This is a genomic window from Cellulomonas fimi ATCC 484 (assembly GCF_000212695.1).
Classification (GTDB): Bacteria; Actinomycetota; Actinomycetes; order Actinomycetales; family Cellulomonadaceae; genus Cellulomonas; species Cellulomonas fimi.
Genome location: NC_015514.1, coordinates 2633671 through 2748167, shown reverse-complemented (window position 1 = coordinate 2748167; position 114497 = coordinate 2633671). Strand labels below are relative to the sequence as shown.

The window sequence follows — 114497 nt, the reverse complement described above, 5'->3', positions numbered from 1 at the left end:
AGCGCCACCGCGCGCCAGGTGAGGGTCACGACGTCAGCGGGGGACGGGGACGGACGCGAGCACCGTGTCGAGCACGCTCTCGGTGGTCACGCCCTCCAGCTCGGCCTCCGCGCGCAGCTGGACGCGGTGCCGCAGCGTCGGGTGCGCGAGCGCCTTGACGTCGTCCGGGGTGACGTAGCCGCGGCCCGACAGCCACGCCCACGCGCGCGACGTCGCGAGCAGGGCCGTCGCGCCACGGGGCGAGACGCCCAGCGACAGCGAGGGGGAGCGGCGCGTCGCCCGGCACACGTCGACGACGTAGCCGAGCACCTCGTGCGACACCTGGACGCGGGCGACCTCCGCGCGTGCCGCGGCCAGGAGCTGCGCGTCGGCGACGGGGCGGACGCCGGCGGCGGCGAGGTCGCGCGGGTCGAACCCGCCCGCGTGCCGTGCGAGCACCTCGACCTCCTCGTCGCGCTCCGGCAGCGGGAGCGTGAGCTTGAGCAGGAACCGGTCGAGCTGCGCCTCGGGCAGCGGGTACGTGCCCTCGTACTCGACGGGGTTCTGCGTCGCGATGACGAGGAACGGGTCCGGCAGCGGGCGCGGCGTCCCGTCCACCGACACCTGCCGCTCCTCCATGGCCTCCAGGAGCGACGCCTGCGTCTTCGGGGGCGTCCGGTTGATCTCGTCCGCCAGCAGCAGGTTGGTGAAGACGGGACCCTCGCGGAAGGAGAACTCCGCGGTGCGCGCGTCGTAGACGAGCGAACCCGTCACGTCACCCGGCATGAGGTCGGGCGTGAACTGCACGCGCTTCGTCGACAGGTGCAGCGCCGCGGACAGCGTGCGCACGAGCAGCGTCTTGGCGACGCCCGGCACGCCCTCGAGCAGCACGTGCCCGCGGCACAGCAGAGCGATGACGAGGCCGCTGACGGCCGCGTCCTGCCCGACGACGGCCTTGCCGACCTCGAGCCGGACGTCCGCGAGGGCGGAGCGCAGCGCAGCGCTCGGCGCGGGCGGCGTGCCGGGAGCGCCGACGGGCGCGGGTACCGCCGCAGGGGCCTTGTCCAGCACCGGGGCTCCCGGAGCGGCCGCGGGGCCGACCGGGGCGGCGGGAGCCGGAGCCTGCGCGGCCGGGGCTGCGGCGGCCGCAGGCGCCGGTGGCGCGGCAGCCGGGGCGGCAGGCGCACCCTCCGCCGCAGCCGGCGCAGGGGCCGGGGGGACGGGCGTCGGCGTACGGTCGCCGGTGGTCTCGTCGGTCACGATCGGTGAACCTCGCTCTCCAGGTGGTCCAGGGCCTGCGCGAGCCGCGCCAGGCCGAGGTCGTCGTGGGGTGGGGGGCCGTACAGGAGCGCCTCGACGTCCCGCCCGGGGCGTCCGGTGGCGCGCTCGACGGCCTCGATGAGCACCGGGGCGTCGGCCGAGCGTGCGAGCCCCAGGCGCCGGGCGCAGCGCGCCGCCGTCCCGGCGCGCAGAGCCGCGGCGGCGTGCGCCCGCGACCGGGAACGGCGGTACAGCCGCCCGCGGCCACGCGTCGTCTCCGCCGCGGGGACGACGACGGGCAGCGGCTCGTCGACGACCCGGCCGAGGCGCCGTCCGCGCCACACGGCAGCGGCGAGCGTCACGAGAAGCAGGTGCAGCCCGATGAGCGGCACGACCGGGGGCACCAGGGCGCCGAGGCCCGGGCCGGCCTCGTCGTCGGCCATGCCCAGGTCGTCGTACGACGGGATGTACCAGACGAGGTGGTCGTGCCGGCCCAGCGCGCGCAGCACGAGCGCGGCGTTCCCCTCGGAGGCGAGGTGCTCGTTGGTCAGCATCGCGCCGTCCGCGAAGCCCACGACCCGCTGCTCGCGGTCGACGACGCCGTACGCGCCGGCCCCCGCCGCGTCGCCCTCGGCGGGGAAGCAGACGACGGCGTCGGACGACGTCGCCCTGAGGCCACCGGTCGCGGTGACGGTGCCCGCGGCGACCGCGTCCGGGTCGTCGCAGGCCGCGGCCCGGGCGGTCGGGGTCTCCCAGCCGACGCCGTCGCCCTGCAGCGCGCCGTCGGTCAGCGTCTCCAGCGTGAAGGGCGCGTCGACGACCACGAGGTCGGCGTCGGTGTCCGCGAGCCGTTCGACGGCGTCGCCGTCGAGGACCAGGTCACCGCCGACGACGAGCAGCGTCGAGCCGTCGCGGGCGTCGCGGACCGCCTCCGCGAGCCGTCGCGTGTAGTCGATCTCGACGCCCTGCGCGCGCAGGATCTCCGCGGCGGCGCGCGCGCCCGTGGGGTCGGGGTTGTCGGGCGCGTACGGGTCCGTGGACGTGCGCGGCGCGGGCAGCACCGCCAGCAGGCCGGCCAGGGCGAGCAGCCCGACGATCGCGAGGGGCAGCCGCAGGCGCCGCCAGCGCTGCGCGGCACGCGAGCGGGCGGTCGTCCCGTCGCCGACGACGGGCGCGACGGTCGTGGTCACGACGGCACCACCAGCTGCTCACGGTCCGCGTCGGCAGGCGCCACGGGGCGCGCCCGTCGGACGCGCTCGTCGAGGTCGCGCAGCCGACGGTCGTCGTCGGCGTCCGCCCGGCCGTCGCCGTAGGCGACGTCGTCGAACACGTCGCCCGCGGCACGCAGGTCGTCAGCCAGGGTGGGCAGCCGACGCCCGGCGTCGGCGACCGCCTCGTGCGCGGTGCGTCCAGGGCGCTCGTCGAGCACGGTGCGCTCCTCGAGCGCACGGACCACGGCCCGGAACCGGTCGAGGACCGCGCGGTGCCAGTCGCCCGCAGCCGCGGCCGCGTCCGCGGAGGCCCGCAGCTCGGCGGCCGTGCGCGTGTCGTCGTCGGCGAGGACCGCACGCGAGCCCGCGGCACGACGGGACCGGCGCACCGGCCCGAGGAACCACAGGATGCCGAGCGTCACGACGACGGCGAGCGCGACGACGACCCCGACGGAGACGCCCGACGGCAGCCCGAGCGTCGGCACGGAGTCGAGCTGCTCGCGCAGCCACGTCAGCAGGCGCGACAGGAGCGACGGCCCGCGGTGGTACTCGGGCTGCTGCAGCTCCTCCTCCGCCCAGCGTCGGGCCGTCGGCGCGTCCGGCTGGACGGGGACGTCCAGGCGCAGCGCGGCGACGAGACCCGCCGGCACGGGTGTCACCCGGCCTGCGCCGCGCGGCCGAGCTCGATGTCGAGGCCCTCGCGCCGCATCCGGACGTCGATGTAGAGCAGTGCGACGACCGCGGCCGTGAACGTCGTCGCCAGCGTGAGCCCGACCGTCGTGCCGATGCCGTTGATGACGACCGAGCCGAACGACGTCGCGGTCGGGTCCTGCGTCACGAGCATGGCGATGACGCTCACCGGCACGAGAATGATCTGCAGCACGATCCCCACCAGGATGTTCACCAGCAGGTAGATGCCGAACAGCCGCCAGAAGCTGCCGCGGGTCAGCCGCCACGCCCGGGCGACGGTGCTCCAGAACCCCTTGCCCTCGAGCATGAGCGCGGGCGTCACGAGCAGCGTGCGGGTCGTGAACCAGACGAGTCCGACGACGAGCAGGAGCACCCCGACGAGGCCGACGACGACGGCCGCGGGGACCAGGTCGGCTGCCACGAGTCCCACGACCGCGCCCGCCACGGCGGCGTACGCGAGCAGCGGCACGAGCCCGGCCAGCAGCGTGAACCCGACGACCCACCACACGCGCGGCGAGCGCAGGACCTCGCCGATCGAGATCGTGCGGCCGAGCACGGAGCGGCTGACCGAGACGATGAGCAGGCCCGTGAGGATCGTCGTCGCGAGGGAGGTCAGGGGAGCGGTGAGCGCCTGGCCGACGAGCATGCTCATCTGGTCCGCCAGCCCGGTGGCGCCGGACGGGTCGAGGTCCGCCATGAGGTCGGCCACGTCGCCCGCGACCAGGCCCTGGACGTACCAGGTGAGCAGGCTCGAGACGAGCACCGCGACCGTGATCACGACGGCCGAGAGCCCGAACATGACGCGGGGGTTGGCGCGGATGGCCTTGAACGCGCCGTCGAGGATCTCGCCGAGGCCGAGCGGCCGCAGCGGCACGATGCCGGGCTGCAGCGCGGGCGGGCGCCACGCGGCGCCCGGAGCCGGGGGCGGCGGGAGCGGGCTGCCCCAGCCGCCGGTCGTCGAGCCCCAGCCCTGCTGCGCCGGGGGTGCGCCGGGCGCGGCCGGCGCGGGCAGAGGCGGAGCGGGCGCGGGCGGAGCAGGCGCGGGCGGCGCGGCCGGTGCCGGCGGGGGCGTCCCGCCGCCCGGAGCGGCCCACGCCGGCGGGCGGGGCGCGTCGTCCTTCGGGCTCGTCATGCGAGCACTGCCTCCTCGGGCTCGTCGTGCGGGGCGCGGGGGAGACGGTGCCCCCGGGCGACGCCTCATCGTGCCACGTCAGCCTGCGTCGACGGGTGAGCCGCGGGTGATCTGTGGACCGTCCGGGGGGTCGGCACGCCGAACGCGCCGGGCAGGCGCGACCACGGTGCGACAATGTCGCGCATGAAGGGACGCGTGCTGGTGGTCGACGACGACACGGCGCTCGCCGAGATGATCGGCATCGTGCTGCGGTCGGAGGGTTTCGAACCGGTCTTCTGCGAGGACGGGGACGAGGCGCTCGCGACGTTCCGGGCGACCCAGCCCGACCTCGTGCTGCTCGACCTCATGCTGCCGGGCCGCGACGGCAACGAGGTGTGCCGGCAGATCCGGGCGGAGTCGGGCGTGCCGATCGTCATGCTCACCGCCAAGAGCGACACGGTCGACGTGGTGCTCGGGCTCGAGTCCGGGGCGGACGACTACATCTCGAAGCCCTTCAAGCCCAAGGAGCTCGTGGCGCGCGTGCGCGCCCGGCTGCGGCGCAGCGACGAGCCGGCGCCGGAGCACCTGTCGATCGGTGACGTGTCGATCGACGTCCCCGGCCACCGCGTCGCGCGCGCCGGCCGGCCGATCTCGCTCACGCCGCTCGAGTTCGACCTGCTCGTGGCGCTCGCGCGCAAGCCGTGGCAGGTCTTCACCCGCGAGGTGCTCCTGGAGAAGGTGTGGGGCTACCGTCACGCGGCGGACACGCGCCTGGTCAACGTGCACGTCCAGCGGCTGCGCTCGAAGATCGAGAACGACCCGGAGCAGCCGGAGATCGTCGTGACCGTCCGGGGCGTCGGCTACAAGGCGGGCGTGACGCCCACGTGACGTCGGGGTCGGCGCCGTGCCGCGCGTGAACAGCGTCTGGCGGCTCCTGCGGGCCCGCACGCTGCGCCGCGCGCGGTCGTGGCCGCGAGCCTGGCGACGCTCGCTGCAGTTCCGCGTGATCGCCTCGACGCTCGCGATCGGGCTGCTCGCGCTCGCGGGCGTCGGCGGGTACGTGGGGGAGCGGATGCGCGAGGGGCTGTTCAACGCGCGCCGCGACCAGGTGCTCGGCGAGAGCGCCCGCAGCACGCGGCAGGCGCAGGACACGTTCGACTCGGCCACCGCGACCACGGGCACGGAGGTGCGGCGCCTGCTGCGCGACGTCGTCGCGGCGCAGCGCACGGGCACGTCGGGCGAGCGCGAGGTCTTCCTGCTGCGCGCACCGGGTCAGACGTCGCCGGTCGCGGGCGGCGCGGCGGCGTCCGACGGCTCGCTGCTCGACCTGGTGAGCGACGACCTGCGCGTCGCGACCGCCACGGGCGGGCAGCACTGGCAGTCCGTCGGGGTGCGCGCCGACGGCGGCCGGCTCGAGCCCGCGATCCTCGTCGGGCAGGACGTCCAGGTGCCCGCGGTCGGCACGTACCAGCTGTTCTTCCTGTACAGCCTGCAGGCCGAGCAGGACCGCCTGGACTTCCTGCAGCGCACCCTCGCGCTGGCGGGCGTGGTCCTCGTCGCGCTGCTGGGGTCGATGACGTGGCTGGTCACGCGGCAGACCGTGCACCCCGTGCGGCGTGCCGCGCAGGTCGCGGAGCGGCTCGCCGACGGCCACCTCTCGGAGCGCCTGCCGGAGCGCGGCGAGGACGAGATGGCGACGCTCGCACACTCCTTCAACGAGATGGCGGCGAGCCTGCAGGACCAGATCCACCGCATGGAGGAGCTCTCGGCGCTGCAGCGCCGCTTCGTGTCCGACGTCTCGCACGAGCTGCGCACGCCGCTCACCACCATCCGCATGGCGGGGGAGATCCTCTACTCCGCGCGCGAGGACTTCGACCCCGCGACGAAGCGGTCCGCAGAGCTGCTGCAGACGCAGCTCGACCGGTTCGAGGACCTGCTGGCCGACCTGCTCGAGATCAGCCGGTTCGACGCGGGCGCGGCCGTGCTCGACGTCGAGGGGCGCGACGTGCGGGACGTGGTCGTGCGCGCCGTCGACCTCGCCGCGCCGCTGGCCGAGCGCAAGGGGTCGTGGCTGCGCGTCGTCGTGCCCGAGGACCGCTGCGTCGCGGACATCGACCCGCGCCGCGTGGAACGGGTGCTGCGCAACCTGCTGGTGAACGCCGTCGAGCACGCGGAGGGGACGCCGGTCGAGGTCACGGTCGCGGCCGACGCGCACGCGGTCGCGGTGACGGTGCGCGACCACGGCGTCGGCATGACGCCCGTCGAGGCCGAGCACGTCTTCGACCGGTTCTGGCGCGCCGATCCCGCGCGGGCGCGCACCACGGGCGGGACGGGCCTGGGTCTGGCCATCTCGCTCGAGGACGCCCACCTGCACGGCGGGTGGCTCGAGGCGTGGGGCCGCCCGGCGCGTGGCGCGTGCTTCCGGCTCACGCTGCCGCGCCGCGCCGGCATCCACCTCGCGTCGTCCCCGCTGCCCCTGGAGCCGGTCGACGCGGTCCCGCCCGACCCGGTGCGTCACCCGGTCGAGCGGCCGCGCACGGACCCCGCGGCGCTCCCCGACCTCGGGGACCCGGGCGGGGACGTCGAGCGTGACGCGCCGCACGAGGCGTCGCGCTCGGTGGGCGTCGACGTGCACCCGGTGGTCGGGCAGGCCGGTCCGCAGGGAGCGGTCCGGTGACCGCCCTGCGCGCCCCGCGCGCCCCTCGCCTGGTCGGTGCCCTCCTGGCCGCGTGCGTGCTGCTGCTCGCCGCGTGCACGGCGATGCCCACGTCGGGTCCCGTGCAGCAGGGCGACGGGCGCGTCGACGAGCCGTCGGGCATCGACGTCCTCGCGGAGGGGCCCCGGCCCGACGCGGCACCGGTCGAGATCGTCGAGCGCTTCCTCGTCGCGGGCTCGGCCGGGTTCCGGGACAACTTCGTCGTCGCCCGGCAGTACCTCGCGGGCGAGGCCCGCTCCGAGTGGGAGCCGCTGGCCGGCGTGGTCGTCTCGGGCGCGCTCGAGCTCACGGAGATCTCCGCCGCGCAGGTGCAGGTCGACGTGCCGGTCGTCGCGCGGGTCGACCGCGACGGCCGCTACTCCGAGGCCCCCGCGGGGGCCGAGACCGCCCTGACGTACGTGCTCGTGCAGGACGACGACGGGCAGTGGCGCATCGTGGACGCGCCGGACGGGCTCGTCGTCCCCGTCGACGACTTCGAGGTCTTCTTCCGGCAGACCGCGCTCTACTTCCTCTCGCCGGACGAGACGTTCCTCGTCCCGGAGCTGCGCTGGCTGCCGGCCCGCAACCTGCCGACGTACGTCGCGAGCGCGCTGCTCGCCGGCCCGTCGCCGTGGCTGCGCGACGCGGTGCACACCGCGGTCCCCGAGGGGGTCCAGCTCAAGCCCGAGGCCGTCGACGTGGACGACGACGGTGTGGCGCACGTGGGCCTGTACTCGGCGCGCGCGGCGGACGTGCTCGACGCCGACCGGCCGCTGCTGCTCGCCCAGCTCGAGCGCTCGCTGCTCGAGCTGTCGGGCGTCGGGGGCGTGGAGGTGAGCGTGGGTAGCGTCTCGCTCGAGGGCGCCGCGACCCTGAGCCAGGGCACCCCCGCGGGCACCGCGCTCGAGCTGCTGCAGGACGGCGCGCTCGTGCAGCTCGGCCAGGACGGCGTGGTGCCCGTCGAGGGCGTGAGCCTGGAGGGCGTCGCCGACCCGCGCCACCCTGCGCGGGACGAGAGCGGCGACGTGCGCGTGGTGCTGTCGGGCACGAGCCGGCTGGTCACCGTGCCGACCGAGACCGAGCCGAGCACGCTGCTGTACGCGGGGACGGCGCTCTCCCCGCCGTCGGTCGACCGGTTCGGGTTCGCCTGGACGGCCGACGCGGACGCGGGCGTGGTCGCGGCCCGGGCCGGCTCGGAGCCGGTGCACGTGGGCGCCGACTGGCTCGAGGGCCGGACGGTCCGCGCCCTGCGCGTGGCGCGGGACGGGGTGCGGGTCGCGGTGGTCTCGCAGGGCGAGGACGGCGTCGCGGTCGAGCTCGCGGCGGTCGTGCGCGACCGGCGCGGCGTGCCGCAGGGGTTCGGGGAGCCGGTGCGGGTGGGGACGCCGCTGGCGGACGCGACCGCGGTCGTGTGGGTCGACGAGGCGACGCTCGGCGTCCTGGGGGGCGAGGCGGGCGAGAACCGGGTGCACCTGGTGCCGCTCGCGGGCGAGACCACGGCGCTGCCCGACGTGCCGGGTCTGGTCTCGCTGTCGGGCGGTCGCACGCCGTACGTCGCGACGAGCGACGGCTCGTTGCTCAAGCTCGTCGGGTCGTCGTGGGTGCGGGTGCCGGACGTGACAGGGGCGTCCGACCCGGCGTTCGCGGGCTGAGCCGGACGACCGCCGCGCCGGGCGTCGTGGCGGCGCGCCGAGCCGTCCCCAGCCCCGCAGGCCGTGCACTCGTCCCCGGACGGCCGGTGTCGGCGGTCGTCGCCCCGCGGGCAGGGTGTGATCGACGCGTGCCGCCGTCCACGCTCTCCGTCCTCGCCCGCGACCTGCTGGGGCTCGTGCTGCCCGTCGCGTGCGGCGGGTGCGGGCTGCCCGACGTGCCGTGGTGCGACGGGTGCGACGCGCTGCTCGCGGGCCCGCCGTGGCGGTGCGAGGAGCGCGCCGGACGTCTCGACACGCTCGGGGGCGCGGCCCCGTTCCCCGTGTGGACGCTCACGGACAACCTCGGGCCGGCCCGCGCGGCCGTCGTGGCGTGGAAGGACGGCGGCCGGCTCTACCTCACGTCGCACCTGGCCCGGGCCCTCACCGCCGCTGCGTGGGAGGTGCGCCCGGTCCTCGGTCCCGGACCGGTGCTGCTCGTCGCCGTGCCGTCGGCCGCGGCGGCGCGGCGCCGCCGCGGCGCGTGGGTGGTCGACGACCTCGCCCGCGGCGTCGCCCGTGCGCTGGCCCCGACGCGCCGGGACGTGCTGCGCGTGCCCGCGCTGCGCCGGCGGGGACGGGCCCGTGACCAGGTCGGCCTCGGCGTGCGCGACCGCGGACGCAACCTCGAGGGCCGCGTCGTGGCGACGCGCCGGGGCCGCCGGACGCTGCCGGGTGCCACGGTGCTGCTCCTCGACGACGTCCTCACGACGGGGGCGAGCCTCGCCGCGTCCGCGGCGGCCGTGCGAGCCGCAGGAGGACGGGTGGCCGGCGCCCTGACGCTCGCGTCGACCCCCGCGCCCGGCACCTCGAGCGTCGCAGGGGCCGATTCGTCCGGGTCGTCCGGTGCGCGTGTCCGCCGGTCGGGCGTGGATTGGGTCGCCGGCGCGTCGCGGGGTTAGCGTGGGTTCCTGAGCCGACGGCGCAGCGGGATGCCGGTCCTCGTCGAGGACGGACCCCCGTGGCGCGGGAGGAGGTGACGCCGCCCGACTGTCCCCCCGGGACAGCAGAACAGCATGTCGCCGGGCGGCCGCGAGCCGCCCCAGACCTCCCAGGAGGCTCACATGGAGATCGTGGTTGCAGGCCGGCACACCGAGGTGCTCCCGAAGTACCGGGCACACCTCGAGCAGAAGCTCGCGAAGGTCGAGCAGCTGGCCCCCCGCGCGCAGCGGATCGACGTCCTCGTCTCGCACGAGGCCAACCCTCGTCAGTCCGGCAGCTGTGAGCGTGTCGAGCTCACCGTCGTCGACAAGGGTCCCGTCATCCGCGCCGAGGCGTGCGCCGACGACCGGTACGCCGCGCTCGACCTGGCGCTCGGCAAGCTGCTCGAGCGCCTGCGCCGATCACGCGACCGTCGCAAGGACCACCGCAACCACACTCCGCTCGCCCCGGTCGACGTCCGCCCCCACGAGGAGGCCGAGGAACCGGTCGCGGCGCCCGTCACGCAGGTCGACGGTGCCGTCGAGACGACGCTGGGCGACTCGCCCGTCGTCATCCGCGAGAAGGTGCACGCGGCCCTGCCGATGACGGTCGACGACGCGCTGTACGAGATGGAGCTCGTGGGCCACGACTTCTACCTGTTCATCGACGCCGAGACCGCCCAGCCGGCCGTCGCGTACCGCCGCCGCGGCTGGAGCTACGGCGTCATCAAGCTCGACACGGCCGTCCGCACGGCCGCCCCCGAGACGGCCGCCGTCGGCGGCTGACCCGACTCACGACGCCCGGCGGCCCGCCCCGGTCGCCGGGCGTCGTCGCGTCCGGGGCGCGGCCGGCGGGGGTGTCGGTGCCGGGCGCCATGATGGGCGGGTGCGCGCCGCCGACCTCCCCGCCGCGACCGAGTCGCTGTCGCTGTCCCAGGCCCGACGCGTCGCGCTGCGTGCGCAGGGTCTCGACGTGCCCCGTGCGGCACGGACCGGGCCGGCGACGATGCGGCACCTGCAGCAGGTCGTCGACCGCCTCGGGCTGCTCCAGATCGACTCCGTGAACGTGCTCGCGCGTGCGCACCTCATGCCGACGTTCTCCCGCGTCGGACCGTACGACCCGGCGCTGCTGGACCGGGCGGCGGGTCGCGCGCCCCGCCGGCTCGTGGAGGCCTGGGCGCACCAGGCGTCGTACGTGCCGCCGGAGACGTTCCGGCTGCTGGGGTGGCGGCAGCGCGCGTACCGCACGGAGGCGTGGGGCTCGATCGCGCAGGTCCCGCTGCAGCACGCGCCGGCGCTCGCGGAGGTCCGCGCCCTCATCGCCGACCGCGGCCCGCTCACCGCGAGCGAGGTGCAGACGCGGTTCGAGGCGGAGCACCCGACCACGCGCGACGAGTGGGGCTGGAACTGGTCCGTCGCCAAGCGCGTCCTGGAGTTCCTGTTCTTCACAGGTGAGGTCACCTCGGCGGGCCGCAACCCCGCGTTCGAGCGCCGCTACGACCTCGCGGAACGGGTGCTGCCCGCGGACGTCCTGGCTGCGCCCGAGCCGGACGACGCGACCGCCGTGCGCCGGCTCGTCGAGATCTCCGCACGCGCGCACGGGATCGGGACGCTCGGCTGCCTCGCGGACTACTTCCGCCTGTCGCAGCGCAGCGCCGCGACGGCGGCCGCCGAGCTCGTCGAGGAGGGCGTGCTCGTGCCCGTCCGGGTCGCGGGCTGGGAGGCCCGCCCGGTGTTCCGGCACCGGGACGCCACGCTGCCCCGCTCGGCGCGCGGCGCGGCGCTGCTGAGCCCTTTCGACCCGCTCGTCTTCGAGCGCCGCCGCCTCGAGGAGCTGTTCGGGCTGCGCTACCGCATCGAGATCTACGTGCCCGAGCCGAAGCGCGTGTGGGGCTACTACGTGCTGCCGTTCCTCCTCGGCGAGGAGCTGCCGGCGCTCGTCGACCTCAAGGCCGACCGGGCCGCGAGCGCCCTGCGGGTCGTCGCCGCGCACGGCAGCCCGGGCGCGGACCGGCTCCCCGACGGCACGCTCGACGCGCTCGCCGCCGAGCTGCGCCTCGTCGCGACGTGGCTCGGGCTCGACGACGTCGTCGTCGGCGCGCCCGACGGGACGCTGCGCGGCGCGCTCGCCGTACCCCTGCGGCACGCCTCGGCCGCCGCGTGACGCGGCGCGTCGACTTCGCGCTCGTCGCCGCGGCGGGGGTGCTGTGGGGGACGGGTGGGCTCGCCGGAGCGGCGGCGGGCGACGAGGGCGCGCTGCCGGCGGTCGCGGTGGCCGCGTACCGCCTGCTCGGCGGGGGAGTCGTGCTGCTGGTCGGCGCGCTGCTCCTGGACCGGTCAGGGCCCGCACGCGGATCCGGGCTGCTCGGCCGCGTGCGCGCGCTGCGGCCGACTCGCGCGCTCGTCGTGCGCGTGACAGGCACCGCGGTGCTCGCCGCGGCGTACCAGGCGGCCTACTTCGCGGCCGTCGAGAGGGCGGGCGTCGCCACCTCGACCCTGGTGGCGCTCGGTGGAGCACCCGTGCTGGTCGCGGCGGGGACGGCCGTCGCCACGCGCCGCGCGCCGTCGCGCCGCACGGTCGCAGCGATCGTGCTCGCGCTGGTCGGGCTCCTGGCGCTGGTCGGCACCTCGGGCGGGTCGGGCCCCGCGCCGCTCGCGGGAGCGGCGCTCGCGCTCGTGTCGGCCGCGTCGTTCGCCGCGATGACCGGGCTCGGGCGCCGGGAGGTGCCGGGGGCGAGCCCCGCGGCGGTCACCGGGCTGGCGTTCACGCTCGGCGGAATCCTGCTCGCCGCGGTCGCGCCGGTCCTCGGCGGGGGTCTCGCCGCCCCCGCCGACCCGGACGGGTGGTGGCTCCTCGGGTTCCTCGCGGTCGTGCCGACCGCGGCCGCGTACGGCGCCTACTTCACGGGCCTGCGCAGCGTCCCGGCGACCACCGCGAGCCTGCTCGCGCTGCTCGAGCCGCTCACCGCGAGCGTGGGCGCCGTGCTCCTGCGGGACGAGCCGTTCGGGGTGGGTGGAGTCGTCGGCGCGGTGCTCCTGGGCGCGGCCGTCCTCACCCTGCGCCCACGGAGTGGGGGGACGCCGACTACCATGGTCGGGCCCGGCCACGCGGCCGGTCAGCCAGCCGCTCCGACGCCGCGCGTGCCCGGGGCGTCCACACGTCGGGAGTAGTGCGTGCCCACGATCGTCGACAAGGTCCTGCGTCTCGGTGAGGGCCGGATCCTCAAGAAGCTGAACGGCCTCGCGCAGCAGGTCAACGCGCTGGAGGACAGCTTCACCTCCCTGTCCGACGCTGAGCTGCGCGAGGAGACGGACCGCTTCCGCGCCCGCCTGGGCGAGGGTGAGACGCTCGACGACCTGCTGCCCGAGGCGTTCGCCGCGGTCCGGGAGGCGGCGCGCCGCACGCTCGGCCAGCGGCACTTCGACGTCCAGCTCATGGGCGGAGCGGCGCTGCACCTCGGCAACATCGCCGAGATGAAGACCGGTGAGGGCAAGACGCTCGTCGCGACGGCCCCCGCCTACCTCAACGCGCTCTCCGGCAAGGGCGTGCACGTCGTCACGGTCAACGACTACCTCGCCGAGTACCAGTCCGAGCTCATGGGCCGCGTCTACCGCTTCCTGGGCCTGACGACGGGCGTGATCCTGTCGTCGCAGAACCCGACGCAGCGCCGTGAGCAGTACGCCGCCGACATCACCTACGGCACGAACAACGAGTTCGGCTTCGACTACCTGCGCGACAACATGGCGTGGAGCGTCGAGGAGCTCGTGCAGCGCGGCCACAACTTCGCGATCGTCGACGAGGTCGACTCGATCCTCATCGATGAGGCGCGCACGCCGCTCATCATCTCGGGCCCGGCGTCCGGCGACACGAACCGCTGGTACGCGGAGTTCGCGAAGGTCGTGCGGCGCCTGCAGCCCGAGCGCGACTACGAGGTCGACGAGAAGAAGCGCACGATCGGCGTGCTCGAGCCCGGCATCGAGCGGGTCGAGGACTACCTCGGCATCGACAACCTCTACGAGTCGCTCAACACGCCGCTCATCGGCTTCCTCAACAACGCCATCAAGGCGAAGGAGCTGTTCAAGCGCGACAAGGACTACGTCGTCATGAACGGCGAGGTGCTCATCGTCGACGAGCACACGGGCCGCATCCTGCCCGGCCGTCGCTACAACGAGGGCATGCACCAGGCCATCGAGGCCAAGGAGGGCGTGAACATCAAGGCGGAGAACCAGACTCTCGCCACGATCACGCTGCAGAACTACTTCCGCCTGTACTCCAAGCTCGCAGGCATGACCGGTACGGCCGAGACCGAGGCCGCGGAGTTCCAGGGCACCTACAAGCTCGGCGTCGTGCCCATCCCGACGAACCGCCCGATGCAGCGCATCGACCAGAGGGACTTCGTCTACAAGAGCGAGGACGGCAAGTTCGACGCCGTCGTCGCCGACATCGTCGAGCGCCACGCCAAGGGCCAGCCGGTCCTCGTCGGCACGACGAGCGTCGAGAAGAGCGAGCTGCTGTCGTCCAAGCTCAAGAAGCAGGGCGTCCCGCACGAGGTCCTCAACGCCAAGCAGCACGCGCGCGAGGCGGCGATCGTCGCCCAGGCGGGCCGCAAGGGCGCCGTCACGGTCGCGACGAACATGGCCGGCCGCGGCACCGACATCATGCTCGGCGGCAACGCCGAGTTCATGGCCGTCGCCGACCTCGCCGCTCGCGGGCTCGACCCGGCGGAGAATGCGGAGGAGTACGAGGCTGCCTGGCCGGGCGCGCTCGAGAAGGCCAAGAGCGCGGTCGCCGCGGAGCACGACGAGGTCGTCGAGCTGGGCGGCCTGTACGTCCTCGGCACGGAGCGCCACGAGTCGCGCCGCATCGACAACCAGCTGCGCGGCCGCTCGGGCCGTCAGGGCGACCCGGGCGAGTCCCGGTTCTACCTGTCGATGCAGGACGACCTCATGCGCCTGTTCAACTCGGGCCTCGCCGAGTCGATGATGACGCGCGCCGGCTTCCCCGAGGACATGCCGCTCGAGTCGAAGATGGTCACGCGCGGCATCCAGTCCGCGCAGGCCCAGGTCGAGTCGCGCAACTTCGAGATCCGCAAGAACGTGCTCAAGTACGACGACGTGATGTCGCGCCAGCGCGAGGTGATCTACGAGCAGCGCCGCCGCGTCCTGGAGGGCGAGGACCTGCACGAGCAGGTCAAGCACTTCCGTCGCGACGTGCTCTCGGCGTACATCGCCGGTGCGACCGTCGAGGGCCGCCCGGAGGAGTGGGACCTCGAGGCGCTGTGGACCGCGATCCGCGCCGTCTACCCGGTGTCGATCACGCCCGAGGAGGTCGTCGAGGCGGCCGGTGGCGTGACCCGCCTGACGCGCGAGCTCGTCGAGCGCGAGGTGCTGTCCGACGCCGAGCACGCGTACGCGGACCGCGAGGCGGCCGTCGGCTCCGACAACATGCGCCAGCTCGAGCGTCGCGTCACGCTCTCGGTCCTCGACCGCAAGTGGCGCGAGCACCTCTACGAGATGGACTACCTGAAGGAGGGCATCGGCCTGCGGGCGATGGCCCAGCGCGACCCTCTGGTCGAGTACCAGCGCGAGGGCTTCCACCTCTTCAACGCGATGACGGACGCCATCAAGGAGGAGACGGTCGGCTACCTGTTCAACCTGGAGGTCCAGGTCGCTCCCGCCGCCGACGAGGCGCCTGCGGCACCGGTCGTGACGGCCGACTCCGCCGCGCAGACCGCGGCGGCCGAGGGTGCGACCGCGCCTCGCAGCGTCGCCGACGGCCCCACCCCGGGTCGCCTCGTCGCCAAGGGGCTGGACGGCCCCGAGCGCCGCGTCCCGCTGCAGTACTCGGCGCCGTCGGTCGACGGCGACGCCGCACCCGTGACGCGCTCGGAGGGCGGTGCGCCCGCCGCGGGCCAGGGCGGCCAGGCCGGCTCGGGCGCGAACCGTGAGGCGCGGCGCCGCCAGCAGCGACAGCAGCGCAAGGGCTGAGCGCACCGGGCCGCGGTGCCCGGGACCGGTCAGCCGATCTCGAGCACCGTCGCCCGCCACGTCCCGCGGTGCGTCTCGAGGCGGACCGCGACGGCCCGCACGACGGGACCGTCGTCGACCACCGCGCACGCCTCGAGCGTGTGGGGGTCGACGGCGCACGCCCGGACGCGGCGCAGCTGCGGTGACCGTGCCGTCGGGCGTGCGCCGTGCACGCGCTGCGTGATCGCGGCGCGCACCTGCAGCGCGTCGAGCACGCCCGGGGTGAGCCACCGCGCGAGCTGCCCGGCGGGTCGGTGCCCTCCCAGCACCTCCACGGTGGCCAGGGCGAGCCGCCCCGCGAACGCAGCCGGGTCGGCGTCGGGCACCGCTCCGCGGTCCTCGTCGGCTGCGTCGAGCACCGGCGAGCGGTCCTGGACGCGCAGGACGTCGAGTCGCTCCGCGAGCGTCGGGACGCGCAGGTGGTGCGGGCCGGCAGCCCGCAGGACGCGGGCCGGGGCGGCCGGCCGCACGAGGCGTGCCCGCGGACCCGCGGGACGCGCGACCACCGCAGCGCGGCCCGTCGTGCCGGGCGAGGACGCCCGGTCCGGATGCGGGCGCTCGTCCGACCTCGTGGGTCTGGCGGCCTGCTCGGGCGCGGCGGTGGACGGGCCGCGTGCCGGGACACGGCGGGTCGCCCTGTCCGTCGCGTCGTCCGACGTCGCGGCGGCCGGGCCGGTCTCGGGGTGGGCGGCACCGTCCGAGGTGACAGTCGTGGACGGCTCCTCCGCGGCGGGGGCCGGCGCAGGCACGGGGCGGGTCCGGGCGGCGGCCGCGAGGGCGTGCTCCGCGGCGGAACCGAGGTCGTCGACGAGCAGCGCGGTCATCGCGCACCTCCTGCGGTCGTGGGGATGGTGAGCACCTGCCCGGGGAGCAGGACGTCGGGATCGGCACCGATGGTGGCGACGTTGGCGACGTGCCACAGCGGCCAGGTGCGGGCGATGGTGGCGTCGTCCGCACCTGCGGGCAGGTGCCGGGCCGCGAGGGACCAGAGCGTGTCGCCGGGCTGCACCACGACGGTCGCGGCCTCCGAGGTGGTCGGTGCGCCGCCGGTGGACGGTGCCGGGGCGACGTCGGCGGCCGCCGGGGCCGCCGTGGCGCTCCCGGTCCCCTGAGAGGCTCCCGCAGGGGCGCTCGGGGCGGCCGGCCCGGTGTCGGGTGCCGCGTCGGCGCGCGGCGTGTCGGACGCCTGCGACGGCGCGGTCGCCCGCGACGCGTCCTGGTCCGACGGAGCCGGTGTCGTCCCGGCGGCATCCCGGGTGCCGGGCGTCGCACCGGGCTGCCCGGTCCCGGTCGCCGCGGGGGACGCGGCCGAGCCGGCTGCGGCCGCCGTGCCGTCGGCGGGTGCGCCGACCGCACCGGTCTGCGCGGGGGACGTGCCCGTGCGCCCGGTCGGTGCCCAGCCGAGGTCGGCGGTCGGGGTCGCCGCGACCTGTGTCACGGCGACCGGCGTCGGGGTGGGAGTCACCGCGCCCGCCGCCGTCGCACCCGTCAGGCCGAGGCCCGCACCCACGGCGACGACCAGGGCGCGACGCACCAGCGCGGGAGCGGCCCGGTGCACGAGGCGCTCGCCGGCGCGCCACGACGAGCCGGCGAGCCGCGCGAGCACGCACAGGAGCGCGAGTGTCGCCGACGCCGCGAGCCAGCCGGCGACGACGGTGCCGCCGGCCGTCACGGCGGCCTCGACGACGGACTCGATCCGCCACGGGCCGGTCGCCAGGAGCTCCGCGGTGCGTCGTGCGAGGACCGTGGCGAGCACTCCCGAGGCGGCGGCGCCGCCCACGAGCCCGAGGAGCGCAGGCCCGGGCCTCCGACGACTCGCGCGGGGCGGGTCCTGACGTCCGATGCCCATCGTTGTCCTCCGTGGATCGCATTTGATGCAGTTTGGTGCATCTCGGTGAACGTAGGTGTAGTGCACCGGCGGGGCCGCCGTCCAGCGGCGTCCGCGATCCGGGTCCCGGCAGGTGCCTGCCCTACGGTGTCGACGTGCGGTGGGAAGCCCTCTTCGAGGACATGGAGGCGCAGCTCGCGGCGGCACGCGGCGCGGAGCTCCGGGCGGACGTCGCGGAGCTGACGCGTGCGGAACGCGCGACCGTCCACCTCGTCGACCGCGTCCGGTCGGCGGTCGGCGGGCCGGTGACGCTGCGGCTCGCGGCCGGTGAGCCCGTGCGCGGGGTCGTGCTCGACGCGGCGCCCCAGTGGGTCCTGCTCGACGCCGGCGGCGTGCGGCGCGCGCTCGTGCCGACCGGGGCGGTCGTGGCGGTGGGCGGGCTGCCGGCGCACGCGGCGCCGCCGGCGGGCACGGTCGAGCGCCGCCTCGGGCTGGGCCACGCGCTGCGAGCGCTCGCGCGGGACCGCGTCGTCGTGCGGGTGCGGCTCGCGTCCGGCGACGTGGCCGGCCGGGTCGAGCGGGTCGGCGCCGACCACGTCGACCTGGTCGAGGACGGCGCCCGGGCCGCCGTGCGGACGTGCTGGTCGGTCCCGTTCGCCGCGGTCCTGGTGGTCGCGAGCGGCTGACCGGACCCCTGCGCCGGGCGGTCGGGGAGGGGTTTCCCGGACGCGCGGCGCGCACGACGGGCCCGCGCGTGCGCCGGGAGCGCGGCGTGCGCCGGGAGCGCCGCGTGCGCCGGGAGCGCGGCGTGCACCGCGACGCGCGCGTGAGCTCCGCCATCGGGACGCCGCGGGTCACCCTCTCGGGTGCCGGCTGGGCCGATCGGGTGCCGTCGAGGATGCGCCGTCCGGGGGACGTGCCGGTGGCGTCTGCGGGCGGGCGTGCCGCGCGCGGGTCGGGCTCAGGCCGAGGCGTCCCCCGCGTCCGACGTCGCCCGGGCGCGTGTCTGCTCGTACATGCGCTGGATGTAGGACTCGAGCTCGGTCGCCTCGACGCGCCAGATCCCGCGCCCGCCGATCTGGATGGCCGGCAGCTCGCCCGAGCGGACCAGCGCGTACGCCTGCGGCGCCGAGATGTTGAGGATCTCGGTGACGTCGGCGAGCGTGAGGAACCTCGAGGCCATGACCGCAGTCTGGCACGCGCTGGCGCGGCGACCGGTTTGTCCACAATCCTTCCTCCGCGACCCCGTCGGACTCGGCAGGATGGGCGCCCGCGACGAGCTCGAGGACAGGGGACACATGGACACGACGACGCTGGAGCTGCCCGCGCCGGTGGCGCCACGGCTGCGCCGGCCCGGCTGGCGCGACCCTCGCCTGCTGGCCGGGATCGCGATGGTGGCGGGCTCGGTCGCGCTCGGCTCGTGGGCCGTGCGCGCCGCCCAGGCGACGGTGCCCGTCTACGTCGCCCGCGAGGCGCTCGTGCCGGGGGACAGCGTCTCGGTCGGGCGGCTCGCCGTCGTCGACGTGCGGCTCGGGACGGTCGACCTGGACCGGTACGTGCGTGCCGACGCGTCGCCGCCCGCGGACGCCGTGGTGCTCCGCACGGTCGGCGCGGGCGAGCTCGTGCCACGGCAGGCGCTCGGGGACGCCGCCGACGTCGACGTCCGCCCGGTGAGCGTCCCGCTCGACCACGCACCCTCGCGCGGCCTGGTGGTCGGTGCCTCGGTGGACCTGTGGTTCGTCCCCGAGCCGGCCGAGGAGGGGGAGGGCGACGACCCTGCCGCCGCACCGGGCGACGAGCCCCGCGAGCTCGTGGCCGGCCTCACCGTGGCGGAGGTCGAGACGCCCGACGGCGCGTTCGGCGTCGGGGGTGCGACGACCGTCCAGGTGCTCGTCCCTGCCGACCAGCTGCCCGTGGTCCTGCGCGCGCTCGCGGGCCCCGGGCGCGTCGACGTGGTGCCCGTGCCCGGCTCGGGGGCGTGAGGTGTCGGTCGGTGTGCTGTGCGCGGTCGAGGGGGCCGCGGAGTCGATCATCGTGCAGGCCGTCGAGGGGACCGGCGGTCGGCTCAGCGTGACGCGCCGCTGCGCGGACCTGTCGGAGCTCCTCGCGGCCGCGGAGGCCGGTCTGGGCCGCATCGCGGTGGTCTCCGCGGGCCTCGAGCTGCTGGACCGCGACTCGGTCGACGTCCTGCAACGGGCGGGCGTGACGGTCGTCGGGGTCGGTGACCCGTCGAGGCCCTGGCTGGCCGAGCGCCTGCGCTCGTACGGCGTCGAGGTGCCGACGGACTCGCCGCACGACGAGGCAGGAGCGGGTGCGCTGGTGCAGCGCGCGCTCGCGGCCCTCGACGCGCTCACCGGCCGGGGTCCGGCGCCGACCGTCGCCGCGCCCACGGGCCCCGAACCCGTCGGGCCGCCCGAGGACGGGCTGGTCGTGGCCGTGTGGGGCCCGACGGGCGCGCCCGGCCGCACGACGGTCGCCGTGAACCTGGCGGCCGAGCTCGCGGCGTCGGCGGGTTCCGCGCTGCTCGTGGACGCCGACACGTACGGCGGGAGCGTGGCCCAGGTCGTCGGTCTGCTCGACGAGGCGCCGGGTCTCGCGGCGGCCACCCGGGCGGCGGGACAGGGGACGCTCGACCTGCACACGCTGGCCCGGCTGGCGCCCCTGCTCGGTCCTGGCCTGCGCGTCCTGTCGGGCGTGTCCCGCCCGGACCGGTGGCCGGAGCTGCCGGCGTCGTCGCTCGACGCGGTGTGGGGCGTCGCCCGCGGGCTGGCGCGCTGGACGGTCGTCGACTGCGGCTTCTGCCTGGAGCAGGACGAGGCGCTGACGTTCGACACGCGGGCCCCGCAACGCAACGGGGCGACGCTCAGCGCGCTCGAGGCGGCGGACGTCGTGGTGGTCGTGGGCGCCGCCGACCCGGTCGGCATCCAGCGGCTCGTGCGCGGGCTCGGGGAGCTCACCGACCAGGGCCTCGGCGCCACGCGGCTCGTCGTGGTGAACCGCGTGCGCGCGTCGGTCGCGGGCCCGCGTCCCGGCGAGGCGGTCGCCCGTGCCCTGGCGCGCTACGCCGGGGTCACCGACGCGCACCTGGTCCCGGACGACCGCGCCGCGCTCGACGCGGCCCTGCTGGAGGCGAGGACCCTGCGGGAGGCCGTTCCGGGGTCGCCCGCCCGCCGCGCGCTCGCGGCGGTCGCCGCCCGGCTCCCGTCGGTCGTCGCCGCGCCCGTCCCGGCCGTGCCTGCCGCTCGCTGACCCGTCGCGCGCGGCGCACGCCGACCCGTCGCCCACAGGCGCGGTGCACACTGTCGCCATGCGCGTCTACCTGCCCGCCGTCCTCGACGACCTCGACGGGCAGGTGCTGCCCGGCGACGTGGCGCACGCCGTCACCCCGGAGCTGCGTGCGGCGTTGCCCGACGAGGACGAGGAGGGTCTGGAGTTCCTCGCGCAGCTCGCGGCCGCGGACGCCTCGCTCGCGCTGCTCGCCGCCCGCACGGACGCGCCCCGCCTCCGTCTCGTCGTCTCGGTGGACGTCGCCGAGTCCGCCGTCGCGGAGCTCGACGACCCGGGTCTCGTCCCGAGCGCGGTCGCGCTGCGCACCCCGGTCCGGCTCGCCGACGTCGTGTGCGTGCACGTGGACGAGCCCGACGCCCGGGCGGACGTCGCCGCGGTGCTCGCGGGCGACGAGGGCGCCCAGGACCGGCTCGACGAGCGTGACCTGCTCTGGTACGACGCGACGGAGCTCGTCAGGATCCCGCGCTGACGCGTCGCAGGACGCGGTGGCGGAGGTGTCGTTCGTCACGAAAGCCGCCCGCGGCGGACGCTGGTTGGACCCACCCCGGGCGACCAGGTAATGTTCTCCGCCGGTACGACGTCCGGTGGACGACGGGTCCGCCGCCTGCGGCGACCCTGGTCAGACCGGGGGTCATACCCCCATGGGGTATGGTGTAATTGGCAGCACGACTGATTCTGGTTCAGTTAGTCTAGGTTCGAGTCCTGGTACCCCAGCGCGAGCACCGCTGACCCGGTGGTCCGAGTCCCTCGGAAGATCGGGTAGAGTGTTCACTCGGTAAGCGCGGCCCACGGGTCGCGCGCGCTGATAGGCCCCCGTTGTGTAGCGGCCTAGCACGCCGCCCTCTCACGGCGGTAGCGCCGGTTCGAATCCGGTCGGGGGTACGTCAAGGCCCGGTCACCTCGGTGACCGGGCCTTCGTCGTTCCCGCGGTCCCGCACGCGTTCCCGTGGTCCCGCACACCTCGACGGCGAGCCTCGTGCGCCGGGCCCGGCCGTGCCGGACGGCTGCGGTGCCCGGTCCGGCGGGCGCCCGCGAGCGACTGCCGGCGGCGACGCGTGGACCCCCTCGCGGCCGGCTCGCGAGGGGGTCCAGGACGACTCGGGACGGGTCACTCGGCGGTGCGGCGCAGCACCTCGGTGAGACGGTTGGCGGCGGACACGACGGCCGCCGCGTGCAGGCGACCGGGCTGGCGGGACAGGCGCTCCAGCGGCCCGGAGACGGACACGGCGGCCACGACGCGACCCGAGGGTCCACGGACGGGGGCCGACACGGACGCCACGCCGACCTCGCGCTCCGACACCGACTGCGCCCAGCCGCGGCGGCGGACGCCGGACAGGATCGTGGCGGTGAACTTGGCGCCCTGCAGCCCGCGGTGCAGGCGGTCGGGCTCCTCCCACGCGAGCAGGATCTGCGCGGCGGAGCCGGCCTGCATCGTCAGCGTCGCGCCGACGGGGATCGAGCAGCGCAGCCCGATGGGACGTTCGGCGGCGGCCTCGCAGATGCGCATGTCGCCCTGGCGGCGGTACAGCTGCGCCGACTTGCCCGTGTGGTCGCGCAGCGCGGCCAGCACGGGGCTGGCGGCGGCGAGCAGGCGGTCCTCTCCGGCGGCCGTCGCGAGCTCGGACAGTCGCGGGCCGAGCACGAACCGGCCCTGCATGTCGCGGGCGACGAGCCGGTGGTGCTCGAGGGCGACGGCAAGGCGGTGGGCGGTGGGGCGGGCAAGATGGGTGGCGGTCACGAGCTGTGCGAGCGTCGCCGGTCCGGCCTCGAGGGCGCTGAGGACCGACGCGGCCTTGTCCAGGACGCCGACTCCGCTAGAGTTGTCCATAGGTCGATATTGGCGTCTCGAAGGCTGAGATGCAAGCAGATCGGCTCCCGAACCGGGAACACCCCCCACCCGGACGACAAGAAGAGGACCGAAGACATGGCCGGCACGTTGGCGGAGAAGGTCTGGGACGCGCACGTCGTGCGACGTGGCACGGACGGTGCGCCCGACCTCCTCTACATCGACCTCCACCTCGTGCACGAGGTCACGAGCCCGCAGGCGTTCGAGGGGCTGCGCCTCGCCGGCCGCCCCGTGCGCCGCCCGGACCTCACGCTCGCCACCGAGGACCACAACACGCCGACGCTCGACATCGACCAGCCGATCGCGGACACCACGAGCCGCACGCAGATCGAGACGCTGCGCCGCAACGCCGCCGAGTTCGGCGTGCGCATCCACTCGCTCGGCGACGCCGACCAGGGCATCGTGCACCAGGTCGGCCCGCAGCTCGGGCTCACGCAGCCCGGCCTGACGGTCGTCTGCGGCGACTCCCACACGTCGACGCACGGTGCGTTCGGCGCGCTCGCGTTCGGCATCGGCACGAGCGAGGTCGAGCACGTCCTCGCGACCCAGACGCTGCCGCTCGCCCCGTTCAAGACCATGGCGATCACGGTCGACGGCCAGCTCCCGCCCGGGGCGACGAGCAAGGACATCATCCTCGCGATCATCGCCAAGATCGGGACCGGCGGCGGTCAGGGCTACGTCCTGGAGTACCGCGGCGAGGCGATCCGCTCGCTGTCGATGGAAGCCCGCATGACGATCTGCAACATGTCGATCGAGGCGGGCGCGCGCGCCGGGATGATCGCGCCCGACGAGACGACCTTCGAGTACCTCAAGGGCCGCCCGCACGCGCCCGAGGGTGCCGACTGGGACGCCGCCGTCGCGTACTGGCGCACGCTGCGCTCCGACGACGACGCGCAGTTCGACGCCGAGGTCGTCCTCCAGGCGTCCGACCTCGAGCCGTTCGTCACGTGGGGCACGAACCCCGGCCAGGGCCTGCCCCTGTCGGGTGCGGTCCCGGTCCCCGAGGAGATCGCGGACGCCAACGAGCGGGTCGCCGCCGAGCGGGCGATCGAGTACATGGGCCTGACCCCCGGCCAGCCGCTGCGCGAGATCAAGGTCGACACGGTCTTCATCGGCTCGTGCACCAACGGCCGCATCGAGGACCTGCGCTCGGTCGCCAAGGTCGTGCGGGGCAAGAAGAAGGCCGACGACGTGCGCGTCCTCGTCGTCCCGGCCTCGGCGCGCGTGCGGCTGCAGGCTGAGGCCGAGGGCCTGGACAAGGTCTTCCTCGACTTCGGCGCCGAGTGGCGCAACGCCGGGTGCTCGATGTGCCTCGGCATGAACCCCGACCAGCTCGCACCGGGGGAGCGCTCGGCGTCGACGTCGAACCGCAACTTCGAGGGTCGCCAGGGCAAGGGCGGGCGCACCCACCTCGTCTCGCCGCTCGTCGCCGCGGCGACCGCGATCCGCGGCACGCTCTCCTCGGTCGCCGACCTCGGCGAGGACGCGTCGACGATCGACGGCAGCCCGCTCACGGACCTCCAGACGGTCTGACCCCGACCCCGCGAACCCGAGAAGGACACGTCATGGAGAAGTTCACCCAGCACACCGGCGTCGGCGTCCCGCTGCGGCGCAGCAACGTCGACACCGACCAGATCATCCCGGCCGTCTACCTCAAGCGCGTGACCCGCACGGGCTTCGAGGACGCGCTGTTCGCCGCCTGGCGCGGGGACCCGGAGTTCGTCCTCAACCAGGACGCGTACCGCAGCGGCTCGGTGCTCGTCGCCGGCCCGGACTTCGGCACGGGCTCGTCGCGCGAGCACGCCGTCTGGGCGCTCAAGGACTACGGCTTCAAGGTCGTCGTCTCGGCCCGGTTCGCGGACATCTTCCGCGGCAACTCCGGCAAGCAGGGGCTGCTCGCCGCGCAGGCCGCGCAGGAGGACATCGAGCTCATCTGGAAGATCCTCGAGACGCGGCCGGGCACCGAGGTCACGGTCGACCTGGAGTCGAAGACCCTCACGTGCGACGACGTCGTGGTGCCGTTCCACGTCGACGACTACACGCGCTGGCGGCTGCTCGAGGGCCTCGACGACATCGGCCTGACGCTGCAGCACGCCGACGAGATCACGGCCTTCGAGGAGACCCGCGAGCCGTGGCGCCCGCGGACGCTGCCGGCGAAGCACCTGCCCCCGGTCGAGATCCAGGCGGCGCGGCCCGTGCCGGTCACGATCGGCCGCCGCGACTGACCCACGCCGTCGCGGCACGCCGCGACGGCGCCCGGCGAGAGCCGGTGGTCCACCCGAGCAGGGGTGGGTCACCGGCTCTCGCCGTCCCGTCGCCCGGGCGGAGGACGTCGACGTGGCGCGGTCGGGCGACATCGTCGCCCGAAAGGGACGAACGTCACGCATCCCCGCGATCCGGTGGCTACCGTGAGCCCGAAGGGCACGCTCGTCGCGGGGGAGACGGGCGTGCGGCGCGTCGACGACGACCGGGGTCCCGGCCGGCACGTCCCGGGTGAGGGGAAGAAGGCAGGACCCGCGGCGGTTGACCAGGCGGGACGCGCCGGGCGGGTCAGCCCGGGACCGGCGCGCGACCGACGGCAGCACGCACGGACCGACGCGTGCGGCGGCCGGCGGGGGATGTGAAGGTTTGGGGCCGGGCGGTGCGACGCGCCGCCGGACGGTCAGGAGCACGCCCGTGCGTGGGAGACGATGAGGACCATGAGCGATCTGCTGTACGTCAACGGTGGCACCCCGCTGTCCGGCGAGATCACCGTGCGCGGTGCGAAGAACTTCGTCTCGAAGGCGATGGTCGCGGCCCTGCTCGGCGAGACGCCGAGCGTGCTGCGCAACGTGCCGCAGATCCGCGACGTGGGCGTCGTGACCGGCCTGCTCGAGCTGCACGGCGTCAAGGTCGACGCCGACGCCGACGCCGGCACGCTGCGCCTGGACCCGACCGACGTCGAGAGCGCGCACGTCGCGGACATCGACGCGCACGCCGGCTCGAGCCGCATCCCGATCCTGTTCTGCGGCCCGCTGCTGCACCGGCTCGGCGAGGCGTTCATCCCCGACCTGGGCGGCTGCCGCATCGGCGACCGGCCCATCAACTACCACCTCGACATCCTGCGGCAGTTCGGCGCGGTCGTGGACAAGCAGGACAACGGCATCCACATCCGCGCGCCGCGCCGCCTGCAGGGCACCAAGATCGCTCTGCCGTACCCCAGCGTCGGCGCGACCGAGCAGCTGCTGCTCACGGCCGTCCGCGCGGAGGGCATCACGGAGCTGTCGGGCGCCGCGATCGAGCCCGAGATCATGGACCTCATCAACGTCCTGCAGAAGATGGGCGCGATCATCTCGGTCGACACGGACCGCGTGATCCGCATCGAGGGCGTCGAGCGGCTCGTCGGGTTCCAGCACACCGCGCTCGCGGACCGCATCGAGGCGGCCTCCTGGGCGTCGGCGGCGCTGGCGACGGGCGGCGACGTGTACGTGCGCGGCGCGACGCAGCCCGAGATGACGACGTTCCTCAACACGTTCCGCAAGGTCGGCGGCGAGTTCCACGTGGACGACGACGGCATCCGGTTCTTCCACCCCGGCGGCGACCTGCGCTCGATCACGCTCGAGACGGACGTGCACCCCGGCTTCATGACGGACTGGCAGCAGCCGCTCGTCGTCGCCCTCACGCAGGCCAAGGGCCTGTCGATCGTCCACGAGACGGTGTACGAGAACCGGTTCGGCTTCGTCGACGCGCTCGTCGGCATGGGCGCGACGATCCAGGTCTACAAGGAGTGCCTCGGCGGCCGCCCGTGCCGGTTCGGCCAGCGGAACTTCTTCCACTCGGCCGTCATCAGCGGCCCGACGCCGCTCGCCGCTGCGGACATCGTGGTGCCCGACCTGCGTGGCGGGTTCTCGCACCTCATCGCCGCGCTGACCGCGAAGGGCACGTCGGCGGTCCGGGGCATCAGCCTCATCGACCGCGGCTACGAGCGCTTCACGCAGAAGCTCGAGGCCCTGGGCGCGGAGTTCAGCCGGGACTGAGGTCCCGGTAGCATCCCCTCCCGTGCCGTCGCCCACCCGATCCAACCGCGCCTACCGCGTCGTCGCCCGGATCCTGCGCCCGCCGCTGCTCGCGGTGACGCGCCGGGACTGGCACGGGGTGGAGCACCTGCCGACCGACCGCGGCTTCATCGTCGCGTCGAACCACATGACGAACATCGACCCGCTGACGTTCGCGCACTTCCTGTGGGACAACGGCTTCGTGCCGAAGATCCTCGCCAAGGCGTCGCTGTTCCGCGTCCCCGTGGTCGGCAAGGTGCTGCTCGCGACCGGCCAGATCCCGGTGCACCGCAACACCGCCGCCGCCGGTGAGTCGCTGCAGGCCGCGGTCCGGGCCGTCGCCGACGGCGACTGCGTCGCGGTCTTCCCCGAGGGCACGCTCACGCGCGACCCCGACCTGTGGCCCATGGTCGGCAAGACGGGTGTCGCGCGGCTCGCGCTGACGACCCAGGCGCCGGTGATCCCCGTCGCGCAGTGGGGACCCCAGAACCTGCTCGGGCGGTACAAGAAGCTCCTCAAGCCGATCCCGCGCAAGAAGATCACGATCGTCGCCGGCCCGCCCGTCGTCCTCGACGACCTGTACGGGCGACCGCAGGACAACGCGACGCTGCGCGAGGCGACCGAGCGGGTCATGGCCGCGATCACGGCGCTGCTCGAGGACGCGCGTGGCGAGCAGGCCCCCGCCGTGCGGTACGACATGCGGCGGCCCGACGCGGACCGCTCGACCCCGCCCGAGGCGCCGTGACGGCCGACCTGCTGCCCCCGGACGAGCCGGAGGCGCCGCGCCTGCGTGCCGCCGTCCTGGGCGCGGGCAGCTGGGGCACGACGTTCGCCGCGGTCATGGCCGACGCGGGCTGCGACGTCACCGTCTGGGGGCGCGACGACACGACGGTCCGGCAGATCGCCGACGACCACCGCAACGAGGCGTACCTGCCGGGCATCGAGCTGCCCGCACGCGTGACGGCGACGACCGACGCGCGCGCCGCCGTGCGGGGGGCCGACGTCGTCGCCGTCGCCGTCCCGTCGCAGCGGGCCCGCGCGGTCCTGGAGCCGCTGCGCGACGCGCTCGGGCCGCGCACCGTCGTCGTCTCGCTCATGAAGGGCGTCGAGCTGTCCACCGACCGGCGCATGAGCGAGGTGGTCGCCGAGGCGCTCGCGATCGACCCCGCGCGCGTCGCGGTCGTGTCCGGCCCGAACCTCGCCCGGGAGATCGCCCAGCGGCAGCCGACGGCGACCGTCATCGCGTCGACCAGCGACGAGACCGCCCGGCTCGTGGCGCGCGCGTGCGCGTCGTCCTACTTCCGCCCGTACACCAACCCCGACGTCGTCGGCGTCGAGCTGTGCGGCGCGGTCAAGAACGTCATCGCGCTCGCGGTCGGCATCTCGCAGGGCCGCGGGCTCGGCTACAACACGATGGCGACCGTCATCACCCGCGGGCTCGTCGAGATCACCCGGCTCGGCCTCGCGCTCGGCGCCGACGCCGACACGTTCCCCGGGCTCGCGGGCATGGGCGACCTCATGGCGACGTGCGCGTCGCCGGACTCGCGCAACCACACGCTCGGCGGCCACATCGGCCGGGGCATGACGCTCGACGAGGCCGTCGCCGCGACCGGCGGCACCGCCGAGGGCGTGAAGTCGTGCCGCTCCGTGCTCGAGCTCGCGCAGTCGCTCGGCGTCGACATGCCGATCACCCACGCCGTCGTGCGCGTGCTGCACGAGGGGCTGCCGGTCGAGCAGCTCGCGCCGCTGCTGCTCGCGCGCCCGCACAAGGCCGAGGGCGCCTGACGCGAGGCGGCACGGCCCGTCGCGACCGTGCCGCCTCGACCGCCCGCAGTGCGTCCGGTCCCGGACGTCGGCGCGGTCCGTGCCGTCGCGTCAGAGGCTCGCCGCGCGCAACGCCTGGTCCAGGTCCCGCCACAGGTCCTCGACGTCCTCGACGCCGACCGACAGCCGCAGCAGGTCCTCCGGCACCGTCACCGTCTCGAGCGGGAAGCGGCGCCGCCGCTCCAGGCTCGACTCGACGCCGCCGAGGCTCGTCGCCGGCACCCACAGCCGGACCGCCGCGACCAGCGCGTCGGCCGCCGCGACACCGCCCCGCGGGCGCAGCCCGACGATCGAGCCGAATCCCCGCATCTGCGCCGCCGCGCGCGCGTGGCCCGGGTCGTCCGGGAGGCTCGGGTGCCGGACCTCGGCCACGGCCGGGTGGTCGGCGAGGCGGCGCGCGATCTCCGCGGCGTTGGCCTGCGCGCGCTCGACCCGCAGCGCGAGCGTGCGCACACCGCGCAGCGCGAGCCACGCCTCCGTCGGACCCGCGATCGCGCCGTGCACGGTGCGGTAGCGGCGCAGGTCCGCGTGCAGCGCGGGGTCGTCGGCGAGCGCGGCGCCGAGCACGACGTCCGAGTGGCCCGCGAGGTACTTGGTGACCGAGTGCACGACGACGTCGGCCCCGAGCGCGAGCGGCTGCTGCCCGAGCGGGGTCGCGAACGTGTTGTCGACCGCGACCAGGGTCCCCGCCTCGTGCGCGGCCGCGACGAGCGCCGGCACGTCCGCGACCTCCAGCATCGGGTTCGTCGGCGACTCGACCCACAGCATGGCCGCCGGCACCCCGTCGCCCCGCACGGCCGCGACCACCGCGTCGGTGTCGGCGATGTCGACCTGCACCACCTCGATCCCCGAGCGGCCCGCGACGTCCTGCGCGTGCACGACCGTCACGTTGTACGCGTGCCGCGGCACCACGAGGCGGCCACCCGGGGGCACGAGCGAGATCGCGGCCGCGATCGCCGCCATGCCGGAACCGAACAGCACCGCGGGGTGCGCGGAGCCCTCGAGCGCCCCCAGCGTCTCCTCGAACGGGTGCCACGTCTCGGTGTCCGCGCGCGCGTAGAACAGCTCGCCCGCGGGCACCTCGCCCTGCGAGACGTACGTCGACGACAGGACGATCGGCGGGTTCACGGGGGCGGCCTGCGTGCGGGCCGGGCGTCCCGAGGCGACGGCGAGCGTGGCGGGGGACAGGGGCAGGGCGTCAGGCATGCCAGCACGGTACGCGCGCGCCGTCGCCGACCGTCCCGGGCGTCCGGAAAGGGCGGCCGCGCCCGGTAGGGTCGGGCGCGATGAACGCCACGGCCCCCGCCCCGTCCGACGCGACCGCGCCCGCGGCAGCGACCCCCGCGCACCCCGGGCGCCCGCGCGTCATGGTGCTGTTCGGCGGACGCTCGGGCGAGCACGCCATCAGCTGCGCGACCGCGGGCGGCGTCCTGCGCGCGCTGGACCGGGACCGGTACGACGTCGTCGCCGTGGGCATCACCCCGACCGGTCGGTGGGTCCTCGCGGAGGACGACCCCGACCGCTGGGCGATCCGCGACGGGCGGCTGCCGCAGGTCGAGGACACCGCCGCCCACGTGCTCCTGCCGCAGGCGACCGACGACCGCGACGTGCAGGTGCTCGAGCCCGGCACCCTGCCGCGCACGCTCGGCGCGGTGGACGTCGTCTTCCCGCTGCTGCACGGGCCGTTCGGCGAGGACGGGACGCTGCAGGGCATGCTCGAGCTCGCGGACGTCCGCTACGTCGGTGCCGGCGTGCTGGCGTCGGCGGTCGGCATGGACAAGCACATGATGAAGCTCGTCCTGGCCGGGCACGGGCTGCCCGTCGGCCCCTTCACGGTGATCCTGCCGGGCGAGCTCGAGCGTGACCCGGACGAGGTCGCGCGGCGCGTCGAGAAGCTCGGCCTGCCGTTGTTCGTCAAGCCCGCCCGCGCCGGGTCCAGCCTCGGGATCACCCGCGTCGACGACCTGGCCGACCTCCCGGCCGCGCTCGACGCCGCCCGCGCGCACGACCCCAAGGTCGTCGTCGAGGCCGCGGTCGTCGGACGCGAGATCGAGTGCGGCGTGCTCGGCGGTCGCGACGGGCAGCGGGCGCGCGCGTCCCTGCCGGGGGAGATCGTCGTGACCGACCCGCGGCACACGTTCTACGACTTCGAGGCGAAGTACCTCGACGAGGCCGGCGTCACGCTCGCGTGCCCGGCGGACCTGCCCGCCGACGTCGTGGCGCAGGTGCGGGACGTGGCCGTGCGGACGTTCGAGGCGATCGGGTGCGAGGGCATCGCGCGCGTCGACGTGTTCGTCACGCCCGACGGCGAGGTCGTCGTCAACGAGATCAACACCATGCCCGGCTTCACGCCGTACTCGATGTACCCGCGCATGTGGGAGGCGACGGGCCTGCCCTACCCGCAGCTCGTCGACGAGCTCGTGCAGCTCGCGCTCGCCCGGCCCACCGGGCTCCGCTGAGGCACACCCCGGGATGCCACGGGCAGGCGCGCAGCCCGCGGCTCTAGAAAGCGTCCAGGCCGACGCACGAGCGCTCGGCGGGCGCGCGGGACACGGCTGCGCCGAGGGCGTCGACGAACGACGTGCTGCGCGCCGACGCCACGTCGGCGGGCACGCGCACCTCGACCGCGGGCACCCGGCCGTACGTCGTGAACGTCCAGTCGGACCCCTGCTCGTCCGCCGGGTCGTCCGCGACGACGACCCAGTCCACGGAGGTGCCGTCGGGCGCCTCCACGGTCACGCAGCGCTCGGTCGTCGGCCCGAGCGGCTCGACCCCGCACCGCAGCACGACCGCCGCCGACGGCTCGCCCCAGGCCGTCGTCGCCTGGCTGGTCGTGTCGACGCGGTCGAGGCCCTCGCCGAGCGAGTCGGGGGTCGTCAGCACGACGTCCGCGCACAGCGGGTCGGTCGCGTACGGCGCGGCGTCGACCGGCACCGCGGGCGCGCAGCCGGACAGCAGGGCCGCGGTGCCCGCACCGAGCGTGAGCGCCGCCGTGCGGCGGACGGTCCGGGTCGTGGGCACACGTCACGGTATCCCGCCGGTGGGGGCGCCCTCGCCCGCGTGCGCGTGAGACGCACCACCGCCGCGTGCGGGCAGACGCACCACCCCCGCGTGCGGGCAGACGACCACCGCCGCGTGCAGGGCAGACGCACCACCGCCGCGGGCGCGCGAGGCGCGCCATCGTCCGCAGGACGTCTAGCGTTGCCGCGTGACCGACTCCGTCCGCGCGCGGCACCCCGTCGCGCCGTCCGCCCCGCTCGTCGCCGACCTGTCCGAGGAGCAGCTGCTCGCGCGGATCTTCCCGCACCTGCCGCGCGGTCCGCGCACCCTGGTCGGACCGGGCGACGACGCCGCGGTCGTGACGGCGCCCGACGGCCGCGTCGTCGTCACGACCGACGTGCTCGTCGAGGACCGGCACTTCCGGCGGGCGTGGTCGAGCGGCCGGGACGTCGGACGACGGGCCGCCGTGCAGAACCTCGCGGACGTCGCGTCGATGGGTGCCGTGCCGACGAGCCTCGTCGTCGCGCTCGTGCTTCCGGGCGACCTGCCGGCGGAGTGGGTCGAGGGGCTCGCGCAGGGCTTCGGGGAGGCGTGCGCGCCGCACGGGGTGGACGTCGTCGGCGGTGACCTGTCGGGCGGTCCGCTCGTGGTCGTCGCGGTGACCGCGCACGGCGACCTCGAGGGTCGCGACCCGGTGCTGCGGTCCGGCGCCCGGCCGGGGGACGTCGTCGCGCACGCAGGCGCGTGCGGGACGTCGGCGGCTGGGCTCGCGCTGCTCGAGGCGGGCCTCGCCGACGTCGACCCCGCCGCCGTGGCGTCGTTCCGGGCGCCGACCTCGCCGCTCGCCGCAGGCCCGCTCGCCGCCGCGGCCGGCGCGTCCGCGATGCTCGACGTCTCGGACGGGCTGCTGCGCGACGCCGGGCGCCTCGCGCGCGCCAGCGGCGTCGTCGTCGACCTCGACGACCCGCGCGTCGCGCTCGCCCCGGACCTCGCGCGCGTCCGCACCGCGGCGCAGCGGCTGGGGGTCGACCCGCAGGCGTGGCTGCTCGGCGGGGGCGAGGACCACGGGCTGCTCGCGACGTTCCCGCCGGACGCCGCTCTGCCGGCACCGTTCCGGCGGATCGGCCGGGTGCGTGCGCGGTCGCCGCTGGCAGACGCCGAGCCGGACGTGCTGGTCGCCGGTGAGGTGCCCGCCGTGCGGCCCGGCTGGGACCACTTCGCGGGGTGAGCCGCGGGCCCGGGGGCGGAGCGCTGCGGAGCCGGACGGGTGTCAGTTGCGGCGGTAGCGGACCTCGAGGAGCTCCGCGCCCCCGATCTCCTCGAGACGTTCCACGCCGTCCGGGTGGAAGCCGTGCCGGCGGTAGAAGTGCCGGGCGCGCTCGTTCGCCGCGAGGACCCACAGCGACAGGCGCGTGCGGTCGCCGAGCTCGGTGAGCACCGTGCGCATGAGGTCGCGAGCGACGCCGTGGCCCCACATGCCGGGGTCGAGGTAGATCGAGTAGATCTCGCGGTCGCCGCGCGAGGCGTCCTCGTCGCGGCTCGGCCCCACGGACACGAACCCGATGACGCGCTCGCCCGCCTGCGCGACCCACGTGCGGATGCCGTCCTCGGGCCCGTGCCGGAGGTGGTCGGTCCACGAGCCGGTGCGCGCCGACACGTCGAGGCTCTCGAGGTAGTCGGCGGGCACGATGCCCGCGTACGCCTCCTGCCACGACCGGACGTGCACCGCGGCGATCCCGGCGGCGTCGGTGGCGCCCGCGACCCGGATGGTCACCTCGTCGATCTGCTCGATCATGACGTCACCCTGCCACACGGTCCGGGCATGGCGAAGGCCCGCGAGGCGATTGCCTCACGGGCCTTGCGACCGGGTGTGCGGCGGCGTCAGACGGCGCGCTGCACCTTGCCGGCCTTGAGGCACGAGGTGCACACGTTGATGCGCTTCGGGGTGCCCGCCACGACGGCGCGCACGCGCTGGATGTTGGGGTTCCAGCGGCGCTTCGTGCGCACGTGCGAGTGCGAGATGCTGTGCCCGAAGCTCGGGCCCTTGGCGCAGACGTCGCAGTTGGCAGCCACGATCTTCTCCTGTGTTCTTGCGGATGCGGGCACGTCGCGGGGTCCGCGACGAAGTCGGTTGTCGGGACGCGACCGTCACCGGAACCAGGCCGGATCAGGGTCGGGGACCGGGGTCGGTCCGCGCGTCACCAGTGCCCGAGTCCGTCGGGCAACCGGTCAAGACTAGCCCATGGCCCGCAGGCGTCCCAAATGTGGGCACGATGCGGCAGGGTGTGGGGACCGCGCGGGGCGGTCCCCGGCGGTCCGTGCCACGCTCCGTGCGTGACGGCGCGCGGGACGACGCGCACCACCCGCGGCGAGGCCGCGCACGAGCAGGGCTGGAGGGAGCGACGTGCTGGACGCCGACGTGCTGCGTGCGTGGGCGCACGGCGCCCGAACGGCTCTCGCGCTCGCGCGGCCGGCCGTCGACGCGGTCAACGTGTTCCCCGTCGCCGACGCCGACACGGGGACGAACGTGCTGCTCACGGTCGTCGGAGGGGCGGAGGCGGTGGACGCGCTCGAGCACGGCGGCGCCGCCGAGGTCGCCCGGGCGTTCGCACGCGGCGCGCTGCTGGCCGCGCGCGGCAACTCCGGGATCATCGTGAGCCAGTACCTCGCCGGGTTCGCCGACGGGCTGGCGGGTGCCGGCCCGTCCGACGACCTCCTCGTCCGGTCGCTCGGCGGCGCCGCACGCGCGGCACGGGGCGCCGTCGCGGAACCGGTCGAGGGCACCGTCCTCACGCTCGCCGACGTGGTCGCGAGCGAGGCCGCGGGGCTCACGCCGGGGATGCCCACCGCGACGCGGCTCGCGGCCGTGCTGGAGAGCGCGCACGCCGCGCTCGGCCGGATCAGCGAGGCGCACCCGGTGCTGCGGCGCGAGCACGTCGTCGACGCCGGTGCCTGCGCGCTGCTGGTCCTGCTCGAGTCGCTGCACCGGGCCGTGACGGGCGCCCCCGAGCCGGACGAGCCCGCGGCGTGGCTGCCGGGACCCGCGAGCCACGGCCGGGCCGTGCACGGCGAGGGCGGTGCGTACGAGGTCATGCTCGTCGTGCGCGCGCCGGACGGCAGCGGCACGGGCGCGGGCGCCGGGCGGGGAGGGGCGCTCGATGGCGCCGTCGACACCGGCGCGCTGCTGCGCGAGCGGCTCGTGGCGGTCGGGGACTCCGTCGCGGTGGTCGGCCGGGACGACGTCTGGCACGTGCACGTGCACACCGACCGGCCCGACGCCGCGGTCGCGGCCGCGGGCGACGCGGGCGCGCGCGAGCAGGTCGTCGTCCGGCTCGTCGACGCGCCGCACGGCCAGTCGGGCTGCACCGAGGACGGACCCGTGGCCGCCGCGCGCCGCGGCCTGGTCGTGTGCACGGCGTCGCCGCCGCTCGCGGCCTGGTACGCCGCGGCGGGGGCCGTGGTGCTCGTCGCCGTGCCGGACACGCCGGTGCGCGCCGACCACGTGGCCCGGGCGGTCGCGGACACGGGCGCGGCGGACGTCGCCGTCGTCCCCGGCGGCCTGCTCGACGGCGACGCGCTCGCACCGCGGCCGGGCCCCGCGGTCGAGGTCCTGCCCGCCGACGACGAGCTGCGGTCCGTCGTCGCCGTGCTGGCGTTCGCCTCGTCGGGAACCGGCCAGCACGACGTGGCCGGGGCGCTCGGGCGGCTGCGGGCGGGCCGCGCCGACGACGTCGCCGCCCTGCCGGACGCCCTCGCCGGGCTGCTGACCGGCCGGACCGCGGAGAGCCTGACGGTGCTGCACCGGGACCCGCTCGACGCGGGGACGGCGGCGCGCGTGGCGGAGGCGGCCGCGCAGCACGGCGACGTCGAGCCGGTGCTGGTGGGGCCGACGGGGACCGGGACGGCGTTCTGGCTGGGGGTCGACTGATGGCGCGGGGCGAGAGCGCGGGCGTGCGGTACGAGGACGGCGTGGAGCCGCGGGCGCGGTTCCTCGACACGCCGGTGACGTCGGTCGCTCCCCGCGCCGGCAAGCCGTTCGCCGCGCTCGGGCTGCGGACGGTCGGCGACCTGCTGCGGCACTACCCGTTCCGCTACGCCGACCCGGGCACGCTCACCGACATCGCGAGCCTGCGGGTCGGGGACACGGTCACGGTCGTGGCGGACGTGCGCCAGGCGGTCGTGCGGCGTGCGCGGTCCACCAACGCGGCCCGGCTCGAGGTGCAGATCACCGACGGGCGCAGCGCGCTGCAGCTCATCTTCTTCGGCGGCGCACGGCACCACGAGCGCCTGCTCGTGCCGGGCCGGCGCGGCCTGTTCACGGGCCAGATCTCGGCGTTCGGAGGGCACCTGCAGCTCGCGCACCCCACGTACGAGATGTTCGACGGCGACGACGAGGGGGAGCGCGTCGCCGTCGAGCGGGCGACCTGGCCGCGACCCGTCTACCGCGCGGGCGCGGGCCTGGACACGACGAAGATCGCGGCAGCCGTGCGGACCGCGCTCGGCACGCTGCGCGACGAGGACGTCGTCGACCCGGTCCCACCCGCCCTGCGCGAGCAGCACGCGCTCGCCGACCTGCACCGCACCCTGCGCGACGTGCACGAGCCGCACACCGACGACGACTGGCGTCGCGCGCGCGACCGCCTGCGGTACGAGGAGGCGTTCGTCCTGCAGGCCGAGCTCGCGCGGCGCCGGGCACGGGCCGCCGCGGAACCCGCGACCGCCCGCCCGCCCGTCGCCGACGGCGTGCTCGCGGCCTTCGACGCCCGGCTGCCGTTCACGCTGACCGCGGGCCAGCGGGAGGTCGGCGAGACGATCGCCGCAGAGCTGGCTCGGCCGGTGCCCATGCAGCGGCTGCTCCAGGGGGAGGTCGGCTCGGGCAAGACGCTCGTCGCGCTGCGCGCGATGCTGCAGGTCGTCGACGCGGGCGGCCAGGCGGCCCTGCTCGCGCCGACCGAGGTGCTCGCCGCGCAGCACGCGCGGTCGCTGCGGGCGCTCCTGGGCGACCTCGCGGAGGGCGGGATGCTCGGCGGTGCGCCGGACGCGACCCGCGTCGCGCTGCTCACGGGCTCGCAGCCGGCCGCCGCGCGCAAGGCGGCGCTGCTCGACGCCGCGAGCGGCGCCGCGGGCATCGTCGTCGGCACGCACGCCCTGCTGTCCGCGACCGTGCAGTTCGCGGACCTCGGGCTCGTGGTCGTCGACGAGCAGCACAAGTTCGGCGTCGAGCAGCGCGACACGCTGCGGGCCAAGGCCGCGACCAGCCCGCACCTGCTCGTCATGACCGCGACGCCGATCCCGCGGACCGTCGCGATGACGGTGTTCGGCGACCTCGAGACGTCCGTGCTGCGCGAGGTGCCCGCGGGGCGCAGCGGCGTGACGACCCACGTGGTCCCCGCCGACAACCCCGTCTGGATGTCGCGCACCTGGGCACGCGTGCGCGAGGAGGTCGCACAGGGCGGCCGCGCGTACGTCGTGTGCCCCCGCATCGACGGCGACGACGAGCGCGGCGCGGACGACGTCGACCTCGTCGCCGACGACGTCGAGGTCGCGGACGCCCCCGCCCGCCGCCCGCTGCGCGCAGTCCTGGACGTGGCTGCCGAGCTCGCCGCCGAGCCCGCGCTCGAGGGCGTCGCGGTGGGCGTGCTGCACGGCCGCATGACGCCCGAGGACAAGGACCGTGCGCTCGCGGACTTCGCGTCGGGCGCGGTCCCGGTGCTCGTGTCCACGACCGTCGTCGAGGTCGGGGTGGACGTGCCGGAGGCGACCGCGATGGTGGTCCTCGACGCCGACCGCTTCGGCGTGTCCCAGCTGCACCAGCTGCGCGGACGCATCGGCCGGGGGAGCGCACCGGGCGTGTGCCTGCTCGTGTCGACCGCGGAGCCGGGCACGCCCGCGGCCGAGCGCGTCGACACGCTCGCGCGCACGTCGGACGGGTTCGCGCTCGCGAGCTTCGACCTCGAGCAGCGCGGTGAGGGCGACGTGCTCGGGGCCTCCCAGTGGGGCGGGTCCTCGTCGCTGCGGCTGCTGCGGGTGACGCGCGACGGCGACCTCATCGAGCGGGCGCGCGACGACGCCCGGGCCTTCGTCGAGCAGGACCCGGAGCTGACGTCGTGGCCGCCGCTCGGCGACGCGATCCGCGCGCTGCTGACGGGCGACCGCGAGGAGTTCCTCGACCGGGCCTGACCGGCGCCGTGCCTCGCCCGACCCCGCGCCGGCGCGGGGTCCTGCTCCCCGCGGACTACCCTGGCCAGCGTGTCGAAGCCCGTCGTGCGCGCCCAGGACCTGCTCGTCGGCTACGGCGGGACCCCCGTGTGCGCCCCCGTGACGTTCACGCTCGGCGCCGGCAGGGCCGTCGCGCTGGTCGGCGCGAACGGGTCCGGGAAGTCCACGGTCCTCAAGACGGTGCTCGGGCTCCTCACGCCGTCGCAGGGAACGCTGCGGGTGCTCGGCGCGCCGGTCGACGAGCGCGACGTGACGTTCCGCACGCAGGTCGCCTCGGTGCTCGACGACGACGCGTACTTCCCGGCCCTGACCGTGGCCGAGCACCTGTACCTGACGGCACGCGGCCACGGGGTGCTCGGCGCGGACGGCGTCGTCGACGGCCTGCTCGACGAGTTCGGGCTCGACGACCACCGTCGCGCGCTGCCCGTCGCACTGTCCTCCGGGCAGCGGCGACGCCTCCTGCTCGCCGCGGGGTTCGCCCGGCCGCGCTCGCTGCTCGTGCTCGACGAGCCCGAGCAGCGCCTGGACCGCGCGATGCGTGACCGGCTCGCGCAGCGGCTCGTCGCCGAGAAGGAGGGGGGCGGCGCGGTGCTCCTCGCGACGCACGACCCCGACCTCGTGCAGGCGGTCGCGGACCGCGCCGTGGTCGTCGCGGACGACGTCAGCCGCGTCGTGGACCCGGCCGAGGCGGCGCGCGTCATCAGCCGGGAGAACCCGTGACCGACGAGGTGGCGGTCGCCCCCGCCGACGTCGGTGAGGTGCCGGGCGCGCGCGCGATCCGCCGCTACACCGCGCAGGCGGGCAACGCGCGCGGCGGCGCGAGCCTCGGGACCGTCCTGTCGGACGTGTACTACGCGGTCATCTCGGTGGCGCTGAGCGTGCTGTTCGCGCTCGGGGCCGTGCGCAGCCTGCGGCTGGACGTGCACCCGTCGGCCGCGGTCGAGACGACGTGGACGCTGGAGCTGTCGACCGTCGTGGCGGTCGTCCTGGGCGCCGGCGCAGGCGCGCTGCTGTCGGTCGCCGGCCGGCTCGGTCCCGTCGCGTCCGGTGGTGCCGAGGCGGCGTGGTGGCTCGGGCTGCCCGTCGACCGGCGCGGCCTGCTGCGCCCCGCCTCGCTGCGGCCGCCGCTGCTCGCGGCGGCGGTCGGCGGCGTCGTCCTGGCGGTGCTCGACGCCGGTCTGCTCGGCGCGCCGGGCGGGACGGTGCTGCGGGTCGCGCTCGCGGGCGCCCTGCTCGCGGCCGCCGTCGTGCTGGCCGCCGCGCTCGCGCAGTCCGCGGGGGCCGCGCGCAGGTCGCTCGCGCTCGCGGGCGACCTCGTCGCGCTCGCGGCCGCCGCGACCGCGCTCGTGCTGCTGGTGCTCGACGTCGAGGTCCCGGCCCCGTCGCCGCCGTGGGTCCTCGTCGTCGCCCTCGCCGTGGGCGTCGCGGCGCTCGGTGCGCTCGTCGACCGCCGCCTCGGCGACGTCCCCGCACGGTCGCTGCGCGAGAGCGGCTCGGTCGCGGCGCAGGCGGTCGGGGCGGTCGTGTCGTTCGACTCCCGCGAGCTCGGCCGTGCCCTCACCGACGGCGCGCTGCCCGCAGCCCGGCGGCGCGCCTCGCGGCTGCGCACGGTCCGCGGCCCGGCGACGGCGCTCGTCACGGCCGACCTCGTGGTGCTGCGGCGCTCCACCCGGCACCTCGTGCAGCTCGTCGTGGCCGCGCTCGTGCCCGCAGCCGTCGTCCTCGTGCCCCAGCTCGCCGGCCCGCCGGGGGTGCTCCTCGCGCTCCTGCTCGCCGGGTACGCCGCCGCGAGCGCGACCGGGGAGGGCGCGCGGCGGGCCGAGATGGCGCCCGTGCTGGACCGTCTCCTGCCGCTCGACGCCCGCACGGTGCGCCGCCTGCGGATGGTCGTGCCGGGTGCGGTCATGCTCCTGTGGTCGCTCGCCGCGTTCGCGGCGGTCGGCGTGTGGGCCGGTCGTCCGGTGGGCTGGCTGGCGCTCGCGGTCGCGTCGGCACCGGTGTGGGCCGCCGCGGCGGTGCGTGCCGCGTACCGGTCGGCACCCGACTGGTCGGGACCGCTCGTGTCGACGCCCGCGGGCGCTCTGCCGGGCGGCGTCGCGGCCGTGCTCGCGCGCGGGCCCGACGTGGTCGTCCTGGGACTGCTGCCCGTGTGGATCGCGGTGCTCGTCGGGCGCACGGGACCCGTGCTGCTGGGCGCGCAGCTGCTGTTCTCGGTGGTGGCCGTGCTCGTGGCGTCCTCGACGGAGACCCGCCCGCTCATGGAGCGCGTCCTCGACGCGCAGGAGACCCCGGAGCCGCGCCGATGACCCGCATCGTGGCCGGCACCGCGGGCGGGCGGACGTTGCAGGTCCCGCGTCGTGGGACCCGGCCCACGAGCGAGCGCGTCCGGGAGGCCCTGTTCTCCCGCCTCGAGCACCTGGGCGTCGTCGACGACGCGCGCGTGCTCGACCTGTACGCCGGCTCGGGGGCGCTCGGGCTCGAGGCGGCGAGCCGCGGTGCGCGCGCCGTGACCCTCGTGGAGTCGGCGCGGGAGGCTGCGGACGTGTGCCGGCGCAACGTCGCGACCCTCGGCCTGCGCGACGTCACCGTGGTCGCCGAGCGCGCGGAGCGGTTCGTGCAGCGCAGGCCCGTGGCGCCGTGGGACCTCGTGCTCGTGGACCCGCCCTACGACGTCGCCGAGCCCGACCTGGCCGCGGTCCTGGCCGACGTGGCGGGCGACGTCGCGGACGACGGCCTGCTGGCCGTGGAGCGGTCCTCCCGCTCGCCCGAGCCCGTCTGGCCGGCCGGCTGGGCGGGGGTCGAGCGGCGCGTGTACGGCGAGACCGTCGTCTGGTTCGGCGAGCGGGCACCGGGGGAGTGACGCCCCGACGGGCGGTCCCGCGCTGCTGGCCTACCCTGGCCGGGTGACCACAGCCGTCTGCCCGGGGTCGTTCGACCCGATCACCCTCGGCCACGTGGACGTGGTCCGGCGCGCGCGCTCGATGTTCGACGAGGTCGTCGTCGGCGTCGCGCGGAACTCCGCGAAGACCCCGCTGCTCGCCGCGGACGAGCGCGTCGCCCTGGCACGGGCGGCGCTCGCCGGCGTCGACGGGGTGCGCGTCGAGGCGGTCGACGGGCTGCTCGCCGACTTCGTCGCGGCCCAGGGGGCCTCGGCGGTGGTCAAGGGCCTGCGCAGCGGGGCCGACTTCGACGCCGAGCTGCCGATGGCGCTCATGAACCGGCACCTGTCGGGTGTCGAGACGGTGTTCGTGATCGGCGACCCGGCGCTCGCGCACGTCGCGTCGTCGCTGGTGAAGGACGTGGCGCGGTACGGCGGGCGGATCGACGACCTGGTGCCGGACGAGGTGGCGGAGGCGGTGCGCGACGCGCTCGCACGGACGGGAGGGAGTGCACGATGAGCGAGGACGCGACGACGAGGCCCGAGGGCCTCACCGGGGTGCTCGACGCGATCGCCGCTGCGGTGACGCAGGCCCGCGCGATGCCGATGTCGTCGTCGGTGCTGGTGAACCGCGCGGAGCTGCTGGACCTGCTCGACCAGGCGCGCGACGTCCTGCCGACCCAGCTGACCCGCGCGGACGAGGTGCTCGCGGACGCCGACGCGGCACGCGCCGAGGCGCGCGCGCAGGCGGACCGCATCCTCGCGGACGCGCGGCAGCAGGCGGCGGCGCTCGTGGACCAGGAGGCGGTCGTCGTGGCGGCCCGGGAGCGTGCGCAGCAGATCGTGCAGGAGGCCGAGGAGGCCGCGGTCGTGCTGCGGCGCGACGCGGACGACTACTGCGACCGTCGGCTGGCCGACTTCGAGATCGACCTCGGCAAGGTGCTGAGCCAGGTCCAGGCGGGCCGGGCCAAGCTCGCGGACCGCCTCGAGGACGACGCGCCCCCGGTCGTCTGACGAGCGAGAGCGGGGCGGCGCCGTGCACGTCACGCCCGCCTCGACGGCCTCGCGCGCGGGCTCCGCACGGAGCGGTGCTGATTTGGGCGCCGGGGGCACGTGTCGTAGAGTTGGCGGTTGGTCCTGCCGGTCGTGGCGTGGACCGAGATCCAGACGAGGGGACCTTCGGCCGTGCAGCGCCCTGTTCACCTCGATCCCCGCTCGCCGTTCGTGCTCGACACCCACGAGCTCGGCCGACGTCCGGGATCGACGCGGACCGTGCAGAGGACGGTCGGTGCCCCCGAGGACCTCGGTACCGACGTGATCGGCATCCCTCCCGGCACCGATCTCGAGCTGGACCTGCGGCTCGAGGCGGTCATGGAGGGGGTCCTGGTCTCCGGATACGTCCGTGGCCGGGCGGTCGGGGAGTGCGTGCGCTGCCTGGAGGAGGTCGTCGAGGACGTCGACGTCACCCTCACGGAGCTGTACGTCTACCCCGAGCGCGCCGCTGCTGCGGTCGAGGAGGGCGACGAGGACGAGGACGTGCGTGAGCTGGAGGGCGATCTGATCGACCTCGAGCCCGCGCTGCGGGACGTGGTGGTGCCGGCTCTGCCGTTCCAGCCGCTGTGCCGCCCCGACTGCCCGGGTCTGTGCTCCGAGTGCGGAGCTCGCCTGGCGGACGACCCTGACCATTCGCATGAGACGCTTGACCCTCGCTGGTCCGCCCTGAGCGGCCTGTCGAGCAAGGTCGACGAGACGAAAGAGAGCTAGCCGTGGCGGTTCCGAAGCGCAAGATGTCGCGCAGCAACACCCGTGCGCGTCGGTCGCAGTGGAAGACCACTGCCACGACGCTGACCTCGTGCCCCGTCTGCAAGGCCGACAAGCAGCCCCACACGGCCTGCCCGGCCTGCGGCGCCTACAACGGCCGCCGCTACGCCGAGGCCGTGCGCAGCGAGCACGAGGCCCGCTGACACCCTCGCTCGTCGCCGTGACGCACCTGACCACGCTGTGACCGGGATGAGTGCCGCGGCCGACCGGCTCGTCGAGAAGCTCGGGGTCCACCTGGATCCCGAGCTTCTCGTGCTGGCGCTGACCCACCGGTCGTTCGCGCACGAGGCCGGCGGCATCCCGACGAACGAGCGGCTCGAGTTCCTCGGCGACACCGTCCTCGGTCTCGTCGTCACCGAGTCGCTCTACCGCCGCCACCCCGAGCAGCCCGAGGGGGCGCTCGCCAAGATGCGGGCCGCGACCGTCTCGCAGCGCGCCCTCGCGGGTGTCGCGCGCGAGCTCGACCTAGGTGCGTACGTGCTGCTCGGCAAGGGTGAGCTCGCGACCGGCGGCGCCGACAAGGACTCGATCCTGTCCGACACGCTCGAGGCGCTGTTCGGCGCGGTGTACCTGGCGCACGGCCTCGAGACGGCCCGCGTGGTCGTCGACCGCTTCGTCGGCCCGACGCTCGACGCGGCCGCGGCCCTCGGTGCCGGGCTGGACTGGAAGACGTCGCTGCAGGAGCTGTCGGCCGCGCTCGGGCTCGGGGCCCCGTCGTACGACGTCGTGGGGGAGGGGCCGGACCACGCCCGCACCTTCACGGCGCGCGCGGTGATCGCGGGCGAGCCGCGCGGTGCCGGCTCCGGGCCCGCCAAGAAGCTCGCCGAGCAGCACGCCGCCGAGGACGCGTACCGCGCGCTCGAGGCGATCGCCGCCGTGCGGGCCGCGGGTGACGGGTCCGCGTCCGCCGCGACGTCCGTCGGCGCGTCCGCGCCCGCCCCGGTGGACGCCGCCGAGCAGGACTGACCGCGTGCCGGAGCTGCCCGAGGTCGAGACCGTCCGCGACGGGCTCGCGCGGCACGTGCTCGGCCGGACGGTCACGGACGTCGCGGTGCACCGCGACTACAGCGTCCGCCGTCACGTCGAGGGGCCGCTCGACTTCGCCGGCAGGCTCGCGGGGCGCCGGCTCGACGCGGCCGTCCGGCGCGGCAAGTTCCTGTGGCTGCTGCTCGACGACGAGGACGCGGCGCTCATGGCGCACCTCGGGATGAGCGGCCAGCTCCTCGTCCGCTCGGCGCAGGACCTGCGCGACGAGGTGCGGCACCCGCACCTGCGGGTCCGGCTGGCCCTCGACGACGGCTCGGCGCTCGACTTCGTCGACCAGCGCACGTTCGGCCACCTCAGCGTGCCCGACCTCGTGCCGACCCCCGACGGCGCCCCGGGCGGCCTCGGGTCCGGGCGTGCGGTCGTCCCCGCGCCGGTCACGCACATCGCGCGCGACCTGCTCGACCCGTCGCTCGACCGGCCCGCGCTGGTCGAGGCCGTGCGGGCCCGGCGCACCGGGATCAAGCGCGCGCTGCTCGACCAGGCGCTCGTCTCCGGGATCGGCAACATCTACGCCGACGAGGGCCTGTGGCGCGCGCGGCTGCACTACGCGCGGCCCACGGACACGCTGCGACGCGCCGAGGTCGAGCGCGCGCTCGACGGCGCGCAGGAGGTCATGACGGCCGCGCTCGCGCAGGGCGGCACGAGCTTCGACGCGCTGTACGTCAACGTCAACGGCGCGTCGGGGTACTTCGACCGGTCGCTCGCCGTCTACGGGCAGGCCGGGCGGCCGTGCCCGCGCTGCGGCGCAGCCGTGCGCCGCGACGAGTTCATGAACCGTTCGTCGTACACGTGCCCGGTCTGCCAGCCGCGCCCGCGCCGCGCACGCTGGTGACGCGCGTCAGCGCTCCACGAGGTTGACCAGCGGCCGGCCCGCCACGTACGCGTCGAGGTTCCGCTCGACCAGCGCGGCGGCGCCGACCGGCCGGCCGCCTGCCGCGTGCGGGCTGACGAGCACGCGCGGCTCGTCCCACAGCGGGGACTGCGGCGGCAGCGGCTCGCGGTCGAACACGTCGAGCGCCGCCCCGGCGAGCCGTCCCGCACGCACGGCGTCGAGCAGCGCGGCCTCGTCGAGCGTCGCGCCGCGTCCGACGTTGACGACCCAGGCATGCGGAGGCAGCAGCCGCAGCACCCGGTCGTCGACGGCGTGGCGGGTCGCCGGGGTCGCGGGCAGCAGGCTGACCAGCAGGTCGGTGCGGGGGAGCAGGTCGGGCAGCGCCTCCGTCGTCACCACCGGGTAGCCGTGCCGCTCGCCCGCGGTCGTCGCGACGCCCGTGACGTGCGCGCCGAGTGCGGTCAGGAGCGGGGCGAGGCGGGCCGCGATCGAGCCGAAGCCCCACACGACGACGCGAGCGCCGTCGAGCGTGCGCAGGTCGCCGGCGGGCCGCACGGGCTGCACGCCCCCGAGCTCGCCCGCCCACCGGTGCGCGTCCTGCGCGCGCACGAGGTCGGGCACCCGGCGCACGACGGCCAGCACGAGCGCGAGCGTGTGCTCGGCCACGGGCCCGTCGTGCAGCCCGCGGCCCGACGTGACCACCACGTCGGGCGCGAACCCGGCCTCCAGGACGACGTCCGGCCCCGCGGCGAGCGTCTGCACCCACCGCAGCCGCGTGAGCCGTGCCGCGGCGTCCCGGAGCTGGCGACGGCCGTTGCCCCAGACGACCAGGACCTGCGCATCGACGGCGTCCTGCGGGACCGGTTCCGCCGGGTCGTAGCGCACCAGCCGCACGTCCGCGGAGACACGCGGCGACTCCTCCAGCGTGGTGGGCAGCAGAACGGTGATCACACCCGGATACGATGCCACCGTGCCGTCCATCAGCATGCCGTCGAAGCCCGGGCCCGTGACCGTGATGATCGTCGACGACCACGAGGTGGTCCGTCGCGGGATCGCGGAGGTCGTCGAGAGGACCGACGGCATGACCGTCGTCGCCGAGGCAGGCTCGGTCGCGGACGGCGTGCGCCGTGCCGGGCTGGTCCGCCCGCAGGTCATGCTGGTCGACCTCCAGCTCCCGGACGGGACGGGGATCGACCTCATGCGTGCCGTGCGCGAGACGCAGCCCGACGCGCGCGCGATCGTGCTGACGTCGTTCGACGACGACGACGCGCTGGCCGCCGCGCTCGAGGCGGGCGCCGCCGCGTACCTGCTCAAGTCCGTGCGCGGCGCCGAGATCACCGACGTGATCCGCGCGGTCGCCGCCGGTCGGACGCTGCTCGACGAGCGCACCGTGACGCGCCGCAAGGCCGGGCACGAGGACCCGACGGAGAACCTCACGCCCAGCGAGCTGCGCGTGCTCGACCTCATCGGCGAGGGCCTGTCGAACCGCGAGATCGCCGAGCGTCTCGGCGTCGCGGAGAAGACCGTCAAGAACCACATCACGTCGCTGCTCGCCAAGATGGGCCTGCAGCGCCGCACGCAGGTCGCGGCGTGGGTCGCGTCCCGCAAGCACGTCGGCTGGCGCGCCGAGCCGGGGCACTGACGGCCCACGGGCGACCACCGGCGCCCTGACGCCGGTGCGCGGGGCCCGTGGACGGCCGCCGCCGGTCAGCCGAGCGGCACCTGCCAGGTCAGGAGCGTGCCGCGCCCGTCGGGGGACGCTCCCAGCGTGAACGAGCCGCCGTGCTGGCGCGCCCGCGACGCCAGGTTGCCCGTGCCCGAGCGCCGGTCGCGCCGCGCCGGCAGGCCCGCGCCGTCGTCCTGCACCTCGACGAGCACGCGGCCGAGCGGGCTCGTGCCGTTGACGGACACCCGTACCGTCACGGAGGAGGCGTGCGCGTGCCGGGCGGCGTTCGCCAGCCCCTCGCGCACGACGGCGACGACGTCGTCGGTGAGCTGCTGGCCGACGCGGTCGTCGAAGCGGTCCTCCTCGAACGGGTCGTCGGTCAGCGCGCCGCCGTCGAGGGACAGCAGCACCGACGGCGCGAAGCCCAGGCCGGTGCGGGCCAGCGACGCCTCCCGGCGCAGCCGCTCGACGAGCCCCGTCGCGGCGTCGGGGTCGCGCAGCGCGTAGACGATCTCCCGGATCTGCCGCACGGAGGAGTCGACGTTGTCGAGCGCCTCGTCGACGATGCTCAGCAGCTCGCTCGGGTCGACGCCGCGCGCGGCACGGCGCCTGACGGTCTCGAGCTGCATGCCGGTCGCGAAGAGCTGCTGGATCGCGAGGTCGTGCAGGTCGCGCGCGATGCGCTCGCGCTCGTCGAGCAGGGCCGCGACGTCCTGCGCGTGCCGGGCCTCGGCGAGCACGAACGCGAGCGCGGCCTGGGACGCGAAGGACTCGGCGGTGACGAGGTCGCCGTCCTCGAACGACGCCTCGCCGATGCGGCGCAGCAGGATGAGCACGCCGACGCCGCGGCCCGACGTCTGCATGGGCGCGTACATCGCGGAGCCGAACGCCCGCATCGCGGGCACCTTGACGCTGCGCGACTCCGACAGCGACGGCGTGAGCAGCCCCTTGCCCTCGGTCATCACGGTCCAGGCGCGTCCGCCCTCGGGCATCACCGTGCCGATGAGGTTCTCGGCGTTGTAGCCGTCGACGAGCTCGATGAGCAGGCGCCCGTTGAGGCCCGGCAGGGCGAGGGCCGCGGTGTCGGCGTGCGCGACCTCGCGTGCCGTCTTCGCGATGTGCTCGAGCGCCTCCTCCTCGTCGATGCCCTCGAGCAGCATCGTCGTGATGTCCTGGCCGGCGCGCAGCCAGTGCTCACGGCGTGAGGCCTCGGCGTAGAGCTGGGCGTTCGCGACCGCGACGCCCGCGGCGGCGGCCAGGGAGATGACCATGCTCTCGTCGGCCTCGGTGAACCCGCCCTCCTTCTCGGAGAGGTAGAGCTGGCCGTAGACGCGGTGGCCGGTGCGGACGGAGGCGCCGAGGAACGAGCCCATCGGCGGGTGGTTGGCCGGGAAGCCGCGGAACGCCGGGTGCTGGGTGAGGTCGCCGAGCCGCAGCGCCCCCTCGGGCGGGATCTGGCCCAGGACGCCGAGGGCGTGCGGTGCGGTGCGCAGCATGCGCGCGACGGCCGTGGGGACCCCGGCGTACACGAACGTCGTCGACGTCCCGGTGCCGTCGAGCACGTTGATCGCGGCGTACCGGGCACCCGTGAGCTCGGCGCTGACCTGCACGAACCGGTTGAGGACCGAGGGCAGGTCCAGCTCCGCGGCGACCGAGAGGATCGCGTCGAGGAGGTCGGCGACGCCGTCGCCGGTGAGGTGGACGACGGGCTCGCTGTCCACCTCCGCCAGCACGCCGCGCGCGAACGGCGTGCCCACGACGGGCCGCTCCACGGGCGGATGCTCACTCATGCGTCGCTCCGCCCACGTGCTCCGGGTCTCGCGCACCGTCGCCCTCCCCGGCATCGACCTGCTCGCTGTCCAGGGCCACACGGTAGCCCGGGACGCGCGCGAGCAGGTCGTCGTGGGTGCCCCGCGCGGTGACCCGCCCGTCCTCCAGCCACAGCACCTCGTCGGCGCCGGCGAGCGCCGAGACGCGGTGCGTCACGAGCAGGACGCCGCGCGAGCCCGTGCGGGCCTGCGCGAGGAGCGTGCCGACGAGCCGGTCGGCCGTGGCCGCGTCGAGATGCTCCGCGGGCTCGTCGACGAGCAGGAGCGGGGCGGGCGCGAGCAGCGCGCGGGCGAGCAGGAGGCGGCGGCGCTCGCCGCCCGAGACGGTGCGGGCGTCGGAGCCGACCAGCGTGTCGAGGCCGTCCGGCAGGCCCGCGAGCCACGGGCCGAGGCCCACGCGTCCCAGGGCGTCGCGCGCCTCGTCCGGCGTCACGTCGCCGCGGGCGACGCGCAGGTTCTCCAGGACGGTCGTGCCGAACACGTGCGCGTCCTCGGTGACCGCGACGACCGCGGCGGCGACGACGGGTCGCGGCAACCCGGCGAGATCGGCACCGTCGAGGTGCACCGCACCGTGCGTCGCGGGCAGGAGGCCCGCGAGCGTGAGCAGGGTGGTCGTCTTGCCCGTGCCGCTGGGCCCGACGACGGCGACGGACCGCCCCGGGCGCAGCTCGAGGGCGAGGCCCCGGACGACGTCGGGGCGGTCCGGCCAGCCGCATGCGAGGTCGTCCGCGCGTAGGACGGGTCCGTCGGTGGTCACGGAGGCCTCGGCCGGCGTCCCGGTGGTGGGGGCGGTGCCGCGCGGCGCCGTCCCGGGCGTCGTGGCTGCGTCGTCCAGCAGCGCAAGGATCCGCGCCGCGGCGGCACGCGAGCGCTGCACCTGGATCGCGGCCGCGGGCAGCAGCGACGTCGCCTCGAACGCGGCGAGCGGCGTGAGCACCACCACGGCCAGCTCGACGGGCGCCAGGAGCCCGGCGCGGACGGCGGGGACGCCGGTGGCGAGGGCCGCGAGCACCGCGACGCCGACCGCGAGCTGCCCGAGCGCGGCGGCGACGGCGGCCGGGCGGGCGCCCGCGTCGGCGGCGGCGGTGATCCGGCCGTGCGCGGCCCTCAGCGCGGCGCGCTCGGCGTCGACGCGCCCGGCGACCGCGAGCGGTCCGGCGTCGTCCAGGATCCCGAGGGCGCTGGCCGCCAGGTCCGCGCGCGCGTCGGCGGCCCGGCGCTCGGTGGTGCGGGACGCGCGCGCGGCGAGCAGCGGTGCGACGACCCCCGCGAGCACGAGGCAGCCCGCGAGCGCGAGCCCGGCGGGGATCCAGAACGCGCACATCGCGACGACGGTGCCGACGCCCAGCGTGACGGCGACCGCGGCCGGCAGCAGGCCGCGCACGACCACGTCGCCGACCGCGTCGACGTCGGCGCCGACGCGGGCCAGCAGGTCGCCCCGCCGGACGCCGGCGAGCGCGGCCGTGCGGCCGTCGGCGAGGCGCGCGAACAGGGTCGTGCGGATGTTCGTCATGCCCCGCAGCGCGACGTCGTGCGAGACGAGGCGCTCGAGGTACCGCAGCACGCCGCGGCCGATGCCGAACGCGCGCACCGCGACGGTCGCGACCGACAGCTGCAGCACGGGCGGCATCTGGGACGCGCGCGCGATGAGCCACGCCGACACCGCGGCGAGCGCGACCGCGCACCCGAGGGCGAGCGTGCCGAGCAGCGTGGCCCACAGGACGCGCCGCACGTCGACGTCGAGCAGGCGCACCGCGCGGCGCAGGGTTCCGCGCGGCGGTGCGGCCGGAGCGGGCGACGGCGCGACGCCGGGAGCACCGACGACGGGACCGCCGGCGACGGGACCGCCGACGACGGGACCGCGGACGACGGGAGTACCGACGACGGGACCGGAGGCGGCAGGACCGGCCGAGGCAGGACCTGTGACCTCGAGGCCGGTGACGTCGGGGCCCGGCCCGGCGGGGCCGCCCGTCCCGGCCTGCGGGTGCGCGGCGCTCACGCGGCCACCTCCGCCGGCCGGGCCGCGACCGTCAGGACGACGTCGGCGCAGGCGGTGAGGGACGCGCGGTGCGCGACGAGCACGACGGTCCGGCCCTCGTCGCGCAGCGCGCGCACGGTGTCGAGCACGACGCGCTCGCCCGTGGCGTCGAGGTGGGCGGTGGGCTCGTCGAGCACGACGAGCGGTGCGGGCGACAGCAGCGCGCGCGTGAGGGCGACGCGCTGGCGCTGGCCGACGCTCAGCCCGGCGCCGCCCCGGCCCAGGGTCGTGTCCCAGCCCGCGGGCAGCGCGCCGAGGACCGCGTCGAGGCCCGTCAGCGCCGCGGCGCGCTCCCGTGCGGCACGGTCCCCGCCGACGACCTCGGCCAGCGTGCCGGGCTCGAGCACCGGCCGCTGCGGCAGCCACGCGACCTGCGACCAGTACGCGTCGAGGTCGACCTCCGCCAGCGCCACGACGCCGTCGGGGCCGTCGAGCAGCACCTCGCCCTCGTCGGGTCGCAGGAGCCCGAGCAGCACCTCGACCGCGGTGGTCTTCCCCGCGCCGCTCGGCCCGGTGAGCGCGACGACGGTGCCGGGGCGCACGGTGGCGTCCAGGCCCGCGGGCGCGGTGCCGTCCGTCGCGCGCACGCCGACGCCGACGAGCCGCACGGTCGTGCGGGCGAGGTCGGGGGCGGGCGCGGACCCGCGGGCGGGTGCCGGCTCGTCGAGCACGGCGAACGCCTGCTCGGCCGCGGCGACGCCGTCCGCAGCGGCGTGGAACTGCGCGCCGACCTGGCGCAGGGGCAGGAAGACCTCGGGTGCGAGCACGAGCACCGCGAGGCCGGTCACGAGGTCGAGGTGCCCCTCGACGAGGCGCAGGCCGATGCCGACCGCGACCAGGGCGACGGACAGGGTCGTGAGCAGCTCGAGCACCATGCCCGAGAGGAACGCGATGCGCAGCGTGCCCATCGCGGCGCGGCGGTGCGCGTCCCCGAGGGCCCGCACGCGAGCGGCGGGCCCGTGCTCGCGCCCGAGGGCCTGGAGCGTGGGCAGTCCCGCGACCAGGTCGAGCACCTGCGCGCCGAGCCGTTGCATGGTCGCGAGCCCGCGCTCCGAGCGACCCTGCGTCAGGCGCCCGACGAGCACCATGAAGACGGGGACCAGCGGGATCGTGCCGAGCAGGATGAGCGCCGAGACCCAGTCGAGCCCGAGCACGACGAGCACCGTCCCGGGCGTGACGGTCGCGGCGAGCACGAGCTGGGGCAGGTAGCGCACGAAGTAGGGCTCGAGCGCGTCCAGCCCGCGCGTGACGAGCGTGACGATCCCGGGCCCGTGGCCGGCGGCCAGGTACCGCGGGCCGAGCTCCACGGCGCGGCCCACGACGGCGTCGCGCAGCTCGCCCACGGCACGCGACGCGGCGCGGTGCGCGAACCGCTCCTGCAGGCCCGTGACGAGCACGCGGGCCGCCACGACCCCCGCGAGGCCCGCGAGGTACGGGCTGACCGCCGCGAGGTCGGCGCCGTCGTGGACCGCGCGACCCAGCGCGTGCGCCAGCAGGAGCGCCTGGCCGACCACGAGCGCGGCGGTGACCACGCCGAGGCCGGCCGTCAGCGCGACGTAGCCGCGTGTGCTGTGCGCGTACCGCAGGAGCCGGGGGTCGAGCGGGCGCACGTCAGCGCGGCTCCGCGCCGGCTCGCGCGAACGTCAGGCCCGTGTGGGCGGGGATGTGGTGCCCGCTGATGCGCTTGCGGAACACCCAGTACGTCCAGCCCTGGTAGAGCAGCACGAGGGGCGTGAGGAACGCGGCGACCCACGTCATGACGGTGAGCGTGTAGTCGGTGGAGGACGCGTTGTCGACCGTGAGGGAGTTGGCCGGGTCGAGCGCGGGCATGACGTCCGGGAACATCGAGCCGAAGATCAGCACGACGACGGCGACGATCGCGGCGGCCGAGGCGACGAACGCCTGCCCCTCGCGGCGCGCGCGGGTGGCGAGCACGAGGGCGACGAGCGCGAGCGCGGCGACGACGACCGCGACCCAGGTCCAGGCGACGGAGTAGGCGATCTGCGCCCACACGGCCCAGATGCCGCCGACGAGCAGCGTGGCGACCGACGAGCGGGCCGCGAACGCCCCGGCGCGGGCCCGCACGTCGCCGTCGGACTTCAGCGCGAGGAACACGGCGCCGTGCGTGAGGAAGACGAGGGCCGTGAGCGCGCCGCCGAGCAGCGCGAACGGGGAGAGCAGCGCGAAGAACCCGCCCACGTACTGGTGCTCCGCGTCGAGCTCGACACCCCGCACGAGGTTGGCGAACGCGACGCCCCACAGCACCGCAGGGACCCACGAGCCGACGACGAGCGCCCGGTCGGCCCAGCCGCGCCAGCGGTCGTCGTCGATCTTGCCGCGCCACTCGAACGCGACCACGCGCACGATGAGCGCGAGCAGGATGAGCAGCAGCGGCAGGTAGAAGCCGGAGAACAGCGTGGCGTACCACTCGGGGAAGGCGGCGAACGTCGCGCCGCCCGCGGTGAGCAGCCACACCTCGTTGCCGTCCCAGACGGGGCCGATCGTGTTGATCATGACGCGGCGGTCGCGGTCCTTGGCGGCGCGGTCGCCGCGTCCGAGGATGCCGAGCAGCATCCCGACGCCGAAGTCGAAGCCCTCGAGGACGAGGTAGCCGGTCCAGAGCACGGCGATGAGCAGGAACCAGACGGTCGACAGCTCCATGGTCGTGGGCTCCCGTTCTCAGTACGCGAAGGACAGCGGACGGTCGGTCGACTCGTCGTCCGGGTCCGGTCGGTTGGCGGGGTTGTCGGGGCTCGGGTCCTTCTCGCTGGCGGCGACGCCCTCGACCGCGTAGCGGTGCATGAGCTTGTACCAGAGGACCGCGAGGACGCCGTAGAGCAGCGTGAACGCGACGAGCGAGGTGAGGATCGTGCCGGGGCCGGTCACCGTGGAGACGCCGCGCGCCGTCAGCAGCCAGACGCCGTCCACGCCCGAGGGGTTCGGGTTGGGCGCGACGACCCACGGCTGACGGCCCATCTCGGTGAAGATCCAGCCGAACGCCGACGCGAGGAACGGCGTCGCGAGCGCCGCGACGGCGAGCCGGGACACCCACACGTTCCCGGTGACGCGGCCCTTGCGGGTGACCCACAGAGCGACGAGCGCGAGCGCGGCCGAGCCGACGCCGAACCCGATCATGAGGCGGAACGACCAGTAGGTGACGGCCAGGTTCGGCTGGTAGGAGATGGGGTCGCCGGCCTCGTCCGTGAAGCCGTAGGTCTCCTCGTACTGCGCCTGCAGGTCCTCGACGCCCGGCAGCGGGGTCGTGAGGTCGCCGTGGGCCAGGAACGAGGTCAGGCCGGGGATCTCGATGAGGTGCGCGACGCCCTCGCACGAGTCGGACAGGTCGCCGATCGCGAGGATCGAGAACGGCGCGCCGCCGTCGGTCGTCTGGCAGATCGCCTCCGCGGCCGACATCTTCATCGGCTGCTGCTCGTACATGAGCTTGGCCTGCGCGTCACCGCTGATCGCGACGCCCGCGCCGGAGACGAGCATCGTCACGACGCCGAGGATCACCGCCGGCCGGTAGACGCTGCGCGCGTCGTCCTCGCGGCCGGCGCGGACGAGCTTGACCATCCACCAGGCGGCGATCGCGGCGACGAGCGTGCCCGCCGTGAGGAACGCGGCGCTGATGGTGTGCGGGAAGGCGGCGAGCAGCGTGTTGTTGCTCAGCACGGCGCCGATGTCCGTCATCTCCGCGCGGCCCGTCTCCGGGTTGTACGTCGCGCCGACGGGGTGCTGCATCCAGGAGTTCGCGGCGAGGATGAAGTACGCGGACAGGTTGGTCGCGATCGCGACGGCCCAGATGCACGCGAGGTGGATCTTGCGCGGCAGCTTGTCCCACCCGAAGATCCACAGGCCCAGGAACGTCGACTCGACGAAGAACGCGGCGAGCGCCTCCATGGCCAGCGGCGCCCCGAACACGTCGCCGACGAAGCGCGAGTACTCCGACCACGCCATGCCGAACTGGAACTCCTGCACGATGCCGGTGGCGACACCGATCGCGAAGTTGATGAGCAGGAGCTTGCCGAAGAACTTGGTCAGCCGCAGCCAGCGCTCGTCGCCGGTCCGGACCCAGAAGGTCTGCATGATCGCGACGAGGGGGGCGAGCCCGATCGTCAGCGGCACGAAGATGAAGTGGTAGACGGTCGTGATGCCGAACTGCCAGCGGGCGAGGTCGAGGGCGTCCACGTGGTTCTCCGTGCTCTCGGGCCGGACGTCGGGGGCGGGCCGCAGGGGGGCGGTCGACCGGGTGGACGACCGACTGCGGACCTGGGGGAACGCTAGGGAACGGCACCCTTCCGGCCCGTGGGACGAAGGTCCCGGGTGCTGACGCACCGTCGTGAAAACCCTCGTCGCGAACGGGCCCGCACCGCACGGCTGTCGTGCACGTCACGGCCGGCGCGCCACGCCTGCGGGCGGCACCGCGCCCGCGGGAGCCCCCTGTGCGATACTGACCACGGTTCGTCGGCGCCCACACCGCGGACGGACCCTTGAGCTCGCAGCACCAGCGCGTCTTGCGCGCCAGTCCGCCGCTCGGCCGTGACGCTCCCACCGGAGCGCGACGCCAGCAGGCGACGGCGCCGGCCCAGGTGCAGCAGCCACGACCGACGACTTCCGTCGCCGCGCCGAGGGCGTGCGTGACGACCGACCGACCGAGGACCGCCGAGTGTGGGCGGGGACCCCCGGTACCCAGGAGCACGTCGCGTGACCCCCGAGAACATCTCCGAGACCGCAGCAGCCACCAGCACGCCGGCCGGAGGTGAGGTCGCGCCGGCACCGGCGCGCCGCCGCCGGGCGACGCGGACGACGTCCGCACCCGTCGCCGACGCCGTGCCGGCCGAGACCGAGGCAGCCCCGGCAGCGGCGCCCGCCGAGGACGCCGCGCCCGTCAAGGCCAGGCGGACCCGCGCCCGCCGCGCCACCACCGCCCCCGCGGCGGAGCCGGCGGCGACGGACGCACCGGACGCACCCACCCCGGACACCGCCGTGGTGGAGCGCCGTGCCGCGTCCGCGTCGGTCGAGGCTCCGGCCGAGCCGGTGGCGGGCGCCGAGCCCGAGCCCGCGACCAAGCCCGCGCGCCGCTCGCGGCGCGTCACGCGCACGGTCGGCGTCCCGGCCGAGGCCGCGCCGCCCGCCGACGCGCCCGAGCCCGCCGCCGACGTGCCCGCCGCTGCACCGGCCGCGCAGAGCCCTGCCGCGGCGACCGAGACGCCTGCCGAGGCTCCGACCACGCCCGCGCGCCGCCGCCGGGCGGCCGGTCGCCCTGCCGCGGCCCCGGAGGCCGTCGTGGCCCCGCCCGAGCCGGCCGTCGTGCCGGAGCCGGACGAGGAGGAGGACGTTGACGAGACGGCGCCGGCCGAGGCCGGCCAGGCGCTCGACGTCCTCGCCGCCCTCGCCGACGTGCGCCCCGCCGAGAGCGCGGCGCCGCCCGCGCCGTCGGGACCGCGCCTAGCGACCACCGCGCTGCTGTTCCAGGCCCCCGACCCGTCGGCCGCGCGCCCGCGCCGCCGCCGGGCGCAGGCCAGCGCCGGGTCGCCCGAGGAGATCTCCGAGGCAGCGCGCCGTGCCGAGCGCGAGCAGGCCGAGCGCGAGCAGGCCGAGCGCGAGCAGGCCGACCGTGCGCGGGCCGGGGGTGAGCAGGCCGGTGACGCGCAGGGCGCCACGGCCGAGCAGGCCGAGTCCACGGGAACCGAGTCGGGCCGTGGGTCGCGCCGTCGTGGCCGGCGCGCAGGCCGGTCCGCCGCCAGCGCCGCTCCGGAGCAGGACGAGACCGCGACCGACGTGTCCGGCACCGAGGTCGTGCCCGAGGAGGATGCAGATCTCGAAGGGCTGCTCGTCGCGGCCGGCGAGCAGGACGACCAGGCCGACGAGCAGTCGGACGAGCTGGACGCCGAGCAGGTCGACGAGGCGGGCGAGGGCGCTGGTCAGCGCCGTCGTCGTCGCCGGGGCGGCCGTGGGCGCCGCAACAAGACCGAGACGTCGGAGACGGACGCCGAGGCGGGCGACGCCGACGAGGACGACACCGACGCGCAGGACGCCGAGGCCGACACCGAGGACGCCGACGCCGAGGACGGCGGCGGCTCGAGCCGTCGTCGTCGCCGCCGTCGCCGGGGCAGCCGCGGCGAGTCCGGCGAGGCCGAGCGGCCCCGCCGCGCGAGCGACGAGGTCACCGCGCTGCGCGGCTCGACGCGGCTCGAGGCCAAGCGCCAGCGTCGCCGCGAGGGCCGCGACGCCGGGCGTCGCCGCCAGATCATCAGCGAGGCGGAGTTCCTCGCCCGGCGCGAGTCGGTCGAGCGGACGATGGTCGTGCGCGAGCGCGCGGGCCGCACGCAGATCGCCGTCCTGGAGGACGGCGTGCTCGTCGAGCACTACGTCTCGAACCAGGCGCAGACCTCGATGGTCGGCAACGTCTACCTCGGCCGCGTGCAGAACGTGCTGCCGAGCATGGAGGCGGCCTTCGTCGACGTCGGCAAGGGCCGCAACGCCGTGCTGTACGCAGGCGAGGTCAACTGGGACGCCGCCGGCCTCGAGGGCCAGCCGCGGCGCATCGAGCAGGCGCTGAAGTCCGGCGACTCGGTGCTCGTCCAGGTCACCAAGGACCCCATCGGGCACAAGGGTGCGCGTCTGACCTCGCAGGTCACGCTCGCGGGCCGCTACCTCGTGTTCGTCCCGGGCGGCGGCATGACGGGCATCAGCCGCAAGCTCCCGGACACCGAGCGCAACCGTCTGAAGAAGATCCTGCGCGAGGTCGTGCCGGACTCGGCGGGCGTCATCGTGCGCACCGCCGCGGAGGGTGCCTCGGAGGAGGAGCTGCGGGCCGACGTCGCACGGCTGCAGGGCCAGTGGGAGGCCATCGAGAAGAAGGCCAGGACCGCGTCGGCGCCCGCGCTGCTGCAGGGCGAGCCCGACATGGCGATCCGCGTCGTGCGCGACATCTTCAACGACGACTTCTCCGCGCTCGTGGTCCAGGGCGACGAGGCGTGGTCGACCATCTCGTCGTACATCGACGAGCTCGCGCCGGACCTCGCGCAGAAGGTCTCGAAGTGGACCGGGACGCAGGACGTGTTCACGGTGCACCGGGTCGACGAGCAGCTCGCCAAGGGCATGGACCGCAAGGTCTGGCTGCCGTCGGGCGGCTCGCTCGTCATCGACCGCACCGAGGCCATGACGGTCGTCGACGTCAACACCGGCAAGTTCACGGGCTCGGGCGGCACGCTCGAGGAGACCGTGACGCGCAACAACCTGGAGGCCGCGGAGGAGATCGTCCGCCAGCTCCGGCTGCGCGACATCGGCGGCATCATCGTCATCGACTTCATCGACATGGTCCTGGAGTCGAACCGCGACCTCGTCCTGCGCCGGCTGGTCGAGTGCCTCGGCCGGGACCGGACCAAGCACCAGGTCGCCGAGGTGACGTCGCTCGGTCTCGTGCAGATGACCCGCAAGCGCGTGGGCCAGGGTCTGGTCGAGGCGTTCTCCGAGACGTGCGAGCACTGCCACGGCCGCGGGTTCATCGTGCACGCGGACCCCGTCGAGAAGAACGGCCGCCCCGAGGCCGGCGCCCCGCAGGCGCCCGTCGCGGAGGGCGAGTCGAAGCGGTCGCGGCGCAAGCGCGGGACGGCGAAGGAGGCGGCGCCGGCGGCGCAGCACCCGGGCGTCCCGGTGCTGCCCGAGGCCCGCGAGGCGGTCAAGGCCACGCTCGCGACGATCGCGGCGGCGGCGGCGCACGCGCACGAGCACGACCACGAGCACCACGAGGCGGCGGAGGCCGTCGCGTCCGCCCCCGTCACGTCGGAGCCCGTCGAGGTCACGGCTGGCGACGGTGACGCCGGCCGGTCGCCCGAGGTCGACCACGCGCACGCCGAGCCCGTGCTCGACGTCCTGGCCGCGCTCGCGGCGAGCGGCGTGGCGCGCGAGGAGACGACCGAACCCGCTCAGGACGAGACGCCCGGCGCCCTCCCGCAGGACGTGGACGAGGTCGCGGACGAGCCGCTCGCGCTCACCCCGGTGTCGCCCGACCTGTTCGCGGACACGGCGGACGACGACGCGGACGGTGCGCCGGCCGACGAGGACGGCGACGCCCGGTCCTGACGGACGGACGACGACGCCCGCGCGCCCTGGAGGCGCGCGGGCGTCGTCGCGTCAGGACGGTCCCGTGCCGCCGTGCGGCACCGTCGTGCCTCGACCGCCCGGCCGGTCTGCTGCTCGGTCGTCCCGCGCCGCGGGCGGTGTCAGCGCTTCTCGGAGGTGTCGTCCTGGTGCCCGGCGCTGCGCCGCAGCGCACGTCCACGCGCCACGTCCTGCGCCTTCTTGGCCTGCTTCTTCTCGCTCGCCTTGGTGTCCCGCGGCGGGAGCTGGAGCGTCTCCTCGGCCTCGATCCCGCCCTGCAGCTGGCGACCGCGCTCGAGCTCGGCGTCCAGCTCGGCGCCGAACAGCAGCGCGAGGTTGCTGATCCACAGCCACAGCAGGAACACGACGACGCCCGCCAGCGACCCGTACGTCGCGTCGTACGACGCGAACGTCGTGACGTAGAAGCCGAAGGCCACCGAGGCCAGCGCCCAGACGAGCAGCGCGACGGCCGCCCCCACGCTGATCCAGCGGAACTTCGGCTGCCGGACGTTGGGCGTCGCGTGGTAGAGGACCGCGATCGCGACGACCACCAGCACGACGACGACGGGCCACTTGAACACGTTCCACACCGTGACGGCCGTGCCGCTGAGCCCGACGGCGTCGCCGATCGTGCGGGCGACCGGGCCGGACAGCACCATCGCGACGACGACCAGGACGGCGATGAGGACGAGCGCGAGCGTGACGAGCAGGATCACGGGCCGCAGCTTCCAGATCGGCCGTCCCTCGTCGACCTCGTAGATGCGGTTCATGCCGCGCCCGAACGCGGCGACGTACCCGGACGCGGACCACAGCGCGAGCAGCACGCCGAGGACGAGCGCGACGCCGGCCTTGGAGTTCGACGTCACGGCCTGCACGATCGGCTCGACGGTCTGCGCGGCGTCCTCGGGGGCACCCAGGTCGGCGACGAGGTCCATGACGCGGTTGAGCGTCTGCTCGGGGTCGCCGACGAGGCCCAGCACGGACACGACGGCGAGGAGCGCGGGGGCGATCGCCAGGACCGCGTAGTAGGTGAGCGCGGCGGCCTGGTCGGTGCACTCGTCGGCGAGGAACTCCCGCACGGTGCGCCGGCCGACGTACTTCCAGGACGGCGGGTGCAGGTCGCCGGGGGAGTCGGGCTTGCGCGGGTCGTCGGGCGACGGTGCGGAGTCCTTGGCGGTGCTGGTGCTGCGGGTCGTGTCGTCGTCCACGGCGCCTCCTCGCGTGCTGGCGGCGGGTGCGGGACGCCTCTTGCCCGCCACGGTCCGTGCGGCCGACGCTAGGCCGCGCGGGCGTCCGCGGCATCTCGGGCGGGCCGGTCCTCGGGGAGGCCGCGCCTCGTGCACGGTCGTGCCGAGCACCCGGGGGCACGCGGGGCCGGGGGTCGTCGCCCGGGGCCCGACGAGGACGCGGACGTGCGCTTCGCGTCCGGGGTGGACGTCGTCGGGCGCGGTCTGGAGCAGCACCTCGCGGGAGCAGGCGGACGCGGCCCGGCGGCGGGCGCCCGCACGGCAGGCTGACGTGCCGGCGTGCGCTCCGTCACACCGGGGCGGTTCGCGGCCCGGCGCCGCACCCCAGGTTTGACCCTGCGTCGGTCGGTCCGTACCCTAGAACGTCGGCGCGTCTGTGCGCGCTGGTCATGTGTGCCGCCGCAAACGGCGTCGACGCGACTCCCCTCGGACCCGGTCCCTCCGGTCGGTGCGGGACGTGCGCGGACGCGGGCAGGCACCCACAGGCTTTTGACCGAGCAGTTCGACGAGCAGAGATGAGCAGCAACGTGGTGTACGCGATCGTGAAGGCTGGCGGCCGCCAGGAGAAGGTCGCGGTGGGCGACGTCGTCGTCGTCGACCGCCTCGCCGCGCAGGCCGGTTCGACCGTCGAGCTCCCGGCTCTGCTGCTCGTGGACGGCGAGAAGGTCACCACCGACGCCGCGGCGCTGGCCAAGGTGACGGTGACGGCGGAGGTCGTGCGGGACGAGAAGGGCCCGAAGATCGACATCCTCAAGTACAAGAACAAGACCGGCTACCGCAAGCGCCAGGGTCACCGTCAGGCGCTGACCCGCCTCAAGGTCACCGGCATCAAGTGAGCCTTCCCGCGGCGCGCTGACGCCGCGGCCCCCGCCTTCCGCAGCAGCAAGAGAGCAGGTTCGTCATGGCACACAAGAAGGGCGCGAGCTCCTCGCGCAACGGTCGCGACTCCAACGCGCAGCGCCTCGGCGTCAAGCGCTTCGGCGGTCAGGTCGTCAAGGCCGGCGAGATCATCGTCCGCCAGCGCGGCACGCACTTCCACCCCGGCAACAACGTGGGCCGTGGCGGCGACGACACGCTGTTCGCGCTGACCGCCGGTGCGGTGGCGTTCGCCACGCGTCGCGGCCGCAAGGTCGTCGACATCGTCTCGGTCGAGGCCTGAGACCACACACACGTAGTCGACGAAGGGGCGCACCGGTGCGGTGCGCCCCTTCGTCGTGTGACGATCACGAGAGCCGTCGGTGAGCGACGGAGGACAGGAGGCCTGCCGTGGCGACGTTCGTCGACCGGGTCGTGCTGCACGCGACCGGCGGTGACGGTGGGCACGGGTGCGCGTCCATCCACCGGGAGAAGTTCAAGCCGTTGGCCGGCCCCGACGGGGGCAACGGGGGCAACGGCGGGTCGGTGATCCTCGAGGTGGATCCGCAGGTCACCACCCTGCTGGAGTTCCACCACCTGCCGCACCGGCGCGCCGCGTCCGGCACGCAGGGGATGGGCGACCACCGGCAGGGCGCGACGGGCCCGGACCTGGTGCTCGGCGTCCCCGACGGCACCGTCGTGAAGGGCCCCGACGGCGAGGTGCTCGCGGACCTCGTCGGCGTCGGCGCGCGGTACGTCGCCGCCGCGGGCGGGCGCGGGGGCCTCGGCAACGCCGCGCTGTCCTCGCCGCGCCGCAAGGCCCCCGGCTTCGCGCTGCTCGGCGAGCCGGGCGAGACGCAGGACGTCGTGCTCGAGCTCAAGACGATCGCGGACGTCGCGCTCGTCGGGTACCCGAGCGCCGGCAAGTCGAGCCTCGTCGCCGCGATCTCGGCCGCCCGCCCCAAGATCGCGGACTACCCGTTCACCACGCTCGTGCCGAACCTCGGCGTCGTGCAGGCCGGCTCCTCGCGGTACACCGTCGCCGACGTGCCCGGGCTCATCCCCGGCGCCTCGCAGGGGCGCGGCCTGGGCCTGGAGTTCCTGCGGCACATCGAGCGGTGCGCGGTCATCGTGCACGTGCTCGACTGCGCGACGCTCGAGCCCGATCGTGACCCGGTCTCCGACCTCGACGTCATCGAGGCCGAGCTCGCGTCCTACGCCGGGGACCTCGGCATCGAGGGCGGCCGCGTGCCGCTCACCGAGCGCCCGCGGGTCGTCGTGCTCAACAAGATCGACGTGCCCGAGGCGCGCGACCTCGCCGACCTCGTGCGCCCCGAGCTCGAGGCGCGCGGCCTGCCGGTGTTCGAGGTGTCGACCGCGAGCCACGAGGGCCTGCGTCCGCTGACGTTCGCGCTCGCCGAGCGCGTCGAGCGTGCGCGGCGGGAGTCGCCACCGCCCGAGGCGACGCGCGTCGTCCTGCGGCCGAAGGCCGTCGACGACTCCGGGTTCACCGTCACGCGGCGCACGGGTGGCGGCGCCGTGTGGTTCGCGGTGCGCGGGGAGAAGCCCGAGCGCTGGGTGCGGCAGACCGACTTCGCGAACGACGAGGCCGTCGGGTACCTCGCGGACCGGCTCGCGCGACTCGGGGTCGAGGAGAAGCTGTTCGCGGCGGGTGCCGTCGCGGGCGACGAGGTGCGCATCGGCCCCGACACGAACGCGGTCGTCTTCGACTGGGAGCCGACGCTCAGCACCGGGGCCGAGCTGCTCGGCGGGCCGCGCGGCACCGACGTGCGGCTCGAGGACCGCTCGCGCCCGACGCGCGGCGAGAAGCGCCATGAGTACAAGGAGCGCATGGACGCCAAGGCGGCCGCGCGCGACGAGCTGTGGACCGAGCGGCAGCACGGCGTCTGGACGGACCCCGAGCGCGACGACTGACCACGGGTGCGCGTCGTCCGGCGAGCGGATGCTGCGCAGGTGAGGCGGTCACGCGGGGCAGAATGCACCGCGTGACCGCCGCCCCCCTGCTCGCCCGAGGCCAGCTGCCCGACGCGGCGCGCGTGGTCGTCAAGGTCGGCTCGTCGTCGCTCACCAGCCCGGACGGCCGGCTGGACCCCGACCGGCTGCGCGCGCTCGTCGACGTGCTCGCCGCCCGCCGCCTCGCCGGCGGCCAGGTGGTTCTCGTGTCGTCGGGTGCGATCGCGGCCGCGATCGGACCGCTGGGGCTCGCCGCGCGGCCGCGGGACCTCGCGACGCAGCAGGCCGCCGCGTCGGTGGGGCAGGGGCTGCTCGTCGCGCACTACACGAAGGCCTTCGCCGACCACGGGCTGCGCGTCGGGCAGGTGCTGCTCACCGCCGAGGACACCGTGCGTCGCGGCCACTACCGCAACGCGCACCGTGCGCTCACGCGTCTGCTCGACCTCGGGGTCGTACCCGTCATCAACGAGAACGACGCGGTCGCGACGGACGAGATCCGGTTCGGCGACAACGACCGGCTCGCGGCGCTCGTGTCGCACCTCGTGCACGCCGACGCGCTCGTGCTGCTCACCGACGTCGACGCGCTCTACACCGGCCCGCCGTCGCGGCCCGGGTCGCGGCGGATCACCCACGTGGCCGGTCCGCGTGACCTGGACGGCATCGACGTGGCGTCGCGGGGGAGCGCGGTCGGCACGGGCGGCATGGTGACGAAGCTCGAGTCGGTGGCCATCGCGACCCACTCGGGCATCCCCGTCGTGCTGACGTCCGCGGCGCAGGCCGGCGCCGCGCTCGACGGGCAGGACGTCGGCACGTGGTTCGCCGCGACCGGGCGCCGGTCCTCGATCCGCCTGCTGTGGCTCGCGCACGCCGCGCGCACGCACGGCAAGCTCGTGCTCGACGAGGGTGCCGTGCGGGCGGTCGTCGAGCGGCGCACCTCGCTGCTGCCCGCGGGCGTCACGGGCGTCGAGGGGACGTTCGAGGCGCGCGACCCCGTGGAGCTCGTCGGGCCGGACGGCGTCGTCGTGGCGCGAGGGCTCGTCGCGTACGCGTCCGACGAGGTGCCGGGCCTGCTGGGGCGCTCGACGTCGGACCTGCGCGCCGCGCTCGGCCCGGGGTACGACCGCGCGCTCGTCCACCGCGACGACCTGGTGCTGCTGCGCCGCCGCAAGGCCCCCACGGCCGGGGCCTGATCGGGGCGCGACGCACGACGGCCCGCCGGGTGCTCCGGCGGGCCGTCGGTGTGCAGCGGGCGTGGCGTCAGCCGGCCAGCCAGGCCGTCGTCAGCTGGTCGAGGCGCGAGTCCGCGCCGAGCTCGACGCCGTGCAGGTCGGGCGACAGGCCGAGGTACGTCGTGAGCTCGTGCACAGGCAGGACCCAGTGCTCGGACACGAGACGCTCCTGAGCCTGCGCGAGGACGGCGTCACGCTCGGCCGGGTCGGAGACCGCGAGCTGCTCCTGGAGGAGGCCCTCGAGCGTCGGGTCGTCGATCCGGTAGAAGTTCGTCGCTGCCGTCGAGTACTGCGTGCGCAGGACGTCGCCGTCGGCGCGGGACAGGTTCCCCCACACGAGGTCGAAGTCGCCGGACCTGAGCTTCGCCTGGAAGTCCGGCACGGCGCCCGACCAGAGGGTCACCTCGATGCCGACGGCCTTGAGCTCGGCCTGGATCAGCTCGACGGCCGTCTGGTTGGGCGAGAAGTTGGTGATCCAGACGAGGGTCGGCGTGAGCCGCACGCCGTCCTTCGCGTAGATGCCGTCGGCTCCCTTGTCCCACCCGGCGTCCTCGAGGACCTCGGCCGCCCCCTCGGGGTCGGTGACGAGGTGCTCGCTGACGTCGGCGACGCCCGGCGTCGTGCTCGCGAGCACGCTCGTCGCGACCGCGAAGCCGTCGACGAGGGCCGTGTCGCGGATCTCGGTCGGGTCGACGGCCAGGGCGATCGCCTCGCGTACCGCGGGGTCGCTGCCGATCGGCGACGCGCCGTTGAAGGTCAGGCCGAACGTGATGCCCGGGTTCGCACGGTGCACGAGCGGATAGCCGGACTGCTCGAGCGTCGCGATGTCGGTCGGCTGGACGCCGCCGATGACGTCGACCTGCCCGGACGTGAGCGAGCCGGTGCGGACGCCCGCCTCGGGCGCGACCTGGAACGTCACGGAGTCGAGGTGCGGCGCACCGGCGCCCCTGCGTGCGTCGGGGCCCCACGCGTAGTCCGTGCGCGCCGTCAGGACCGTCTCGGTGTCCTTCGTGTAGTGGTCGAGGACGAACGGGCCCGAGCCGACGACGCCGGTGCCGCTCGCGCGGTCGTCGAACGGCACCGCGAGCGTGGCCGCCCCGACGACCCCGAGCGCGACCGTGCTCGTCGCCTGCGGGAACGCGGCGTTGGGCGCCGAGAACGCGACCGTGACGGTGTGCTCGTCGACGACCGTCGTGCCGACGTAGCCGACGAAGGACGGCGCGGCACCGCTCTTGGCGCCCGCGGCGACGATGTCGTCGAACGTCGCCTTGACCGACTCGGCGGTCAGCGGGGTGCCGTCCGAGAACGTGACGTCGTCGCGCAGGGTGAACGTGTGCTCGGTCGCGTCCGCGCTCGAGGACCACTCGGTCGCGAGCCACGGCTCGAGCGAGCCGTCCGCCGGGTCCTGCCAGAGCAGCGAGTCGACGAGCTGGCGCGTGACGTAGAGCGTGTCGTTGCCGGAGCCGATGCCGGACGGGTTGAGGGAGATCGGGTCGTTGCCGATCGCGAGGACGAGGTCGCCGCCGTCGACGGGTGCGTCGGACGCGGAGCCGGACGGTGCGGCGGCGGGCTCGGCGGACGTGCCGCAGGCGGCGAGCGCGAGGCCGAGGGCGAGGGCGGACGCGGCGGCGCGCAGCGCGCGGGCCGGGGTGGGGGACAGGGGCATGACTCTCTCCAGGTGGTGCGGGTCGGGACGAGGGCGGCGCTCAGCGCCGGGGGAGACGGCGGCCGGGACGACAGGCGGTCATCGCTCACCCCCTCGGGCACGACCGCGGACCGCGGAGCCGGGGATCGCCGCCAGCAGCTCCGCGGTGTACGGGTGCTCGGGCTGCACGAAGACGTGCTCGACCGCGCCGTGCTCGACGACGCGCCCGTGGCGAAGCACGACGACGTCGTGCGCGACCTGCCGGACCACGGCCAGGTCGTGGGAGATGAACAGGTACGACACGTCGAGGTCGCGCTGGAGCTCGGCGAGCAGGTCGAGGATCTGCGCCTGCACGGACACGTCGAGCGCCGAGACCGGCTCGTCGAGCACGACGATGTCGGGCCGGACGGACAGCGCCCGGGCGATCGCGACGCGCTGCCGCTGACCGCCCGAGAGCTCGGCCGGGCGCCGGTGCAGCGCCGACGGCGGCAGCGCGACCAGGTCGAGGAGCTCGGCGGCGCGCGTCGCGCGCGAGCGCCGGTCGCCCACGCCGAACGCGCGCAGCGGCTCGGTGACGATCCGCCCGACCGACCAGCGCGGGTCGAGCGACGCGTACGGGTTCTGCTGCACGACCTGCAGGCGCCGACGCAGGGCGCGCAGCGCCGCGCCCCGGGCGCGGGTCACGTCGGCGCCGTCCACGTGGACCGTGCCTGCGGTCGGCTCGGCGAGCCGCAGCACGAGGCGGGCGGTCGTCGACTTGCCCGAGCCGGACTCGCCGACGAGCGCGAGCGTGCGGCCCCGCGGCACGGCGAACGACACGTCGTCCACCGCGCGCAGCACCCCGCCGCGGCCAGGCAGCGGGAAGTCCTTGGCGAGGCCGCGTGCCTCGAGGGCCGGCGGGGCGGGAGCGCCGGGGCGCGCGGCGAGGTCCGTCGGCGTCGCGCTGGCGGCGTCACCCGCGCGGTGCCCGCGGCGCTGCGCCGGTGCGTCGGCGGTTCCGTCGACCTCCGCCACCTCGCGGGGCGGGGTGCCCCGGCGGTCCGGTGGCGTCCTCCGGGCGCTGCGCAGCGACGGCGCCGCGGCGAGCAGCGCGCGCGTGTACGCCTCGCGCGGCGCGCCGAGCACCTCGTCGGGCGTGCCCGCCTCGACGACGCGGCCCTGTGCCATGACGACGATCCGGTCGGCACGGTCGGCCGCGACGCCCAGGTCGTGCGTGATGAGCAGCACGCCCGTGCCGGTCGCGGCGGTGAGGTCGTCGAGGTGGTCGAGGATGCGGCGCTGGACGGTGACGTCGAGCGCGGACGTGGGCTCGTCGGCCACGAGCAGGCGCGGCTTCGCGACGAGCGCGATCGCGATCAGGACGCGCTGCCGCATGCCGCCCGACAGCTCGTGCGGGTACTGGCGGGCCCGGACCTCGGGCTCGGGCAGTCCCGTGCGCCGCAGCGCCTCGACGGCCTCGAGCGCGGCGGCGCGCCGGTCGGCCAGGCCGTGGACGACGAGCACCTCGGCGACCTGCTCGCCGACGCGCTTGACCGGGTTGAGCGACACGGTCGGGTCCTGCGGCACGAGCCCGACTAGCTGTACTCGGCCGGGACGTTGGTGACGTCGGGGGCCGTTGACGACAGGAGAACCTCCGGTTGGGCTGTGGCTTGTCGAAGGCCCACACCCACCCGGAGGTTCTCGTGCCTCACGCTAACGCCCGACTGAATCTGCGTGGCCGCCAGCTGCTGATCGACCGCGTCGTGCATCAGGGTCGACCGGTCGCTCACGTCGCCCACGAGCTCGGGATCGCCCGCCAGACCGGTTACCGATGGGTCTGGCGCTGGCGCGCCGAGGGGGCCGACGGTCTCGTGGACAGGTCGTCACGGCCGCGGACGAGCCCGAGCAGGACACCGGCCGCCCTGGAGGACGCGATCTGCGCGGCGCGAGCACGTGACCGGTCAGGGCCGGACGTGCTGGGCGCGGCCCTGGGTGTCCCGGCGCGCACGATCACCAGGGTGCTGCGCCGGCGCGGGATGCCGTTGCTGCGCGACCTGGACCCGCTGACCGGCCAGGTCGTCCGGGCCAGCAAGGCCACCGCGGTCCGCTACGAACGCGACCGGCCCGGCGAGCTGGTCCACGTCGACGTCAAGAAGCTCGGGCGCATCCCCGACGGCGGCGGCTGGCGCGCCCTGGGCCGCGACGTCGCCGACCGGCACCGGGACGACCCCATCGGCTTCGACTACGTCCATTCCATGGTCGACGACCATTCCCGGCTCGCCTACTCCGAGATCCTCGCGGACGAGAAAGGCGCCACCTGCGCGGGGTTCGTGACGCGCGCCGCGGCCTACTTCGCCGCTCACGGCATCACCCGGATCGAGCGGATCATGACCGACAACGCCTGGGCCCACCGCTGGTCACTGCGCGACGTCGCCGCCGACCTCGGCGCGAAGCAGGTCTTCATCCGCCCGCACTGCCCCTGGCAGAACGGCAAGGTCGAGCGACTGAACCGCACTCTGCAGACTGAGTGGGCCTACCGGCAGGTCTTCACCACCAACGACGAACGAGCCGCCGCCCTTGCCCCCTGGCTCGAGCACTACAACACTCGACGACGCCACAACGCCCTGGGCGGACTCCCACCCGTCAGCCGACTGTCACCAACCTGACGGCCGAGTACAACTAGCGCGCCCCGGACCGTGCGCAGCGTGCGGGGCGACGCCGTGGCCAGGTCGTGGCCCAGCAGGTCGACGGTGCCGCGCTCGATGAGCGCGCCGGGTGCGAGCAGCCGCGTGACGGCGGCGGCGGTCGTCGACTTCCCGGAGCCGGACTCGCCGACCACGGCGACGGTGCGGCCGGCGTCGACCTCGAGCGAGACGTCGCGCACCGCGTGCACGTCGCCGCGCCGGGTCCGGTAGGTGACGGCCAGGTCGCGCACGGTGAGCAGCCGCTCGGGCGCGGGGGTGCCGGTGCCGTGCGGGGCGGGGACGGTGACGGTCATCGGTTCCTCCCGGGGTCGCCGTCGAGCGCGCGCGAGACGCGGCCGGCGGCGAGCACGGTCGCGACGATGACGAGGCCGGGCAGCGTCGTGAGCCACCACGAGGTACGCAGGTGGTCGCGCCCGCCGGCTACGAGCGCGCCCCACTCGGGTGCGGGCGGTGGCTCGCCGTAGCCGAGGAACGACAGCGACGACACGGCCAGCACGGCGGCGCCGAGCTCGAGCGCCGCGAGCACGACGACCGGGCCGACGGAGTTGGGCAGCACGTGGCCGAGCAGGACCGTCCACCAGGGGCTGCCGCCGGCCTGCGCCGCCTCGACGTACCCGGACGTGCGCACGCGCAGCACCTCGGAGCGCATGATCCGCGACACCGACGCGACGTTCGCGAGGCCGACGGCGATCGCGACGTTCACGGACCCGAACCCGAGGACGGTGATGAGCGCGAGCGACAGCAGCAGCGCCGGGATCGACAGCAGCACGTCGACGACGCGCATCGCGACGTCGTCCACGAGCCCGCCGACGAAGCCGGCGACGAGCCCGATCAGCGCGCCGACGACGAGGCCGACGAGCACCGCGACGAGCGCCGCCTGCAGCGTGAGCTGCGTGCCGTGGACGACGCGCGTGTAGAGGTCGCGGCCCAGCTGGTCGGTGCCGAACCAGTGTGCCCCGGACGGCGGCTGGAGCTTGTCGGCCGGCACGCCGGACAGCGGGTCGCCGGGTGCGAGCAGGGTCGGCACGAACGCGGCGACGAGCACCGCGAGCGACCAGAGCAGCGCGAGCACGAGGCCGGGACGTCGCCCGAGGTCCTCGAGGCGCGTGCGCCACGGGCCGCGGTGCGTGAGCTCGTCGTCGTGCGCGCGCACCGCGTCGGCGAACCGCTCGGCCGCGGTGGTGGTGAAGTCGTCGGCGCGCGCGTCGGGGTCGAGCGCGGTGGGGACGAACCCGTCGGGGCGGCGGGTCTGCGCGCCGGTGAGGCTGTCGAGCGAGCTCATCGCGGTCCTCCGGCGGCGTGCGGCGCGACACCGACGAGCGCGTCGGCATCCGGGCCGTGGGCGTCGTGGGCGGGGTCGGTGCCGCGGCCCGGGCCGGCCGACGCGCCGGCCGCGGTGTCGTCGCGCGCGTCGTCGCGCCCCGCGTCGTCCGTCGTGGGGACCGCACGGCCGGCGGCGACGATGCGCGGGTCGAGCAGCGGGTAGACGACGTCGACCGCGAGGTTCGCGAGCACGTACACCGTCGCGGCGACGAGCACGACGCCCTGCACCACGGGGATGTCCTGTGCGGCGACGGCCGTGGCGGTGAGACGCCCGATCCCGGCGCGCGAGAAGACGGTCTCCGTGACGACGGCGCCGGACAGCAGCCCGCCGACGACGAGGCCCGTCGCGGTGAGGGCGGGCAGCGCCGCGTTGCGCAGCGCGTGCCGCAGGTGCACGCGGGCCCGCCCCGCGCCCTTGGCGACCGCGGTGTCGACGTACGGTTCGTGCAGCGTGTGCAGCAGGCTGCGGGACAGCAGCTGGGCGACGACCGCCGACGTCGGCAGCGCCAGCGTGACGGCGGGCAGGACGACCGAGGCGAGCCCCTGGTTGCCGAGCGCCGGGAACAGCGGCAGCTGGAACGAGAACCACTGCACGAGCGTCAGGCCGAACCAGAACGACGGGATCGCGACCCCGAGCGGCGGAAGCGACTGCAAGAGACCGGCGAGCGCGCGGCTGCGGGTCGCGGTCGCGAGGATCGCGAGCGAGCCGCCTCCGACGACCGCGAGCAGCAGGGCTGCGCCCGCGATCGCGGCGGTCGGCGGCAGCGCCTGTGCGAGCAGCGTCGTCACGGGCTGCTTGCTCACGACCGACGTGCCGAGGTCACCGCGCAGCGCGTCGAGCAGCCGGCTCACGTACTGCGCGGCGAGCGGCTGGTCGAACCCGTACTCCGCGCGCAGCGCGTCGAGCTGCTCGGGTGTGACGTCGTTCGACTCGCCGCCGAACATGACCGACACGGGGTCGCCGGGCAGCGCGTACAGGACGAGGAACGACACCGTGTACGCGGCCCACAGGACGAGCAGGGCGAGGCCGAGCCGACGGACCAGGTAGCGCGTCACGGCGTGGCCGCCGGACGGTGCGGGGCGGTGGTCATGCGGACTCCTTCGGTGCGCCGAGGTGGCGCGCGAGGGCGGGCGGCGTGCTTGCACGGCCGAAGCCGTGCCGGGTCATCACCTGGAGCACCCCGCCACGTGCGGAGGGTTGCCGCCCGACCAGCCAGGGCTTGACGTCGGGTCTCGTGACCGGCGGTGAAGGTAGGAACGGCCGTCGGGGCGGTCAATGGGTGGTCGTCGCTGTCTCACGATGCGGAAAGGGCCGCTCGCGGACACGGTGCACGCGCTGGGTCTTGACCTGCGAGACGACTCCGGCCGCCCCTTGACGCGGGCGGAGTGCCGTCGGAGCGTGCGTCCCGCCCAGACCGCCGTTCGACCGCCCGCCCGCACGGCATCCGCCGCACCGCTGCACGAGGAGCCCGGCATGACTCGATCCACCGCCCCCGCCCAGGACCTCAGCCTCGACGAGGCCGGTGCCCTCGCCCCCCTCGTGAGCCCCGGCGAGGCGGCCGAGCGCGTCGCGGCGGGAGCGGTTCTCGTCGACGTCCGCAGCGACGCCGGCCGCGCCACCACGGGCAGCCTGCCGGGGGCGACGGTCGTCGACCGGTACGCGGTCGACACGGCCTTCGACCTCGACTCGGCGGCGCGGGTCGTGCCGGCCCTGTCGCTCGACACGCCCGTCGTCGTGGTCTGCGGCTCGGTCCGGGGTTCCGGTCCGGTCGCGGCCGCGCTGCGGGACAAGGGCTTCACGGACGTCGTGCACGTCGAGGGTGGGGCACCGGCGTGGCGCGACGCCGGGCTGCCCGTCGAGCAGGCCGACGACGGCGCCGCGACGAGCATCCGGTGACCGCACCGACGGGCGCCCGTGCGCCTGCGTCGCCGACCGTCGGCGCGCCTGCGCTCGAGATCCGCACCGCCCGGGCCGACGAGCTCGAGGCGGTCGGGATGCTGACGCGGCGCGCGTTCGACGCCGGACCGTACGGCGCCGCGACCGACCCCGCACGGGTCCGCCTCATGCTCGACGCGGGCGCCCGGGCGAGCGCGGGGGACCTGCTCGTCGCGACGGCCGACGGCCGGCTGGTCGGCACGGTCAGCCTGCTGCGGCCCGGTCACGGGCTGACGCGGCAGGCGCGGGGGGGGACGAGGCCGAGATCCGTCTGCTCGCGGTCGAGCCGGGCGCACAGGGGCACGGTGCGGGCGCGGCGCTCGTCGTCGCGGCGGTGGACCGGGCCCGCGGGTGGGGCGTGCGGGCCGTCGTGCTCGACACGGGCGCACGCAACGTCGGCGCGCAGCGTCTCTACGAGCGCCTCGGGTTCGAGCGCACGCCGACGCGGGAGAGTGCCGTGGTGCCCGGGGTCGGCAGGCTCGTCGTCCTCGTGCACTCCCTCGTGCGGCCGGGCGTGCCGGTGCGCCGGATCGCCCCGCACGAGCACGACGCCGTCGCACGCCTGTCGGTCGAGGCCTACGCACACGACCACGAGCTCACCGACTCGTACCGGGCGTCGGTCGCCGACGTCGCGACGCGCGCCCGTGAGCACGAGGTCTGGGTCGCGCAGGACCGGGTCACGGGCGACCTGCTCGGTACCGTCGCGACGCCGCGGCCCGGCGCGCACATCTCGCCGCTCGGCCGCGACGGCGAGCTGGACTTCCGGCTGCTCGCCGTGGCCCCGCAGGCGCGGCGACGGGGCGTGGGCGCGCTGCTCACGCGGTTCGCCGTCGAGCTGGCGCGCGAGCGTGGGCTGCGCCGCGTGGTGATGAGCTCCGGGCCGGCCATGACGGGCGCGCACCGCCTGTACGAGAGCCTCGGCTTCACGCGCCTGCCCGAGCGGGAGACGCGCGTCGTCGACGGGGCCACGCTGCTCGCGTTCGGGCTCGACCTCGACCGTGCCGCCGCACCGTGGAAGGCCCGGACCTCGGACGACGACCCGGGGCTACCCTGACGGGATGACCGCATCGCTCGACGTCCCCCTGCACGACGAGGCCGCCGACGGCCGGGACGTCCCGGCGCAGGTCCGTGCGGTCGCGCAGCGCGCCAAGGTCGCGTCCCGGGCCCTCGCGACCGCCACGCGCGCGACCAAGGACGCGGCCCTGCACGCGCTCGCCGACGCCCTGGTCGCCGCCACGGAGGAGGTCGTCGCCGCCAACGCGCGCGACCTCGAGCGCGGCCGCGCCGACGGGCTGTCCGCCGGGCTGCTCGACCGCCTCGCGCTCACGCCCGAGCGTGTCGTCGCGATCGCCGACGCCCTGCGGGAGCTGGCTGCACTGCCCGACCCGGTCGGCGAGGTGGTCCGCGGCTCGACGCTCCCGAACGGCCTGCGGCTGCGCCAGCTCCGGGTCCCGATGGGCGTCGTCGGGATGATCTACGAGGCCAGGCCCAACGTGACGGTCGACGCCGCGGGGCTCGCGCTCAAGAGCGGCAACGCCGTCGTCCTGCGCGGCGGCTCCGCGGCCGCGGCCAGCAACGAGGTGATCGTCGGCGTGCTGGCACGGGCGCTCGAGACGCGGGGGCTGCCCGGCGACCTCGTGCAGTCCATCGACGCCTGGGGCCGCGAGGGCGCCGTCGCGCTCATGCACGCGCGCGGGCTCGTCGACGTGCTCGTGCCGCGCGGGGGAGCGGACCTCATCGCGACCGTCGTGCGCGAGTCGACCGTGCCCGTCATCGAGACGGGTGTCGGCAACGTGCACGTCTACGTCGACGAGAGCGCCGACCTGGCCGTCGCCCTGCCGATCCTGCTCAACGCCAAGACGCAGCGCGTGGGCGTCTGCAACGCCGCCGAGACGCTGCTCGTGCACCGGGGGGTCGCGGACGAGTTCCTGCCCGTCGCGCTCGCGTGCCTCGCGGACGCGGGCGTGACGATCCACGGCGACGAGACGACGCTCGCGCTCGCGCCGGAGGAGGTCGCCGCCGTGCCGGCGACGGACGAGGACTGGGCGACGGAGTACCTGTCGCTCGACCTGGCCGTCCGCGTGGTCGACGACCTCGACGAGGCGCTCGACCACATCCGCACGTGGAGCTCGGGCCACACCGAGGCGATCGTCACGCGCGACCTCGCCGCCTCCGAGCGGTTCGTCGCCGAGGTCGACTCCGCGGCCGTCATGGTGAACGCCTCGACCCGCTTCACCGACGGCGGCCAGCTGGGCCTCGGGGCGGAGATCGGCATCTCCACCCAGAAGCTGCACGCGCGCGGGCCCATGGGCCTCGCCGAGCTCACCACGACCAAGTGGGTCGTCCAGGGCGAGGGGCACGTCCGGCCCTGACGGCACAGCCCGCCGTGCGACACTTGTCGCTCCCGCTCACCCCTCCAGGAGGAACATCGTGCACAGCGTCCTGATCGCCGCTGCCGAGGAGACCGCCGCCCACGGCAGCGAGCTGCCGTTCCCGCCCGTGGTGTTCGGCGTCGGCGCGTTCGTCGGGCTCGTCGCCATGCTCCTGTTCACCTTCGCCTTCCGGAGCGTCGGGACGCGTCACTGAGCGCGCCGTAGGTCCCGGTCCGATGACGCAGCGGCGGCCCCGCCTGGGTGTGATGGGTGGCACGTTCGACCCCGTGCACCACGGGCACCTCGTGGCCGCCAGCGAGGTCGCCGCACGGTTCGAGCTCGACGAGGTCGTGTTCGTGCCGACCGGGCAGCCCACGTTCAAGCAGGACCAGACCGTCACCGTGGCGGAGCACCGCTACCTGATGACGGTGATCGCCACCGCGTCGAACCCGCGCTTCACCGTGAGTCGCGTGGACGTCGACCGCCCGGGCCTGACCTACACGGTCGACACGCTGCGCGACCTCAAGGAGCAGCGTCCGGACGCCGACCTCTACTTCATCACGGGTGCGGACGCGATCGAGCAGATCCTCACGTGGAAGGATGCCGAGGAGCTGTTCGCCATGGCGCACTTCGTGGCGGTCACCCGGCCCGGGCACGCGTTGTCCGTCGAAGGCCTGCCCACCGACCGGGTGAGCATCCTGGAGGTCCCTGCCCTGGCGATCTCCTCGACCGACGTCCGCGCACGGGCAGGTGCGGGTCAGCCGGTCTGGTACCTCGTCCCCGACGGGGTCGTCCAGTACATCGCGAAGCACAGGTTGTATCGAGGTCAGTCATGAGTGAACCGGGAGAGCGGCGGCGGCGACGCGAGCTCGAGCGTGCCGCCGAGCAGGACGCGTCGATGTCGAGCCCGTCCCGTCGCGCGATGCGCGAGCAGGTCGACGGCCCGCCCGGCGTCCCGTCGTGGTCCGCGGCCGCGACGGAGGCGGAGAGCGCGCGGTCCCGCCGTTCGGTCCGTGACACGTCGCTGGACCCGACGAGCGCCCCGCGCCCCGGTGGGCAGGCACAGCCCGCCGCACCCGCGTGGCCGACCGCGACCTCGCGTCCCGCCGCGCCCACCGCACCGCCGTCGCGGCCCGCGCAGCAGCCGCCGTCCGCGCCGCCGTCGGCCCGCCCGCCCGCGGGCGGCCCCGGCTACGCGCCGCAGCCGCAGCGTCCGGCCCCGGCCGGCCCGGGCTACGGGGCGCCCGCCCAGCGGCCCGCCGCGTCGTACCAGGCCCCGGCCGCACCGACGGCCCCGCCCGAGCGACCCGCCTACCCGTCGGCCCCGGCCGCTCCCGCGTGGGGTCAGCAGGGTCAGCAGCAGCCGCCGTCCTCGTGGTCGGCCACGTCGCGGCCCGCCGCGCCGGCCAGCCCTCCCGTCCCGCTCGCGCCCGAGCCGCCCGCGCGACGGCCCGCGCAGTCCGCTCCCGCGGACCCGCCGCGCACCGCGAACCCGTCGTGGTCGGCGTCGTCCGCCGCCGGCGCGCCGGCGACGTGGAGCCCGACGCCGTCGACGAGCGCGTCGTGGAACCCCGCGGCCCCGCGGACCGACGCCCGCCCCGACGGCGCGCCCGCCCCGGCGTGGCCCGGACCGGCCGCCGCGGCTCCCGTGGCGCCGGCGCCGGCCGCCGTCCCCGCCGGTGACGTGCCTGGCGCGGCGGCGACGCCGTGGGGCGCGAAGCCCGACGCGACCGACGTCCCGTCGCCGTTCGGCGCCCGGTCCGAGACCCCGCGCCCGGACCCGCTGCGCCCCGACCCGGCGCGGCCCGACCCGGCGCGGCCCGACCCGCTGCGGTCGACCGGCCGTGACCTCGACGACGAGGACGACGACGAGGACGACGACGACGAGCGCCCGCGCCACCCGTACACGTGGCTGCACCTCATCGTGCTCGCGCTCGTCGCGTTCGTGCTCGGCTTCCTCATCGTCCTGCTGCTCAACAACGCGCGCCCGGCCGAGCCGGGGACGGCGGGTGCGTCCGCGACGGTGACCGTCGTCGACGGCCCGCCGGGCGCCGTGTCCTGACCCACCCCGAACCGAGGAGTCCCGTGCCCGCGACCGAACGTGCCGTCGAGCTCGCCGTGGCGGCGGCCCGCGCCGCCTCCGACCTGAAGGCGCAGGAGATCATCGCGCTCGACGTGTCCGAGCAGCTCGTCCTGACCGACGTGTTCCTCATCGCGTCGGGCACCAACGAGCGGCAGGTCGGCGCGATCGTCGACGCCGTCGAGGAGGCGCTGTTCCACCTCGGCTCCAAGCCCGTGCGCCGCGAGGGCAAGAGCCAGGGGCGCTGGGTGCTCATCGACTTCGGCGACGTCGTCGTGCACGTGCAGCACGCCGAGGACCGCGTCTACTACGCCCTCGAGCGGCTCTGGAAGGACTGCCCGCTCATCGAGCTCCCTGCGGACGTGCACGGCACGGGCGACGAGGCGTGACCGCCGGACGCCTCCTGCTCTGGCGGCACGGGCGGACCGCGCACAACGCGTCCGCGCGCCTGCAGGGCCAGGTCGACATCCCGCTCGACGACGTCGGTCGCTGGCAGGCCCGCACGGCCGCCGCACGCCTCCTCGCACGCCACGAGCCCACGCAGGTCGTCACCTCCGACCTCAGCCGCGCGCACGCCACGGCCGAGTTCCTCGCGCGCGGCGCGGGTCTCGACCTCGCCGTCGACCCGCGGCTGCGGGAGCGCGGGTTCGGGATCTGGGAGGGCCTGACGGGCGACGAGATCGTCGCGCGCTGGCCAGACGAGTTCGCCGTCTGGCGCTCGGGCGGCGAGCCCGCCGGCGTCGGTGCGGAGAGCCGGGCCGAGGTCGCCGAGCGCGTGGGCGTCGCCGTCGAGGAGCACGCCACCGCGCTCGACCGCTCCGACACGCTCGTCGTCGTCTCGCACGGCTCCGCGATCTCCTCGACCGTCGGGCGCCTGCTCGGCCTGGGGGACCGGCTGCACGTGTTCACCGGCATGCTCAACGCTCACTGGGCGGAGCTGTCCTCCACGACCCACGAGGGCGGGACCGCCTGGCGTCTGACGGGCTACAACCTCGGCCCCACGGACGCGTCGTCCGACTGGAACGCCGGTCCGGACACGCGCGAGTCCGACGCGGACGCCGAGACGCGCGACCCCGATTAGGAGATCGACCGGGGTTCGTCCTAGACTCTCCGAGCGCCCGCAAGGGTGTGGGACCCGCTCCGGTGGGTTCGGAACGGGGCTGTGGCGCAGCTGGTAGCGCACCTGCATGGCATGCAGGGGGTCAGGGGTTCGAGTCCCCTCAGCTCCACCGAAGTAGCAGGTCAGAGGCCACGTCGGGATCCTGGACACAGGAGCCGGACGTGGCCTCGAACGTGTGGGGACATGTCTCGGTCCGGCCGTCGAGCGGCGTCCGCCGCCCCCGCCCCGACCACCTGCCCGGACAGCTCGTCGTCGTGACGACGGACGTCGCGGGCGGCACCGGGCCCGGGTCGTCACTGCCGTCCGGGCAGACCGCGGGGTCTCGGGTCAGGACGGCACGGGCAGCGCCTCGGGTTGCCGGTGGAGGGTGTGCAACCGGTCCACGACCAGGACGCCTCCGAGGACCGTGATCGCGAGGGCGATGGCGGCGACGACGTCCGTGAGGAAGTGGTAGCCGAGGTACAGGCGGCTCAGCGCCACCACCGCGGTGCCGACGACCGTCAGCACGCTCCACGCCACGAGCCGCGGGACCGTCGGGGTTCGGCTGCACACGAGGTAGCCGGCGACCAGGAGGAACGTCGCCGTCCCGATGGTGTGCCCGGACGGGAACGACCCGGTCGTCTCCGCCCCCGGCACGAACATCGTCTCCTCGGGCGGGCGTTCCCGCGCGACCAGGCCCTTGATCGCGAGGCTGATGAGCGTGGAGGCGACCATCGCCCCGGCGAGCAGCGCGGGCCGCCACCACTCGTGGCGCACCAGGCCCCACACCACGCAGGCGACCAGCACGATGATCGGCAGGACGGTCGGCCCGGTGACGAACGTGATGGCTGCCAGGACGGACGTCCACCCGGCGCTGCGGTGGTCGACCAACCAGTCCAGGACGGGCTCGTCAAGGTCCCACAGGTCGTCCTTCTCCTGCACCCCGTCGAGCACGGCGAGGAACACCCAGAGCCCTGCGACCACGAGCAGGACGCCCGGCAGGACCGCCCACAGCACGGGTCGGGAGCGCAGGGCCGCGATGCCCGAGGTTCTCGGTGGTGCGAGGGGAGGTTCGTCCGTCATGGAGCGACGCTAGCCGCGAAGGAATGCCCCGTCTCTCCGTGCGAGAGGCGGTCGCGTCGTGCGTCCGGCACGCGCGCGGCCGGCACCGGCGGTGAGCAGGCGCTCGACGCGGGTCGCGGACGTGACGAGGGCGGCGAGGACGAGGGCGGCGGCGGTCAGGTGCAGCGGGCGGGACAGCCACCAGGCGGCGGTCCACGGCTCGGGCAGGCCGCCGTCCGCCGCGAGCAGGACGACGCCGGCGACGGCGAACATCGCCGGCAGGTGCCACAGGTAGAGGCCCATCGCGCGGGGCCCGACCCACCGGCACGCCCGTGAGCGTGACGCCCAGCGGGCGATCGCGTCCCGGAGCAGGAGCGCCGCGGCGACCTGGGCGACGGCGAACCCGACGACGGGGGCCGTGGGAGGTCCGAGGTTGGAGATCGCGTCGCCGGGCATGCCGATGAGCGACGCGGGGTAGGGGCCGGTGGCGAGCAGCAGGACGGTCGCGGCGAGCCCGGCGGCGACGAGGAGGGCGAGGACGGTCCGCTCCGCGGAGAGCCTGGCGCGGCCGGCGGTGGTGGCGCCACGGACGTGTCGCTGTGCGTGGACGAGCCCGCCGACGTACGGCACCGCCCAGACGAGGAGCACGTTCACCAGGCCCGCGGTCGGCACGACGTCGGAGAACCGCAGGACGTCCGCCGCGAGCGGGAGGGCGACGAGCACCGTCAGGACCCGGACCGGGCCCCACCGTGCGAGCACGCGCAGCGCGAGCGGCGTCACGGCGAGCAGGCCGAGCTGGACCGCGAGGAACCACAGCGGCTGGGGTGCGATGCGTGCGACCCGCTCGACCGCGGCGCCGGGGACCCCCAGCCGCGGCAGCAGCACGAGCATCCCGGCCCACGCGACGGCGAAGACCGCGACCGGTCGCGCCATGCGCAGCAGCCGGGCACCGGCGAACCGCCAGCCCGGCCGGCCGGGGTGGCGGAGCAGGTCGTAGCGGGCGGCGGCGCCGGCGGCGAAGAAGAGGAGGGGGAGCGGCTGGAGCCACGTGAGCACCCAGGCGTCGCCGTGGGCGAGGGCGTTGCCGACGCGCAGCACGTGGCCGTCCCACGTCGCCTCGACCATGAGCCAGTGCAGCGCGACGACGAGCAGCGTGCCGGCGACGCGGATGCCGTCGACGAACGGGTCGCGCTGCGGGCGCACGCCGGTGCGGGCGGGGACGGGTGCGCGGGGTGCGGGGGCGCTCGCGGGCGGCCGGGCGGTCGTCGCGGGGGCAGTCAGGACGGAGGACGGCAGGGCTGTCGGCAACGCGAGCTCCGGACGGTGGCGCGCGTGTCCCGCGCGGGCACCCGTCGGTCGGGTGCCCGTCCAGCCTGTCGAGGATCGTCGCAGGTCAGAACCGGATCCACCCCCGAACACAGGGGGTGGTCACCCCGAGGCGCCGCACGGCGGACAACCCCCGGACAGCCCCTCCGGAGGGCGGAGCGGGCCCGCTCAGACGGGCATCGGCAGGCCCGTGAGGTCCTCCGAGACGCGCCACAGCGTCCGGACGCCCGCGTCGACGTCGCGGCGCAGCACCGGGCGACGGACCGCGGGACCGACGTTGACCCAGCGCGGCGCGTAGAGCTCGCCACCCCGCGCGTGCGGGTCGGTCGCGGCCCGCAGCTGGGGCACCGCACCGCCCTCGGCCGACATGCCGAAGCGGTGCACCATCGCGAGCCAGAACCCGGCCGACCGTCCGCCGCCGCCGTTCGCGACGGTCGTCTCCTGCAGGCCGGTGCGGGCGAGGCCGGGGTGGGCGAGGAGGCTCGCGGCGGGCGCGCCCGCGGCGGCGAACGCGCGCTGGAGCCCGAGGGCGAAGTGGAAGTTGGCGAGCTTGGACCGGTAGTAGGCGCGCCACGGGTCGTAGTGGTCGGCCCAGAGCAGGTCGTCGGGGTCGAGCACCGCGCCGCCGTGGTGCGCCGTGCTCGTCACGCTCACCACGCGCGCGGCCGGGGCGCGCAGCAGCGCGGGCACGAGGAGCGCGGTGAGGGCCCAGTGGCCGAGGTGGTTGACGCCGAGCTGCAGCTCGAACCCGTCCTCGGTGGTCCGGAACGGGGTCGCCATGACGCCCGCGTTGTTGACGAGCAGGTCGACGCGCGGGTGGTCGGCGAGGATGCCGGCCGCCGCGTCCCGGACCGACGCGAGCGACGCGAGGTCGAGGCGGACGGTCGCCAGCGACGCGCCCGGGTGCTCGGCGAGGATCGCGTCGCGCGCCGCGTCCGCCCGGGAGACGTCCCGGGCCGCGAGCACGACGTGCGCGCCGTGCGCCCCCAGCACGCGGGCGGTCGCGCGACCGAGGCCGCCGTTGGCGCCCGTGACCACGGCGACGCGTCCGGACAGGTCGGGGACGAGCCGGTCGACGTGGCGGGTGCTCCAGGCGGCGGACATCGGGCCTCCTCGTCGGTCCGCACGCGCGGTGGCGCAGGCCGCCCCGGCGCGTCGTGCGCGTGCGACGTCACGGTAGCCGTCCGTCCCCGGGCGCGCGGGCCAGGCGTAGGCCCCGTAGCGTCGAGAGCCACGGCCGCCCCGGCCCTGGCAGGAGGAGGACCTCGATGGCCCTGTTCGCCCGACGCCCGCGCGACGTCGCCCCACGGCGCGACGTGAGGCCACCTGTCGCCCCGCAGCCGCCGCGGGGGGCCCCCGGGCTGTGGTCCGACGGGCTCGGTCGTGCGGGCACACGGTCGGTGCAGGTGCTGGCCGTCCTGGCGCTCGTCGCGGTCGCGGTGCTGGCCGTCACGCAGCTCACGCTCGTCGTCATCCCGGTGCTCATCGCGCTCGTGCTCGCGGCGGCGATCTCGCCCCTGGTCGGGGCCCTGCGACGCCGCGGCGTGCCGCCGTTGCTCGCGACGTGGATCGCGCTCGTCGCGCTCGTCGCCGTGCTGGCGGGCGTGCTGTGGCTCGTCGTCCGCGCGGTCGTCGGGCAGTGGGGGACGCTGCGCGACCAGGCGCTCGAGGGGTTCGACGAGCTCCAGCGGTACGTGCAGGGCCTGCCGTTCGAGGTGGGCGAGGAGCAGCTCCAGTCCGTCCGGGAGTCCGTGACCGGGTTGCTGCAGTCCGACGCCGTCGGGTCGGGGGCGATCGCGGGCGTCTCGCAGACCGTCGACTTCGTCGCCGGGTTCTTCATCATGGTCGTGGTGCTGTTCTTCTTCCTCAAGGACGGGCCGGTGATCTGGGAGTTCCTCCTGCGGCCGTTCGAGGGACACCGGTACGAGCGCGGCAAGCGTGTCGGCGTCGTCACCATCAGCACGCTCGGCGGGTACGTGCGCGGCACGGCGATCATCGCGGCCGTCGACGCGGTCGCGATCGGCATCGGGCTCGCGATCGTGGGCGTCCCGCTCGTCGTCCCGCTGTCCGTGCTGGTGTTCCTCCTCGCGTTCGTGCCGCTCGTCGGCGCCACCATCGCGGGGATCCTGGCCGCCCTGGTCGCGCTCGTCGCCCTCGGGCCCGTCGAGGCGCTCGTCGTCGTGGCGATCGTCGTCGTCGTGAACCAGGTGGAGGGCGACTTCCTGCAGCCCGTCGTCATGGGCCGCACCCTGCGCCTGCATCCGCTCGTGATCCTCGTCGCCCTGACCGCCGGCACGGTGCTCGCCGGGCTGACCGGCGCGGTGCTCGCGGTGCCCATCGCCGCGTCGATCTGGCGTGCGGTGCAGGTGTGGGACGGGCCCGAGCTGCCGGCACGGTTCGCCCGGCAGAAGCGCCCGGAGACGGTGGACCGCCGTGGCGCCGCCGGGAAGCCGGGCGCCGGGGCAGCCACGCCGACGCGCTGACCCGCACGACGCCGGACGGGGTGGTGGGCCCGTGCACCGGACCCACCACCCCGTCGGGTCAGCGGCTCAGCCGCGCGTCCACTGCTGCGTCGTCGCACCGGCGACGCACGCGGCGAGCGTGACGCCCCACGAGTCGGCCGGTGTCGTCAGGCACAGCGTCGGGTCGGCCGCGCTCGCGATCGTCCCGTCCGCGCCGACCGTCCAGCGCTGCTCGGCACTGCCCGTGCAGTCGACGATCGCCACGCCCGCACCGCCCGCCGCCGTCCCGCCCGCGGGCGCGACGCACATGTCGCCGTAGATCCGCAGCTCGCCGGCCGCGGTCGCGTCGAACGACTGGTTGCCGCCGCCGTTGCACCACCACAGACCGAGGACCGTGCCGGCCGCGGTCGACGCGCCCGGGACGTCCAGGCAGACGTCGCCGCCGGTGCTGTGGTGCACGCTGACGAGCGGCTCGCCCGGGGGAGCGGGCGGCAGGTCGTTGAGCGCCTCGTGCCTGCGCAGGCCCCAGCCCCACTGGATCTGGGCCAGCCCGGAGGCGTTGGTGACCTCGAGGTCGCCGGGCGCGACCTCCTCCGTGAGCGTGTAGGAGTCGCCCGTGCGCAGGCCGGGCCAGTAGACGAGCCCGATGCCCTGGTCGCGCGCGACCTCGGTCAGGGCGCCCAGGTAGGCGGTCGAGACGTCGCCCGTGTGGTTGCCGTAGTTGAGGCCCGTCGTCATGGGCGAGCCGGCCTCGGTGACCACCGTGCGCCAGCCGACGTCGCCGAGGCGGGGCAGCAGGTTGGCCTTCCACTCCTCCTCGGTCGTGTGGTTCGCCCAGAAGCCGTAGAAGTGCAGGGACAGCAGCGTGCCGTCGAGCTCGGGGGCCGCGCCGACGCCGGTGACGTCGTCGTTGTACCCCGTGCCGGAGACGATCACGCGGGAGCGTGGCACGTCGTCGTGGTCGGCGAGCCAGTCCGCGCTCAGGCCGACCCACTCGTCGAGGGAGTAGCCGAACGGCTCGTTCATGAGCTCGAAGTAGACCTTCGGGTTGTTCTCGTACGTGTCGACGACGGTGTCCCACATCGCGTCGAAGGCGGCCGGGTCGTCGGCGCGCCCGTCCTTGGCGTCGTCGGCCTCCCAGTAGCTGAGGACGACCTTGAAGCCGTGCCGGGTCGCCGCGTCGATCGCACCTCGGTACGAGTCCCACCAGTCGGTGCCGACGCTCGACGGGTTGATCGGCAGGCGCACGGTGTTCGCGCGCAGCTCGTGGCGGAACTCGAGGACCGTCGCCGACGCCTTCGCGTAGGTGGCGCGGTAGTCGTCGGCCGTGCTCAGGCCGGAGGGGACGACCTCGTCGTCGGCGTAGTTGTCGCGCGGGTCCGCCCAGTTGACGCCGCGGAACTCCGCGGTGCCGGCGGGACCGACCGCGGGGGAGGCGACGGCGGCGGGGACTGCCGCGCCCAGGGCTGCCAGGGAGGCGGCCGCGAGGGCCGCCGTACGGGTCGCTGCTCTCAAGGGGGACTCCGATCTGCGGTCGCCTCGTCGCGCCGCCGTCCGTCCACGGGCCGCCGGGCATCGTCGCCGCGCGGTTCTGGGTCGCGTCACCCTGACACGATCCGGACCTCATGTGCAACCCTTAGTCTTATGGTCAGAACAATACGCGGACGACCGGGCTGCACCCCCGGGCGGCGAAGCGGAGCTAGATCCGCCCGCGGACGGGCGTGCGGTCGGCCGGGTCGCCGTCGCGGGGCATGAGCATCTCGGCGCGCACGCCGAGCAGCCGGACCTCGCGGTCCTCGACCCGCTCGGCCAGCGCCGCCGCGGCCTCGAGCACGGCGGCCGCGTCCGTCGTCGGCGCCGGGAGCCTGCGGCTCATGCCGGTCGTGACGAACGGCGCGTACCGCACCTTGAGCGCGACCCGCACCACCGGGCGTCCGTCCTGCGCGACGTCCTCGACGACCTCGCGGGCCAGCGCCGAGACGGCCTCGCGGACCTGCTCGGGCGTCGTGAGGTTCTGCTGGAACGTCGTCTCCCGACTGTGCCCGCGCGGCACCCACGGAGCGTCGTCGACCGCCGCCGGACCGATGCCGTGCCCCAGCTCGTGGTACCAGACGCCCATCCGCGGCCCGAACTCCGCGACCAGCGCGTCCACGGGGGACCCCGCCAGCTCGCGCACGGTCGTCACGCCGAGGGCCGAGAGCCGGCGCGACACCTTCGACCCGACGCCCCACAGGGCGATGGTCGGGCGCTCGCCCATGACGTCGAACCAGTTCTCGGACGTGAGCCGGAACACGCCGGCGGGCTTGCCGAGGTCGGTCGCGATCTTCGCGCGGACCTTGTTGTCCCCGATGCCGACCGAGCAGTGCAGGTCCGTCGCCCGCAGGACCGCCTCCTGCGCCCGACGGGCGAGCAGCTCCGGGTCGTCGGTCCGCGCGCCCAGGAACGCCTCGTCCCAGCCGAGCACCTCCACGACGACGCCCAGCGAGCGCAGCGTCGCCATGACCCGCTCGGAGGCCGCCTCGTACGCCGCCGCGTCGACCGGGAGGAACACGCCGTCGGGCAGCTTGCGCGCCGCGACCCGCAGCGGCATGCCGGAGTGCACCCCGCGCTCGCGGGCCTCGTACGACGCGGTCGAGACGACGCCGCGCTCGGTCGGGTCGCCGTGCCCGCCGACCACGACCTGCTTGCCGGCGAGCTCGGGACGGCGCAGGACCTCCACGGCCGCGACGAACTGGTCGAGGTCGACGTGCAGCACCCACGCGGCGTCCGTGCCCATGCCCCCTGAGTGTGCCCGCATCCCGGCCGGGGCGCCGGGCAGCGACCGCCCCGCGCGCACGGGCGCGCTGCGCCGTCCCGCGTGGCGGGACCCGCCCGGGCCGTGCGACGGCCAGACTGGCGCCGTGCTGCAGCTGCGCGTGAGCGTCCCCACGGCCCTCGCCGGCGCCGTCGTCGACGTCCTGCGGGACGACCCGGCCGTCTCGGCGCTCGCCGTCGGGCAGGGCACGTCGCTGCGCCCCGACGGCGACGTCGTCACGGCCGACGTGGCGCGCGAGGCCGCGGACGACGTCGTCGAGCGGCTGCTGGCGCTCGACGTCCAGCAGGTCGGCACGATCGAGCTCGTCCCCGTCGAGACGTGGGTCTCGCGCGCCGGGTGGGAGGCCGAGCAGCTCGCGCCCGGGGCGAGCGCCGACTCGGTGGTCTGGCCGCAGGTGGTGCTGCGCGCCTACGACGACACCGAGCTCACGTGGACGTTCTTCAGCTTCATGACCCTGGCGACCATGCTCGCGAGCATCGCGATCATCGTCGACTCGCAGGTCGTCGTCATCGGCGCGATGGTCCTCGGGCCGGAGTTCGGCGCCGTGGCCGCGCTCGGGGTCGCGCTCGTCCGGCGTCGGTGGCGGCTGCTGCGCCGTGCCGCGCTCGCCCTGCTCGTCGGCTTCGTCGTCGCGATCGCCCTCGCGGCGGCCGCTGCGCTCCTGCTCCGCGTCGCAGGGTGGGTCACGCTCGACGACGTGTCCGGCCCGCGGCCGGGCACCGACTTCATCTACCGCCCCGACCGGTGGTCGATCGTCGTCGCGCTCATCGCCGGTGCGGCCGGCGTCCTGTCGCTCACGTCGTCGCGGCTCGGCGGCCTGACGGGCGTGTTCATCTCCGTCACGACGATCCCCGCCGCCGGCAACGTCGCGCTGGGGCTCGCGTTCGGGCTGCCCGAGGAGATCGGCGGCAGCGTCCTGCAGCTCGTCGTCAACATCACCGGCATGGCCGTGGCGGGGTGGCTCACGCTCGTCGTGCAGCAGACCGTATGGCGGCACGCCTCGGTGCGCCGGGCCCGGTTCACGGCCCGGTTCGGCCGGAACGCGGGGCATGGACCGCACGCCGGGCCGCCCCGCCCACGCGGCCGCGCCTGACAGGTGCCTCCGGCGGCCCCGCCGGACGAGCGCGACCGACCGCCCCGCGGTCCGTGTCCCGCGCGCGGCGCACGGACCGCGTCACCCGCCGGGGAGCTCCCGCGGCCCGGGCACGCCCGGTGGGACGCGACGGGGTCCCGCCTCGACAGGGCGCGGACGGTCCTGGGGGTGCAGCCGGACCGCGACGAGCGCGATGTCGTCCTCGCCCGGACCGCCGGGCAGCTCGGCCAGGAGCGCGTCGCACAACCCGTCCAGGTCCAGGGCCGCGTGCCGGACGAGCGCGTCCCGCAGCTCGTCGAGACCGAGCCGCAGAGAGCGGGTGCGGCGCTCGACGAGACCGTCGGTGTACAGCAGCACCGTCGAGCCCCACGTGAGGACGGTCTCGTGCTCGCGGCGTTCGCGGTCCGGGTCGAGGCCCAGGAGAGGACCCGTGAGTGCGTCGAGCCGGCGGACCGACCCGTCCGGCTCGAGCACCATCGGCGGCGGGTGCCCCGCACTCGACCAGCGCAGCCGGGTCAGCCCGACGCCCTGCTCGGCGGACGTCTGCTCCACGCGCGCGACCAGCACCGTCGCCATGGCGGGCAGCTGGAGCGTCCGGATCGCGGCGTCCAGGTGCCGCAGCACCGCGGCCGGTCCGTCACGGGTGACCACGGCGACGGCCCGCAGCATCGACCGCAGCTGCGCCATGAGGGCCGCCGCCTCGATGTCGTGACCGACGACGTCCCCGATGACGAGGACCGTCGCCCCGTCGGGCTGCAGGAACGCGTCGTACCAGTCGCCGCCCACCCGAGCGGCCTCCGCGGCCGGCTGGTAGCGGACGACGACCTGCAGGTGGTCCGGCTCCACCGGCTCGGTGAGCAGCGACCGCTGGAACGTCGACGCCACGTCGCGCTGCTGCCGGTAGAGCCGCGCGTTGTCGAGCGCGAGCGCCGCGGACGCCGCGACCTCGGACACCAGGGCGACCTCGGCGGCCGAGAGGGCGGGGCGCCCGTCGTCGTTGAACAGGCTGAGCGCCCCGAGCGTGCGCCCACGCACCTGGAGCGGGGCCACCGTGAGCGACGACGGGGCCAGCTGCCCGACGATGTCGCGGGCACGGCCCGGCAGCAGCACGCGGTCCAGGGCCGCGACCGCGTCGGAGTGCACGTGCACGACCTCGCCCTCGTCGACGGCCCGCATGAGCATGGACGTGCTCGCGAGCGACGCGATCCTGGTCGCGGCGTACTCCGCGACCAGGGCGTGCCGCGCGGGGTCGTGGTGCCACCAGCCGACGTCGCGCAGCCGTCGGCGCGGAGCGCGGGACTCGTCGTCGTCGACCAGCGTGACCAGGCACCAGTCGGCGAGCGTCGGGACGAGCAGGCGCGCGAGCCGGCTGACGGCGACCTCCGCGTCGAGCGTCTGCGCGAGCTGGGCGAGCACGTCGGACAGCAGCGAGCGGTCAGCCGTCCCGTCGTGCACGAGCGTCCTCCACCGGGTCGCGGGCACCGGGGGTGCGCCCGGTCCTGGCCCGACAGTACGTCAGGGCGACGCCCCGGCCCACGAGGGCCCGCCGTCCGCCGCGCGTCCGCGCGTCACCAGCGGATCGTGAACCACACGACCTTCCCGCCGCCGCGCTCGGGCCGCCAGCCCCACGCGGACGTCACCGCGTCGAGGATGTGCAGGCCGTGCCCGCCGGGCAGCCCCGCGCGCCCCGACTGCCGCTGCGGTGCGGTCGCGGCGCCGTCGTGCACCTCGAACGTCACCTCGCGGTCGCGGTGGACCGCACGGACGTCGATCGTCGGCGCGCCGGGGGCGTGCCGGACCGCGTTGGTGAACGCCTCGCTCATCGCGAGCTGCACCGTGTCGACGACACGCTTGGGCGCGCCCGCGTCGCGGGCCCGCTCCATCGACCACGCCCGCGCGCGTGCCAGGGAGGTCACGGCGGACGCGAACGAGCGCTGGTTGGCGTCGCCCGTCACGTGCACCCCGCGACGGTACCGGTCCGGACGGCTCGGTGCCGGACGGGCGCGGGTGGTGTCGCCCGTGCGGTGGCGCCGCGGCCACCGCCGCCCGGCGTGTCCCCGGGTGCGGCGCGGGCCCACCTATGCTGGCCGCAGTGACGTCCTGCCGCGGCGCACGCCGAGCGCTGTGGGAGGTCCGTGTGACGGCCGGTGATCTGACGATCGAGCCCGACCCGGCCACGGAGGCCGAGCGGGTCCGCTGGATGCTCGCGGTCGAGGCTGCCGGGGTCGGCTCGTTCGACTGGGACCTGCGCACGGGCCGGCTGGAGTGGGACGACCAGCTCCTCGAGATCTTCGGGATCGCCCGCGCGGAGTTCGGCGAGTCGCTCGACGACTTCAACGCGGCGCTGCACCCCGACGACGTCGCGCGCGTCGGGGCGGCGGTCGGGTCCGCGATCGCACGCTGCGGCGAGTACACGGCGGAGTACCGGGTGGTCCGGCCGGACGGGTGCGTGCGCTGGGTGCAGGCCCGCGGCAAGGCCCTCGCGGGCGACGACGGCACCGCGGTGCGCATGCTCGGCGCGGCCTACGACACGACGGACCGGCACGACGGCGACGCGCGGATCTCGCGGGTCCTGGAGACCATGTCGGCCGCGTTCTTCCTGCTCGACGACGAGTGGCGCTTCCGGTACGTCAACGCGGAGGCGGAGAAGCTGCTCGGCAGGCCGCGGACCGACCTGCTGGGCGGGGTGATCTGGGAGCTGTTCCCCGCTGCCGTCGGCTCGCCGTTCGAGGAGCACTACCGCGGCGCCGCCGAGAGCGGTGCGACGCGGGCGTTCGAGGCGTACTACCCGGCGCCGCTCGACCGCTGGTACGAGGTGCGCGCGTGGCCCGGGGCCGACGGCCTGTCGGTGTACTTCTCGGACTGCACGCAGCGCCGGCGCTCGCAGGACCGGCTGCAGCTGCTCGGGGAGGTGAGCGACGACCTCGCGTCGACGCTCGACACCGAGGACGCCGTCGCGCGGCTGGCCCGGCACCTCGTGCCCACGCTCGCGTCGTGGTGCCTCGTCACGCTGTCGACCGACCAGCGCCACCTGCGGGACATCGGGAGCTGGCACGCGGACCCCGCGGGCCGGGACACCGTCGCCCGGTACGCGCGGCTGCGCCTGCACGCGCTGTCGCCCACGTCGTACCTGCACCGCGCGCTGCGCACCGGGGAGGTCGTCGAGGTGCCGGACGCGACGCGGGAGATCACGGGGGTGCTGACCGGCGAGGCCGTCGACGTCCTGCGCGAGCTCGCGCCGCAGACCGCGTACGCGGTGCCGCTGCGCGCCCGCGGGCGGACGGTCGGCGCCATGACGCTGTTCCACGACGCGGAGCGGGAGCGGCTGTCGCCCGAGGACCTCACGACCGTCGTCCAGCTCGCGGACCGGGCCGGGCTCGCGCTCGACAACGCGCGGCTGTACGAGGAGCAGCGGCACATCGCCGAGTCGCTGCAGCGGGCCCTGCTCACCGAGCCGGTCGAGCCCGAGCACCTGGACGTCGCGGTCCGCTACCTGCCCGCGTCCCGGGCCGCCCAGGTCGGCGGCGACTGGTACGACGCGTTCCTGCAGCGCGACGGCGCGACCGTGCTCGTCGTGGGCGACGTCGTCGGGCACGACACGCAGGCGGCCGCGGCGATGAGCCAGGTCCGGACCCTGCTGCGCGGCATCGGGTACGCGTCCGCGAGCGCGCCGGGCGCGCTGCTCGAGGAGCTCGACACCGCGATGCGCGGGTTGCGCGTCGACACCATGGCGACGGCGCTCGTGGCGCGGCTCGAGCGGCCCGTCCCGGACGACGGGTCCGGGCGCACGCGGCTGCGCTGGTCGAGCGCGGGGCACCCGCCTCCGCTGCTCGCCTCGGCCGACGGGCACGTCGAGGTCCTCGACGGCGGCGGGAACGGGCCGCTGCTCGGGCTGCTCGCCGGGCGGGAGCGGCCCGAGCGGCAGGTCGAGCCCGAGCCGGGCAGCGTCCTGCTGCTGTACTCCGACGGCCTCGTCGAGCGCCGCGGCGAGCACCTGCGGGTGGGCATCGAGCGCCTGCGCCAGGCGCTGCAGGACGCCGTCGCGCGCCACCCCCTGAGCGACGACCGCGGCGACCTGGAGCGGGTCGTCGACGAGGTCGTCGCGACGATGCTCGACGGCGACGCCGACGACGACGTGGCGGTCGTCGCGGCGCACCTGCGTGCGGCGCGACCGGCGGCCTGAGCCGGGCCCCCGTCAGAGCAGGCCGGTCAGGACGAGGCCGAGCGCGGCGCACACCGCGAGCGTGCGCAGCACGGACCAGCGCAGTGCGAACACGAGCACGCCGCCGACCAGGGCGATCGCGAGCGCCGCGGGCTGCAGCGTCGTGGGGTCGGGCACGTCGAGGTGCAGCGGCCCCCACGTCGTCGGCGTCGTCCCCGCGAACAGCGTGTGCGTCGTGAAGTAGAGCGCGAGGTTCGCGATGACCCCGACGACGGCGGCCGTCACGGCCGTCAGCGCCGCGCTGAGCCCGCGGTTGCTGCGCAGCCGCTCGACGTAGGGCGCGCCCAGGAAGATGAACAGGAACGACGGGACGAACGTGACCCACGTGGTCAGCAGCGCACCGACGACCGCCGCGACCCACGGGTCGATGCCGCCCGGGTCCCGGTACGCCCCGAGGAACGCGACGAACTGCACGACCATGATGAGCGGCCCGGGCGTCGTCTCGGCCAGCGCGAGGCCGCGCGTCATCTCGCCGGGCGTGACCCAGCCGTAGTCCTCGACCGCGCGCTGCGCGACGTACGCCAGCACGGCGTAGGCGCCGCCGAACGTCACGACGGCCGTGCCCGAGAAGAACAGACCCTGCTGCGTGAGCGTGCTGCCCGCACCGGTGAGCAGCACCACCGCGAGCAGCGGCAGGCCCCAGACGAGCAGCCCCAGCACGAGCACGCGCAGCGTGCGGCGGCCCGAGGGGCGCTCGCTGTGCAGCGCGTCGTCGGGGATGAGGGGGGTGCGGCCCTCCGGGCCCGAGGCGTGCGCGGGCGGTGCCGCGATCAGGTGCGGTGCCACGCGGTGCAGCAGCCAGCCCAGCAGCCCGGCGGCGAGCACCACGACCGGGAAGGGCACCGCGAAGAACGACAGGGCGACGAACGACGCGACGGCGAGCAGCACGAGCGCGACGCCGTGCAGCGCGCGGCGGCCCACGCGGACGACCGCCTGCAGCACGATCGCGAGGACGGCGGGCGCGAGGCCGGCGAACACCGACCCGACCACGGTCGTCTCGCCGAAGGCGACGTAGAGCGCCGACAGCAGGAGCAGCGCGAGCATCCCCGGCAGCACGAACAGGCCGCCCGCGACGATCCCGCCGCGCGTGCCGTTGAGCAGCCAGCCCGTGTAGACGGCGAGCTGCTGCGCCTCGGGGCCGGGCAGCAGCATGCAGTAGTTGAGGGCGTGCAGGAACCGGCGCTGCCCGATCCACCCCTTCTCGTCGACGAGCGTGCGCTGCATGACGGCGATCTGGCCCGCAGGGCCGCCGAACGTCTGCCAGGAGATCGCGAACCACGCCCGGACCGCGGTGCGGAACGGGACGAGGTCGCCCCCGCCGGCGGTGGCCGGGGGAGTGCTGGTCTCGGACGAGGTCATGAGGGTGCGGTCTCCGGGTCGTCGGGAGGGGTGGGGCGGGTCAGGCGGGCTCGCGGCCGAGCAGGTAGGAGCGCCGGACGTACTCGGCGAGGCCGTCGAGCAGCGGGCCCGACACGGCCAGCGTCCGCTCGTCGTCGCCCGTCATCGACAGGCCGCGCAGCAGCACGTCGAGCCCCGGTGCCTCGGGTGCGTCGAACCGGTCGTCGTCGAGGTCGGCGGCGTGCACGATCTCGCCGATCCGGCTCAGGACGGGGTCGGTGTCGAGCCCGTACCGCAGCAGGACGGACTCGAAGCTGCACCGGCCGTCGCGGTGCCCGAGCTCGACGCCCCGCAGGTCGAACGGGGTCGCGTCGTGGGGCACGTCGGCCGGGTCGTCGACGAACACGAACTCGGCATCCGGGTCCACGTGCCGCCGGATCAGCCACGCGCACGCCGCCCGGTCGACGTGCACGCCACGGCGCGTCGCCCACCTCATCGCGCCGCCGCCGTGGTCCCGGGCCGCGCGAGCGCGGTAGCCGTCGCCCCGGACGTGGCCGGCCGGCCGGCCACGTGGGCCTCGAGCGCGCGGAGCGAGGCAGCGGCCTCGTCGCGCGCCGCCGGCGGGAAGAAGTCCCGGCGCGCGACCTCCCGGTGGCGTCGGCGCAGCCGCAGGAGCGCGCGTCGCGCGTCGGCAGGGTCGTCGTGGAGCGCGGTGCGTGCCTCGCCGGCGACCTCCCGGTACTCCTGCGCGCGCTGGGAGGACATCTGCTCGGCGAGCGCACGCTCCTGGCCGTCGGTCGCGGGCCGGGCGGTCCACAGGCTCGCCTCGCCGCCGTGGTCGACGACGTGGTCGGCGGCCCACTCGAGCTGTTCCCGGGTGCGCGCGTCGGACGGCAGGGCGACGAGCCCGTCGGAGACCTGCGCGACGCCGAGCCGGCGCAGGCGGCGCCACAGCGCGATGCGCGGCGTCGACGGCTCGCGGGGCAGCCGGTAGCTCAGCAGGATCCACTCGGAGGGCACGGGGTGACGTAACCACGGTTGCATCGACGTCGCCACCGTCGTCTCGCAGGACGAGCGACGCACGCGAGCCAAACCGGCCCCGCTCGGGGCGCCGACCTGCCACGCTGCGCTCATGACACTCGCGCAGGTCCTGGACGCCGTCCCGCAGGCCCCGGACGGCGCGCCCGACCGGCCGTGGGCCGCCTGGTGGCGGCGCGCGCTCGCGGCCGTCCTCGACGGGGCGCTCGTCGCCGCCGTCGCGTGGCTCGCCACCGGCTCGGCGATCCCCGTGCCCGCGCGGCTCGTCCCCCCGGTGCTGTCGCCCGTCGACGGGCTCGAGCCCGCGGGGCTGTTCTCGTGGTGGACGTGCGGCGCCGTCGTCGCGATCCTCCTGCTGCAGGCCCTGACCGGGTCGACGCCGGGCAAGGCCGTCGCGGGCGTACGGGTCGAGCGTGACGACGACGCCCGGCCCGCAGGACTCGTCCGCACCGTGCTGCGCGAGGCCGCGCACGTGCTGGACTGGGTGCTGCTCGTCGGCTGGCTGCGTCCGCTGTGGCACCCGCGCCGGCAGACCTTCGCCGACTCCCTGACCCGGACGGTCGTCGTGCGGGACCGGCTGTTCCTCCCCGTGCGGGCGATCAGCGGCGCGGCCTGCGCGTTCGCGCTCGTGCTCGCGGGCGCGCCGAGCGTCGCCGAGGAAGGCGCGGTCACCGTCACGTGCTCGTTCCCGGCGCCCGACCCGTCCGGCCTCCTCGCGGTGTCGCTGCGGGTGCCGGGCGAGGTCACCGTCTCCCGGCTCGGCCTGCGACGGCCCGCCGCGGCCCAGCCGTCCAGCACCGTCGCGTGGGAGGTCGATGCCGACCGGCCGCCCGCCGACGGCACGGTGCTGCGCGCCACCCTCACGGCACCCGGCGCGGACCCGCTGTGGACGGGGGCCGTGACGTTCCGCGACGGTTCTGCGTTCAGCGACGCGCGCACCGAGGTGCCCGAGCTCCGCATCCCCGCCGGTGCGATGCGCGCCGCCGGCCCCGACGGGCGCGTCGACTTCGCCTCGGAGGTGGACGGCACCGTGGCCGACCTCTGCTCGGCGTCCGGCCCGGACCCCGCCGGCGACGCCGGCTGAGCCCGTCGCGGCTGCCCAGCGCCTGGACCGTGGGCCCGGATGCGGCCGACGTGGCCTATTTTGGCCCGGTGACTGCACCGCTGCCCCCGCGCGACGTCCGTCGCGGCCTGGCCCGCCACGAGGTCCCCGAGCCCCTGCGGAACGACGTCCGCGTGCTCGGCGAGTTCCTCGGCCGGGTCCTGCGCGAGTCCGTCGGCCAGGACCTCCTCGACGACGTCGAGCAGCTGCGCGAGCTCGCGATCCGCGCGCACGACGAGCAGGACGGCGACGCCCTCGAGCAGGCCGAGGCGCTCGTCGCCGGGTTCTCGCTCGAGCGCGCCGAGCAGGTCGCGCGCGCGTTCACCTGCTACTTCCACCTCGCCAACACCGCGGAGGAGTACCACCGCATCCGCGTGCTGCGCGAGCGCGAGGCGAGCCTCCAGCCGCACGACCTCGCCCCGGACGACTCGCTGCCCGCCGCGGTCGAGCGGGCGCGCGAGGAGCTCGGCACCGACGTGGCGCTGCAGCGCGTGCAGGAGCTCGAGTTCCGCCCCGTCTTCACGGCGCACCCCACCGAGGCCCGGCGGCGCGCGGTCTCCAACGCCATCCGCCGCATCGCGGAGCTCGTCGGCGAGCGGGACATCCGCAGCCGCGGCGGCATGTCGATCGCCGAGAACGACCGCCGTCTGCTGGCCGAGATCGACACCCTGTGGCGCACCGCGCCGTTGCGCCAGGAGAAGCCGACCGTCCTCGACGAGGTGCGCACGGTCCTCAACGTCTTCGACTCGACGCTGAGCGATGTCCTGCCCGCGGTGTACCGCCGCCTCGACGACTGGCTGCTCGGCGACGACGCGGGGACGCGCGCCCCCGCGGTGCGCCCGTTCGCGCGGCTCGGCACGTGGATCGGCGGCGACCGGGACGGCAACCCCAACGTCACCGCCGAGGTCACGAGGGCGGCGGCGCTGCTCGCGTCGGAGCACGCGCTGAAGGCCCTCGAGACGACCGCGCGGCGCACCGCCAACGGCCTGACCCTCGGGAGCGACACCACGCCGCCGTCGCAGGAGCTCAGCGCGCTGTGGCAGCGCCAGCGCGGCATCGCGGAGCAGCTGGCCGCGCAGGCCGCGAGCGACGCCCCGAACGAGCCGCACCGCCGCGTGCTGCAGGTCGTCACCGAGCGCATCGCCGCCACACGGCGGCGCGACGCGGACCTCGCGTACGCGACGCCCGACGAGCTCGAGGCCGACCTGCTCGTGGTGCAGCGCTCGCTCGTCGAGGCCGGCGCGACGCGGTCGGCGTACGGCGACCTGCAGCGCCTGCTCTGGCAGGTCCGGACGTTCGGCTTCCACCTCGCGGAGCTCGAGGTCCGGCAGCACTCGCAGGTGCACGAGGCCGCGCTCGCGGACATCGCCGAGCACGGCGTCGACGGCGAGCTCCAGCCCCGGACGCTCGAGGTGCTCGACACGTTCCGCGCGCTCGGGGCCGTGCAGCGGCGGTTCGGGCAGGACGCGGCGCGCCGCTACATCGTGTCGTTCACGCAGTCCGCGCAGCACCTCGCGGCGGTCTACCAGCTCGCGGAGCTCGCGTACGGCGGTCCGGACGAGGTGCCCGTCATCGACGCGGTGCCGCTGTTCGAGACGTTCGCGGACCTCGAGGCGAGCGTCGACATCCTCGAGGAGGCGCTGACGCTCCCGCAGGTGCAGCGTCGCCTGGCGGACAACGGCCGCCGCGTCGAGGTCATGCTCGGGTACTCGGACTCCTCGAAGGACGTCGGCCCGGTCTCCGCGACGCTCGCGCTCGACGCCGCGCAGCGCCGCATCACCGAGTGGGCGCGCGAGCACGACATCCAGCTCACGCTGTTCCACGGGCGCGGCGGAGCGCTCGGCCGCGGCGGCGGCCCGGCCAACCGCGCGGTCCTCGCGCAGCCGCCGGGCTCGGTCGACGGGCGGTTCAAGCTCACCGAGCAGGGCGAGGTCATCTTCGCCCGCTACGGCGACCCCGTCATCGCGGCGCGGCACATCGAGCAGGTCGTCGCGGCGACGCTGCTCGCGGGCACGCCGTCGGTCGAGCGGCGCAACGCGGCGGCCACCGAGCGGTTCGCGGGCCTGGCCCGCCAGCTCGACGAGGCGTCGCGCACGCGGTTCCACGAGCTCGTGCGCGCCGACGGCTTCCCGCAGTGGTTCGCGCAGGTGACCCCGCTCGAGGAGGTCGGGCTGCTGCCGATCGGCTCGCGGCCCGCGCGGCGCGGCCTGTCCGTGTCGTCGCTCGACGACCTGCGGGCGATCCCCTGGGTCTTCTCCTGGTCGCAGGCCCGCATCAACCTCGCCGGCTGGTACGGCCTGGGGTCGGCGCTCGACGCCGTGGGCGACCTCGACGAGCTGCGGGACGCCTACGCGCAGTGGCCGCTGTTCACGACGATGATCGACAACGTCGAGATGTCGCTCGCCAAGACGGACGAGCGGATCGCGGCCCGCTACCTCGCGCTCGGCGACCGTCCGGACCTGGCCGAGCGGGTGCTCACGGAGATGTCGCTGACCCGCCGGTCCGTGCTCGCGATCACCGACAGCGACGCGGTCCTGTCGCGCCGCCGGATCCTCGGGCGCGCCGTGCAGCTGCGCAGCCCGTACGTCGACGCGCTGTCCCTGCTCCAGCTGCGTGCGCTGCGCGGACTGCGCACGGGCGACGCCCCCGAGCGGGCCGACGACCTGCGCCGGCTCCTGCTGCTCACCGTGAACGGTGTCGCCGCGGGCGTGCAGAACACCGGCTGACGCCGACGTCCGTCGGGCCGGTCCGCTCCGTGGAGCGGACCGGTCAGGACGGCAGCGACAGCACCGCGGGCAGGTGCTCGCCGCGCGCGAGGGCGTCGAGCACGATCCGCTCGTGCGGGACGACGGGTTCCGGGAGGCCGGCGAGCGGGAACCAGCCCATGCGCTCGGCCCGGTCCGCCTCGCGGTGCTCGGGCGCGCCGGTCCACACGTCGACCTCGAAGAACACGTCGACGCGCTGCTCGACGGCCGGGCCGCCCCGCTCGAACCGGTGCAGCGTCGTCAGCGGACGCAGGTCCTCGACGCGCACGCCGACGCCCGCCTCCTCGGCCGCCTCCCGGACGGCGGCCTCGTGCACCGACTCGCCGGGGTCGACGTGGCCCGCGAGGACGGCCCAGTGCCCGTCGCGGTAGCCCGTGCCGCGGCGCAGCTGCAGCAGCACCTCGTCGCCGCGCCGCAGCACGACGTACGCGGCGGCGACCAGCAGCGTCCGGTGGCCGAGGTGGTCGTCGGGGGAGTAGCGGCCGGGCGGCGTGTGCGGCATGCGGGGCAGTCTCGCAGGAGGGGGTCGCCCGTGTCGGCGGTGCTCGCTACCGTCGAGACGTGACCGCCACCACCACCGAGCAGGACTTCACGACGCTCGTCGAGCCGCTGCGCCGCGAGCTGCTCGCCCACTGCTACCGCATGACGGGGTCGCTGCACGACGCCGAGGACGCGTTGCAGGAGACGTACCTGCGGGCCTGGCGGGCGATCGACCGGTTCGAGGCGCGCTCGTCGGTCCGGACGTGGATGTACCGCATCGCCACCAACACGTGCCTCACGCACCTCGAGGGCCGCTCCCGCCGCCCGCTGCCCACGGGGCTCGGCGCGCCCGCCGCCGACCCGGCGCACGAGCCGCTGCCCGAGCGCAGCGTCGCGTGGCTCGAGCCGCTGCCCGACGCCGTCGTGTGGTCCGGTCCGCCGAGCGACCCGGCGGCGGAGGCGGTGACCCGGGACAGCGTGCGGCTCGCCTTCGTCGCCGCGCTGCAGCACCTGACCGCGCAGCAGCGGGCGGTGCTGCTGCTGCGGGACGTGCTGGAGTGGAGCGCGGCGGAGACGGCGCAGGCGCTGGGCCTGACCGTCGCCGGCGTGAACTCGACCCTCCAGCGGGCGCGCGCGCACGTCGGCCGCCGGGACCCCGACCGGCAGGACAGCCTGGACGACGAGCGGCGCCGGCGGCTGCTCGACGCGTACGTCGACGCCTTCGAGTCCTACGACATCGACGGGATCGTCGCCCTCATGACGCAGGACGTCGTGTGGGAGATGCCGCCCTACCCGCAGTGGTACCGCGGACGGGCCGACGTGGCCGCGCTCATCGGCACGTGGTGCCCGGCGAAGGGGCCGGGAGCGATGCGCCTGCTGCCGACGGCCGCCAACGGTCAGCCCGCCTTCGGCGTGTACCTGCGCGGCGACGACGGCGTGCACCGGGCGTTCCAGCTCGCGGTGCTCGACCTGGGGGCCGAGGCGATCACGCACGCGACCGTGTGGTTCGGCGTCGAGCACCTGACGGCGTGCGGCCTGCCCGCCGAGCTGGCGGCCGCTGCGGAGCCCGCCGCAGGCTGACGCGTCGTCGCCCGCGACCCGCCGGGTGGCGGCCCCGCGGCGACCGTCACGGACCGGTCGGGCCGAAGCGCTCCGTGCGGACCCGCTCGGGGTCGTGGCCCAGGTCGACGAGCAGGTCGGCGACCGTCTCCACGAACGGCGTCGGCCCGCACACGTACACGTGCGGCCGCTGGTCCGGCGGCACGCACGCCGCCGCGAGGGTCGTCGCGTCGACCCTGCCGACCCTTCCCGTCCACCCCGCGGGCGCCCGGCGCGTCCACACGCGCGTCACGTCCACCCCGGGGTCGGCGGCGAGGTCGTCGAGCTCGGCGGAGTAGATCGCGTCGAGCGGCGTGCGTGCCGAGACGAGCAGCCGGAACGGCGCGACCGACCGCGCGCGGCGACGCGTGCGCAGCATCGACATGAGCGGCACGAGCCCGGACCCGCCCGCGACGAGCTGGACCGGGTGCGGGTCGGTCGCGTGCCACACGAACCAGGCGCCGACCGGGCCGCGCAGCTCGATCTGGTCGCCGACCTCCAGGTCCTGCGTGAGGTAGGGGGACACCTCGCCGTCGGCCACGACCTGCACGGTCAGCGCGATGCGCGCGCCGTCGTCGCCAGCCGCCGTCCCGCCTGGGAGGCCGAGCGTGCCCGCCGACGCGAGCGAGTACGAGCGCTGCGTCGAGTAGCCGTCCTCGGCCGTGAGCCGAACGTCGACGTGCTGGCCCGCCATCGCGCCGCGCCACCCGGGCACGTCGAGCTCGAGCGTCACGGCCGTCGGGGTCTCCTCGCGCCGGGCGACGAGCGTCGCGACGCGCCAGGGCAGGTGGTACGGGACGTCGTCCGGGGAGGTCGGAGCGACCTCGTCGAGCGCGTCCCCGTCGGGGGCCGGCTCCTGCGTCAGTCGCCCCAATACCGCTGCTCCTTCCACGGGTCCCCGTGCTCGTGGTAGCCGAGCCGCTCCCAGAAGCCCCACTCGTCGGACGTGAGCAGCTCGATGCGCCGGACCCACTTCGCGGACTTCCAGAAGTACAGGTGCGGCACCAGCAGCCGCGCGGGGCCGCCGTGCTCGGGCGCGAGCGGTGCGCCGTCGTACTGGTAGGCGATCCACGCCTTGCCGTCGCGCAGGTCGGCCAGCGGCACGTTCGTCGTGTAGCCGCCGTCGCAGTGCGCGAGCGCGTACTGCTCGGCCGGGTCGACCTCGACGGCGTCGAGCAGCCGGTCGAGCGAGACGCCGCGCCAGGACGTGTCGAGCTTCGTCCACTTGGTGACGCAGTGGATGTCGCGCACGACGTCCTCGGCGGGCAGCGCCGTGAGCTCGTCCCACGTCCACGTCGCGCGCGGGCCCTGCGGGCCGTCGATCGAGAACGTCCAGGTCGCGAGGTCGGTGCGCGGCGTCGGCCCGGCGGACAGGACGGGGAAGCCGTGCTCGAGGTACTGCCCCGGGGGCAGCCGGGGGTCGGCGGTCCGGCGGCCGCGGAAGCCGCGCGAGACGATCGCCATCAGCGGGTCGGCGCGGACGGTGCCGCGGGGGTCGGGACGTGCACGGGTGCGGGTGCCATCGTCGCTCCGGGGTGCCGGGGGTGGTCGTGGCCCATCATGGGCCGCTCGCACGCCCCGGCGCCAGGCCCGGGTCCGCGTCGCCGCTGGTCGACGGGTCAGTCGGTGGTCGGTGCCCCGGCGTCCCGACGGGCGCGGCCGCGGCCTCCGCGGCGCCGGCCGCGCGTGCCCTCGGCGGCGGGGGCCGGCGTCGAGGTCGTCCAGACGGCGGGACGCGCTGCGCCCGTGCCGCCCGCGCCCGACGTGCGGCCCGTGGCGGCGGAGCCGCCCTGCGCGGTGCGCCCGGTGGCACCGCGACGGGCCGACCCCTGCGCGGCGGTGCGCGATCCGGCGGTGGCGCGGCCTCCCGCGCGACCGGCCTGCGACGCCGTGGGGCCGGCCTGCGCCTGGCCGCCGGCTGCGCGGCCGCCGCGGGCGGCGCCGTTGCTGCGGGCCGTGCCGGCGGTGCGCGACGCGGCGCCCGTGCGTGCGGGACGGCTCTGCGCGGGGCGGCCCGCAGGCGCGGGCGGGGCGGGCGTGACGTGGTCCGCGACCTCGCCGACGAGGCGCGCGAGGTGCGCGTCGCCGGGGGTGACGGGACGCGGCTGCGCGGTGATCTTGGCCGCCCGGGTCAGCGCCCGGACGTCACCGCGCTGCTCGGGCAGCACGAGCGTGACGACGTCGCCGCCGGCGCCGGCACGCGCGGTGCGGCCCGAGCGGTGCAGGTACGCCTTGTGCTCGGCCGGCGGGTCGACGTGCACCACGAGGCCGACGTCGTCGACGTGGATGCCGCGCGCCGCGATGTCGGTCGCGACCAGGACGCGCACGGCGCCCGACGAGAACGCCTCGAGGTTGCGCTCGCGCGCGCCCTGCCCGAGGTTGCCGTGCAGGTCGACGGACGGGATGCCGTCGGCCGTGAGCTGCTTGGCGAGCTTCTTCGCCTGGTGCTTGGTGCGCGTGAACAGCACCCGGCGGCCGGTGCCGGACGCGAGCGCGCGCACCACGGCCTTCTTCACCTCGACGTCGGACACCTCGAGCAGGTGGTGCGTCATGGCGGTGACGGGCGAGGCGGCGCTGTCCACCGAGTGCTCGACCGGCGTCGTGAGGTACCGCTTGACGAGGACGTCGACGCCGTTGTCCAGCGTCGCGGAGAACAGCAGGCGCTGGCCGTCGCGCGGCGTGCGGTCGAGCAGCCGCCGCACCACCGGCAGGAAGCCGAGGTCGGCCATGTGGTCGGCCTCGTCGAGCACGGTGATGGCGACGTCGTCGAGGCTCACGAGGCGCTGCTGCAGCAGGTCCTCCAGCCGACCGGGGCAGGCGACGACGATGTCCGCGCCGGCCCGCAGCGCGGTGACCTGGCGGGACTGCGCGACGCCGCCGAAGACGGTGGTGCTGCGCAGGCCGACGGCCGCGGCGAGCGGCGCGATCGTGGCGTCGATCTGGCTCGCGAGCTCGCGCGTGGGGGCCAGGACGAGCGCGCGGGGACGTGCCGGGGCGGTGCTCGCCCGGGCGGCTGCGGTGCGGGCGACGAGCGGGATCGCGAACGCCAGCGTCTTGCCGGAGCCGGTCCGGCCGCGGCCGAGGACGTCGGTGCCGGCCAGCGCGTCGGGCAGCGTGGCGGTCTGGATGGGGAACGGGGCCGTGATGCCGTCGGCCGCGAGGGCGCGGACGAGCACGGCGGGCACGCCGAGATCGGCGAAGGTGGTCACAGGGAAAGCCTCTCGGGGGAGGGTCGTGGGGCCGCCGCAGGATGGACCGGGGGCCTCCACGACGCGGGGCGTGCGGGTGTCGCACTGCCCAGGGATGACTCCAGGGTCTCACACAGGCCGCTCTACGTGCGGTGGGCGTCCGCCGCGGGCCCGGCGTGGCTGGCTACGCTCGGGGCATGCACACCAACGGGCCGCGCGGTGCGGGGCGGTCGGGCCGATGAGCGACACCGGGTACGGCGACTTCGAGTTCGAGCGGCGGTTCTTCGTCGAGCACGTGCCGACGGAGCTGCTGGAGGCGTCGCCGACGCTCATCGTGCAGAGCTACCTGCTCGCGCAGGACGGGTTCGCGGTGCGGGTGCGGGCGCAAGCGACGGGCGTGGCGGGCGTGGACCCGGCGCTCGACGAGCTCGCGCTCCTGGAGGCGCACGTCGGCGCGGTGGACTTCTGCGCGATCACCGTGAAGGGCCCCATGGTCGAGGGCACGCGGTACGAGGCGGAGAGGGAGCTGGACCCGCTCGTCGCGGTCGAGCTGGTCCGCCGGGCGCCGGCTCGGGTCGCGAAGCTGCGGCACTCGGCGTGGCTCGGCACGGACGGCTGGGTGATCGACGTGTTCGCCGGCGGCAACGCGCCGCTCGTGGTCGCCGAGGTCGAGCGTGGCGGACCCGTGACGGACCTGGTCGTGCCGGCGTTCTGCACGACCGAGGTGACGGTCGACGCGCGGTTCGCGAACGACGGGCTCGCGGTGCGCCCGTTCGGCGGGTGGGCGGCGCGGTGGGCGCAGGAGCTCGCGACGGCGGGGCCGCGGTTCCTCACGGGGCTCGGGCACAACCACCTGGCGGGGCAGGACGGTCCGGGCTGACGCGACGCGCCGGGGTGCCGGGCCGGGCGCAGACGCCGGGATCGGGAACAAAGTTGAACCGTCAACTATTCTAGGAGGCATCCCGTCCAGGAGGTCCGCCATGCCCACCGCTCCCGTCCCCGGCCACGGGGCACCCGCCCGCCCGCTCGACCGCTCGCCGCACGACGCCATCGCGGCCGGGACGGGGATGGACGCCGTCACGCTCCTCGTCGGCGACCTCGACCGCCAGCTGCGCTTCTACCGCGACACGCTCGCGCTCGATGTGCTCACCGACCCCGGCGAGCGGTTCGGCGCCCCCCGGGCCGACGTCGTCACGCTCGGCCGTGGCGGCACGCCGCTCGTCGTGCTGCGCCACACGCCCGACCTGCCGCCCGCCCGGCGCGGCTCCGCGGGCCTGTTCCACACCGCGATCCTGTTCGACGACCGGACCGGCCTCGCGGCGACCCTCGCGTCCGTCGCCCGGCACGCGCCCGAGTCCTACGTCGGCTCGGCCGACCACCTCGTCTCGCTCGCGTTCTACCTCACCGACCCCGAGGGCAACGGCGTCGAGCTCTACTGGGACCGCAGCCGTGACCAGTGGCAGCGCACCGCCGAGGGCGGCGTCGTCATGGACTCGCTGCGCCTCGACCCGAACGGCTTCCTCGCCGAGCACCTCTCCGAGCAGGCGGCCGAGCAGCCGGGCGCAGGCGACGCGGTGGTCGGGCACGTGCACCTGTCCGTGGGCGACGTCCCGTCCGCGCGCGCGTTCTACGTCGACGCCCTGGGCTTCGACGTCATGGCGGAGTGGCACGGCGCCCTGTTCGTCTCCGCGGGCGGCTACCACCACCACCTCGCGATGAACACGTGGAACAGCGCCGGTGCCGGTCCCCGCGCCTCCGCGCTCGGGCTCGGCGAGGTGCGGATCACGGTGCCCACCACGGACGACCTCGGCGCGCTCGTCGAGCGCGTCCGGCACGCCGGGGTGCGGCCCGCGGACGACGGGTCGACGCTGCTGTTCGAGGACCCGTGGCGCAACGTCGTGCGGGTCAGCGCCGCGGCCTGACCCCGCGGCACCCCGGCACCGGTGCGCCGCTCAGGACGCCCAGCGCCGGTGCCCGCGCGCGACAGCCCGCTGCAGCACGGTCGCGGCGCGTGCGTCCGCCCGCTCGGCGGCGCACTGCTCGAGCGCGTGCAGCCGCCCGTAGGTGAACGCGTTCTCGCCGTCCAGGTGCGCCTCGACGCCGAGCCGGCGCAGCGTCGCACGCCGGACCACGGTGTCGTTGCGGTCGCCCAGGACGTCCTGCAGGTCGCGTGCGCGGCGCGCGCTGCGGCGGGCCGGCGAGCCGACCACGGGCTGGGCGACCTCGCTCGCGTACCGGGCCCGGCGGGCCGCCTTGCGGACCTCGTGCCACGCGTCGTCACGGCCCTCGCCCCGGGGCACCGACGCGGCGAGGCGTTCGAGCCGGCGCCACGCGCGCCGCGCACGCCGCGGGACCACGACCTGCGCGGGCTCCCCGGCGCGCGGGCCGCGGGGCAGGTCGACCGACCACGACTCGAGCAGGGCCAGCAGCGCCAGGTGCTCGGGGTCGTCGAGGAGCGCCGCGACCTCCTGCAGCGCCTCGGCGTGCGCCGCGGACCGGTCGCCGGCCACCCGTGCGGCGACGGGTCCGAGGACCAGCTCGACCGGCTCGGCGTCCAGGCGCTCGGCCAGGACCGCCCGCTCGACGTGCGCGTCGCGCGCCGCGCCCAGCACGTGCCCCACGTGGCGCAGCCGGTCGCGCACCGGGTCGGTGACCGCGCGGTCGACGACCGGCCGGTAGACGGCGAGCGCCGCGCGCAGCCGGCGCACGGCGACGCGGGCGTCGTGCACCGCCTCGTCGTCGCCGAGCCGCAGGCCCACGTCCGCCGCGAGCAGGCGTGCGACGTGCCGGGCGAGCGCGGCACGGACCGCCTCGCCCGCGGACCCGTCGCGCGGCTCGGTGGAGGGCGGGTCCGGGACCGCGTCGCCGAGCGCCCGCCGGACCTTGGACGCAGCCCGGACCGTGCCGCCCGCCGACGCGAGCACCGCCCCCACCGCCTCGACGAGCACCTCGTCGCCGGCGACCGCCTCGACCTCCCACTCCCGCCACGTGCGGACGGCGGTGTCGTCACCGCCGACCGGGTGCACGGTGACGACGTCGTCCGCGACCTCGGCGAGCACGGTGCCGTCGTCGGCGACCAGGCGGGTCGTCGAGCGGTCGGTGACGAGCTCGACGACGGGAGCGAGCGGCTGCTCACGGACGCGGCCCCGCACGAGCGCGACGAGGTCGGCGGGCGGCGACGAGGCGTCCCCGGGCCGTCGGTGCTCGGTGCGCAGCCGTGCCGGGCCCCGCGCGGGCGCCGGGACCTTGAGGTGCCATCCGGCGTCGTCGCCGCCGGTGCGCCGCCGCAACGACACCCCCGCCCGCGTGAGGTCGCGGCCCGGCGTGTCCCAGTACGTCGCGACGAGCCGCGCGGACGCCGGCCCCTGCGTCCGGGCGACCCCGGCGACCCCGGAGAGGTCGGGCAGCGGCACGTCCGGCCCGACCTCGAACGCCGTCTCGACCTCCCGGTGCGCCATGTCCCGAGCGTGGCACCTGCCGCGGGCGGCCGCGCGCCGAAGTCCGCGCGCCGCGCGCGGCCCCGCGTCGCCCTCAGCCGCCTCCCACGGTCGACCACGTCTCGAGCACGCCGAGCCGCTGCGCGCCCGCGAGCGTGCCCGCGACGACGGCGAGCACGACGGCCGCGAGCGCACCGTCTCGACGGTCGAGCGGCACCGGTCGTGCGACCGTCCGCGGGCCGGTGCCGAGGCCGCGCGTCTCCAGGGCGATCGCGAGGCGCTCGCCCTGCCGGATCGAGACGACGAGGACGGCGAACGCCGCGCGCGCGAGCGACCCCGGGTCGCGGGGGAGCGGCGCACCGGGGCGGCGGGCGGGGGAGCGGACCGCCTGCGCCTGCCGCACGGTCGTCCAGCGGTCCGGGAGCTGCTCGAGCACGCGGTACCCGGCGAGGACCGCGAACGTCGCCCGCGGTCCGAGCCGCGCGTGCTGGTGCAGGCTCGTCATGAGCCGGCCCGCGTCGGTGGTCAGGGTGAACGCGGCGGACAGCAGGCCCACCAGCACCGTGCGCAGGAACAGCGAGGCGCCGACGGACAGGCCCGTCGTCGTCACCTCCAGCCCCGCGACCCGGGCGAGCACCTCGCCGTCCCGCGTCACCGCGTTCACCGCGAGGACCGACACCGCGAAGGGCGTGAAGAGCGCGAGCGCGCGGGCGACGACCGCGACGGGCAACCGCCCCGCGACGACGACCGCGGGGACGGTCAGCGCCAGCAGGACGCCGGGTGTCCACGGGTCGACGGGGACCAGCATCGCGCCCGACACCGCGAACGTGACGGCGAGCTTCACCGTGGGGTTGCGGCGGTGCAGCAGCGAGTCGTGCGGGAGCGCCGTCCCGGACGTGGGACGGCTCACGCGCGGCCACCCCCGACGAGCGCCCGGCCGAGCAGCGCGCCCCCGTCGCCCGAGCGGTCTGCGACCGCGCGCCGCAGGGCCGCGAGGACCGCGCGCAGCGGTCGTCCGTCGGCGCACGCGGCCCGCACCACCGGCGGCAGGACCAGCCCCGCGGCGGCGAGCAGGGACCCGTCCCGCAGGACCTGCTCGGCCGGTCCGGCCCGCAGCACCCGCCCCTCGCGCAGCACGACGACGTCGTCCGCGACCTCGGCCACGAGGCGCAGGTCGTGCGTGACCACCACGACGCCCCGGCCCTCGTCCGCAAGCGCACGCAGCGCGTCCCCGCAGGCCACGGCGGTCCGCCTGTCCTGGCCGAACGTCGGCTCGTCGGCGAGCAGCACGTCGTGCCCGCACACCGCCGCCGCGGCGACCGACAGGCGCCGCTGCTCCCCGCCGGACAGCCGGAAGGGGTCCTGCCCGGCGAGGCCGGACAGGGCGAACCGGTCGAGCGCGGCGTCGACGACCGGACCCACGTCCGGCCGCCGCGCACGGCGGGGACCCCAGGCGATCTCGTCGCGCACCGTGCGGGCGAGGAGCTGGTGCTCGGGGTGCTGGAAGACGAGCCCGACCGAGCCCCCGTCGACGGCGCCGTCCACGTCACCGACCAGCAGCCCGGCGAGCGCGAGCAGGAGCGTGCTCTTGCCCGACCCGTTCGGCCCGACGACCGCCGTCACGTGACCGGCGCGCACGTCGAGGTCGACCCGGCGCAGCACGTCGCGCCCGCTGCGCCGCACGTGCATCCCCCGCGCCCGCAGGACGCGTGCCGCGCCGCCGCACGCGGACGTGCCCGGCAGGACCGCCAGGTCGGTCGTCGCACGGACGCCGGCGCCGCGCAGCTCGGCGTCCACGGGCAGGGCGAGGCCGCGCGCCGCGAGCCGGGGAGCGAGGTCGTGGAGGACCCTCGCGGTGGGACCGTCGGCCGCGACGCCGCCGTCGTCGAGCACGACGGTCCGCGCGGGCAGCCGGGGCAGCTCGTCGAGACGGTGCTCGACGAGGACCGACGCCCGCCCGCTGGACGCCGCCGTGAGCGCCGCCCAGGCGCCGCGGGCCGCCGCCGGGTCGAGGAGCGCGGTCGGCTCGTCGAGCAGCAGCACGTCCGGCTGCGTCACGAGGGTCGCCGCGAGAGCGACCCGCTGCCCCTCGCCGCCGGACAGCTCCGCGGTCCTGCGCCCGGCGAGGTGGGCCGCCCCGACGAGCGTGAGCGCCGCGTCGACGCGCGCCGTGATGCGGTCGGCGGGCACGCCCCGGTTCTCCAGGCCGAACGCGACCTCGTCGTGCACCGTGGGCAGGCACAGCTGGTCCGCGGGGCTCTGCGTGAGGTAGCCGACGCGCGCCGCCGGGGACGTCGCGAGCACGTCCTCGCCTGCGACGTGGGCGCTGCCGTCGACGTCGGCGTCGAGCACGCGCGGGACGACGCCCGCGAGGACGCGCAGGAGCGTGCTCTTGCCGCCGCCCGAGCCGCCGAGCAGCAGGACGTCCTCGCCGGCCGCCACGTCGAGGTCGAGCCCGTCGAGCACCGGTCCGGTCGCGTCCGGGTACCGGACGGTGAGCCCGCGGACCGTGATCACGAGGGACCCGGTCCGGCCGTCTCGTCGGCGCGGGCCGTCGTGCCGTCGGGCAGCGGCACCGGAACCGGCTCCCGCGCTCCGCCGACGACGCCCGGCGCCTCGGCGGTCGCCGCCGGTGCCCCGTCGACGCGGACCGGGGCCGGGGCGGCGGACGCGCGCCGCGCCCGCCCGAGCGCCGTGTTGTCCAGCACGCCCGTGCGCGCCAGCGCGTCGCCCAGCACACGTGCCAGGAGCCCGCACAGCACCAGGCCGCTGAGCACCTGCAGCCCGAGCCGCCACGCGAACCAGTCCTGCCCGAGCCAGCCAAACCGCACGGTGCCGAGCGCGGTGCTCGCCAGCCCGGCGAGCACCCCGGACAGCGCGAACACGCCCCAGCCGTACCGGCGGTAGCGGGTCAGCGCGAACGCCGCCTCCGCACCGACGCCCTGCACCAGCCCGACGACCAGCAGCATCGGGCCGACCGGCGAGGCGAGGAACGCGACCTCGACGAACGCCGCGACGAGCTCGACGACGACCCCGACGCCCGGCTTGCGCACGATGTACGTCGCGAGCGGCGCCGCGACCATCCACCCGCCGATGAGCACGTGCTGCGCGAGGTCCCCGAACGGCCCCATCGCGAGCTGCAGGGCCGCCCACGCCTGCACGAGCGCCCAGTACAGGAACCCGAAGACGACGGCGAGTACCGCGAGCAGCACGAGCTCGCTCGTCGTGAGGCGGGCCCGCGCGCTCACCGGGTCACCTCCGCGGCGGACCACGACGGCGAGTGCAGCGTGATCGTGGCGTGCGCGACGACGTGCCGGACGTGCCGCGCGGCGGCGAGCCAGCCGTCGACGACCGCCCCCAGCACGTCCGCGAGGTCGCCGTCGAGGCGCGTGACGAACGTCGACGGCGTGACGACGGCCCGGGTGCGCGCGACGGCGACCGCCTGCTCGATGGCCCGCATGTGGTCTCCAGGCCGGCCCGCGGTGCCGTCGTCGAGCGGGTACAGCGCCCAGTGCGCGGCCGCGCGCAGGCCGGTCGCCGGGAGGTCGGGCACGACCACGGGGGCCAGGACGACGTCGTCGGCGGTCGCGCACGCGACCTCCCCGGGGCAGCCGCGCGACAGGTGCACCTGTGCGACGACGTGCCGGCCGGGGCGGCCCGCGGCGGCGACGACGTCGTGCACGAAGCGGACCACGTCGGCCTCCGTCCCGCGGACGAGCGTGGAGACGTCGTCGGTGACGACGTCGACCGCCGAGCGGTCCGCGGCGGCGAGCGCGTCGAGCACCGCCGCGCCCGCGTCGTCGGCGGCGGGGTGCAGCGAGAAGCGCGCGCCGATGCCGAGGTCGGCGGCCGTCCGGCGGGCCGCCTCGGCGGCGGCGGGCAGCGGGGGCGGGCCTGCGGCAGTGCTGGTCATCGGAGGGTCCTCACGTCGGTCGTGGGGCCCCCGGCGAGCAGCACGAGGCCGCGCGACGGCGTCCGCCACCCGCCGTCGGGGCACGCCGAGGTGGCGTGCGAGGCCCGACGGACGACCAGCCACCGGCGCCGCCGGCGACGAGTGCCCTGCTCCCTACGCTGGTGCGAACCAGGTCAGGTTCCACGGGTCTGCGGGTGGGACGACGGGTCGTCCGGCCGCACTCTCAGCGCTCCTGCGCTCCCCGGGGGCTTCTGTCGCGGCCGACCGTAGCGGGCGCGGGCGCGGCGCGCGAGGGCCGTCCCGCTCCGTGGTCGTGACCGGACCGGGCGCCGGGCGGTCCTCGCGCGCGGTCCGGTTCGTCCCCCGTAGGGTGTCCGGGTCCTCGCGAAGGAGTGCCGTGCCGATCCGTCGCCCGTCCGTCGTCGTCCCCGTCGTCCTCGTCGCCGCCGCGCTCGCGGTCGCGGCGTGCACCGTCGACGACGACGCCGCACCGTCGCCGTCCGCGTCGAGCGGCAGCCCGAGCCCGTCCCCGACACCCCTCGCGGCGCGCCTGACCGTTCCCGAGGCGCCCGTCACGGTGCTGCCCGCGGCGACCCCCGAGTCGGCGGCCCTCGACGTCGTGCGTGCGCTCGTCGAGCACGCGCCGGTCGTCCTCGTCGCCGACGCGGCCGACGCCGCCGCCCAGGAGGCCGCCGTCGGGCAGAGCGCCCGACTCGGCGCCCCCGTGCTGCTGACGGGCCCGGGTGCACCGCCCGACGCGCTGGCCGCCGAGCTGGACCGGCTCGGGACGCGCTGGGTCGTCGTCGCCGGGGCGGCGAGCCCGCCGGACGTCGACGGTGCGACGGTCGTCGCCCTCGTGGACGCCGCCGACCTCCCACGCACGGCGCCGCCCGAGCCGCTGGACGGGACGGTCCTGCTCACGGGCGTGACCGCCCCGCTCGCCGTCGCGGCGGCGGACGCGGCGCTCGCGGGCGTCGCCGTCGTCGACGTCCCGGGCGGCGACCCGCGCGCGACCTCGGGGGCGGTCCGTGCGCTCGCGGAGCGGCGCCCCGCCCACGTGCTCGCCCTCGGCGAGGCGTTCGGCCCGCCGGAGCGCCTCGCGACGCGGGTCGCGACCGCGGCGACGGGCGTCGAGCTGCCGGGCGGCGGCCAGCTCGTGTTCCCGGCGGTCCCGGGCCTGCCGGGCAAGAGGTACGTCGCGCTGTACGGCACCCCGGGGACGGCCGCGCTCGGGGTGCTGGGCGAGCAGGACGTGCCCGCGACGATCGCGCGTGCGCAGGCCCACGCGGACGGCTACCGGGCGCTCACGGGCGACACCGTCGTGCCCACGGTCGAGATCATCGCGACGATCGCGTCCGCCGGCGCGGGGCCGGACGGCAACTACTCGCAGGAGCGGTCGGTCGAGGAGCTGCGCCCGCTCGTCGAGGCCGCCGGGGCGGCGGGCCAGACGGTCGTGCTCGACCTGCAGCCGGGCCGCACGGACTTCGTCACGCAGGCCCAGCTCTACGCGGACCTGCTCGCGCTGCCGCACGTCGGCCTGGCGCTCGACCCGGAGTGGCGGCTCGCGCCGGACCAGGTGCACCTGCGGCAGATCGGCTCGGTGGGCGTCGACGAGGTCAACGCGGTCGCCGCGTGGCTCGCGGACTTCACGGCGCGGCGCGCGCTGCCGCAGAAGATGCTGGTGCTGCACCAGTTCAGCCTCCGGATGATCCAGGGCCGCGAGCGCCTCGACACCTCGCGCGACGAGCTCGCGGTCCTCATCCACGCGGACGGGCAGGGCACGCAGCCGGCGAAGGCCGGCACGTGGCAGGCGCTGCGTGCGGGCGCGCCCGCGGTGCACTGGGGCTGGAAGAACTTCTACGACGAGGACGTGCCGATGCTCGACCCCGTGCAGACGTACGCCGTGCAGCCGGTGCCGGACCTCGTGACCTACCAGTGACGCCGGGAGGCGTCCGCGAGCTCAGGTGAGGCCGGCACCCGACGCAGCCCGCAGGTGCCGGTCGAGACCGCGCTCGCCCGCGCGCATGACCCGGGCGTGCGACGCGACGAACGCGCGGCCCAGCAGGGGAGCGGTGACGTTCATCCAGCGGGGCGTGGTGCGCACGTCCCAGTGGACGTCGATCCGGGTCCGGTCGGCCGCGGCCGCGGTCAGCCGGACGTCGCCCGTGCCGTCGAGGTCGCCCGTGGCGCGCACGAGCACCCGCCGCTGCGACTCCGCGGCGGTGACGACGAGCGCGACGCGCAGCGGGTAGCCCAGGGGCGTGCGGAACAGCAGCGTCGCGGAGCTGCCGACGAGCCCGTCGGCCGGGGCGACGTCGCGCGTGCGCAGGTGGGGCCACCAGTCGGGCCACGTCAGGGCCGGGTCGGCGAGCACGTCCCAGCAGCGCGCGAGCGGTGCGCCCACGCGCCACACGGACGTCAGCACGTAGCCGCGACGGCGCACGTCGCCGAGTCTAGGCTCGGTGCCGATGACGACCGCGCCCCAGGACACGCCCGCAGCGACCGGTGCGCCCGCGGGCGGCGGGCGGCGCGCGCGGGTCGCCCGTGCGGTGCGCCGGCGTGCGGGTGTGGTGCTCCTGGCGCTGCTCGCGGCCCTCGTGGTCGGCGTGACGACCGCGTCGGTCGAGGCGAGCCTCGGGCCGCACGAGGCCCGGTACGACGTCACGACGGACGACACCGTGACGATCGACCTCGGTCCCGTCGGCACCCTGCAGATCGACTCGCCGCTGCCGCTGACGCTCGGCCTGCGCGTCACGGTGCAGGAGATCCCGGCGGCGGTCACCGAGCTCGACGAGGCGACGACGCTGCAGGCGCTGAGCGGCGACCTGCGCAGCTACCTGGCGTTCTTCTCGGCGCCCCAGGCGGCGGTCGAGGACGTCGCCCGCGCCCTGGTGCTGGACGCGCTCGGGCGCTCGGCCGTGACGTTCGCGCTGCTGGTCGCCGGCTGGTGGGCGGGTCGGTGGGTCCTGGGTCGCAGCCGCCGTACCGAGCTCGCGTCCGCCGTGGCGCCGCACCGGCGGGCGATCGCGGGCGGTGCCGTCGCCGTGCTCGTCGGCGGGACGGTGCTGACCGCGAGCGTGGGCGAGCGCGACCAGCCCACGGCGTCCCGGCCCGCGTCGGCGGTGTTCGACGGCACGCCGCTGGAGGGTGCGCGTGTCACGGGCCGGCTCGGTGGGGTGATCGACACCTACGGCGGCTACGTGGTCGACGCGTACCGCGAGAACACCGCGTTCTACGCGCGCGCCGGGGCGTCGCTCGACGAGGCCTGGGACGCGACGCAGCCCGTGCTCGACGCGCAGGACGAGCGCGTGGCACCGAGCCCGTCGTCGACGGCGTCGCAGGAGCCCGCGCGTGACGCGCCCGAGCCCGTCGTGCTGCTCGTGGTCTCGGACCTGCACTGCAACGTCGGGATGGCGCCCCTGATCGCCGCGGCCGTGCGCCGCTCGGGCGCCGACGTGGTGCTCGACGCGGGCGACACCACCATGAACGGCACGGGTGTCGAGCAGTACTGCGTGACGACGTTCGCGCGGGCGGTGCCGGACGGTGTGCAGCTGGTGACGTCGCCGGGCAACCACGACTCGGCGGAGACGTCGGCGGTGTACGCGCGGGCCGGTGCGCGCGTGCTCGACGGCGAGGTGGTCGAGGTCGCGGGGCTGCGCGTGCTGGGCGACCACGACCCCGCGCAGACGCGGGTCGGCTCGGGGACGACGGCGGGCGCGGAGTCCCCCCAGGACGTCGCGGAGCGGCTCGTGGAGACGGCGTGCGACGACGAGGACGGCGTCGACCTGCTGCTCGTCCACACACCCCGGGTCGGGCGCGCGGCGCTGGACTCGGGGTGCGTGCCCGCGCAGGTGTCCGGCCACATGCACGTGCGGGGCGGGCCGGCGGTCGTGGGCCAGGGTGTCCAGTACGTGAGCTCGAGCACGGCGGGCGCGACCCTGGGGGAGCCGACGGTCGGACCGCTCAACGGCACCGCCGAGATGACGGTCCTGCGCTGGGACCCGGACGCCCGGCGGGTCGTGGACTACCAGCTGGTCCAGGTGCGCCCGGACGGCAGCGCGTCCGTCAGCCCGCGCCTGCAGTGGCCGGTCCCGCGTGAGCCGGACCGGCCGCGCGGGGGCGCGAATCACCCTTCACCGATGTGACCCGCGTCACCTAGGGTGGGGGGCGCGAGCGGGGCCGCCTCCCCTCGCACTCGGCCGCAGGTGCGGTGAGGGGGGACGGCGTGGAGCAGCGAGACGGGCGCGCGACGGGGCGCGTCGGGACCGGGCGTACCCGCAGGGTGCTCCTGGTCGCCCTCGTGACGGTGGGCGTGCTCGCGGGGGGCGTGACCGCCGCCGGGGCGGCACCGGGGGAGGACCACCTGCTGCCGGGCGAGGTGCTCGAGCCGGGCCAGGCGCTCGTGTCCGCCGACGGGTCGCAGACGCTCGTGGTGCAGCCCGACGGCGACCTCGGCCTGTACGGCGCCGACGGTGCCGCGCGCTGGACCGCGGGGACCACCGTCCCGGGCGTGCGGCTCGCGGTCGCGGACGACGGCGACGTGCGGCTGGTCGGCCCCGACGGCGAGCCGGTGTGGAGCACGGGGACCGTGGGGGCCGCCGGCGCGGCCCTCGTCGTGCAGGACGACGGGGACGTCGTGGTGCGCGCGCCGGACGGCGTCGTCGTGTGGCAGTCCGGCACGGCCGTCCGCCCGTCCCTGCTCGGCCCGGGCGGTGAGCTGCGGCCCGGCGAGGCGCTGTCGTCGCCCGACGGGCGGCACACGCTGCTCGTCCTCGACGACGGGGACGTCGTCCTGCTCGGCCCGGACGCCGCGACCCGCTGGTCGACCGGCACGCACGAGCCGGGCTCGACGCTGCGGCTGGGCGACGACGGCAACCTCGTGCTGGGCGCGCCGGACGGGTCGTGGGAGTGGCGCTCGCGCACGGCGGGCAACCCGGGCGCGACGCTCGTCGTGCAGGACGACGGCGACGTCGTGCTCTACGCCGTCGACGGCACGCCGCTGTGGTCCTCGGGCACGGCGCTCGGACCCGCCGAGCTCGCGCCGGGCGCCGCGCTGTCGGCGGGGCAGGAGCTCGCGTCCCTCGACGGCCACCTGCGGCTGCGGCTCGACGAGACGGCCCTCACGCTCACCTACGACGGCCGGGCGGTGTGGGCCGCTCCCGTCCCGGCGGCCCCCGGAGCGGGCGCACGGCTCGCCGTGCAGGACGACGGCAACCTCGTGCTGGCCGCCGCGGACGGCACCCCGCTGTGGGCCACCGGCACCGCGTCCGCGCCGGGCTCCCGGCTGCGCACGGAGGGCGGGTCGGTCCTGCTCGTCGCCGCCACGGGCCAGGAGCTGTGGCGCGTCGACGTGCCGCCCGAGCTGCTGGTGCGTCGCGCGGAGCTCGCGCTCGACTGCACGGCGGTCGACGCGCCGATCCCGCTGGAGGACACGGTCGTGACCGAGACGGGCGTGCGGGTGCACCCGTGCCTGGCCGCCGGGGTCGACGAGCTGCTGCTCGCGGCCCGCGCGGACGGCATCGACCTGCACGCGTGGGGCTGGCGCAGCGCCGAGCAGCAGATCGCGCTGCGCGCGCGCAACTGCCACGCGTCGGGGTCCGACCCGTCGGTCGTCACGTGCCACCCGCCGACCGCGGTGCCGGGGACGTCGCGGCACGAGCGCGGGCTCGCGCTCGACCTCACGGTGGACGGGCGGGTCGTGCAGCGCGGGTCGGCGGCCTTCGCGTGGCTCGTCGAGCACGCACCCGCGTACGGGCTGGAGAACCTGCCGAGCGAGGCGTGGCACTGGAGCGTCGACGGCTGGTGACCTCCGGGGGCCCGCCGCGCCGCGCCCTACGCTGGTCGCCGTGAGCACCCAGCCGACCCCGCCGCTGACCGCGGTGACGCAGGACTACCTCAAGGTGGTGTGGTCGGCGCAGGAGTGGTCGACGCAGCCGGTGACGACGAAGCTGCTCGCCGCGCGCCTGGGCGTCGGGGCGTCGACGGTCTCGGAGACGGTCCGACGTCTGGCGGACGCCGGGCTCGTGACCCACCAGCCGTACGGGGCGGTGGAGCTGACGGCCGAGGGGCGGCGGCACGCGCTCGCGATGGTGCGCCGGCACCGGCTGGTCGAGACGTTCCTCGTGGAGGTGCTCGGCTACGGCTGGGACGAGGTGCACGACGAGGCGGAGGTGCTCGAGCACGCGGTGTCCGACCTGTTCGTCGAGCGCATCGACGCGCAGCTGGGCCGGCCGCGGCGGGACCCGCACGGCGACCCGATCCCCGGGCCCGACGGCTCGTTCGACCCGCCGCCCGCGCACGAGCTGTGGGAGGCGGCGACGGGCCCGTGGTCGGTCGCGCGGATCTCGGACGCCGACCCGGAGCTGCTGCGGTACGTGGAGTCGGTGGGCCTGGTGCTCGACGCGCACGTCGACGTCGTGGAGCGCCGGGCGGTCGCGGGCGTGGTCTCGGTGCGCGTGGGGGAGGGACCGGGCGCGGCGACGGTGGACCTCGGCGAGGTGGCCGCGCGGGCCATCTGGCTCGTGCCGCGCGGCTGACGCGGGCGGCGGTGCCGTAGGCTCGGGGCGATCCCCGGAGCTGACGACGGCGTTCTCCGCACCCTGGTCGAATCGATTCGTTACGGAGGACCGCCGTGGTCGGCCTGACCCCCGCGCGCACGCGCGCCGCGCTCTTCGCCCTCGCGCTCGGCGGCTTCGGCATCGGCACCACCGAGTTCGCGACCATGGGCCTGCTGCCCGAGATCGCGACGGACCTCGGCGTCTCGATCCCCGCCGCCGGGCACGCGATCACCGCGTACGCGCTCGGCGTCGTCGTGGGTGCCCCCACGCTCGCCGCCCTGGGTGCGCGGCTCGACCGTCGCCGGCTGCTCCTGCTGCTC

General features: G+C 76.0%; 102 protein-coding genes, 3 tRNA genes, 1 pseudogene and 2 riboswitches (2 of these 108 only partly in view). Of the genes and pseudogenes, 61 read left to right on the top strand and 45 right to left on the bottom strand.

The window, feature by feature from the left end:
* The 5 genes from CELF_RS12515 to CELF_RS12495 form a co-directional block, all read right to left on the bottom strand.
* Nucleotides 1-29: the 5' portion of a DUF58 domain-containing protein gene (locus CELF_RS12515; RefSeq protein ID WP_013771630.1), read on the bottom strand. Its footprint begins 1264 nt before the window's first position; only the first 29 of its 1293 coding nucleotides appear in the window; it begins with the start codon at nt 27-29; the stop codon falls past the left edge of the window.
* Nucleotides 30-33: 4 nt separating this feature from the next.
* On the bottom strand, nt 34-1050 hold the full coding sequence (locus CELF_RS12510) for an AAA family ATPase (RefSeq protein ID WP_013771629.1): 1017 nt from the start codon (nt 1048-1050) through the stop codon (nt 34-36).
* Between the two features lie 185 nt (nt 1051-1235).
* Complete coding sequence (locus CELF_RS12505) at nt 1236-2429, bottom strand: DUF4350 domain-containing protein (RefSeq protein WP_013771628.1); 1194 nt, start codon at nt 2427-2429, stop codon at nt 1236-1238.
* Complete coding sequence (locus tag CELF_RS12500) at nt 2426-3109, bottom strand: DUF4129 domain-containing protein (RefSeq protein WP_013771627.1); 684 nt, start codon at nt 3107-3109, stop codon at nt 2426-2428. The genes CELF_RS12505 and CELF_RS12500 overlap by 4 nt, the downstream gene beginning before the upstream one ends.
* Nucleotides 3106-4272 (bottom strand): glycerophosphoryl diester phosphodiesterase membrane domain-containing protein, encoded by a 1167-nt coding sequence (locus CELF_RS12495; RefSeq protein ID WP_013771626.1) that lies wholly within the window; start codon nt 4270-4272, stop codon nt 3106-3108. Before CELF_RS12495 ends, CELF_RS12500 begins: the two co-directional genes overlap by 4 nt.
* Nucleotides 4273-4455: 183 nt before the next feature.
* Between CELF_RS12495 and mtrA the strand changes: the two genes are divergently transcribed.
* From mtrA to secA, 8 genes are all read left to right on the top strand, one after another.
* On the top strand, nt 4456-5139 hold the full coding sequence (gene mtrA / locus CELF_RS12490) for an MtrAB system response regulator MtrA (RefSeq protein WP_013771625.1): 684 nt from the start codon (nt 4456-4458) through the stop codon (nt 5137-5139).
* Between the two features lie 16 nt (nt 5140-5155).
* A complete protein-coding gene (gene mtrB, locus CELF_RS12485) occupies nt 5156-6928 on the top strand; it encodes an MtrAB system histidine kinase MtrB (protein WP_013771624.1) in 1773 nt (590 codons plus the stop codon).
* Nucleotides 6925-8598 carry an LpqB family beta-propeller domain-containing protein gene (locus CELF_RS12480; protein WP_013771623.1) on the top strand — a complete coding sequence of 558 codons (1674 nt, stop codon included), beginning with the start codon at nt 6925-6927 and terminating at the stop codon, nt 8596-8598. Before mtrB ends, CELF_RS12480 begins: the two co-directional genes overlap by 4 nt.
* Nucleotides 8599-8726: 128 nt before the next feature.
* On the top strand, nt 8727-9536 hold the full coding sequence (locus tag CELF_RS12475; RefSeq protein ID WP_174302268.1) for a ComF family protein: 810 nt from the start codon (nt 8727-8729) through the stop codon (nt 9534-9536).
* 162 nt (nt 9537-9698) lie between these two features.
* Nucleotides 9699-10340: a ribosome hibernation-promoting factor, HPF/YfiA family gene (gene hpf / locus CELF_RS12470; RefSeq protein WP_013771621.1), complete on the top strand. Its 642-nt coding sequence runs from the start codon at nt 9699-9701 to the stop codon at nt 10338-10340.
* A gap of 100 nt (nt 10341-10440) precedes the next feature.
* Nucleotides 10441-11718 carry a winged helix-turn-helix domain-containing protein gene (locus CELF_RS12465; RefSeq protein WP_013771620.1) on the top strand — a complete coding sequence of 426 codons (1278 nt, stop codon included), beginning with the start codon at nt 10441-10443 and terminating at the stop codon, nt 11716-11718.
* Nucleotides 11715-12725 (top strand): DMT family transporter, encoded by a 1011-nt coding sequence (locus CELF_RS12460; RefSeq protein WP_013771619.1) that lies wholly within the window; start codon nt 11715-11717, stop codon nt 12723-12725. Before CELF_RS12465 ends, CELF_RS12460 begins: the two co-directional genes overlap by 4 nt.
* A 3-nt stretch (nt 12726-12728) precedes the next feature.
* Nucleotides 12729-15542 (top strand): preprotein translocase subunit SecA, encoded by a 2814-nt coding sequence (gene secA / locus CELF_RS12455; RefSeq protein WP_013771618.1) that lies wholly within the window; start codon nt 12729-12731, stop codon nt 15540-15542.
* A gap of 29 nt (nt 15543-15571) precedes the next feature.
* Here the strand turns inward: secA and CELF_RS19560 are convergent, their stop codons facing one another.
* Nucleotides 15572-16405 carry an Rv3235 family protein gene (locus tag CELF_RS19560; RefSeq protein WP_013771617.1) on the bottom strand — a complete coding sequence of 278 codons (834 nt, stop codon included), beginning with the start codon at nt 16403-16405 and terminating at the stop codon, nt 15572-15574.
* A complete protein-coding gene (locus CELF_RS19555) occupies nt 16402-17430 on the bottom strand; it encodes a LysM peptidoglycan-binding domain-containing protein (RefSeq protein ID WP_013771616.1) in 1029 nt (342 codons plus the stop codon). The genes CELF_RS19560 and CELF_RS19555 overlap by 4 nt, the downstream gene beginning before the upstream one ends.
* A 134-nt stretch (nt 17431-17564) precedes the next feature.
* Here CELF_RS19555 and CELF_RS12440 point away from each other — a divergent pair, with 134 nt between their 5' ends.
* Nucleotides 17565-18095 carry a hypothetical protein gene (locus CELF_RS12440; RefSeq protein ID WP_013771615.1) on the top strand — a complete coding sequence of 177 codons (531 nt, stop codon included), beginning with the start codon at nt 17565-17567 and terminating at the stop codon, nt 18093-18095.
* 275 nt (nt 18096-18370) lie between these two features.
* On the opposite strand, the gene CELF_RS12435 is transcribed toward CELF_RS12440, so the two are convergent.
* Nucleotides 18371-18592, bottom strand: coding sequence for a helix-turn-helix domain-containing protein (locus CELF_RS12435; RefSeq protein ID WP_013771614.1), 222 nt, complete (start codon nt 18590-18592; stop codon nt 18371-18373).
* A gap of 115 nt (nt 18593-18707) precedes the next feature.
* Here CELF_RS12435 and CELF_RS12430 point away from each other — a divergent pair, with 115 nt between their 5' ends.
* The 5 genes from CELF_RS12430 to CELF_RS12410 all read left to right on the top strand — a co-directional run bounded on the left by CELF_RS12430 (nt 18708) and on the right by CELF_RS12410 (nt 21579).
* Nucleotides 18708-19391: a hypothetical protein gene (locus CELF_RS12430; protein ID WP_041553481.1), complete on the top strand. Its 684-nt coding sequence runs from the start codon at nt 18708-18710 to the stop codon at nt 19389-19391.
* Nucleotide 19392: 1 nt separating this feature from the next.
* Nucleotides 19393-20658: a CpaE/TadZ family protein gene (locus tag CELF_RS12425; protein ID WP_013771612.1), complete on the top strand. Its 1266-nt coding sequence runs from the start codon at nt 19393-19395 to the stop codon at nt 20656-20658.
* 58 nt (nt 20659-20716) lie between these two features.
* Nucleotides 20717-21166 carry a DUF6912 family protein gene (locus tag CELF_RS12420; RefSeq protein ID WP_013771611.1) on the top strand — a complete coding sequence of 150 codons (450 nt, stop codon included), beginning with the start codon at nt 20717-20719 and terminating at the stop codon, nt 21164-21166.
* 173 nt (nt 21167-21339) lie between these two features.
* Nucleotides 21340-21411, top strand: a tRNA-Gln gene (locus CELF_RS12415).
* 95 nt (nt 21412-21506) lie between these two features.
* Nucleotides 21507-21579 (top strand) — tRNA-Glu (locus CELF_RS12410).
* A gap of 226 nt (nt 21580-21805) precedes the next feature.
* Here CELF_RS12410 and CELF_RS12405 read toward each other — a convergent pair.
* Nucleotides 21806-22525 (bottom strand): IclR family transcriptional regulator, encoded by a 720-nt coding sequence (locus tag CELF_RS12405; RefSeq protein WP_013771610.1) that lies wholly within the window; start codon nt 22523-22525, stop codon nt 21806-21808.
* A gap of 96 nt (nt 22526-22621) precedes the next feature.
* On the opposite strand from CELF_RS12405, the gene leuC reads away from it, so the two are divergent.
* The 5 genes from leuC (at nt 22622) to CELF_RS12375 (ending at nt 28362) form a co-directional block, all read left to right on the top strand.
* On the top strand, nt 22622-24076 hold the full coding sequence (leuC, locus tag CELF_RS12400; protein ID WP_013771609.1) for a 3-isopropylmalate dehydratase large subunit: 1455 nt from the start codon (nt 22622-22624) through the stop codon (nt 24074-24076).
* 32 nt (nt 24077-24108) lie between these two features.
* On the top strand, nt 24109-24768 hold the full coding sequence (gene leuD, locus CELF_RS12395; protein WP_013771608.1) for a 3-isopropylmalate dehydratase small subunit: 660 nt from the start codon (nt 24109-24111) through the stop codon (nt 24766-24768).
* A gap of 474 nt (nt 24769-25242) precedes the next feature.
* The gene (murA, locus tag CELF_RS12385) at nt 25243-26559 is read left to right on the top strand and encodes a UDP-N-acetylglucosamine 1-carboxyvinyltransferase (RefSeq protein WP_013771607.1); all 1317 of its coding nucleotides are present in this window, start codon (nt 25243-25245) and stop codon (nt 26557-26559) included.
* A 22-nt stretch (nt 26560-26581) separates the two neighbouring features.
* Nucleotides 26582-27322, top strand: a complete 741-nt coding sequence (locus CELF_RS12380; protein WP_013771606.1) for a lysophospholipid acyltransferase family protein — start codon at nt 26582-26584, stop codon at nt 27320-27322.
* Entirely contained in the window at nt 27319-28362 is a 1044-nt protein-coding gene (locus tag CELF_RS12375) for an NAD(P)H-dependent glycerol-3-phosphate dehydrogenase (RefSeq protein WP_013771605.1), read from the top strand. Before CELF_RS12380 ends, CELF_RS12375 begins: the two co-directional genes overlap by 4 nt.
* Before the next feature lie 90 nt (nt 28363-28452).
* Here CELF_RS12375 and CELF_RS12370 read toward each other — a convergent pair whose 3' ends face one another.
* The gene (locus CELF_RS12370) at nt 28453-29607 is read right to left on the bottom strand and encodes a trans-sulfuration enzyme family protein (RefSeq protein WP_013771604.1); all 1155 of its coding nucleotides are present in this window, start codon (nt 29605-29607) and stop codon (nt 28453-28455) included.
* 80 nt (nt 29608-29687) lie between these two features.
* On the opposite strand from CELF_RS12370, the gene CELF_RS12365 reads away from it, so the two are divergent.
* Nucleotides 29688-30860 (top strand): D-alanine--D-alanine ligase family protein, encoded by a 1173-nt coding sequence (locus CELF_RS12365; RefSeq protein WP_013771603.1) that lies wholly within the window; start codon nt 29688-29690, stop codon nt 30858-30860.
* A 43-nt stretch (nt 30861-30903) separates the two neighbouring features.
* Here CELF_RS12365 and CELF_RS12360 read toward each other — a convergent pair whose 3' ends face one another.
* Complete coding sequence (locus tag CELF_RS12360) at nt 30904-31422, bottom strand: DUF3515 family protein (protein ID WP_013771602.1); 519 nt, start codon at nt 31420-31422, stop codon at nt 30904-30906.
* 187 nt (nt 31423-31609) lie between these two features.
* Between CELF_RS12360 and CELF_RS12355 the strand changes: the two genes are divergently transcribed.
* A complete protein-coding gene (locus tag CELF_RS12355; RefSeq protein ID WP_013771601.1) occupies nt 31610-32629 on the top strand; it encodes a thiamine-phosphate kinase in 1020 nt (339 codons plus the stop codon).
* A gap of 42 nt (nt 32630-32671) precedes the next feature.
* On the opposite strand, the gene CELF_RS12350 is transcribed toward CELF_RS12355, so the two are convergent.
* Both CELF_RS12350 and rpmB read right to left on the bottom strand, forming a co-directional pair.
* A complete protein-coding gene (locus CELF_RS12350; RefSeq protein ID WP_013771600.1) occupies nt 32672-33196 on the bottom strand; it encodes a GNAT family N-acetyltransferase in 525 nt (174 codons plus the stop codon).
* Between the two features lie 86 nt (nt 33197-33282).
* Nucleotides 33283-33474: a 50S ribosomal protein L28 gene (gene rpmB / locus CELF_RS12345; RefSeq protein ID WP_013771599.1), complete on the bottom strand. Its 192-nt coding sequence runs from the start codon at nt 33472-33474 to the stop codon at nt 33283-33285.
* A gap of 331 nt (nt 33475-33805) precedes the next feature.
* On the opposite strand from rpmB, the gene CELF_RS19550 reads away from it, so the two are divergent.
* The 11 genes from CELF_RS19550 (at nt 33806) to mutM (ending at nt 44198) form a co-directional block, all read left to right on the top strand.
* Entirely contained in the window at nt 33806-35329 is a 1524-nt protein-coding gene (locus CELF_RS19550) for a DAK2 domain-containing protein (protein ID WP_013771598.1), read from the top strand.
* Nucleotides 35329-37581, top strand: a complete 2253-nt coding sequence (locus CELF_RS12335) for an ATP-dependent DNA helicase RecG (RefSeq protein WP_013771597.1) — start codon at nt 35329-35331, stop codon at nt 37579-37581. The genes CELF_RS19550 and CELF_RS12335 overlap by 1 nt, the downstream gene beginning before the upstream one ends.
* Nucleotides 37582-37650: 69 nt before the next feature.
* Nucleotides 37651-38340 (top strand): ABC transporter ATP-binding protein, encoded by a 690-nt coding sequence (locus CELF_RS12330; protein ID WP_013771596.1) that lies wholly within the window; start codon nt 37651-37653, stop codon nt 38338-38340.
* A complete protein-coding gene (locus tag CELF_RS12325; RefSeq protein ID WP_013771595.1) occupies nt 38337-39926 on the top strand; it encodes a DUF6297 family protein in 1590 nt (529 codons plus the stop codon). The genes CELF_RS12330 and CELF_RS12325 overlap by 4 nt, the downstream gene beginning before the upstream one ends.
* Entirely contained in the window at nt 39923-40480 is a 558-nt protein-coding gene (gene rsmD / locus CELF_RS12320; RefSeq protein ID WP_013771594.1) for a 16S rRNA (guanine(966)-N(2))-methyltransferase RsmD, read from the top strand. The genes CELF_RS12325 and rsmD overlap by 4 nt, the downstream gene beginning before the upstream one ends.
* A gap of 43 nt (nt 40481-40523) precedes the next feature.
* Nucleotides 40524-41018, top strand: a complete 495-nt coding sequence (gene coaD, locus CELF_RS12315) for a pantetheine-phosphate adenylyltransferase (protein ID WP_013771593.1) — start codon at nt 40524-40526, stop codon at nt 41016-41018.
* Complete coding sequence (locus tag CELF_RS12310) at nt 41015-41512, top strand: hypothetical protein (RefSeq protein WP_013771592.1); 498 nt, start codon at nt 41015-41017, stop codon at nt 41510-41512. The genes coaD and CELF_RS12310 overlap by 4 nt, the downstream gene beginning before the upstream one ends.
* 171 nt (nt 41513-41683) lie before the next feature.
* On the top strand, nt 41684-42262 hold the full coding sequence (locus tag CELF_RS12305; protein WP_013771591.1) for a YceD family protein: 579 nt from the start codon (nt 41684-41686) through the stop codon (nt 42260-42262).
* 2 nt (nt 42263-42264) lie between these two features.
* On the top strand, nt 42265-42462 hold the full coding sequence (gene rpmF, locus CELF_RS12300; RefSeq protein WP_013771590.1) for a 50S ribosomal protein L32: 198 nt from the start codon (nt 42265-42267) through the stop codon (nt 42460-42462).
* A gap of 46 nt (nt 42463-42508) precedes the next feature.
* The gene (rnc, locus tag CELF_RS12295) at nt 42509-43285 is read left to right on the top strand and encodes a ribonuclease III (RefSeq protein WP_013771589.1); all 777 of its coding nucleotides are present in this window, start codon (nt 42509-42511) and stop codon (nt 43283-43285) included.
* 4 nt (nt 43286-43289) lie between these two features.
* Nucleotides 43290-44198: a bifunctional DNA-formamidopyrimidine glycosylase/DNA-(apurinic or apyrimidinic site) lyase gene (gene mutM, locus CELF_RS12290; protein WP_013771588.1), complete on the top strand. Its 909-nt coding sequence runs from the start codon at nt 43290-43292 to the stop codon at nt 44196-44198.
* Between the two features lie 6 nt (nt 44199-44204).
* On the opposite strand, the gene CELF_RS12285 is transcribed toward mutM, so the two are convergent.
* Nucleotides 44205-45179 (bottom strand): phosphoglycerate dehydrogenase, encoded by a 975-nt coding sequence (locus tag CELF_RS12285; protein ID WP_013771587.1) that lies wholly within the window; start codon nt 45177-45179, stop codon nt 44205-44207.
* A gap of 4 nt (nt 45180-45183) precedes the next feature.
* Between CELF_RS12285 and CELF_RS12280 the strand changes: the two genes are divergently transcribed.
* Entirely contained in the window at nt 45184-45840 is a 657-nt protein-coding gene (locus CELF_RS12280) for a response regulator (protein WP_013771586.1), read from the top strand.
* 65 nt (nt 45841-45905) lie between these two features.
* On the opposite strand, the gene CELF_RS12275 is transcribed toward CELF_RS12280, so the two are convergent.
* The 5 genes from CELF_RS12275 to CELF_RS12255 are packed head-to-tail and all read right to left on the bottom strand — an operon-like array spanning nt 45906 to nt 53919.
* Nucleotides 45906-47654 (bottom strand): GAF domain-containing sensor histidine kinase, encoded by a 1749-nt coding sequence (locus CELF_RS12275; RefSeq protein WP_013771585.1) that lies wholly within the window; start codon nt 47652-47654, stop codon nt 45906-45908.
* Nucleotides 47647-49692 (bottom strand): thiol reductant ABC exporter subunit CydC, encoded by a 2046-nt coding sequence (gene cydC / locus CELF_RS12270; protein WP_013771584.1) that lies wholly within the window; start codon nt 49690-49692, stop codon nt 47647-47649. The genes CELF_RS12275 and cydC overlap by 8 nt, the downstream gene beginning before the upstream one ends.
* Nucleotides 49689-51341: a thiol reductant ABC exporter subunit CydD gene (gene cydD, locus CELF_RS12265; RefSeq protein ID WP_013771583.1), complete on the bottom strand. Its 1653-nt coding sequence runs from the start codon at nt 51339-51341 to the stop codon at nt 49689-49691. Before cydD ends, cydC begins: the two co-directional genes overlap by 4 nt.
* Before the next feature lies 1 nt (nt 51342).
* The gene (gene cydB, locus CELF_RS12260; protein WP_013771582.1) at nt 51343-52392 is read right to left on the bottom strand and encodes a cytochrome d ubiquinol oxidase subunit II; all 1050 of its coding nucleotides are present in this window, start codon (nt 52390-52392) and stop codon (nt 51343-51345) included.
* Between the two features lie 18 nt (nt 52393-52410).
* Nucleotides 52411-53919, bottom strand: coding sequence for a cytochrome ubiquinol oxidase subunit I (locus CELF_RS12255; protein WP_013771581.1), 1509 nt, complete (start codon nt 53917-53919; stop codon nt 52411-52413).
* Nucleotides 53920-54435: 516 nt separating this feature from the next.
* Here CELF_RS12255 and CELF_RS12250 point away from each other — a divergent pair.
* Nucleotides 54436-57819 (top strand): ribonuclease E/G, encoded by a 3384-nt coding sequence (locus CELF_RS12250; protein WP_013771580.1) that lies wholly within the window; start codon nt 54436-54438, stop codon nt 57817-57819.
* 140 nt (nt 57820-57959) lie between these two features.
* On the opposite strand, the gene CELF_RS12245 is transcribed toward CELF_RS12250, so the two are convergent.
* A complete protein-coding gene (locus CELF_RS12245; protein ID WP_013771579.1) occupies nt 57960-59045 on the bottom strand; it encodes a YihY/virulence factor BrkB family protein in 1086 nt (361 codons plus the stop codon).
* A 566-nt stretch (nt 59046-59611) separates the two neighbouring features.
* On the opposite strand from CELF_RS12245, the gene rplU reads away from it, so the two are divergent.
* From rplU to proB, 4 genes are all read left to right on the top strand, one after another.
* Nucleotides 59612-59920 carry a 50S ribosomal protein L21 gene (gene rplU / locus CELF_RS12240; protein ID WP_197722558.1) on the top strand — a complete coding sequence of 103 codons (309 nt, stop codon included), beginning with the start codon at nt 59612-59614 and terminating at the stop codon, nt 59918-59920.
* 65 nt (nt 59921-59985) lie between these two features.
* Nucleotides 59986-60243: a 50S ribosomal protein L27 gene (gene rpmA / locus CELF_RS12235; protein ID WP_013771577.1), complete on the top strand. Its 258-nt coding sequence runs from the start codon at nt 59986-59988 to the stop codon at nt 60241-60243.
* A gap of 107 nt (nt 60244-60350) precedes the next feature.
* Nucleotides 60351-61874, top strand: coding sequence for a GTPase ObgE (gene obgE, locus CELF_RS12230; protein ID WP_013771576.1), 1524 nt, complete (start codon nt 60351-60353; stop codon nt 61872-61874).
* Nucleotides 61875-61936: 62 nt separating this feature from the next.
* Complete coding sequence (gene proB / locus CELF_RS12225) at nt 61937-63103, top strand: glutamate 5-kinase (protein ID WP_013771575.1); 1167 nt, start codon at nt 61937-61939, stop codon at nt 63101-63103.
* A 67-nt stretch (nt 63104-63170) separates the two neighbouring features.
* Here proB and CELF_RS12220 read toward each other — a convergent pair whose 3' ends face one another.
* Entirely contained in the window at nt 63171-64808 is a 1638-nt protein-coding gene (locus tag CELF_RS12220; protein ID WP_013771574.1) for an ABC transporter substrate-binding protein, read from the bottom strand.
* A 78-nt stretch (nt 64809-64886) separates the two neighbouring features.
* A pseudogene (locus CELF_RS12215) lies at nt 64887-66395 on the bottom strand (dipeptide ABC transporter ATP-binding protein); the annotation flags it as partial.
* A 74-nt stretch (nt 66396-66469) separates the two neighbouring features.
* Here CELF_RS12215 and CELF_RS12210 point away from each other — a divergent pair.
* A complete protein-coding gene (locus tag CELF_RS12210) occupies nt 66470-67432 on the top strand; it encodes an IS481 family transposase (protein WP_013771572.1) in 963 nt (320 codons plus the stop codon).
* On the opposite strand, the gene CELF_RS12205 is transcribed toward CELF_RS12210, so the two are convergent.
* From CELF_RS12205 to CELF_RS12195, 3 genes are read right to left on the bottom strand one after another with little or no spacing between them, the layout of a single operon-like run.
* Complete coding sequence (locus tag CELF_RS12205) at nt 67363-67764, bottom strand: ATP-binding cassette domain-containing protein (protein WP_013771571.1); 402 nt, start codon at nt 67762-67764, stop codon at nt 67363-67365. The two genes, CELF_RS12210 and CELF_RS12205, sit on opposite strands and share 70 nt — an antisense overlap.
* Nucleotides 67761-68753: an ABC transporter permease gene (locus CELF_RS12200; RefSeq protein WP_013771570.1), complete on the bottom strand. Its 993-nt coding sequence runs from the start codon at nt 68751-68753 to the stop codon at nt 67761-67763. Before CELF_RS12200 ends, CELF_RS12205 begins: the two co-directional genes overlap by 4 nt.
* Nucleotides 68750-69850 carry an ABC transporter permease gene (locus CELF_RS12195; protein WP_013771569.1) on the bottom strand — a complete coding sequence of 367 codons (1101 nt, stop codon included), beginning with the start codon at nt 69848-69850 and terminating at the stop codon, nt 68750-68752. Before CELF_RS12195 ends, CELF_RS12200 begins: the two co-directional genes overlap by 4 nt.
* Before the next feature lie 75 nt (nt 69851-69925).
* A riboswitch (SAM riboswitch) is annotated at nt 69926-70035 on the bottom strand.
* 233 nt (nt 70036-70268) lie between these two features.
* Here CELF_RS12195 and CELF_RS12190 point away from each other — a divergent pair.
* The 9 genes from CELF_RS12190 to CELF_RS12155 all read left to right on the top strand — a co-directional run bounded on the left by CELF_RS12190 (nt 70269) and on the right by CELF_RS12155 (nt 76411).
* Entirely contained in the window at nt 70269-70691 is a 423-nt protein-coding gene (locus CELF_RS12190) for a rhodanese-like domain-containing protein (protein ID WP_013771568.1), read from the top strand.
* Nucleotides 70615-71784 carry a GNAT family N-acetyltransferase gene (locus tag CELF_RS20005; RefSeq protein ID WP_083835725.1) on the top strand — a complete coding sequence of 390 codons (1170 nt, stop codon included), beginning with the start codon at nt 70615-70617 and terminating at the stop codon, nt 71782-71784. The genes CELF_RS12190 and CELF_RS20005 overlap by 77 nt, the downstream gene beginning before the upstream one ends.
* Nucleotides 71785-71788: 4 nt before the next feature.
* Nucleotides 71789-73102 (top strand): glutamate-5-semialdehyde dehydrogenase, encoded by a 1314-nt coding sequence (locus CELF_RS12180; protein WP_013771566.1) that lies wholly within the window; start codon nt 71789-71791, stop codon nt 73100-73102.
* A 58-nt stretch (nt 73103-73160) separates the two neighbouring features.
* Nucleotides 73161-73316, top strand: coding sequence for a hypothetical protein (locus tag CELF_RS20650; protein ID WP_013771565.1), 156 nt, complete (start codon nt 73161-73163; stop codon nt 73314-73316).
* A 22-nt stretch (nt 73317-73338) separates the two neighbouring features.
* Entirely contained in the window at nt 73339-73938 is a 600-nt protein-coding gene (gene nadD / locus CELF_RS12175) for a nicotinate-nucleotide adenylyltransferase (protein WP_013771564.1), read from the top strand.
* Complete coding sequence (locus CELF_RS12170) at nt 73935-75164, top strand: hypothetical protein (RefSeq protein WP_041553473.1); 1230 nt, start codon at nt 73935-73937, stop codon at nt 75162-75164. The genes nadD and CELF_RS12170 overlap by 4 nt, the downstream gene beginning before the upstream one ends.
* A gap of 23 nt (nt 75165-75187) precedes the next feature.
* Nucleotides 75188-75571 (top strand): ribosome silencing factor, encoded by a 384-nt coding sequence (rsfS, locus tag CELF_RS12165; protein WP_013771562.1) that lies wholly within the window; start codon nt 75188-75190, stop codon nt 75569-75571.
* A complete protein-coding gene (locus CELF_RS12160; RefSeq protein WP_013771561.1) occupies nt 75568-76263 on the top strand; it encodes a histidine phosphatase family protein in 696 nt (231 codons plus the stop codon). Before rsfS ends, CELF_RS12160 begins: the two co-directional genes overlap by 4 nt.
* A 75-nt stretch (nt 76264-76338) precedes the next feature.
* Nucleotides 76339-76411: transfer RNA gene (locus CELF_RS12155), tRNA-Ala, on the top strand.
* A gap of 218 nt (nt 76412-76629) precedes the next feature.
* Here CELF_RS12155 and CELF_RS12150 read toward each other — a convergent pair.
* The 3 genes from CELF_RS12150 to CELF_RS12140 form a co-directional block, all read right to left on the bottom strand.
* Complete coding sequence (locus CELF_RS12150; RefSeq protein ID WP_013771560.1) at nt 76630-77364, bottom strand: phosphatase PAP2 family protein; 735 nt, start codon at nt 77362-77364, stop codon at nt 76630-76632.
* Between the two features lie 9 nt (nt 77365-77373).
* Nucleotides 77374-78651 (bottom strand): acyltransferase family protein, encoded by a 1278-nt coding sequence (locus tag CELF_RS12145; protein WP_013771559.1) that lies wholly within the window; start codon nt 78649-78651, stop codon nt 77374-77376.
* A 186-nt stretch (nt 78652-78837) separates the two neighbouring features.
* On the bottom strand, nt 78838-79773 hold the full coding sequence (locus CELF_RS12140) for an oxidoreductase (RefSeq protein WP_013771558.1): 936 nt from the start codon (nt 79771-79773) through the stop codon (nt 78838-78840).
* Between the two features lie 164 nt (nt 79774-79937).
* On the opposite strand from CELF_RS12140, the gene CELF_RS12135 reads away from it, so the two are divergent.
* Complete coding sequence (locus CELF_RS12135; protein WP_013771557.1) at nt 79938-81152, top strand: AI-2E family transporter; 1215 nt, start codon at nt 79938-79940, stop codon at nt 81150-81152.
* 66 nt (nt 81153-81218) lie between these two features.
* Here the strand turns inward: CELF_RS12135 and CELF_RS12130 are convergent, their stop codons facing one another.
* Entirely contained in the window at nt 81219-82646 is a 1428-nt protein-coding gene (locus CELF_RS12130; RefSeq protein ID WP_013771556.1) for a ricin-type beta-trefoil lectin domain protein, read from the bottom strand.
* A gap of 184 nt (nt 82647-82830) precedes the next feature.
* Entirely contained in the window at nt 82831-83907 is a 1077-nt protein-coding gene (locus CELF_RS12125) for a DNA polymerase IV (protein ID WP_013771555.1), read from the bottom strand.
* A 124-nt stretch (nt 83908-84031) separates the two neighbouring features.
* Here CELF_RS12125 and CELF_RS12120 point away from each other — a divergent pair, with 124 nt between their 5' ends.
* On the top strand, nt 84032-85039 hold the full coding sequence (locus tag CELF_RS12120; RefSeq protein ID WP_013771554.1) for a DUF389 domain-containing protein: 1008 nt from the start codon (nt 84032-84034) through the stop codon (nt 85037-85039).
* 81 nt (nt 85040-85120) lie between these two features.
* Here the strand turns inward: CELF_RS12120 and CELF_RS12115 are convergent, their stop codons facing one another.
* Complete coding sequence (locus CELF_RS12115; protein ID WP_126297769.1) at nt 85121-86494, bottom strand: PP2C family protein-serine/threonine phosphatase; 1374 nt, start codon at nt 86492-86494, stop codon at nt 85121-85123.
* Nucleotides 86495-86607: 113 nt separating this feature from the next.
* Nucleotides 86608-87000, bottom strand: a complete 393-nt coding sequence (locus CELF_RS12110) for an ATP-binding protein (protein ID WP_049791460.1) — start codon at nt 86998-87000, stop codon at nt 86608-86610.
* A gap of 131 nt (nt 87001-87131) precedes the next feature.
* On the opposite strand from CELF_RS12110, the gene CELF_RS12105 reads away from it, so the two are divergent.
* Nucleotides 87132-89222, top strand: coding sequence for a PP2C family protein-serine/threonine phosphatase (locus tag CELF_RS12105; RefSeq protein ID WP_232014236.1), 2091 nt, complete (start codon nt 87132-87134; stop codon nt 89220-89222).
* 12 nt (nt 89223-89234) lie between these two features.
* Here CELF_RS12105 and chrA read toward each other — a convergent pair whose 3' ends face one another.
* From chrA to CELF_RS12090, 3 genes are read right to left on the bottom strand one after another with little or no spacing between them, the layout of a single operon-like run.
* Nucleotides 89235-90620: a chromate efflux transporter gene (gene chrA, locus CELF_RS12100; RefSeq protein ID WP_013771550.1), complete on the bottom strand. Its 1386-nt coding sequence runs from the start codon at nt 90618-90620 to the stop codon at nt 89235-89237.
* Between the two features lie 40 nt (nt 90621-90660).
* A complete protein-coding gene (locus CELF_RS12095) occupies nt 90661-91095 on the bottom strand; it encodes a chromate resistance protein ChrB domain-containing protein (RefSeq protein WP_013771549.1) in 435 nt (144 codons plus the stop codon).
* Complete coding sequence (locus CELF_RS12090; protein WP_197722514.1) at nt 91092-91619, bottom strand: Chromate resistance protein ChrB; 528 nt, start codon at nt 91617-91619, stop codon at nt 91092-91094. The genes CELF_RS12095 and CELF_RS12090 overlap by 4 nt, the downstream gene beginning before the upstream one ends.
* Before the next feature lie 112 nt (nt 91620-91731).
* Between CELF_RS12090 and CELF_RS19545 the strand changes: the two genes are divergently transcribed.
* Nucleotides 91732-92721 carry an RDD family protein gene (locus CELF_RS19545; RefSeq protein WP_013771547.1) on the top strand — a complete coding sequence of 330 codons (990 nt, stop codon included), beginning with the start codon at nt 91732-91734 and terminating at the stop codon, nt 92719-92721.
* A gap of 68 nt (nt 92722-92789) precedes the next feature.
* Nucleotides 92790-95465: a phosphoenolpyruvate carboxylase gene (locus CELF_RS12080; protein WP_232014235.1), complete on the top strand. Its 2676-nt coding sequence runs from the start codon at nt 92790-92792 to the stop codon at nt 95463-95465.
* Nucleotides 95466-95508: 43 nt separating this feature from the next.
* Here the strand turns inward: CELF_RS12080 and CELF_RS12075 are convergent, their stop codons facing one another.
* Nucleotides 95509-96006, bottom strand: coding sequence for an NUDIX domain-containing protein (locus tag CELF_RS12075; RefSeq protein ID WP_013771545.1), 498 nt, complete (start codon nt 96004-96006; stop codon nt 95509-95511).
* Nucleotides 96007-96065: 59 nt separating this feature from the next.
* On the opposite strand from CELF_RS12075, the gene CELF_RS12070 reads away from it, so the two are divergent.
* Nucleotides 96066-97064 carry a sigma-70 family RNA polymerase sigma factor gene (locus CELF_RS12070; protein ID WP_013771544.1) on the top strand — a complete coding sequence of 333 codons (999 nt, stop codon included), beginning with the start codon at nt 96066-96068 and terminating at the stop codon, nt 97062-97064.
* 46 nt (nt 97065-97110) lie between these two features.
* On the opposite strand, the gene CELF_RS12065 is transcribed toward CELF_RS12070, so the two are convergent.
* The 3 genes from CELF_RS12065 to CELF_RS12055 all read right to left on the bottom strand — a co-directional run bounded on the left by CELF_RS12065 (nt 97111) and on the right by CELF_RS12055 (nt 100291).
* A complete protein-coding gene (locus tag CELF_RS12065) occupies nt 97111-97956 on the bottom strand; it encodes a ferredoxin reductase (RefSeq protein ID WP_013771543.1) in 846 nt (281 codons plus the stop codon).
* Complete coding sequence (locus CELF_RS12060) at nt 97944-98546, bottom strand: sulfite oxidase-like oxidoreductase (protein WP_013771542.1); 603 nt, start codon at nt 98544-98546, stop codon at nt 97944-97946. The genes CELF_RS12065 and CELF_RS12060 overlap by 13 nt, the downstream gene beginning before the upstream one ends.
* Before the next feature lie 155 nt (nt 98547-98701).
* Nucleotides 98702-100291: a DEAD/DEAH box helicase gene (locus tag CELF_RS12055; protein WP_013771541.1), complete on the bottom strand. Its 1590-nt coding sequence runs from the start codon at nt 100289-100291 to the stop codon at nt 98702-98704.
* Between the two features lie 217 nt (nt 100292-100508).
* Here CELF_RS12055 and CELF_RS12050 point away from each other — a divergent pair, with 217 nt between their 5' ends.
* Both CELF_RS12050 and CELF_RS12045 read left to right on the top strand, forming a co-directional pair.
* Nucleotides 100509-101150, top strand: a complete 642-nt coding sequence (locus CELF_RS12050) for a CYTH domain-containing protein (RefSeq protein WP_013771540.1) — start codon at nt 100509-100511, stop codon at nt 101148-101150.
* Between the two features lie 100 nt (nt 101151-101250).
* Entirely contained in the window at nt 101251-102192 is a 942-nt protein-coding gene (locus tag CELF_RS12045; RefSeq protein ID WP_013771539.1) for a VOC family protein, read from the top strand.
* Nucleotides 102193-102222: 30 nt separating this feature from the next.
* Here CELF_RS12045 and CELF_RS12040 read toward each other — a convergent pair whose 3' ends face one another.
* From CELF_RS12040 to CELF_RS12020, 5 genes are all read right to left on the bottom strand, one after another.
* Nucleotides 102223-103728, bottom strand: a complete 1506-nt coding sequence (locus CELF_RS12040; protein WP_013771538.1) for a CYTH and CHAD domain-containing protein — start codon at nt 103726-103728, stop codon at nt 102223-102225.
* 73 nt (nt 103729-103801) lie between these two features.
* Nucleotides 103802-104617 (bottom strand): energy-coupling factor transporter transmembrane component T family protein, encoded by an 816-nt coding sequence (locus tag CELF_RS12035; RefSeq protein WP_013771537.1) that lies wholly within the window; start codon nt 104615-104617, stop codon nt 103802-103804.
* Nucleotides 104614-106224: an ABC transporter ATP-binding protein gene (locus tag CELF_RS12030; RefSeq protein ID WP_013771536.1), complete on the bottom strand. Its 1611-nt coding sequence runs from the start codon at nt 106222-106224 to the stop codon at nt 104614-104616. Before CELF_RS12030 ends, CELF_RS12035 begins: the two co-directional genes overlap by 4 nt.
* Nucleotides 106221-106955 carry an ECF transporter S component gene (locus CELF_RS12025; protein WP_013771535.1) on the bottom strand — a complete coding sequence of 245 codons (735 nt, stop codon included), beginning with the start codon at nt 106953-106955 and terminating at the stop codon, nt 106221-106223. Before CELF_RS12025 ends, CELF_RS12030 begins: the two co-directional genes overlap by 4 nt.
* Nucleotides 106952-107620, bottom strand: a complete 669-nt coding sequence (locus CELF_RS12020; RefSeq protein WP_013771534.1) for a YkoF family thiamine/hydroxymethylpyrimidine-binding protein — start codon at nt 107618-107620, stop codon at nt 106952-106954. The genes CELF_RS12025 and CELF_RS12020 overlap by 4 nt, the downstream gene beginning before the upstream one ends.
* A gap of 131 nt (nt 107621-107751) precedes the next feature.
* Nucleotides 107752-107874: riboswitch (TPP riboswitch) on the bottom strand.
* A 143-nt stretch (nt 107875-108017) separates the two neighbouring features.
* On the opposite strand from CELF_RS12020, the gene CELF_RS12015 reads away from it, so the two are divergent.
* Nucleotides 108018-109559, top strand: a complete 1542-nt coding sequence (locus CELF_RS12015) for a hypothetical protein (protein ID WP_013771533.1) — start codon at nt 108018-108020, stop codon at nt 109557-109559.
* 21 nt (nt 109560-109580) lie between these two features.
* Here CELF_RS12015 and CELF_RS12010 read toward each other — a convergent pair whose 3' ends face one another.
* Nucleotides 109581-110111 carry an SRPBCC family protein gene (locus CELF_RS12010; RefSeq protein ID WP_013771532.1) on the bottom strand — a complete coding sequence of 177 codons (531 nt, stop codon included), beginning with the start codon at nt 110109-110111 and terminating at the stop codon, nt 109581-109583.
* On the opposite strand from CELF_RS12010, the gene CELF_RS12005 reads away from it, so the two are divergent.
* The 4 genes from CELF_RS12005 to CELF_RS11990 all read left to right on the top strand — a co-directional run.
* Nucleotides 110089-111765, top strand: coding sequence for a metallophosphoesterase family protein (locus tag CELF_RS12005; protein ID WP_083835723.1), 1677 nt, complete (start codon nt 110089-110091; stop codon nt 111763-111765). The genes CELF_RS12010 and CELF_RS12005 overlap by 23 nt on opposite strands.
* An 80-nt stretch (nt 111766-111845) precedes the next feature.
* The gene (locus tag CELF_RS12000; RefSeq protein WP_013771530.1) at nt 111846-113426 is read left to right on the top strand and encodes a D-alanyl-D-alanine carboxypeptidase family protein; all 1581 of its coding nucleotides are present in this window, start codon (nt 111846-111848) and stop codon (nt 113424-113426) included.
* Nucleotides 113427-113466: 40 nt separating this feature from the next.
* The gene (locus CELF_RS11995) at nt 113467-114156 is read left to right on the top strand and encodes a metal-dependent transcriptional regulator (RefSeq protein WP_013771529.1); all 690 of its coding nucleotides are present in this window, start codon (nt 113467-113469) and stop codon (nt 114154-114156) included.
* A 95-nt stretch (nt 114157-114251) separates the two neighbouring features.
* Nucleotides 114252-114497: the beginning of an MFS transporter gene (locus CELF_RS11990; protein ID WP_013771528.1), read on the top strand. It continues 1029 nt past the right edge of the window; the window shows 246 of its 1275 coding nt (coding positions 1-246); its start codon is at nt 114252-114254; its stop codon lies beyond the right edge, outside the window.

What these genes read in the sequence shown, in the direction of transcription:
- CELF_RS19555 (WP_013771616.1), bottom strand. Translation starts at nt 17,430, where the DNA reads ATGGGCATCGGACGTCAGGACCCGCCCCGCGCGAGTCGTCGGAGGCCC.
- CELF_RS12200 (WP_013771570.1), bottom strand. Translation starts at nt 68,753, where the DNA reads ATGAGCTCGCTCGACAGCCTCACCGGCGCGCAGACCCGCCGCCCCGAC.
- CELF_RS12430 (WP_041553481.1), top strand. Translation starts at nt 18,708, where the DNA reads ATGGACACGACGACGCTGGAGCTGCCCGCGCCGGTGGCGCCACGGCTG.
- CELF_RS12060 (WP_013771542.1), bottom strand. Translation starts at nt 98,546, where the DNA reads ATGGCGATCGTCTCGCGCGGCTTCCGCGGCCGCCGGACCGCCGACCCC.
- CELF_RS12150 (WP_013771560.1), bottom strand. Translation starts at nt 77,364, where the DNA reads ATGACGGACGAACCTCCCCTCGCACCACCGAGAACCTCGGGCATCGCG.
- CELF_RS19560 (WP_013771617.1), bottom strand. Translation starts at nt 16,405, where the DNA reads ATGACCGCGCTGCTCGTCGACGACCTCGGTTCCGCCGCGGAGCACGCC.
- CELF_RS12220 (WP_013771574.1), bottom strand. Translation starts at nt 64,808, where the DNA reads ATGCCCCTGTCCCCCACCCCGGCCCGCGCGCTGCGCGCCGCCGCGTCC.
- CELF_RS19545 (WP_013771547.1), top strand. Translation starts at nt 91,732, where the DNA reads ATGACACTCGCGCAGGTCCTGGACGCCGTCCCGCAGGCCCCGGACGGC.
- CELF_RS12495 (WP_013771626.1), bottom strand. Translation starts at nt 4,272, where the DNA reads ATGACGAGCCCGAAGGACGACGCGCCCCGCCCGCCGGCGTGGGCCGCT.
- CELF_RS12170 (WP_041553473.1), top strand. Translation starts at nt 73,935, where the DNA reads ATGAGTGAACCGGGAGAGCGGCGGCGGCGACGCGAGCTCGAGCGTGCC.
- hpf (WP_013771621.1), top strand. Translation starts at nt 9,699, where the DNA reads ATGGAGATCGTGGTTGCAGGCCGGCACACCGAGGTGCTCCCGAAGTAC.
- CELF_RS12310 (WP_013771592.1), top strand. Translation starts at nt 41,015, where the DNA reads ATGAGCGAGGACGCGACGACGAGGCCCGAGGGCCTCACCGGGGTGCTC.
- CELF_RS12405 (WP_013771610.1), bottom strand. Translation starts at nt 22,525, where the DNA reads ATGGACAACTCTAGCGGAGTCGGCGTCCTGGACAAGGCCGCGTCGGTC.
- chrA (WP_013771550.1), bottom strand. Translation starts at nt 90,620, where the DNA reads ATGACCTCGTCCGAGACCAGCACTCCCCCGGCCACCGCCGGCGGGGGC.
- CELF_RS12140 (WP_013771558.1), bottom strand. Translation starts at nt 79,773, where the DNA reads ATGTCCGCCGCCTGGAGCACCCGCCACGTCGACCGGCTCGTCCCCGAC.
- CELF_RS12020 (WP_013771534.1), bottom strand. Translation starts at nt 107,620, where the DNA reads ATGACCAGCACTGCCGCAGGCCCGCCCCCGCTGCCCGCCGCCGCCGAG.
- CELF_RS12075 (WP_013771545.1), bottom strand. Translation starts at nt 96,006, where the DNA reads ATGCCGCACACGCCGCCCGGCCGCTACTCCCCCGACGACCACCTCGGC.
- murA (WP_013771607.1), top strand. Translation starts at nt 25,243, where the DNA reads ATGAGCGATCTGCTGTACGTCAACGGTGGCACCCCGCTGTCCGGCGAG.
- proB (WP_013771575.1), top strand. Translation starts at nt 61,937, where the DNA reads ATGCACCGCGTGACCGCCGCCCCCCTGCTCGCCCGAGGCCAGCTGCCC.
- mtrA (WP_013771625.1), top strand. Translation starts at nt 4,456, where the DNA reads ATGAAGGGACGCGTGCTGGTGGTCGACGACGACACGGCGCTCGCCGAG.
- rnc (WP_013771589.1), top strand. Translation starts at nt 42,509, where the DNA reads ATGAGTGCCGCGGCCGACCGGCTCGTCGAGAAGCTCGGGGTCCACCTG.
- CELF_RS12050 (WP_013771540.1), top strand. Translation starts at nt 100,509, where the DNA reads ATGAGCGACACCGGGTACGGCGACTTCGAGTTCGAGCGGCGGTTCTTC.
- CELF_RS12180 (WP_013771566.1), top strand. Translation starts at nt 71,789, where the DNA reads ATGACCGCATCGCTCGACGTCCCCCTGCACGACGAGGCCGCCGACGGC.
- nadD (WP_013771564.1), top strand. Translation starts at nt 73,339, where the DNA reads ATGACGCAGCGGCGGCCCCGCCTGGGTGTGATGGGTGGCACGTTCGAC.
- CELF_RS12285 (WP_013771587.1), bottom strand. Translation starts at nt 45,179, where the DNA reads ATGGACGGCACGGTGGCATCGTATCCGGGTGTGATCACCGTTCTGCTG.
- CELF_RS12095 (WP_013771549.1), bottom strand. Translation starts at nt 91,095, where the DNA reads ATGAGGTGGGCGACGCGCCGTGGCGTGCACGTCGACCGGGCGGCGTGC.
- CELF_RS12125 (WP_013771555.1), bottom strand. Translation starts at nt 83,907, where the DNA reads ATGGGCACGGACGCCGCGTGGGTGCTGCACGTCGACCTCGACCAGTTC.
- CELF_RS12040 (WP_013771538.1), bottom strand. Translation starts at nt 103,728, where the DNA reads ATGGCGCACCGGGAGGTCGAGACGGCGTTCGAGGTCGGGCCGGACGTG.
- CELF_RS12435 (WP_013771614.1), bottom strand. Translation starts at nt 18,592, where the DNA reads ATGGCCTCGAGGTTCCTCACGCTCGCCGACGTCACCGAGATCCTCAAC.
- rpmA (WP_013771577.1), top strand. Translation starts at nt 59,986, where the DNA reads ATGGCACACAAGAAGGGCGCGAGCTCCTCGCGCAACGGTCGCGACTCC.
- leuC (WP_013771609.1), top strand. Translation starts at nt 22,622, where the DNA reads ATGGCCGGCACGTTGGCGGAGAAGGTCTGGGACGCGCACGTCGTGCGA.
- CELF_RS12335 (WP_013771597.1), top strand. Translation starts at nt 35,329, where the DNA reads ATGGCGCGGGGCGAGAGCGCGGGCGTGCGGTACGAGGACGGCGTGGAG.
- CELF_RS12275 (WP_013771585.1), bottom strand. Translation starts at nt 47,654, where the DNA reads ATGAGTGAGCATCCGCCCGTGGAGCGGCCCGTCGTGGGCACGCCGTTC.
- CELF_RS12045 (WP_013771539.1), top strand. Translation starts at nt 101,251, where the DNA reads ATGCCCACCGCTCCCGTCCCCGGCCACGGGGCACCCGCCCGCCCGCTC.
- CELF_RS12365 (WP_013771603.1), top strand. Translation starts at nt 29,688, where the DNA reads ATGAACGCCACGGCCCCCGCCCCGTCCGACGCGACCGCGCCCGCGGCA.
- CELF_RS12370 (WP_013771604.1), bottom strand. Translation starts at nt 29,607, where the DNA reads ATGCCTGACGCCCTGCCCCTGTCCCCCGCCACGCTCGCCGTCGCCTCG.
- rsmD (WP_013771594.1), top strand. Translation starts at nt 39,923, where the DNA reads ATGACCCGCATCGTGGCCGGCACCGCGGGCGGGCGGACGTTGCAGGTC.
- cydB (WP_013771582.1), bottom strand. Translation starts at nt 52,392, where the DNA reads ATGGAGCTGTCGACCGTCTGGTTCCTGCTCATCGCCGTGCTCTGGACC.
- CELF_RS12350 (WP_013771600.1), bottom strand. Translation starts at nt 33,196, where the DNA reads ATGATCGAGCAGATCGACGAGGTGACCATCCGGGTCGCGGGCGCCACC.
- CELF_RS12005 (WP_083835723.1), top strand. Translation starts at nt 110,089, where the DNA reads ATGACGACCGCGCCCCAGGACACGCCCGCAGCGACCGGTGCGCCCGCG.
- CELF_RS12205 (WP_013771571.1), bottom strand. Translation starts at nt 67,764, where the DNA reads ATGACCGTCACCGTCCCCGCCCCGCACGGCACCGGCACCCCCGCGCCC.
- CELF_RS12135 (WP_013771557.1), top strand. Translation starts at nt 79,938, where the DNA reads ATGGCCCTGTTCGCCCGACGCCCGCGCGACGTCGCCCCACGGCGCGAC.
- CELF_RS12280 (WP_013771586.1), top strand. Translation starts at nt 45,184, where the DNA reads ATGCCGTCGAAGCCCGGGCCCGTGACCGTGATGATCGTCGACGACCAC.
- CELF_RS12190 (WP_013771568.1), top strand. Translation starts at nt 70,269, where the DNA reads ATGACTCGATCCACCGCCCCCGCCCAGGACCTCAGCCTCGACGAGGCC.
- CELF_RS12420 (WP_013771611.1), top strand. Translation starts at nt 20,717, where the DNA reads ATGCGCGTCTACCTGCCCGCCGTCCTCGACGACCTCGACGGGCAGGTG.
- leuD (WP_013771608.1), top strand. Translation starts at nt 24,109, where the DNA reads ATGGAGAAGTTCACCCAGCACACCGGCGTCGGCGTCCCGCTGCGGCGC.